Here is a 107517-nt window from a genome sequence, read left to right on the forward strand (position 1 = left end):
CGGTCTGCAGGTCCGTCCCGCGCCGGCGTCCGCAAGGCCGCCGGCGTGTTTCCGGCAAGGCTCCAACGGGCCGCCAGCCGGTCGGGTGCGTGGAAAACGGCCGCGCGGGGCGTCTGTCTCGTCGAAACGGTAACACAACCCTTCACCGGGCGAGGCCCGGCGACCCCGCGCCCTCCCCACCTTTCGCGGCCCGCGCCCCGGAAGACGAAGACCCATGCCCGAACCCCAAGCCGACGGAGGCCCCGATCATGCGAAACCGCCCCCCGAGCCCCATGCGCCTCAAGGCCGCGCTGCTGTACGAGGTCCAGCGCGCCCGGCTGGAGAAGATCCGGCGCGGCGAGATCGAACCGCTCTACGACCGCGAATTCTACTACCTGTGGACCTGGCGCGACGGCCGCCGCCCGAAATACGCCGACTTCATCCTGCCGCCCCTGCTGTTCCTCGCCGAGCAGGAACTCCACGGCGGCGGCGACGCGCCGACGGCGGAGGCGGAGGCGTCGGGGGCGCTCAGCGCTTCCTGAACCGGCCGGCCTCGGCCTTCAGCCCGGCGCCCCAGTCGGTGACCGGATGGTCCGGCTCGGCCACGAACGGCAGCGTCCCCGCCACCCCGCGCGCGGCCAGCGCCAGCGGCAGGGCGAACAGGGGCAGCATCCGCAGCGGCTTGCGGCGCTTGTCCGTGACGTCCCAGCCCTCGGCCTCGAAGGCCTCGACCAGCTCGGCCGGGGACCGGCGATGCAGGTCGCGCAGGTGATCGGGCCAGTCGGGGGGCAGGGCGACCTCGGCGGCCTCGGCCGGGGTCAGGCCAAAGGCGGCGCGGGCGACGGCGTCGACCTCCGGATGCTCGTCGATCCGGTCGGGGTCGGCGAGGCGCGGCGTCATCAGCGCCTTCAGCTCGAGGTCGTCGACGCCGGGCAGGTCGGCGAGGCGGCGCAGGGTCACGTCGCCGGGCTCCGCGCCTCGGCCAGCCGGGCCTCGACGGCGTCGAAGGTCTCGGCGACCTCGCCGGCGGGGGCGCGGCCCATCAGGCTGACGGCGACGATGGCGAGGAAGGAGAGGATGAAGCCCGGGACCATCTCGTACAGCACCGTGGTCAGGGCGGCGCCGGAGGGCAGCACCGGGGCGAAGATCCAGAACAGCACCACGGCCGCGCCGGTGATCATCCCGGCCAGGGCGCCGTTGCGGGTCATCCGCTTCCACGTCAGCGACAGGATGACCAGCGGCCCGAACGCGGCGCCGAAGCCGGCCCAGGCGTTGGCCACAAGGCCCAGCACATTGTTCTCGGGATTGTACGCCAGCCCGATCGCCGCCAGCGCCACCGCCAGAACGGCCAGCCGGCCGACCAGCACCAGCTCCGTCTGCGGGGCGTCGCGACGGAGGAACATGCGGTAGAAATCCTCGGTCAGGGAGGACGACGAGACCAGCAGCTGCGACGAGATGGTGCTCATGACCGCCGCGAGGATGGCGGCCAGCAGGAAGCCGGTGACCAGCGGGTCGAACAGGATGTCGGACAGCAGGATGAAGATGGTCTCGGGATCGCCGACGCTCAGCCCGTTGGCGGTGGCGTAGGCGAGGCCGGTCAGGCCGGTGGCCAGGGCGCCGACCAGCGACACGATCATCCAGCTCATGCCGATGCGGCGGGCGGTCGGCAGGTCGCGCACCGAGCGGATGGCCATGAAGCGGACGATGATGTGCGGCTGGCCGAAATAGCCGAGGCCCCAGGCGAGGGCGGAGACGATGCCGATGACGCTGGTCCCGGCCAGCAGGTCGAACCGGGCCGGGTCGACCGAGCGGACCAGCGCCGACGTCTCGGCCGGGCCGCCGACGTTGATCATGGCCACCACCGGCACGACGACGAGGGCGACGAACATGATGCAGCCCTGCACGAAATCGGTCAGGCTGACCGCCAGAAAGCCGCCGAACAGGGTGTAGGCCAGCACCACGCCCGCCGTGACCCACAGGCCGAGGGCGTAGTCGAAGCCGAAGGCGCTGTCGAACAGCTTGCCCCCGGCGACCATGCCGCTGGCGGTGTAGAGGGTGAAGAAGACGACGATGACCAGCGAGGCGATCACGCGCAGCAGGTGCGACCGGTCCGCGAAGCGCTCGCCGAGATAGTCCGGGATGGTGATCGCGTCGTTGGCGACCTCGGTGTAGACGCGCAGCCGCGGGGCCACGATCAGGTAGTTGAGCCACGCCCCGACGACCAGGCCGAGGCCGATCCACGCCGCCGACAGGCCGCTGGCGAACATGGCCCCGGGCAGGCCCAGCATCAGCCAGCCGCTCATGTCCGAGGCCCCGGCCGACAGGGCCGTCACCGCCGGTCCCAGCTGCCGCCCGCCCAGCATGTAGCCGGACACGTCGCTGGTCGACTTGCGCCACGCATAGACGCCGATGGCCAGCATCAGCGCGAAATAGAGGCCGAGGGAGATGAGGGCGCCGCTTTCCATGGCCAAGGCGTAGCAGCGTTGCGCGGACGGGGTCCAGCCCCGGTCCCGCTAGCCCGCCGCGCCGAGGAAGTCGCGCTTGCCCAGCGGCGCGCCGGCCTGACGCAGCAGCCCGTAGGCCGTGCTCAGGTGGAAGAAGACGTTCGGAATGGCGAAGCCGACGACATAGGCCTGCCCCTTGAACGGCCATTCCCCGCCGGGGAATTTCAGCACCACCTCGCGCTCTTCCTGCCCGTCGATGGCCTCGCGCGGGACCGAGCCGATGAAGTCCAGGGTCGAGGCGATGCGGGCCTGCAGTTCGGCGATGGTGCTCTCGGTATCTTCGTTGACCGGGGCCTCGACGCCGGACAGCCGGGCGACGCACAGCTTGGAGCCGTCGCAGGCGATCTGCACCTGCTTCGCCAGCGGGTGCATGTCCGGGGCCAGCCGCAGCGCGAGGTAGCTCTCGGGGTCGGCGCCGGTCTCCCGGGCATGGGCGGCGGCCTTGTCGAGAACGGCCGACAGGGCCTTCAGCCCGCGGGTGAAGACGGGGACCGTCAGGTCATACAGTTCGGTGGCCATGGCGGTCTCTCCTCGCGGGTTGCGGCTCCGCTTCTGGCACGGCGTCAGGGGAAGGTCACCACCGTCCGCACCGCCGCCCCGTCGGCCAGCTGGTCGAAGGCCTCGTTGATCCGGTCCAGCGGGATGGTCCCGGTCAGCAGCCGGTCCACCGGCAGCCGCCCCTCGCGGAACAGGGCCACGAAGCGCGGGATGTCCCGCGAGGGCACGCAGGTCCCGATGTACGACCCCTTCAGCGTCCGCTCCTCCGCCACCAGCTGCACCACATTGACCGCCAGCGCGGCCTCGGGCGGGGGCAGGCCGGCGGTGACCGTGGTGCCGCCCCGCCGCGTCATCCGCCACGCCGCCTCCAGCGCCCGCACGCTGCCCGCCATCTCGAACACGAAGTCCGCCCCGCCGCCGGTCAGGGCCCGCACTTGCTCGACCGCGTCCGGGTCCGCCGCATTGACCGTCCGCACCGGCCCGAGGCTGCGCGCCAGCGCCAGCTTCGCCCCGCTGAGGTCCACCGCTGCGACCGGGCTCGCCCCGCTGGCCAGCGCCCCCAGCACCGACGAGAGCCCGACGCCGCCGAGACCGACCACCGCCACTGACTGCCCGGCCCGAACCCCCGCCGTATTCACCACCGCCCCCACGCCGGTCAGCACCGCGCAGCCGAACAGGGCCGCGTGCTCGAAGGGCAGGTCCGCATCCACCTTCACCAGCGACCGCCGCGAGACCACCGCATGGCCGGCAAAGGCCGAACAGCCGAGATGATGATGCAGATCTCCGGCCTCGCCGTGCAGACGCACGCCCCCGCCGAGCAGCTCGCCCCGGCCGTTCGCCGCCGCGCCCGGCTCGCACAGCGCCGGCCGCCCTCCGGCGCACGGATCGCAGTGGCCGCAGCTCGGCATGAAGACCATGACCACGTGATCGCCGATCGCCAGATCATCGACCCCGGCGCCCAGCGCCTCGACCACCCCGGCGGCCTCGTGACCCAGCGCCATCGGCATCGGCCGCGGCCGGTCGCCGTTGATCACCGACAGGTCCGAATGGCACAGCCCCGCCGCCTTGATCGCCACCCGGACCTCGCCCGGCCCCGGCGCATCGAGCGTCACCGTCTCCAGTCGCAAGGGCCGGCTGTCGGCATACGGACGGGCGGCGCCCATGGCGCGCAGAACGGCGGCGGTCGTCTCCATGCGCGGGAGGCTAGGCGCTTGACGCCGCGTCCGCCAAGCCCAAGGCTCACCGATGAAGCGCGCACCAGACGCGCTCAAGCAGCGAGGCGCCGCGCGCCGAGCGTTAGCGCAACAAGAGGGGAAACATGACGGGGACTATCGAGCGGACCAAACGCAGCGACTACCGCCGCTTCCAGGCCATCTCCACCCGCTGGATGGACAACGACGTCTACGGCCACGTCAACAATGTCGTCTACTATTCGTGGTTCGACACGGCGGTGAACCGCCTGCTGGTCGTCAACGGCCTGCTCGACATCCACAACGGCAAGACCATCGGCCTCGTGGCCGAGACCGGCTGCCGCTATTTCGCGCCGACCGCCTTCCCGGACGAGATCCAGGCCGGCGTCCGCGTCGCCCACGTCGGCACCTCTTCGGTGCGCTACGAGATCGGCCTGTTCCGCAACAACGAGGAGGACGCGGCGGCGGTCGGACACTTCGTCCACGTCTACGTCGATCGCGACAGCAAGCGGCCGGTCGCGGTGGATGACAGGATGCGGGGCTTCCTGGAGAGCCTGAAGACCTAGTCGTCCAGCCGCCCCATCAGCGCCAGCGCGCCGACGGCGGTCAGCACGCCCAGGGCGAAGGCGCCGATGATCGCGCCGGTGGCCACGGCGGCCGGCACGGTGACCGGACGAGCCTCGTACCACTCGACGATGTCGGCCTCCTCGAGGTCCTCGTCGGAATAGAGGTCGGCGTCCTGGATAACGTCTTCGGCGGTCATGGCGGGCTCCGGCAGGGTCAGTCCCGGAATGCCCGGCGAAGCTGGCGGTTCCTGCCCGTGACAGCCGCCCTCGCATCGGCTAGACGGCGCGCCTCACTTTACCACGGACCCAGAACCCCTCTCATGGCCGGCCATTCCAAATTCAAGAACATCATGCACCGCAAGGGCCGCGCCGACGCGCAGCGGTCCAAGCTCTTCTCCAAGCTGTCGCGGGACATCACCGTCGCCGCCAAGTCGGGCCTGCCCGACCCGGCCATGAACCCGCGCCTGCGCCTGGCGGTGAACAACGCCAAGGCCGAGAGCCTGCCCAAGGACGTCATCCAGCGGGCCATCAACAAGGCGACCAGCGGCGACGCCGACACGATGGAGGAAATCCGCTACGAGGGCCGCGGCCCCGGCGGCGTCGGCATCATCGTCGAGGCCCTGACCGACAACCGCAACCGCGCCGGCTCCAACATCCGCGCCGCCTTCTCGAAGAACGGCGGGGCGCTGGGTGAGATGAACTCGGTCGCCTTCATGTGGGATCGCGTCGGCCAGATCATCTATCCCGCCGGGGCCGGCACCGAAGACCAGGTCATGGAGGCCGCGATCGAGGCGGGGGCCGACGACGTCGAGAGCGATCTGGTCAAGCCGGATATCTACGAGGACGCGCCGGGGCACACCATCTGGACGAAGTTCGAGGATCTCAACGAGGTCGCCGACGCCATGTCGAAGGTGCTGGGCGATCCGAAGTCCACGGCGCTGGTGTGGAAGCCGCAGTCGGAGGTCGCCGTCACCGGCGAGGCGGTCGGCACGCTGATGAAGCTGCTCGACGCGCTCGACGCCGAGGACGACGTGCAGAACGTCTATTCGAACGAGGCTGTCTCGGACGAGGACCTGGCGAAATACGCCGGCTGACCGTCAGCCGGCGAAGCTGCGCAACTCGTCGGTGACCCAGCCGTCGGGATTGCGCAGAGGCCGGCCCGGCCGGCGCAGACGGATGACGCCGTGCAGGGCGTCGGTCAGGTCGATCAGCTGGTCTTCGGAAAGCTCCACAGCGGCGCGCAGCACCTCGGCCCTGAGCTGATCGTAGGCGTCGGTCGGCAGTCGGCGGTCCATCGAGCGGCCCATGACGGGGTTCCGTCGCGGCGGAAGAGCCGCAGACGCCTAACCCGCGCGCGGGCGCCGGGTTCCCGACATAAGGGCGACTACTCCGCGTAGGCCCTGACCAGATCATAAAGAAAGTCGCGACCCTCGTAGAGCGAGCGGATGCGGATGCGCTCATTCAGGCCATGCACGCCGCCGCCGTCGGGGTCGGCGAACAGGCCGGTGACGCCATAGGTCGGAATGCCCGCCGCATTGGTGAAGCGCCCGTCGGTGGCGCCGGGGCTCATCGACGGGACGATCGGCACGCCGGGCCACATCCGTCCGGCGATGGCGGTGATCGGATCGAGGATGGCGGGCGTCAGGGGCGGCGGCGGCGAGACCGGGTCGGGCTCGCCCGACAGGGTGACCGCGGTGCCCGGATCGGCGATGACGCGCTCCAGCTCAGCCTTGACCTCGGCGGCGTCGTGGCCGGGCAGGATGCGGCAGTTGATATTGGCCCGGGCGCGCTGGGGCAGGGCGTTGGGCGCGTGGCCCGCGTTGACCATGGTGGCCACGCAGGTGGTGTGCAGGATGGCGTTCCACGCTGGATCGGCCGCGGACAGCCGGGCCACCGCATCGTCGGGCGTGCCGGCGTCATCGAGCCGCGCCATGGTGTCTGCCCAGGCGGGCGTCACCGGCGCGATGGCCTTGAAATAGGCCTCGACCGTCGGATTGATCTCCCACTGGAAGGTATGGTCGCCCAGCTTGACCAAGGCGTTGGCCAGCCGGTCGATGGCGTTGTCCGGCACCGGCCGCGACGAGTGACCGCCCGGATTGGTGATCTCCAGGGTGAAGTCCTGATAGACCTTCTCGCCCGCCTGGACCTCGAAAGCGATGCGGTTCCCCTCGGCGTCGAGCCGGCCGCGCGCGCCCTCGTTCAGGGCGAAGCCGGCGCTGAGCGCGTCCGGATGATTTTCCAGCAGCCATTCGACGCCGTTCCAGGTGTCGGAGGTCTCCTCCCCGCAGGTCAGGGCGATCTTGACGTCGCGGCGCGGCGTGAAGCCTTCCTGCTTCAGGCGGACAAGGGTGTCGACCCAGATCGCGGCCTGGGCTTTGTCGTCCTGCGCGCCGCGGGCGTAGAGATAACCGTCCTCCTCGACGAGGGTGAAGGGATCGCGCGCCCAGTCGGCCGGATTGGCCTCGACCACGTCGATGTGAGCCAGCAGCAGGATCGGCTCGGCGGCGGCGTCTGAGCCGCGCAGCACCGCCGACAGATTGCCGTCCTTCGGCCGCTCGGCCGAGGCCAGCACCCGCACGTCGGCGGCGGGATAGCCGGCGGCGAGCAGACGTGCCGCCATCCGTTCGGCGGCCAGGGTGCAACTGCCCTCGGACAGGGTGGTGTTGGTCTCGACCAGTTCCTCGTACAGCCCGCGGAAGGCGATCTGATCGGACCGGTCGGGCGCGCTCTGGGCCCGGGCCTGCAGCGCGCCGAAGACGATGACCCCGGCGGCGATCAGACCCAGGACGATCAGCGCGAACACGACCCGGATGCGCCGCCGCTCGCGCATCGCCTCATAGGCGTCCTCGTCCAGCCAGCAGCGGTCGCCGCTCTGATGGACGGCCCCGCTGCGCACCAGCCGCCACAGGGCCGCCCGCCCGCCGGGGCGGCTCATCGTCAGGGGGACCGCCCGGCCGGCCGAGAGCGCGCCCTGCTCGCGCAGGCGCTGCACGACCTGCCGCTCCGCCCGCTTGGCCATGGCCACCACAACCGCGCCTGAGTTCGCCATCTCGCGTCTCCCCTTGCCGACCGACGCTATCGCGGATCGGCGGCGGAGGGGAGGGGGGGCGGAACGGCCGGGCCGGGACCGCCGTTGGCTGCTCATGGACCTCGCCTCCCTTCCAGACTTCACCCTGCCGCTGCTCGCCGCCATTCTCGCCGGCGGGATGATCGGCTTCGAGCGCGAGTGGCGCGGCCGCGCCGCCGGCTTCCGCACTCATATTCTCGTCTGCCTCGCCTCGGCCCTGCTGATGGAGATGGCGGTGTCGCAGGGGGCGTGGCGGTTCGACGTGCTCGAGGGCGCGCGGATCGTCAGCGACCCGACCCGCATGGCCCACGGCGTCCTGACCGGCATCGGCTTCCTGTGCGCCGGGGTGATTTTCCGGGCGGGCTTCTCGATCCACGGCCTGACCACCGCCGCATCGCTGTGGATCACGGCGGCGATCGGGCTGCTGTTCGGCGCCGGCCTGTTTGGCCTGGCCGTGACCGGGGCGGCGCTGACGGTCGTCGTCCTGCTGATCCTGCGACTGGTCAGCCTGCGCCTGCCGCAGAAGTCGGTGGTCGACGCCGAAGTGGTCTGGCGCCGCGATGCGACCGAGGCCGAGGCCGCGGTCGAAGCCGCCCTGGCGGACATCGACGGCGAGCGGCGCTCGGACCGGTTTGAACTGATCGACGGCGGCGGCGGCGTGCGCCGCACCTTCCGCCTCAAGGTCGCCGGCGACGCCCCGCTGAAGACCCTCGCCGCCCGCCTGCGGACCATCGAGGGCCTGACGGGCTACCGGCTTGATCCCCGCAATGACTGACGGCGGCTTGCCCGCCCCGCGCGGAGCGGCCTACGTTCGGGATTCGTCAGCTTTCGGAGTGACCCTTGATAGACTGGAATCTGGTCTTGCCCGTCGCGGCGGCCATGGCGGCGGGCGGGCTGATCGGGGTCGAACGGACCTACCACGGCCACCCGGCCGGCTTTCGGACCCACATCCTCGTCTGCCTGACCAGCTGCCTGCTGATGCTGGCGGCCATGCACCAGGCGACCTGGGCCTTCGACTGGATGGCCGGACAGCGGGTGGTGATCGACCCGACGCGGATGTCGCACGGACTGCTGACCGGCATCGGCTTCCTCTGCGCGGGCGTGATCTTCCGCGAGGGCTTCTCGGTGCACGGTCTGACCACGGCGGCGTCGCTGTGGGTCACCTCGGCCATCGGCGTGCTGTTCGGCGTGGGCATGCTGGAGCTGGCCCTGATCGGCTCGGGCGCCACCTTGGCGGTGCTGGCCGTGCTGCGCCTGCTCGACGCCAAGCTGCCCCACGTCGGCGTCATGGACGTGGTGTTGCGCTGGAAGCGGGGGGCCGCGCCGAGCGAGGCGGCCCTGCGCGACTTGCTGAGGACGCGCGGTCTGAAGGCTGTGCGCATCGGCCATGTGATGAGCCCCGACTGCCTGATCCATGAGCATGTGCTGAAGGTGAAGGGGCCGATGCCGATCGATGTCGACGCCCTGGTGGCGCAGCTGTGCGGCCACGAAGGCCTGGCCGGCTTCTCCGTACTGCCGCGCGACGAATAGACGGCCGACGCCTTGAACCGGGGCCCCGGCGGACCGATGTCCGGGGTCACGCCCCTCCGCAGCAAGGAACCGCCATGCAAGGCTTCGTCGCCAACATCGAGGACCTGACCGTCCGCAACACGGATTTCCGCCGCGTCCTGTACACCGGCAAATATCTCCAGCTGGTGCTGATGACCTTGCAGCCCGGCGAGGAGATCGGCGAGGAGGTCCACGAGGATCACGACCAGTTCTTCCGCATCGAGAGCGGCTCGGGGGAGGTGCGCATCGACGGCAAGGCCACGCCGATCAAGGACGACGACGCCGTCATCGTCCCGGCCGGGGCGCGTCACAATGTGGTCAACACGGGCGAGGGGCCGCTGGCCCTCTACACCCTCTATGGCCCGCCCGAGCACCGCGACGGCGTGATCCGACGGACCAGGGCCGAGGCGGAGGCTTCTGAAGAGCATTTCGACGGCAGGACCACCGAATAGGCGCCCGCACGCCGGTCATTGTCCGCTAACCCTCTTTGCGGCATGACTGGAACGGATGGCGAACGAAGCGACTCGGATTCTCGGTCTGGACCCCGGCCTGCGGCGCACCGGGTGGGGCGTGGTGGCGGCCGAGGGCTCGCGCCTGCGCTGGATCGCCCATGGGGTCGTGGCGCCGCCCGAGAGCGCCCCGTTCAGCGAACGGCTGCTGCATCTGCTTGAGGCCATCGGCGAGGTCTGCGCCGCCCACGCCTGCGACGAGGCCGCCATCGAGGAGGTCTTCGTCAACATGAACCCGTCGTCGACGCTGAAGCTGGGCCACGCCCGCGCCGCCGTGATGCTGGCCCCCGCCCGTCATGGGCTCAGCGTCGCCGAATACTCGCCCAACCTGATCAAGAAGGCGGTGGTCGGCGCGGGTCACGCCGACAAGACCCAGATCGCCTTCATGGTCAAACGCCTCCTGCCGTCCGCCGGCGATGTGAAGGCCGACGCCGCCGACGCCCTCGCCGTGGCCATCACCCACGCCCAGCTGCGCAAGCGCGCCCTGTTGGGGGGGGCGGCATGATCGGCCGTCTCAGAGGTGTGCTGGCCGAGGTCGAGACCGACCACTGCCTGATCGACTGCGCCGGCGTCGGCTATGTCGTGGCCTGCGGCGCCCGCACGCTCGGCCGCCTGCCCGCGCCCGGCGACGAGGCCACCCTGCATATCGAAACCAGCTGGTCGGCCGAGAACGGCCCGCGTCTCTACGGCTTCCTGACCCGCGACGAGCGCCGCGCCTTCACCACCCTGACCGGCATCCAGGGCGTCGGCCCCAAGGCGGCCCTGTCGGTTCTCGACGTCCTGCCGCCCGGCGAGCTCGCCGCCGCCGTGGCTCGCGACGACAAGGCCGCCGTGGCTCGCGCCAACGGCGTCGGTCCCAAACTGGCGCTGCGCATCGTCACCGAACTGAAGGGCAAGCCGCTCGGCGACGTCTCCTTCACGCCGTCCGCCCCCGGCGTCCACGCGGCCGCCGCGCCCGTCCCCAGCGCTGCCGGCGAGGCCGTCTCGGCCCTGCTCGGCCTCGGCGTGGCCGAGGTCAACGCCCGCCGCGCCGTCGACCAGGCCCTGATCCGGCTGGGTGAGGACGCGGACCTGTCGGCGGTGATCCGCGCCGCCCTGCAGGAGCTGGGACGGTGAGCGACGAGCGCATCGTCTCCCCCGAGCCCGCCCCCGGCGAGGCCTACGACCGCGCCCTGCGGCCCCAGACCCTGTCCGAGTTCGTCGGCCAGGAGCAGGCCAAGGGCAATCTCAAGGTCTTCATCGAGGCCGCCCGCGGTCGCAACGAAGCCCTCGACCACGTCCTGCTGTTCGGCCCGCCCGGCCTCGGCAAGACCACCCTGGCCCAGATCGTGGCGCGCGAGCTCGGCGTCGGCTTCCGCGCCACCTCCGGCCCGATCCTGGCCAAGGCCGGCGATCTCGCCGCCATCCTGACCAATCTCGAACCGCGCGACGTGCTGTTCATCGACGAGATCCACCGCCTCGCCCCGGCGGTCGAGGAGATCCTCTATCCGGCCATGGAGGACCATGTCCTCGACCTGATCATCGGCGAGGGTCCGTCGGCCCGATCGGTGCGTATCGACCTGGCCCCCTTCACCCTCGTCGGAGCCACGACCCGCGCCGGCCTGCTGGCCACGCCCCTGCGCGACCGCTTCGGCATCCCGCTCCGCCTCGAGTTCTACACGCCGGACGAGCTGGTGAAGGTCATCATGGGCGCGGCCCGCAAGATGGGCGCCCCGATCGCCGAGGACGGCGCCCGCGAGATCGCCTCCCGCTCGCGCGGCACCCCGCGTGTCGCCGGCCGCCTGCTGCGCCGGGTGCGCGACTTCGCCACCGCCGAGGGCGCCGCCTCCATCGACCGCCTCGCCGCCGCCCGGGCGCTGAGCCGGCTGGAAATCGACGAGGCCGGTCTGGACGCCAACGACCGCCGCTTCCTCAAGGCGCTGATCGAGAACTACGGCGGCGGCCCGGTCGGCATGGACACCCTCGCCGCCGCCATCGCCGAGGCCCGCGACGCCGTCGAGGACGTCATCGAGCCCTATCTCCTCCAGCAGGGCTTCATCCAGCGCACGCCCCGCGGCCGCATGGCCTGCGCGAGGGCCTATGCCCACCTCGGCCTGGCCGAGCCGCCGAAGATTCCCCAGGCCGGCGACCTGTTCGGCGGCAAGTGACCCTTCACTGATCAGCCGAAGCCCGTCATGCTTGGCCGTGAACGGAGGGGCGATGGCGCCGCGCAGGATCAGGGTCGAGCGGTTGATCGCGGTGCTGGGCGCGCTGGTGCTGGCGCTAGGCGTCCTGGTCGCGTGGCTGGTGACGCGCGGCGGCGGCCTCGGCGGCGAGCCGTCGGTCGAGGAGCGCGCCGGCGCCCAGCTGCGCCAGCACGTCGGACCGGAGGCGGTGGTGCGCTACACCGAGCGCGGCCGCCGGCGCGCCGTGTGCGGCTACGTCTCGGCCGATGACCAGCTCGTCGTCTTCATCTCCCGCCCCAACCGCATCCTGCTGGAAACCGATCCCCTCAAGGCCGAATTCGACGAGATGCTGCGCGATGTCTGCCCCGGCTTCCTGACCCGCTCGCCGCCGGTCACGCCCCGTCCGGCCCGGCCGACGAGCGAACCGCGGGTCGTATTCTGACATGACCGACCGCCCCACCGCCGGCCGCTTCGAAGGCCGCGAGCATCACCTGCCGGTCCGGGTCTATTACGAGGACACGGATTTCACCGGGCTCGTCTACCACGGCGCCTACGTCCGCTTCTTCGAGCGCGGGCGATCGGACGCCCTGCGCCTGATGGGCGTCGGCCACGCCGAACTGCTCGACGGCGACCAGCCGATGGCTTTCGTGGTCTCGAAGATGCAGCTGGACTTCCTCAGGCCGGCCCGGATCGACGACGAATTGCTGGTCCGCACCCGCTACGACGCCATCAAGGGGCCCCGGCTGCTGATCTCGCAGGCCATCACGCGCGGGGACGCCGTCCTGTGCCGGGCCGGGGTCGAGGCGGTCTGCATTCACATGGATGGCCGTCCCCGCCGGCCCACGACCGCCCTGCGCGACAAGGTCGGACCGTGGCTGGGCGCCGAAGGGTGACAAGATTGCGAACCTGTCACGTGCAGTAAGGTGACGGTGTGGCTAGACCTCGCTAGACCGGCCTGAATCGCCACATATCCGCCACGCGGGTCCGGTGCACAGGGCGCACGGACAAAGAGGACGACCGAATGACCACCGCCGCCGACGCATCGATGATGCTGAACCCCGTGACGCTGTTCATGGAGGCCGATATCGTGGTGCAGGTCATCATGGTCGGCCTGGCCGTCGCCTCGCTGTGGTCGTGGGCGGTGATCATCGACAAGGCGGTGCGTTTCGCCACGTTGAACAGCCAGGCGACCGCGTTCGAGCGGGCCGTCGGCTCGGGCCGTTCGCTGGAGGAGGTCGCCTCCCAGGCCGGCCCGGACCCGGTCCATCCGCTGCCGCGCATGCTGGTCATCGCGCTGACCGACTGGCGCGAGGCGCGCACGCGCGGACCGCTGACCGAGGGGCAGGGCAATATGCTGATGTCGCGCATCGACCGGGCTCTGGACAGCCTGATCGCGCGTGAGGGCCAGCGCGTCGAGGGCGGCCTTGGCGTTCTGTCGGTGGTCGCCACCTCGTCGCCCTTCATCGGCCTGTTCGGCACCGTCTGGGGCATCATGAACGCCTTCGGCGCCATCGCCGCCTCGGGCAACACCAACCTGGCCACGGTGGCTCCGGCCATCTCGGAAGCCCTGTTCGCCACCGCCCTGGGCCTCGCCGCCGCCATTCCGGCCTATATGGCCTACAACAAATTCTCGATCGACGCGGGCAAGTTCACCGGCCGGCTGGAGAGCTTCGCCGACGACCTGCAGGCGGCCGTCGCCCGGCGGCTGGGCGCGCCGTCCAGCCCGTCACCGCAACCCGCGGCCGACTACAGCCGCCGGGAGCTCTGAGCATGGCCATGGGCGGAACGGGTGGCGCGGGCGGACACGTCCGCGGCCGCAGACGGGCCCGCAAGCGGCCCCTCAGCGAGATCAACGTCACGCCGCTGGTCGACGTCATGCTGGTGCTGCTGATCATCTTCATGATCTCGGCTCCGCTTCTGACTACCGGCGTCGAGGTCGAGCTGCCCAAGACCGAAGCCAGCGCGGTGGATGTCACCGAACAGCCGGTGACGGTCTCCATCGACCGCAACGGCGCTATCTTCGTCGGCGAGAGCGGCGTTGACTGGAACGATCTGGTTGGCCGGGTCGCCGGCGAAGGCGGCGCGGAGGCGCGCGACAAGCCGGTGTTCGTGCGCGCCGACGGCCGAGCCCCCTATCAGGCCGTGGCCCGGGTCATGGCCCGGCTGTCCGCCGCCGGCTTCACCAAGCTGAACCTGATCACCGACACCTCCGCGCCGGCCGAGGGAGGCTGACCCCTTGGAGCGCCCCGGCTCGGCCCTGATCGGATCCGTGGTCGTCCATGCGACGGTCATCGGCGCGGTGCTGCTCGCCATGGTGCTGAGCGGCGGCCGGCCCCAGCGCCAGATCGTCAATGCGGTGCCGGTCTCGATCGTCTCGGACCAGATGGTCCTCGCCGGCCCGGCCGACGCCCCATCCGAGGCTCCGGCCGTCGACACGGCCGCCGCCCCGCCGGTCGAGGCGCCCGAGCCGCCCCCGCCGGCTCCCACGCCCGTACCCACTCCGCGTCCGCCGGAGAAGGCCGTGACTCCCCGTCCCACCCCGCGCCCCGTTCCGCCGCGCCGGCCTTCCACGCCGCCGCCGGCCGAGAGGCGGGAGACCCCCCGCCCGCGGGAGGAGACCCTCGATCTCGGCAAGCTCGCCGCCGAGCGCCGCAACAACTCGCCGAGACGGGACACCCGGCCTCCCTCCGGCCAGCAGTCGAGCGGTACGGCCGGGCAGAGCACCGGACCGCTGGTCACGGCCATGTTCGAGCAGGTCTATCCGAACTGGACTCCGCCGTGTCAGACGCCCGGCGCCGCCGACCTGCGCATCCTGATGGATGTGACGCTGGACGCCCGCGGCCGCATCATCGACGGTCCGACGCTGGTCGGGGCGCGCAACGATCCGGTCTGGCGCGCCGTCGCTGCAGGTGCGATGCAGGCCATGGTGCGCACCGCGCCGTTCGACGTTCCCCCCGGCTTCACCGGCGGTGAATATCGGCCTGCGTTCAACGTCGCCCGCGCCTGCGGAAGGGGATGACCAATGCCGCTGCTTGCGGCGCTATTGCTCTCCACGGGCCCGATTCAGGAGCCTGGGCCGAGCCGGGGTCCGGATGTCCGGCATTCCACCCTTGCTCAATCGGTTCCTGCGCGGCCGATCAGGCGCGGCGCGGTCTCGGGCGAGACAGTCAGGCGCATCTTCAGTCAGGTCTACCCCAACTGGACGCCGACCTGTGACGCCGCCGGCGTCGCCGGCCACCGGATCGCTTTCGACCTGACGCTCGATGGCGATGGCCGGATCGTCGCCGGCCCCACCCTCGTTCGCCCCCAGGATGGCGCCGGGTGGCGGGCGGCGGCCGAGACCGCCCGACAGGCCCTGCTTCGAAGCACGCCGTTTGACGTTCCTCCCGGGTTCTCGGGCGGGGAGTACCGGCCGACCTTCCGCACGGATCGTGTCTGCGCCCACGATGAGGCTCCGCAGCCTGACGAACCCTGATCAGGCCCGAAAGTCGCCCCAATCGCGGCCATGCTGGTTCTTCACGAACGGTCCGGTGATAAGGATCGGCGAACGTCTGACTTGCGGGAGCTATCGATGCGTCTGAACCGACTTCTGGCCGGCGCCGCCATTCTGGCCATGACCGCGAGCGCCGCCTTGGCGCAGACGCCTCCTGGTCAACAGCCGGGCCGGACCGGACCGGTCGAGGTCGAGATCGACCAGGGTGTCCTCCGCCCCTTCCAGATCGCCGTCGCCAACTTCGGCGGCGAGAACGGTTCGGAGCTGGCCAGCGTGATCCGCGCCGACCTGCGCCGCTCCGGCTATTTCGAACCGCTCGATCCGGCCAGCTTCGTCGAGACCGGCCTGACGCTGGCCAATGCCCCCAACTTCCCGCAATGGACCTCGATCGGGGCCCAAGCCGTCCTCTACGGCTCGGTCACGCCGCGCCCGGACAATCGCCACGACTTCGGCTTCCGCCTCTACGATCCCTACCGTCAGTGCCAGCTGGCCTCCTACCGCTTCACCGCCACGCAGGAGCAGTGGCGCCGCATCGGGCACAAGATCGCCGATCTGGTCTATCAGCGCATGACGGGCGAGGCCGGCTTCTTCGACAGCCGCGTGCTGTTCGTGTCCGAGAGCGGCACCCAGCTGAACCGCCTGTCGCGCCTCGCCATCTCGGACCAGGACGGGTTCAACCCCGTCTATCTGACGGACGGCGCCGAGATCATCATGTCGCCGCGCTTCTCGCTGAACGACCCCAACGAGATCACCTATGTGGCGCTCGGCAAGGACTACAGCCGCATCTACCTGTTCAACCTGTCGACCGGCCGGCGTGAATCGCTGGGCGAGTTCGACGGTCAGGTCCTGGCTCCACGCTTCTCGAACGACGGCTCGAAGATGGCCTTCTCGATCATCCGGGCCGGCAACACGGACGTCTATGTTATGGACCTGGCCAGCCGGCAGGTGCGCCGCCTGACCAACGACCCCTCGATCGACACCTCGCCGTCCTTCAGCCCCGACAACAGCCAGATCGTCTTCACCTCGGACCGCTCGGGCTCGGCGCGGCTCTACGTCATGCGAGCTGACGGCTCGGGGCAGCGCCCCATCTCGCGCGGGGGCGGCATCTACACCGCCCCGAACTGGAGCCCGCGCGGCGATCTGATCGCCTTCACCAAACAGGCGGGCGGCCGCTTCTCGACGGGCGTGATGGCTCCGGACGGCACCGGCGAACGCATCCTGTCGTCCAGCTATTTCGAGGAGGGCCCGTCGTGGGCCCCGAACGGCCGCTACATCATGTTCGCGCGCCAGTCGCCGGGCGGCGACACCCGGCTGTGGACGGTGGACCTCTCCGGTCGGGTCGTCAGCCAGGCCGGCTACAACGGGCGGGGTTCGGATCCGGCCTGGTCGCCCCTTCTCGACGAGCAACCCACCAATATCGGAGGCGGCCCCGACGGCTGCTCGACCTGAGGTCACAAGCGGAGCCTTTGGGCTCACATACGCGTTATCGCGGCTGGCGAAATCGCTGGTGCGTCAGTACCCGAGTTTTATAGCAAAGCTGGAGGCCGAGGCCTCGCACCAAGGAGACGATCGATGATGAAGACCTCGACCCTCGTCCGTCTGGCCGCCGTCGGCGTGGCCGTGACGGCCATCGCCGCCTGCACCCCGCGCCGCCCGGTCGACACCGGCGCCGGCGAAGCCCCGCCGGCGACGGGCCCGCAGTATCCGACCGCTCCGACGGGTCCGGTCGACGGCGGCGCCCTTGGCTCGGCCGCGCCGGGCTCCGAGCAGGACTTCGTCGTCAACATCGGCGACCGGGTCTATTTCGACCTCGACAGCTATGAGGTCCGCCCCGACGCCTATCCGCGCCTCGACGCCCAAGTCGCGTGGCTGCAGCGCTATCCGCAGGTCACGGTCCGTATCGAGGGCAATGCCGACGAGCGCGGCACCCGCGAGTACAACCTGGCCCTCGGCGCCCGCCGCGCCGAGTCGGTGCGCAGCTACCTGGTCTCGCGCGGCGTCTCCGCGGCCCGCATCGACACCATCAGCTACGGCAAGGAGCGGCCGATCGCGGCCGGCTCCAACGAAGAGGCCTGGGCCCGCAACCGCAACGCCCACACCGCGATCGTCAGCGGCGCCGCGCGCTGATCCAGCCACGTCGTGCGACATTGGGAGGGGCGGCCGTTCGTCGGCCGCCCCTTTCCTTTTGACCCGGGTGCGGCGGCGCGGCTAGATCGCAGGGCTTAGCGGGGAGACGGCCATGGACATCGACGCGGCGGGCGGCGCGGCCACGGCCGGCATTCTGGCCGGCGCCGTCGAGCGGCCGACCGGCCACGCCGGCGACGCCGAGGGCAATTGCACCGATTGCGGCCGCACCGTCGAAGGCCGGTTCTGCGCCAACTGCGGCCAGCCGACCCATGTCCACCGTTCGCTGCTGCATCTCGGCGAGGAGATGCTGCACGGCGTGCTGCATTTCGACGCCCGCATCTGGCGCACCCTGCCCTTGCTCGCGATCAACCCCGGCCGGCTGACCCGCGAGTGGGTCCAGGGCCGCCGCACCCGCTACGTCTCGCCGCTGGCGATGTTCCTCTTCACCGTCTTCCTGATGTTCTTCGTGTTCAGCTTCACCGGCGGCCTCGAGCCGGACGTGAACACCACCCTCTCGCCGGCCGAGCGGACGGCGCTGACCCAGGATCTGCAGGCGGCGCGGACGAAGCTGGACGTCGACCGCAAGGCCTCCGCCGACCGGCCGGGATCGAACGCGCTGAAGCTGACCGCCCAGGCCCAGGAAACCATCGTCGACCAGCTGGAGAGGCGGCTGGGGCTCGCCCCCGAGGCGACGGCCGCGCGCACCGACGGATTGGCGCCGGGCAGCTGGCAGGCCCAGATCCACGACGCTGTCGTCTCGGGCGATCTGAAGATCAACACCGGCGACAAGGGGCTCGACAAGACCCTGACCAAGAAGGCTCTGAATCCGGATCTGGCGCTCTACAAGGTCCAGCAGACGGCCTACAAATTCAGCTTCCTGCTGATCCCGATCTCGATCCCGTTCGTGGCGCTGCTGTTCCTGTGGCGGCGGGGCTTCACCCTCTACGACCACGGCGTCTTCGTGCTCTATTCCCTGACGGCCATGTCGATCCTGATGATGGTGTTTTCCCTCCTCGGGCCGCTGTGGAACGGGTTTGTCGCGCTCGGCCTGCTGACCTTCACCTTCGGCGTTCCGGTTCACATGTTCGCCCAGCTGAAGGGCGCCTACAGTCTGTCGTGGTTCTCCGCCGCATGGCGCACCCTGTTCCTGCTGCTCTTCGCCAGCATCGCCTTCGCCCTGTTCATCCTCGCCATCATCACCCTCGGACTCACGGGCTGACGCCTTGCGGCGGCCTCAAATCGGTGGGACGAAAACAACCATGCTGAAGCTGCCCCCCGCTCTCCGCTCGAAGAACGCCCTGGTCGCCGTGCTGGGCGTCGCCCTGGTCGCCGGCACGACCACCGTCGTGGCTCAGACCACGCCCATGGAGCCGATCCAGTGGGACAGGCGCAGCCTTGAACGGCTGGACCGCAACGTCCGCCGCCTCGAGCGCGCCCTGACCCAGCGCAACGCGGCGGGCCAGCCCGTGATCATGGAGCCCGAGCCCGAGGTCGTGGCCCTGACCGGCCGGGTCACCCTGATGGACCGCCGCCTCAACGACCTTGAGGCCACCCTGCAGAGGGTCAATGGCGATCTGGAGCGGCTGACCTTCCAGCTCGACGAGGCGACGCGCGACAACGCGGCGCTCAACACGCGCCTGCGCACCGCCGAGACCCGGCTGCGCGACATCGCCGCCGCCGCCGAGCGCGAGGCGGAGCTCAACGCCCCGATCAGCTCCACCTCTCCGACCGGCGACGCCGCCCGCGACCTCGCCGCCGCCGTGCGGCTGGCGGCTTCCGATCCCGCTCTGGGCGACCGCGCCCTGCAGACCGTGACCCTGGCCTGGCCGGATACGCCGCAAGCCCGCGAAGCCAGCGCCCGGCTCGGGGACCTGCGCGTTTCCGCCGGCGATCATGCCGGCGCGGTCGCCTTCTATGCGGCGGCGCTCGATGGCTGGCCGACCACGCCGTGGGCCGGCTCTACCGTGCTGGAGCTGGCGGCCGCCCTGAACGCGACCGACCGCAAGACCCAGGCCTGCACGGCCCTGGGCGACTTCGACCGGCGCTATGCCGCGGCCGCCAGCGCCGCAGTCCGCTCGCGGGCGACCGCGCTGCGCACCCAGTTCGCCTGTCCGGCCGCCCGGAGAGCCGGCTGAGCTCCACCGTTCCGGCCCGGTCCGACCCGCCCTGGCTTGACCGCGTTCGGGACCGGCTGACCGCACGGCTTGAATCCGGTTCCGACCGGCCCCTCGCCCTCGCCCTGTCCGGCGGCGGAGACTCCCTGGCCCTGCTCGCCGTCGCCTGCGGTTGGGCCCGCGACAACGGGCGCCGCGTCCTCGCGCTCACCGTCGACCACGGTCTCGTTCCCGACAGCGCCCGCTGGACCGCGTTCGCCCGCGACGCCGCGCGGCGCGCCGGGGCCGACTGGCAGGGCCTGTCCTGGGTCGGCCGCAAGCCCGACACAGGCCTGCCGGCGGCGGCCCGGGCGGCCCGCCACCGTCTGATCGCCGAGGCCGCGCGCCAGGCCGGCGCCCGCGTCATCCTGTTCGCCCACACCGCGGGAGACGTGGCCGAGGGCGAGCGGATGCGCGCCGAGGGCTCCAGCCTCGGCCGCCTGCGCGACTGGTCGCCGTCGCCGGCCTGGCCCGAGGGGCGAGGGCTGATGCTGCTTCGGCCGATGCTCGATGTCGCCCGGGCGGAGCTTCGCGACTGGCTCTCTCAAAAGGGGGCGGACTGGATCGACGACCCGGCCAACACCGACCCGAAATACGCCCGCAGTCGCGCCCGCGCCTCGCTTGCAGCGAACGCTCCGTATTCGTCGCCCGCCACGGCGGGCGCCTCCGGACCTCTGCCCGCGCCGGTGGCGCCGGGCACATTGGCCTTCGATCGCGGGATTTCCACGCGGGCCCTCGCCGCCGTCCTCGTCTGCGCCGGCGGCGGCGACCGGCCCCCGCGCGGCGACCGGCTGGAGCGCATCGTACAGCGGTTGCGGTCGGGGGAGGCGTTCACCGCCAGCTTGAGCGGCGCCCGGGTCATCGCCGGCGATCAAGTCCTCGTGACCCGGGAGGCGGGCGAATTCACCCGCCGTCCCAGGCCGCCCCTGCCGCTGCCGCCCGGGATTGAAACCGTCTGGGACGGCCGCTGGGCGATCACCGCCGTCGAACCGGGCTGGAACGTCGTTGCGGCCGCCGGACACATGGCCACGCTGTCGAGGGACGACCGGGCCAGGCTGAACGCTCTGCCGGCGCCGGTGCGCGGCGCCTGGCCTGTGCTGATCCGGAACGACCCGGGTGCGCCGGTTCTTGCAGGTTCTGTCGCAACGGCGCGTTCACTGGTCGAGGAGAGACTGGCGCTGGCGCTGGACCGAATGACGCATGAGACGGAGCTGGAGCCGCGCGCTCATGGCGCTACGCCCCGGAACCACCTATTTTCCGGCGCTGACATAGACGAATAGGGAAGCGCGTCGCGTTTCCAGGGATCGAGACAAGAATGAACCTTCGCAATCTGGCCATCCTCGGCGCCGTCATCCTGGGCGCGCTCGCCTTCTACGTCGCGGTGGACCGCGGCGGCACGCTGGCCACGCCGGGACAGAAGGCGGCCTCGGCCCGGCCCCAGGAGATGACCTATTCGCAGCTGATCGCGGCCCGCGACGCCCGGGACATCAAGTCCGTCGAGGTCAAGAACGAGACCCTGACCCTGCAGATGAAGGACGATCGGAAATACACCGTCGTCACCACCCTGCCCAACGGGGACCTGATCGAGAGCCTGAACGCCGCCGGCGCCCAGATCAACGTCAAGAACACGCGCCAGTCGATCTGGGTCAGCGCCCTGATCGGCCTGCTGCCGTTCGTGCTGATCATCGGCCTGTGGGTGCTGATCATGCGCCAGATGCAGGGCGGAGCCCGGGGCGCTATGGGCTTCGGCAAGTCCAAGGCCAAGCTGCTGACCGAACACAAGGGCCGCAAGACCTTCGACGACGTCGCCGGCGTCGACGAGGCCAAGGAGGAGCTTCAGGAGGTCGTCGACTTCCTCAAGGACCCGGCCAAATTCCAGCGCCTCGGCGGCAAGATCCCGAAGGGCGCCCTGCTGGTCGGCCCTCCCGGCACCGGCAAGACGCTGCTGGCCCGCGCCGTCGCCGGCGAGGCGGGCGTCCCCTTCTTCTCCATCTCGGGCTCCGACTTCGTCGAGATGTTCGTCGGCGTCGGCGCCAGCCGCGTCCGCGACATGTTCGAACAGGCCAAGAAGAACGCGCCCTGCATCATCTTCATCGACGAGATCGACGCCGTCGGCCGCCATCGCGGCGCCGGCCTCGGCGGCGGCAATGACGAGCGCGAACAGACCCTCAACCAGCTGCTGGTCGAGATGGACGGCTTCGAGGCCAACGAGGGCATCATCCTGATCGCGGCCACCAACCGGCCCGACGTGCTCGACCCGGCCCTGCTGCGTCCGGGCCGGTTCGACCGTCAGGTCGTGGTGCCGAACCCCGACGTGCTCGGCCGCGAGAAGATCCTCCGCGTCCATATGAAGGACGTGCCGCTGGCCGCCGACGTCAACGTCAAGACCATCGCTCGCGGCACCCCTGGCTTCTCCGGCGCCGACCTGGCCAATCTGGTCAATGAGGCGGCCCTGATGGCGGCGCGCAAGGACCGCCGCATGGTCACCCATCGCGACTTCGAGGACGCCAAGGACAAGGTCATGATGGGCGCGGAGCGCAAGTCGATGGCCATGAACGACGAAGAGAAGCGCATGACCGCCTATCACGAGGCGGGCCACGCCATCGTCGCCATGAACGTCAAGATGGCCGACCCGGTGCACAAGGCGACCATCGTCCCGCGCGGCCGCGCGCTCGGCATGGTCATGCAGCTGCCGGAAGGCGACCGCTACTCGACCAGCTTCCAGCAGATGGTGGACCGGATCGCCATCATGGCCGGTGGCCGCGTGGCCGAGGAGCTGATCTTCGGGAAGGAGAACGTCACCTCGGGCGCCAGTTCCGATATCCAGCAGGCCACCAAGCTGGCCCGGGCCATGGTCACCCGCTGGGGCTTCTCGGAGAAGCTCGGCACCGTGGCCTACGGCGAGAACCAGGAAGAGGTCTTCCTCGGCCATTCGGTCGCGCGCAGCCAGAACGTCTCGGAAGAGACCGCCCGGATCATCGATGAAGAGGTCAAGCGCATCGTCACCGAGGGCTGGGTGGTCGCCCGTCAGATCCTGACCGACAAGGCCGAGGACCACGAGAAGCTGTCCCAGGCCCTGCTCGAGTACGAGACCCTGTCGGGCCAGGAGATCAAGGACCTGCTGGAGAAGGGCCTCGCGCCGAACCGCGACGAGAGCAACTTCCCCAACTCCGGCCCGTCGGTGTCGGTGCCGATCACGCCGGTCTCGGACGGCGTCGACGTCGAGCAGCCGACGGTTCACTGAAGCAGCGCGATCCAGCGCGAGAGGGCCGGGGCGCGATCTCCGGCCCTTTTCTCGTCGGGTCCGCGATCAGATCAGTTCTTCCGGATCCTCGATGAGGATGGGCGTCAGCTTGCGCGCGCGGCCGGCGGGGTCGGGCCAGACGATGGACTGACCCTCCGCCAGCCCCAGCAGGCCCGCCCCGACGTGGGACAGCGGCGAGATCAGGCCCCGATCGATGTCGGCCTGGTCCGGCGGCACGATCTTGACCCGGCGCGTGCGGCTGCTGTGACCGTCGACGTAGTGGACCCAGCGGTTCAGACCGACGGTGCGGATGGGCCGTTCGGAGCGGTGCACGGCGGCGCGGGCGAGTTCCTGCTGCAGCAGGCCGGCCGCGCCCTCGGCGGGCGCATCGCCGATCAGCGCCATGAGCAGGGCGTGGTCGGCGGCTGTCAGATGGATGGCGGGCAGGCGCGTCGAAGCGGCGCCGGAAACCTGGGCGGTCATGGGTGTGTCCTGGAGGTGGGGAAAGCGGCCGCGTCGGCGGCGGCGATCCGGATCGGTTGAGTGCGGCAGGCGGCTGACCCCGGGGCGCGACGGGGTCGTCACCCCGGGGTCAGCCGCCTGCGACGAGGCGTCCCGCGTGGTTCAGCAATCGACCCTGATGGGCTCTTCCGTACATGCGACGAAGGTAGGCGCTGCCGGCTGGAAGTCAAACCAGCCCGCCCGGTTGTCCCGCATCAACAAGTTTGCATTTCAAACAAGTCTGGCGTAGACGTGGCCCCTCAACGAGGGGAGACGCGCCATGTCGTCATCAGAAGTCCACCGTCCCGGTCGCCTGCACGGCCTCGACGCCTTGCGGGGAGGCGCGCTGCTTCTCGGCGTCGTGCTCCACGCTTCCATGTCCTATTTCCCGGTCACGATCTGGCTGTTCCCCGACGAACAGACCTCGCCGGCGGCCGGCGTCCTGTTCTTCGCCATCCACCTGTTCCGGATGACGACCTTCTTCCTGATCGCGGGGCTGTTCGCCCACATGATGCTGGGCCGCCGCGGGACCGGGGGCTTCATCCGCGACCGGCTCGGCCGCATCGCCGGGCCTCTGCTCGGCCTCTGGTGGATCGTCTTTCCGGCCTTCATCGCCGTCATCGTCTGGAAGGCGGCCCTGGACAACGGCGGAGCGATCCCGACCGACGGCCCGCCGCCGCCGCCGCTCACGCTCGAGACCTTCCCGCTGCTGCACCTGTGGTTCCTGTGGGTCCTGCTGATCCTCTACGCCGGCTTCCTCGTGCTGCGTGCGCCGTTCGCCGCACTGGACAGGGCCGGCGCCGTCGGCCGGCTGATCGATCGTCTGACCGGCGCGCTCACCGGCCCCTGGACTCCGGCCCTGATGGCGGCGCCGCTGGCGCTGGCCCTGTGGCTCACGCCGGACTGGATTCCCTTCTTCGGCATCCCCACGCCGGACAAGGGCTTCGTCCCCAACCCGGCCGCCCTGACCGCCTTCGGAACCGCCTTCGGGTTCGGCGTGATGCTCGATCGGCGGCGCGACCTGCTCGGGCGGATCGAGCGTCTGTGGCCGGTCTTCACTGTCATCGCCCTGGGAACCGGAGCAGCCGCGCTGGTGCTGGCCGGCGGTCCTGTCCCGACGCTGGCTCCGATGACGGACCCGGAACTGAAGCCGGCGGCCGCCGCCGTCTACGCCCTGGCGGTGTTCGCCTCGACCCTCGCCCTGACGGCCCTGTCGCTGCGCTTCCTGTCCGGTTACAGCGCCGTGCGCCGCTACCTGGCCGACGCCTCCTACTGGATCTACATCGTTCACCTGCCGCTGGTCATGGTCGGGCAGGTGCTGGTGCTGGACGCGCCCTGGCCGTGGTTCGCCAAGCTGGGCGTGGTCGTCGCCGGGGCGCTGGGGGTCTCGCTGGTCAGCTACGAACTGCTGGTCCGCCACACCTTCATGGGCCGCTGGCTGAACGGCCGCCGCGTGCCCTGGCGGCGCGGGACCCGGGCCGTCGCTGTCCCCGCCGAATAGCTTGCCAACCCCCGCCGGCTCGTCCACCCCATGGAAGCCGGTTCCGGAGAATCGCCCATGCCAGCCAAACCCGCCAAGCCGTCCGCCACATCCGCCGAGGCCGATCTCGCCTACATGCGCGCCATCGTCGAGGGCGGCGGCCGCCCGCAGTTGACGCTCGGCGTCGCCTACCTCGCGGGCGGCCTCCTCTATGGCCTGCAGTGCCTGTTCCACGTCGGCCAGGCCACCGGCCTGATCCGCTGGCCCGACCTGGCCAACCTGGCCTTCGTCATCCTGATCAGCGTCAGCTTCCTGGCGGTGCTGGTCTGGGCCATCGGCCGCGACCGCAAGGACGGCGTCAGCACCACCCGCGGCCCGATGGCGACCCGCACCCTGAATGCAGCCTTCAGCGCCACCGGCATGGCCAACCTCGCGGTGATCCTGATCTTCGGCTTCGGCGCCTTGCGCGATCAGGATTTCGCCGTCTGGCTCTACTATCCGGCGGTGATCTTCGCCCTGCAGGCGGCCGCCTGGTACGTCGCCTGGAGCATGAAGCGGAAGGGCTGGATGCTGGCCTGCTCCGGCGGAGGCTGGTTGACGGCCGTGGCTCTCGGCCTGCTGGTGCGTCAGCCGGAGTGGTATCTTGGTGTCTGCACCCTGGCCCTGTTCGCCCTGTTCGCCCTGCCGGGCTGGGTCATGGTCCGCGACGCCCGCGCGGCGCGGGCGGCGGGCTGAAGCGCCATGGGTCTGGCCGATCTCGGGCGTATCGACGAGGTCATCCATGGCCGCCTGCGGCTGGGGATCATGGTCTATCTGTCCGACGCCGACAGCGCCGACTTCACCGAGCTGAAGACCGTCCTCGAGGCCACCCAGGGCAACCTTTCGGTTCACCTGAAGAAGCTGGAGGAGGCCGGCTACGTCGCCATCGCCAAGAGCTTCGTCAACAACAAGCCGCTGACCCGCGTGTCGATCACCCGGCAGGGCCGCCGCGCATTCGCCGCCTATCTCGAGGCCATCGGGGCCCTGATCGGAGGCAAGGACTGATGGCGCGCCCGCGGGTCATGGGCATCGTCAACGTCACGCCCGACAGCTTCTCGGACGGAGGACGATTGAGGTCGGCCGAGGCCGCCGTGGTCCACGGCCTGCGCCTGGTCGCACAGGGCGCCGACCTCCTCGACGTCGGGGGCGAGAGCACCCGGCCCGGCGCCGAACCCGTCGATGCGGCCGAAGAGATCGCCCGCGTCGTGCCGGTCGTGGAGGGGCTGCGCATCCGCTGGGGAGGGCCGATCAGCATCGACACCATGAAGCCGGACGTCGCCCGCGCCGCCGTCGCCGCCGGGGCGACGATGTGGAACGACGTCACCGCCCTGGGCCATGCGCCGGACAGCCTGGCGACCGCCGCCGAACTGGGCTGTGAGGTCGTCCTCATGCACATGAAGGGCGAACCCCGCACCATGCAGGCCGCGCCCCACTACGACGACGTCGTCGCCGAGGTGAAGGACTGGCTCGCGGCCCGCGCCGAAGCCGCCATGGCGGCGGGCGTCGCGCGCGAGAGCCTCTGGCTCGATCCCGGCCTCGGCTTCGGCAAGACGGCGCGGCACAACCTCGCCCTGACCGCCCGTCTCGACCGGCTGGCGGAAACGGGCTTCCCGGTCCTCTACGGCGCCAGTCGCAAGCGCACCATCCAGTCGATCGACCCGACGGCGACCGACCCCGCCGACCGTCTCGGCGGCTCCCTGGCGTTGGGGCTGGAGGCGGCGCGAAACGGCGCGGCGATCGTTCGCGTCCACGACGTGCGCGAGACGGTCCAGGCGCTGGCCGTGCAGGCCGCGGTCCTCGCGGAGAGCGGGCGATGAACCCTTATGTCGCGCCCGTGGCGCTGCTGGTCCTGTCGAACGTCTTCATGACCTTCGCCTGGTACGGCCACCTGAAGTTCGGGACCAAGCCGCTGGCCGTGGTCGTCATGGTCAGCTGGGGCATCGCCTTCTTCGAATACTGGCTGGCCGTGCCCGCCAACCGCATCGGCCACCAGGTCTATTCCGCCGCCGAGCTGAAGACGATGCAGGAGGTCATCACCCTGGTCGTCTTCGCCGGCTTCTCGGTGATGTATCTCGGCGAGAAGCTGACCCTGAACCACGCCGTCGGCTTCGGCTTCATCGCCCTCGGCGCCTGGTTCGTGTTCCGGGGGCCGCTGGGCGGCTGACGGGCGGCTGCGGCCAACACCGGCCTTGCGGAGTCCGGCGCGATTGGCCATCCCGTCGACATGACCTCGCCCCTTGGACGCGTCCTGATCATCGCCGGCTCCGACTCCGGGGGCGGGGCGGGGATTCAGGCCGACATCAAGGCCGTGACGGCGATGGGCGGTTACGCCGCCACGGCGATCACGGCGATCACGGTGCAGAACACCCTCGGAGTCCATGGCGTGCACCCGCTGCCGCTGGACCTGATTGAGGCGCAGGCGCGGGCGGTGCTCGACGACATCGGCGCCGACGCCGTCAAGACCGGCATGCTGGGCTCGACCGATGTGGTGGAGCGGGTGGCGGCCATCCTCGACACAAGCCACGCCCCCGCCGTGGTCGACCCGGTGATGATCGCCAAGGGCGGCTCGCCCCTGCTGCCGGAAGAAGCGGTGCAGGCGGTGCGCACGCTGATGGTCCCCCGCGCCGCCCTGCTGACGCCCAATGCGCCGGAGGCGGAGGCGCTGACCGGCCTCCCCGTCATGGACCTCGACGGCCAGCGCCGGGCGGGCGAGGCCCTGCTGGCCATGGGCGCGCGGGCCGTGCTGATGAAGGGCGGTCATGTCGCGGGGGAGACCGTCATCGACCTGCTGCTGACCCCGACGGGCGAGACCATGCTTGAAGGGCCGCGGCTCGAGACCCGCCACACCCACGGCACCGGCTGCACCCTGGCCAGCGCCTGCGCGGCCGGGCTGGCGAAGGGCCTGCCGCTGGAAGCCGCCGTGGCCGAGGCCTGGGCCTATGTCGCCGAGGCCATCCGCCGCGCGCCCGGATTGGGGCAGGGGCATGGTCCGCTCGATCACGGCTGGCCGCTGAGGGACGCGAAATGAGCCTGGAGACCCGGCTGGCCGACATCGTTCGCGCCGATCCGGGCCTGATGCACGTCCTGACCACGGTGCGCGGCCTCGGCCTGAACGACTGGCGCGTCTTCTCCGGTGCCGTCTACCAGAGCGTCTGGAACGCCTTGACCGGCCGCCCCGCCGGCTACGGCGTCCGCGACTACGACCTCGGCTATTTCGATCCCGACACCTCATGGGACGCCGAGGACGCGGTCATCCGGCGCGTCGCCGTCGCCTTCGAGCCGCCGTACCGCGACATGGTCGAGGTCCGCAATCAGGCCCGCGTCCACCTGTGGTTCGAGGGCAAGTTCGGCGAGCCCTACGAGGCCCTGACCGGCACGGACGAGGCTCTGGCCCGCTTCGTCGCCCCGGCCTTTGCGGTCGGGGTGAGGCTGGAGGACGATGACACGATCAGCGTCGCCGCGCCCTTCGGACTGCAGGATGTGTTCTCGCTCACTATTCGGCCCAATCCGGACCGGCCGCTGGCCAGGGGCTGGACCCGGGCGGTGGCCAATGCTCAAGCTCGCTGGCCGGAACTGACGGTGCGGGAGGGCTGAATGTTGATAACGACTGTGGCGCTTGCGGCGGCCGTGAACGCCGCGGCGGCGAGCATGGATCTCGGATCCTGGCGCATCGTCACGGAGAGGGCCGAAGAGTCGGTCGCGGTGCGGCTGGAGGATGAAGTAGGCGGGCGCAGAACCGCCTATGTCCTGACGACCTATGCCAGGCCCAGGACCCGGCGAACGGGTGGAAGCTATCGCCAACTCTGGACCGAACTGAGCATCAGGTGCCCGCGCAACGGCAATCCGGGATTTTATGGCGAGGTGTGGAGCCTGATTGCGGAGGAGTCGGTCCCGCTGCCTCAGGACGACCTGGCTCCCCCGATGGCGCTCCGCTCCTTCGACGACGACCGGATGGGCGCCCTCGCTCTTGGTATCTGTAACGGCCAGGCTGGCGGGACGGAGATTGAGGGGGATTGGGCGACCGTTCTCGCGACCTTGCTGGCCCGCAGCGACCACCCCGAACAACGCTGAGCCCTGTCATGCGCCAATGGACCGTCGACGCCTTCGCCTCGGCCCCCTTCCGGGGCAATCCCGCCTGCGTGGTCGAGCCGTTCGATCACTGGCCGTCCGATGAATGGATGCAGGCGCTGGCCCGGGAGAACAACCAGGCCGAGACCGCTTTCCTGTTGCGCACCGCCGATCCCGCCCGCTTCGGTCTGCGCTGGTTCACGCCGGGGCGGGAGGTCGACCTGTGCGGCCATGCCACGCTCGGCGCGGCCCATGTGCTGATGGACGAGCTCGGCGTCGAGGTCGAGGCCCTGACCTTCGACAGCCGCTCGGGCCCGTTGATCGTGCGCCGGGCGGGCGGGGGCTATGAGATGGACTTCCCGGCCGATCCGCCGCGCCGCACCGGGCCCGTCGCCGGCCTGGCCGAGGCCTTAGGCGCGGAGCCGACGGAAGTCTGGGCGGCGCGGTATCTGATCGCCGTGCTGTCCGATGCGGACGTGGTGCGGGCGCTGCGGCCGGACACCGCTGCGCTGATGCGTCTCCGGAGCGAGGCCCGCGAGCCCGGCGAGGTCATCGTCTGCGCCGCCGCCGATGCGGAAGAGGCTGTCGACGTGGTCGACCGCTTCTTCGCGCCGGGCGTCGGCATCGCCGAGGATCCCGCGACAGGATCGGCGCACTGCATGCTCGCCCCGCTGTATGCGGACAAGCTCGGGCGGGCGGGGCTGCGGTTCCATCAGGCGTTCCCGGGTCGGGGCGGCGACATCGAAACCGAGCTGCGCGGCGATCGCGTGCTGCTCCGGGGCCGCGCGGTCACCGTCATCGAAAGCCGCCTGCGCCTGATGGCATAGAAAAGGGGCGCCGCCCTTGCGGACGGCGCCCCTCGGACCTTCCGGGGAGGAAAGGTCGGCGCTACCAGCGACGGTTGTCGCGGTCGCGGCGTTCGATGCGGACCTGAACGGCCAGACGGTCGTAGCGACGGTCGAGGTCGTTGCGCTCCCAGCGGGTCAGGCCGCCGCGCATGTAGTTGCGCTCCAGGCGGATCAGGCTGTTGAGCTGGGTCTGCAGCCCGCGCGCTTCACGGCGGCTCAGGGAGCCGTTGCGCAAGCCGACGTCGATCCGGCGATCGAGCTGGAATTTGCGCTGGCCGATCGACTGCCAGCCGCCGTGGTTCTGGACAAAGGCCGGGCCGCGGGCCGGGCCGTAGGTCTGGGCGGCGGCGGGAACCGCGACGGACGCCGCGGCGATGGCCAGCACGGGGATGAGGGCTTTCTTCATCATCGGTCTTATCCTTCGCGTTCACGCAGGCCGGGCTGGCTGCGTTGAGCCGGACAAGACCACTTTGCGCCTGAGCCTGGTCTGAACGGCTTGTGTCAGCTTGCGTTCATGTCGATGACAACGCATCCATGCGTTGCTCACGCGGGCGTGGGAGGTCGAAGGACGGGGGCGCGGCAACGGTGAAATATGTCCATACTCGCCGTTCAGCCGTCGTTCAGAGCCTGGGGCCTAGACCGTCGCCCATGACCCGGATGCCCGTCTACATCCTCGCCGCCCTGCTCGCCGCCGCGCCCCTGTCCGCCGCGGCGCAGGATCGTGGCGACCGCGACGGGCGCGATGGCGACCGCCAGCGCGAGCGGCCGCAGCGCGAACAGTCCGACGAACGTCCGCGCGTCAGCGTGGGCGCGGCCGTACAACGGGCTTCGTCGGGACGTCCCGGCCGGTTCCTCGGCGCCAGCAATCGCGGCGACATGATCGTGGTGCGCTGGGAATATCCCGGCGGCCGCGTGGCCGACATCATGGTGGACGGCCGCACCGGCCGGGTAATCGGAGAACGCTGAATGCGCGTGCTGCTTGTCGAGGACGACGCCGATCTGTCGCGCCAGCTGAAGGGCGCACTGTCCGACGCCGGCTACGCCGTCGACCACGCGGCGGACGGGGAGGAAGCCCATTTCCTCGGCGACACCGAGCCGTACGACGTCATTGTGCTCGACCTCGGCCTGCCCAAGATCGACGGCGTCTCCGTGCTTGAGCGGTGGCGGCGCGAGGGCAAGACCACGCCCGTGCTGATCCTCACGGCCCGCGGGGCCTGGTCCGACAAGGTGTCGGGCTTCGACGCGGGGGCCGACGACTATCTGACCAAGCCGTTCCACACCGAGGAGCTGCTGGCCCGCCTGCGGGCCCTGCTGCGGCGCTCCGCCGGCATCGCCTCGTCGACCCTGTCGTGCGGCGGCCTGCGGCTCGATCCCCGCGCCGCCCGCGCCAGCGTCAACGGCGAGCCGCTGCGCCTGACCTCGCTGGAATACCGGCTGCTGCACTATCTGATGATGCACCAGGGCCGGGTGATCAGCCGCACCGAGCTGGTTGAACACCTCTACGACCAGGACTTCGACCGGGATTCCAACACCATCGAAGTCTTCGTCGGTCGCCTGCGAAAGAAGATCGGTCCCGACCGGATCGAGACCGTCCGCGGCCTCGGCTATCGGCTGACGCCCCTGCCCGGGGAGAGCGAGGCCACGTGACCGACGACTCGGGGGGGGCTGTCGACACCGAAGCGGCCACGGAGCCGCGCGCCTGGGGCCGCTGGTTCGGACGCCCCGGCCGAAGCCTGACGCGGCGTCTCATCTGGCTGGCCTCGGCCTGGATCGTGCTGGCCCTCGTCCTGACCGGCTGGGCCCTGACCAACCAGTACCAGGAGACCGCCCTGCGCCGCCTCGGCAATGTTCTTGCCGACACGATCGACGAGGTGGTCCTCGCCTCGAACGCCCAGACCGACGGGACCTTGGCGGTCAGCGAGGTCAAGGACGACCGCACCCTGCGCGCCCTGTCCGGCAAGTACTGGGCCGTGGCGGAACCGGGCCCGGACGGACGCCTGCGCATCCTCGTCCGTTCGCCGTCGCTGGCCGGCGAGAGCCTGACCATCCCCGACGAGTTGCCCGACCGCCTCGCCGGGGCGCGCGGCGCGGTCATCAGCTACAACGATCCGGACGGCCTGCGGCCGGGCGGGGAGGGGCCGCTGGGCGTGCCGCTGCGGGTGGCCGCGAGCATGAAACAGCTTCCCGGCCGCGACGCGCCGGTGGTCTTCCTGGCCGGAATCGATCGGTCGAACATCGACCGGGACACCCAGCAGTTCGCGACCTTCACCTGGACAGCCCTGCTGATTCTCGGTCTTGGCCTGGTGATCGCGGTCTTCCTGCAGGTGCAGATCGGCCTGCGCCCCCTCTACGCCCTCCGGAACGAGATCGCCGACGTCCGCAAGGGCCGGGCCGCCCGCATCGCCCGCAGCTATCCGCTCGAAATCCAGCCGCTGGCGGAGCAGGTCAACCGCCTGCTGGACCACAACCAGGAGACCGTCGAGCGCCAGAGAACCCACGTCGGCAACCTCGCTCACGCGCTGAAGACGCCCCTGTCGGTCATGCTGGCCGAGGCCGGCTCGGCGAAGGGGCCCCTGCCGGACATGGTGCGCCGGCAGACCGAGGTGATGAAGGCCCAGGTCGACCACCACCTGCGCCGCGCCCGCGCCGCCGCCCGCGCCCAGATGCTGGGCGAGATCACCCCCATCGAACCGGTTCTCGACGAGATGGCGGTCATGCTGGAGCGCGTCTTCGAGGACAAGGGCGTGGTCATCGACTGGCGCGCGCCGGAGGATCTGGCCTTCCGCGGCGAGCGACAGGACCTGCAGGAACTGCTCGGCAACCTGCTTGAAAACGCCTGCAAATGGGCCAAGCGCCGGGTCCGCGTCTCCGCGGGCGCAACGGGACTGGGCCAGATGGTGGTGGTGGTCGAGGATGACGGCCCCGGCCTGCCCGAGGAGCAGCGCGAGGCGGCCCTGCTGCGCGGCGCCCGGATGGACGAGACAACGCCCGGCTCGGGTCTGGGCCTGTCGATCGTGGTCGAACTGACCCGCGCCTATGGCGGCCGGATTTCGCTCGCGGACAGCGAGCTCGGCGGCCTCAGGGCCGTGCTGGAGCTGCCCTCGGCCGAGTGCTGAGCGGCCGCCGGATAGCGGATGTTAACCCCGTCGGGCCACCATGACGCGGGCCGGACGACTGACCGGTCACGAGGGGTTTCAATGTCCGGGCTGTCCGTCGCCCATCGCGCCGCTCTGGCCGCTCTGATCGAGCAGGCGTCCGACGACATGCTGGTCAAGCTGTCGTCGGTGGCCGTGGCCTTGTCCGGAGCGCGGGCGCAGGACCTCGGCGACATGCTTCGGGACGAGGTTCTCGACCGGACCCGCCGCCGTATCGTCATGGCCCCGTTGCTCCCCATGTTCCGGCCGCGCGCCGACGGCGTCGAGGCCATGACCTTCCCGGCCGCCGTGCTGCCGCGCCTGTGGAAGGCCGGATGCAGCCGGGAGCCCTCCCTGCTGCCCCGACTGGACCGCGAGGGGGCGGACGCGGTCGCCGTCTCCGACCGGATCTGCCTGGCCGCCGCCGCGGCCGTGCGGGACCGCCCCGATCTGGTCTGGCCCGCCGACCTCGCGCCCGCCCGGCGCGAGCGGGGTCTGGCCGACCTCGCCGCCTGCCTGGACCTCACCCATCTGGCCCGGCGCGGCCTGCCGTCGCTCGAGGTCTGGCTGAAACGGCCTGACGGCGACCAGATCGCCGAGCTGCGCCTGCTGCTCAAGGACTGCGCCGGCGTCCACCTTGACGGGGCCCAGCGGGTGCTGGAGATGCTGTTCTCGCATCTCGACGACGCCGTCCTGATCCTGCGCATCATCACGCAGAGTTCCTGCGCCTCAGGCCGCGAAGGGTTTCTCAGCGCTTCCGAGCTGGCGGGCTTCGTCGAACGGCTGATCGCCGGCGTCGATGCCCGGGTGGCCCGGATCGCCGCCTTCCGCCCCGCATCGGAAATGGCGACGGTCGATCCGATCATTGAGGACCTGACGTGGTGCGCCAATGTCCTCAACGAGCTGGACGTGACCCTGACCCTCAATCCGCTCAGCGTCTGGGGCAAGTCGGTGCGGGACGCCCGCGTCAGCATCGCCGGCCAGCTGTCCGCCTTCCTGCGCGCCGCCGACCGGGCTGTCGACCGGGCCCTGCCTCTGGAACGGGTGCAGATTTCCGGCCGCATGACCCGCAAGTCGCCCCAGCTCTCCTCGCCGGTCCAGGGCGAGACGGTGCAGGCGGCGCGAAACCTCCTGAAGCTGGTCGGCGCCGTGCGGGGCCCCGCCTCGATTTTTGGGGCGGAATCCGACCGGAAGAAACTTGTGGAATCCCTCACGGCCCGGCTCACCGACTACGCCGACCAGGCCCTGCTGCTGATCAACGACGGCGAGGCCGAGGACGAGGTCAACGCCCTCCGCCTGGTCGAACTGGCCGCGCGCTGCCTTGATCTGATCGATGCGAAGGACGCCGCGCGCACGGTGCGTCGCCGCGCCGCGGTCGCCGGAGCGGGCAAGGGCGGGTCCAGGCCCTCGTCGCGGGCCGCCTGATCGGCTACATCGCGCGGCGATGACGATGTTCTGGATCATGACGGCGCTGCTGGCGGCGCTCGCGGGCCTGCTCGTGCTGTCCGGCGCGCGTCGCGGCGCCGACGCGGGCGAGGCCGTGACCCCCGAGGCCGCCGTCGCCGAACTCTCCGAACTGGACCGGCTGAAGGCCCGGGGGTTGCTGGACGAGGCCGGCTGGACCGCCGCCCGCGCCGAGGCCGGCCGGCGAATTCTGTCGGGCCGGCGCGAGGCCACGCCGGTGCGGGCGGGCGCCCTGGACCGGTTCTGGGTCCTGGGCGGCGTGGGGGGGGCTGTCGCGGCCGCCGTCGGTCTCTACACAGCGGTCGGCGCGCCCGGCCTGCCGGATCAGGCCTACGAGCGCCGCGTCGACGAATGGGCCGGTCAGCTCGATACCCTGCAGCCTCCGCAGGTCGCCGCGGTCGTGGCGCGCGTCGCCGAGGAGCGCCCCCGGGATCATGAAGTGCTGACCATGCTCGGCGACGCCCGCGCCCGGGCTGGCGACCCGATCGGGGCGGCCTCCGCCTATCGCCGCGCCCTGGCCGTGCACCCCGACGACGCGCAAAGCTGGGCCCGACTCGGTGAAACCCTCGTGCGAGCCAATCAGGGCGCGATCGGCGGAGACGCCGAGGCCGCCTTCAAACGGGCGCTCAGTCTTGACGCAAACCAGGGCGGCGCGAGGTATTTCCTCGGGGAGGCGGCGCTGGCGCGAGGCGATACGGCGACGGTGCGCAAGATGTGGCTGCCCCTGATCGCCGCCCTGGACCCCGGCGATCCCGGGCGCGCCGATCTCGTGGCCCGTCTGCCGCCCGAGAGGTCCGCCCGATGAGCTGGCTGCCGAAATCGCCGAAGGCCCGCCGCCGCCTGTGGGTCGTGGCGGCCGTTGCGCCCGTGCTGGCGCTGGCCGTGAGCCTGTCCCTGTTCGCGATGCGCGACAGCGTCACCTTTTTCTTTTCGCCCTCCGAAGCCACGCCGGACAAGGCGCCCGCAGGCCGGGTGGTGCGCCTCGGCGGCCTGGTGGAGGCCGGCAGCGTCGTCCGTGACGGGGAGGGGCAGGTCGCCTTCGTGGTCACCGACACCGTCGCCGCCACACGCGTGATCTATCGCGGGGATCTGCCGGATCTGTTCCGCGAAGGGCAGGGGGTGGTCGCGCAAGGGGCCTTCCTGCCCGACCGCAGCTTCCGCGCCACCCAGGTTCTGGCCAAGCACGACGAAAACTACATGCCCCGCGAAGTCGCCGACAGCCTCAAGGCCAAGGGCGAGTGGCGCCCGGCGGCGGGGAGCTCCGGTTCGTGATCGTCGAGCTGGGCGCCTTCGCCCTCATTCTCGCCCTGGCGCTATCGGCTCTGCAGACCGGTATGGCGGTGACCGGCCGTCTGCGCCGCAGTCCTGTGCTGGCCGGCGCTGCGGAAGGGGCCGCCGTCGCCGCCGCCCTCGCCGTGGCCGTGGCCTTCGCCGCCCTGATCTTCGCCTTCGTCGTCTCGGACTTCTCGGTCGCCAACGTCGCCGCCAACAGCCACACCGACAAGCCGATGCTCTACAAGGTGGCCGGCGCCTGGGGCAGTCACGAGGGCTCGCTGGTGCTGTGGTGCCTGGTTCTGACCGGCTTCGGCGCCGTTCTCGCCCGGGCCCGCAACCTGCCGTTCGGGCTGAAGACCTCGGCGGTGGCGACGCAGGGCCTGCTCGGCGTGCTGTTCCTCGCCTTCGCCGTCTTCACCTCCAGCCCCTTCGAGCGGCTCAACCCGGCGCCCTTCCAGGGCGCGTCGCTGAACCCGCTGCTGCAGGACCCGGCGCTGGCCTTCCATCCGCCGCTGCTCTACGCCGGCTACGTCGGCTTCTCGGTCTGCTTCTCCCTCGCCGTCGCCGCCCTGGTCGAGGGCCGCGCCAACTCCGCCTTCTGGCCCGCCTGGGGCCGCTGGGTCCGGCCGTGGGCCCTGGCCAGCTGGGGCTTCCTGACTGTCGGGATCACCCTGGGCGCCTTTTGGGCCTATTACGAGCTGGGCTGGGGCGGCTGGTGGTTCTGGGACCCGGTCGAGAACGCCAGCTTCATGCCGTGGCTGGCCGGCGCGGCCCTGCTGCACTCCGCCGTGGTCACCGAGCGGCGCGGGGCGCTGGCGGGCTGGACGACCTTTCTGGCCTTGGCCGCCTTCACCTTCTCGATGCTCGGGGCCTTCCTGGTCCGCTCCGGCGTGCTGACCAGCGTGCACGCCTTCGCGGTCGATCCGCAGCGCGGCCTCATGCTGCTGGCCATCCTCGGCGGCACGGCGGGCCTCGCCTTCGCCCTGTTCGCCTGGCGCGCACCGCAGCTGAAGGGCGGCGGCATGTTCGCCCCGGTCAGCCGCGAGGGCGCGCTGGTGCTGAACAACCTGTTCCTGACCGCCGCCTGCGCCACCGTCCTGCTCGGCACCCTGTACCCGCTGATCCTCGAAGCCGTGAACGGCTCGACCATCTCGGTCGGTCCGCCCTATTTCGCCCTGACCTTCGTGCCGCTGATGGCTGTGGCCTTCCTCATCCTGCCCGCCGGGCCGCTGCTGGCCTGGAAGCGGGCCGACCTCAAGGGGGTGAGCCAGCGGCTGGCCGTCGCCGCCGGCCTCGCCGTCCTGCTGGCCCTCGCCGCCTGGCTGGCTTTCGAGCCGAAGAAGGCGCTGTCGGCGGCGGGCCTCGGCCTCGGCGCCTGGCTGATCCTCGGCGCCCTGGCCGAGGTCGCCGAGCGCACCCGCCTGTTCCGCGCCCCCTTGGGCGAGACCCTGCGCCGGGCCAGGGGCCTGCCGCTCGGCGCCTGGGGCACGACCCTGGCCCACGCCGGGCTCGGAGTCTTCGTGCTCGGGGCGGTGGTCGAGACCGGCTATCGCGTCGAGGCCGCGCGTCCGCTGGCGCCGGGCGAGGTCATCGAGGCCGGCGTCTGGTCCGTGCGGCTCGACGATGTGCGCGTCGTGGAGGGGCCCAACTACCTGGCCGAGCAGGGCCGGCTGACCGTCACCCTCCGCTCCGGCGCCGCGCCGCGCGAGATCACCGCCGAACGCCGCTTCTTCCCCGCCGGCGGCCAGACCACCACGGAGGTCGGCCTCGATTTCCGCGGGCTGGACGACGTCTATGTGGTGCTGGGCGAGCGCGGCCGGACCGCCGTGGGCGCGCCGGCGTGGAACGTGCGCGTCTGGTGGAATCCCTGGGCGCGCCTGATCTTCCTCGGCCCGGCCATCATGGCGCTGGGCGGGGTGCTGTCGCTGCTCGATCGCCGGCTGCGCCTTGCCGTGAACAGGCGGAGGCCGGCGGCATGAAGCGCGCCCTGCTGATCGCCGTCGCCGCCGTGGGCTTGATGGCCGCCGAGCCGCCGCCCGCGCCCGACCGGCCCCTGCCCGACGCCGCCCAGGAGGCCCGGGCGCAGGCGCTGTTCAAGGGCATCCGCTGCGTCGTCTGTCAGCACGAGGCCATCGCCGACAGTCCCGCGGTCATCGCCGCCGACCTGCGCGGCCTGGTCCGCGAGGAGATCGCCGCCGGGCGCTCGGACGCCGAGATCAAGCGGGACCTGGTCCGCCGCTACGGCGATTTTGTGCTGTTCAAACCGCCGGTCCGCTTCGGCACCTGGCTGCTGTGGTTCGGTCCGCTGGGCCTGATGCTGGCCGTCGCCGCCGGGCTGTCGCTGGCCGCGCGCCGCAGTCGGGCCGACACCGAGGCCCTGTCCCCCGACGAGGAGGCGAGGGTCGCGGATATTGTGGCGGCGGCCGATCTTCGCCCCGATCCTGACGCAAAGCCGTCTGACCACTGACCTCCCGACGGACCTATCGTCGCGTCGCGGCGTTGGCGATGAAGGCCGTCGCCCTATATTGACGGACTGAACGGGCGTCCGCGCCCGAGGAGAGGATCGTACGAACCCGATGATGAAGCGTAAGGAATTCATGCTGGGGGCCACGTTCGGCCTGGTTCTCGCGGCCGGCGCCACGGCCGGCGGGGTCATCGACTGGCCGACCGCCAACGCGGGACCTGTCGCCGGGGCCACAGGACGCCTGATCCCCAACGCCGGCGCCGCCGGCCTGGCCTTCGCGCCGCCGCAGGGCGCGCCGCTCAGCTTCGCCGACATTTTCCAGCAGGTTGCGCCCGCCGTGGTGCAGATCGACGTCAAGACCCGGATCGAGCGCCCGGCCAGCGGCATGATCCAGGTTCCCGGCCTGCCCTTCGCCATTCCGGTTCCCGAGGCGGAGGAGGGCGAGGATGGCGGCATCGTCGGCGAGGGCGCCGGGTCCGGCTTCTTCATCTCCGCCGACGGCTACATCGTCACCAACAACCACGTCATCGCGGATGCGACCGAGATCACGGTCAAGCTGGCCGATTCCCGCGAACTGACGGCGCGCGTCGTCGGGCGGGACGAGGCGACCGATCTGGCGGTCCTCAAGGTGGACGGTTCCGACTTCCCGTTCGTCAGCTTCGAGGAGCAGGCCCAGCCCCGCGTCGGCGACTGGGTCGTCGCGGTCGGCAACCCGTTCGGCCTCGGCGGCACGGCGACGGCCGGCATCGTCTCGGCCCAGGGCCGCGGCATCGACGCCTCGACCCCCTATACCGACTATCTGCAGATCGACGCCGCCATCAACCGCGGCAACTCGGGCGGTCCGACCTTCGACATCTACGGTCGTGTCATCGGCGTGAACTCCGCCATCTATTCCCCGACCGGCAACTCGGTGGGCATCGGCTTCGCCATTCCCGCCTCGGTCGCCAAGCCGATCACCGACCGGCTGATGCGCGGCGAGACGATCGAGCGCGGCTATCTTGGCGTGGAGATCGGTCCGATCAGCGCCGAGTATCAGGAAGCCCTGGGGCTCGACAGCCGCAGCGGCGCCTTCGTCAACAGCGTCACCGCGGGCGGACCGGCGGATCGTGCCGGCCTTCAGGCCGGCGACATCGTGGTCGGCCTCAACGGCGATCCCGTCCGGGACAGCAGCGATCTCACCCGTCGCGTCGGCAACGTGCGCCCGGGCGAGCCGCTTCGGCTCGAAATCCTGCGCGACGGACGGCGGCAGACGGTCAGCGCCCGGTCCGGCACGCGTCCGTCACAGGCCGAGTTGAACGCCGGCCAGCAACCCGACGAACCCGCTGCGCCGGTCCAGGGCGGCACAGCCGTGGCGGGTCTGACGGTGTCCCCGCTCACCGCCACCCTGCGCCAGCGCTACGAAATTCCGCAACGGGTGACCGGCGTCGTCGTCACCGCGCCGGGCCGCGGCAACGCCCAGGGGTTCCAGCCCGGCTATGTGATCATGCGGGCCGGCAATGCGCCCGTGACGTCCGTGGCGGATCTGGAAGCGGCCGTTCAGGCGGCTCGTCGGGCCGGGCATGGAGTCTTCCTGCTGGTCTGGACTCCCGCAGGCAACCGGTCGGTCGTCATGGACCTGCCCAAGTCTGAATAAGCCTTAACTGCCCCCATCGCCGCCGATGCGCTACCATCGGCGGCGATTCTGCATCCGGAGGGGTCTTTCCATGCGTATTCTGGTGGTCGAGGACGACGCTGAGGCCGCGACCGCCATGGTCCGGGGGCTGACCGAAGCCGGTCACGAACCGACCCACGCCGTCGACGGCGCCTTCGGCCTGCTGGAGGCCCAGAAGGGCGGCTATGACGTCTATGTCGTCGACCGCATGATGCCGCGCCTCGACGGCATCGGCATGGTCGAGACCCTGCGCAAGGACGGCGACCAGACCCCGGTGCTGTTCCTCTCCGCCCTCGGCGAGGTCGATGACCGCGTCGCCGGCCTGCGCGCCGGGGCCGACGACTATCTGGTCAAGCCCTACGCCTTCTCGGAGCTGATCGCCCGCGTCGAGGCCCTGTCGCGCCGCCGCGAGACCGGCTCGGTCGCCACCATGCTCAAGGTCGGCGACCTTGAGATGAACCTGATCGCCCGCACCGTGCATCGCGCCGGCAAGGAGATCGACCTGCAGCCGCGCGAGTTCCAGCTGCTCGAATTCCTGATGCGCCACGCCGGCCAGTCGGTCACCCGCACCATGCTGCTCGAGAAGGTCTGGGAATACCATTTCGACCCCCAGACCAACGTCATCGACGTCCACATCAGCCGCCTGCGCGCCAAGATCGACAAGGGCTTCGACCACGCCATGCTGCAGACCGTGCGCGGCGCGGGGTACCGGCTGGAGGCCTAATCCCGCGCCATGCGGCTCCCGTCCCTCCTTCGTCGCACGCCCTTCCGGCTGACGCTGCTGTTCCTCGCCCTGTTCGCGGCCGCGGCCAGCGCCATCCTCGCCTATGTCTATTTCGCCTCGGCCGCCGAGGCGCGCGCCAAGGCCGAGCGGGATGTCCGCGCCGAAACCCGGGTGCTGACCGGCATCTATGAGGCTCGCGGTGTCCAGGCGCTCAACGAGGCGCTGATCGACCGCACCCTGCGCGACAGCACCTACCTGTATCTGCTGACCGACCCCCGCGTCGGGATGAGCACCGGCTCCATCAGCGTCCAGCCGATCGCCGAACTCGAAGGGCCGTCGGAATGGATCACCTTTCCCTTCACCGAGACGGACGCCGACGGCCGCGTGACGCGGCCCCCGGTCCGGGGCGTCCAGATGACCCTGTCCGGCGGCGAGACCCTCTTCGTGGGCAAGTCGCTCAGCGACACCGAGGCCTATCTGGCGCGGCTGACCCAGGCGCTCTGGGGCGCGATGGGCATCGTCCTTCTGCTCGGCCTCGCCGGTGGAATCCTGGTCAGCCGAAATCTCGAGCGGTCGATGGGCAGGCTGGGCAAGGTCGCCACGGCGGTGCAGGAGGGCGACCTCAAGGCCCGCTTTCCGGTCCGGAATTCCGGCGACGAATTGGATGAGCTGGGCGCCGGGCTCAACACCATGCTGGACCGGCTGGAGGCCTCGATGGCCTCGATCCGGCACGCCGGCGACGCCATCGCCCACGACCTGCGCTCGCCGCTGACCCGCATGCGGGCCAAGCTGGAGGTGTCGCTGATCGACGCCGAGGCGGGCAAGATCGACGGCGTCGACGCCCTGCAGCTGGCCCTCGACGAGGCCGACAACCTGCTCAAAACCTTCAATACCGTGCTGGCCATCGCCCGGCTGCAGGCCGCCGCCGGCCGCACGCCCGATCCCCAGCTGTTCGACGCCGCCGACCTCGCCGCCGACATGGCCGAGCTCTACGAGCCCGCCTCCGAGGACAAGGGCCTGGACTTCTCGGCAGAGATCGAGCGCGGCCTGTTGGTCGAGGCCAACCAGCCCTTCCTCGCCCAGGCTCTCGCCAACGTCATCGACAACGCCATCAAATACACCCCGACCGGCGGTGCGGTGATGCTGCGCGCCCGGCGGCGCAGCTCGGGCGAGATCGAGTTCTCGGTCACCGACACGGGCCCCGGCGTGCCCGAGGCCGACCGCGAACGGGTCATCCAGCGCTTCGTCCGCCTCGACAACAGCCGCACCGAAGCCGGCTCCGGCCTCGGCCTGTCGCTGGTCGGCGCAGTGCTCGAAGCCCACGGCGGACGCGTCCAGCTCGATGAGGGGCCGGGCGAATACGGCGGCTTCGGTCCCGGCCTTCGGGTCGCCCTGGTCCTGCCGGCGGCCGTGGGATGATCCGGCTGGCCACGGCCGCGGACGCTCCCCGCACGCTCGAAATCTGGCGACGGGCGGTGGCGGCGACGCACGACTTCGTCTCGTCGGCCGACCTGACGCGCATCGACGGGATCGTCGCCGACTGGCTCGCGACGACCCGCCCGTGGGTTCTGGTCGACGAAACCGACACGGCGGTCGGCTTCATGGCCCTGACCGAGGCCCATGTCGACGCGCTGTTCGTCGATCCCGCACGGCACGGCGCAGGGGTGGGACGGGCCCTGATCGCGCATGCCTGCGCCCTTCACGGCGCCCTGACCGTGGACGTGAATGAGCAGAACGCCCGCGCTGCGGGGTTCTATGAGCGGCTGGGCTTCGAGCGGACAGGCCGCTCGCCGACGGACGGTCTGGGATTGCCGTATCCGCTCCTGCATATGACGTTGCGGGCATGATGGCGCTGCAGCCCTGCGGTCCGGTCGTCGACCCGGGAGCAGCCGCCCGGGCCTTCGAGCGCCTGGCCGAACCGGCCGGCGAGCAGGGCTGGTCCGGGCAGCTGGACGACGCCTGGCCCGCCCTGGCCCCGGTCTTCGCCGCCTCGCCCTATCTGCTCGGACTCGCGCGCCGTTGGCCGGACCTTCTGCGGGACCTGCTGAGGGACGGCCCGGACGAGCGGCTCAGGCGGGTCCTGGCCGCCACCGAAGCCCTCGCCGGCGGCGCTGACGACCTGCGCGCGCCGCTGCGCCGGTTGAAGGGCGAGCTCCACCTGCTGACGGCCTTGGCCGATCTGGGCGGCGTCTGGGACCTGGATCAGGTCACCGGCGCGCTCAGCCGTTTCGCCGACGCCTCCGTCAACGCCGCCCTCCGCGCCGTCACGCACGACCAGCGCGAGAGCGGCAAGCTCGTCAGCGCGGCCGACGACCCGCGCGGCCCCGTGCCCGGCCTGTTCGGCCTCGCCATGGGCAAACACGGCGCCTTCGAGCTCAACTATTCCTCCGACATCGACATCAGTCTGTTCTGGGAGCCCGACGCCCTCATTGAGGCCCTCGCCGAGGGCGTCGAGCCGCAGCGTTTCGTCGACCGGCTCGCCCAGTCGCTGGCGACCCTGATGCAGGCCCGCACCGGCGACGGCTATGTCTTCCGGGTCGACCTGCGTCTGCGGCCCGATCCATCCTCGACACCCCCCGTGGTCGCCGCCCCCAGGGCGCTCGCCTATTACGAAAGCGTCGGCCAGAACTGGGAGCGCGCAGCCTTCATCAAGGCTCGCCCCGTGCTGGGGGACCTCGGGGCCGGTCGGAGCTTCCTGGAGGCGCTCACGCCCTTCATCTGGCGGCGCAGCCTCGACTACCCCGCCATTCTCGACATCCAGTCGATCAAGAGGCAGATCCACGTTCACAAGACCGGCGAGGGGCTGGAGGCCGCGGGCGCCAACCTGAAACTCGGCCGCGGCGGCATCCGCGAGATCGAGTTCTTCGCCCAGACCCAGCAGCTGATCCTCGGAGGCCGCGACTCCGGGCTGCGCAGCCCGCGCACCGTCGACGCCCTCGCGGCCCTGCGGAACGCCGGCCACGTCGCTGCGGAGGCCTGCGCCGAGCTGACGGCCGCCTATATCGAACTGCGGGGTCTTGAGCATCGGGTGCAGATGCTCGAGGACGAACAGACCCACAGCCTGCCGCCCGACCCCGCCGCCCGCGCCCGCGTCGCCGCCCTGGCGGGGGAGGGCGACCTGGCCGACTTCGACAGGCGCGTGGAGGCCTTGCTGGTCGGTGTGAACCGGCGATACGGCGAACTGTTCGAGGGTGAGGAGGCGCTGTCGTCCCCCTATGGTTCGCTGGTCTTCACCGGTGTCGAGAACGACCCCGAGACGCTGGAGACGCTCGCCCGCATGGGCTTCTCCGATCCGGCCACCGTGGCGGATACGATCCGCAGCTGGCATCACGGCCGCATCCCGGCGACCCGCACGGCCCGGGGGCGGGAGCTGTTCACCCGCCTCGCGCCCCGCCTGCTCACTGCGCTTGCCGACACCGGGGCCGCTGACGCCGCCTTCCGCCGCTTCGCCGTCTTCTTCTCGGGCCTCAGCGGCGGGGTGCAGGTCCAGGCCCTGTTCCTCGCCCAGCCGAAGCTGTTCGACCTCGTGGTCGGGGTCATGGCTTTCGCGCCACGGCTGGCGCGGACGCTGGGCCGCTATCCCGCCGCGCTGGACAGCATGCTCGACGCCCGTTTCGCCCGCAGCATCGAGGAAGACACCGGCGTCGCCGCCCAGATGGTCGCCGACGCCGTCGCTGCGCCCGATTTCGAGACCGCCATGAACATCGTGCGCCGCGTCCACCGCGAACAGATGTTCCGCATCGGCGTCCAGACCCTGACCGGCCGGGTTGGACCCGAGGAGGCCGGCCAAGCCTACACCACGCTCGCCGACGCCTGCCTGGACGCCCTCGCTCCCGCCGCCATGGCCGAGACCATCCGCCAGGGCGGCGCCCTGCCGGCCGGTGCGGTGGCGGTGGTGGCGCTCGGCAAGGCCGGCTCGCGCGAGATGACCGCGACGTCCGACCTCGACCTGATGACCGTCTATGACGCGCCCGCCGATGCAGTCTCTGGGGGCAAGGGCTGGGCGGCCGGCGTGTTCTACTCCCGCTTCACCCAACGCCTGATCGCCGCCCTGTCGGCGCATACGGCCGAGGGCGGGCTGTACGAGGTCGACATGCGCCTGCGTCCAGGCGCGGCCAAGGGGCCGGTGTCGCTGCGCCTCCCGGCGGCTGCGGACTATTACGCCGCCGAGGCCGACACCTGGGAGTTCATGGCCCTGACCCGGGCCCGGGTCGTGTGGTCGGACGATCCGGCCTTTGGCGAGCGGGTCTCGGCCGCGCTGGAGGCGATTCTGCGCCGCCCGAGGCCGGGCGCGGATCTCGCCGCCGACGCCCGGCGCATGCGGGATCTGATGGCGCGCGAACGCTCGGGTCATGGCGACTGGGACCTGAAGCTGGCGCCCGGCGGCCAGGTGGACGCCGAGTTCGTGGCCCAGGTGCGGCAACTGAGGCGCGCCGCCGCCGGCGACCCCCTGACCGTCTCGACCCTCGAGGCCCTGGCGGACGATCCCGAGCTGGCCGCGGCCTGGCGCCTCCAGCAGGCGTTGAGCCAGATGCTGGGCGCCGCCTTCGACGACCGGCCCGACCCGGATCAGGAGCCGGAGGGCTTCCGGCTGAGGCTGGCCAAGGCGGTCGGATTCGAGGATTTCGAGGCGCTGAAGTCCGGTCTGGCTGAACGACGGGCCGCCGCCCGCGCCGCCTTCGAGGCTCTCCTGCCGCCGGTCGGCGACGGAGACTGACCGCCGGGCCGTTTCATCTCCAGACAGGGATGTGCGGGCCGCGTCGGGCGGCCGTGGAGACATCGAGATGAACAAGACTCTTCTGGTCGGCGGCCTGGCCGCCCTGACCCTCGCCGCCGCCGGGGGCGCCGCCCTCGCCCAGGCTGCGCCGGAACGCCCGCAGGTTCGCGGCATGCGCGCCGACGCAGACGGCGACCACCGCCTCAGCCAGGCCGAGTTCGTCGGTCGCCGCCTTGAGCGCCTGACCGCCGCCGACGCCGACCGGGACGGCTCCGTCACGGCCGAGGAACGCCGCGCCGCCGCCCGTGCCCGCATCGAGCGCCGTCTGGACACGCGATTCGACCGGCTCGACGCCGACGACGACGGCATGATCGGCAAGGCCGAATTCGACGCGCGCCGCGAGCACCGCGCCGAACGGGGACCGCGCCGCGCCCATCGCCGCTTCGCCGCCGGCCACGCCGGTCACGACCGCCGCATGGAGGTGCGCGGGCCGGTCGTGATCGCCGAGGCCCAGGCCCGCGCCGAAGCCGCCTTCGCGCGCCGCGACATCGACCACGACGGCTACGTCACCGTGGGCGAGCGCCGCGCCGTCCGGGCCGACCGGCGCGAGCACCGCCGCGAGCGAATGGCTGAACGCCGCGCCGCCCGCCGGGCGCAACAGGCGTCGCCTCCGGCCCCCGCTTCGGAGTAAGCAGATGACGGGCGCGGCGGTCCTCGACCATACCGGCCTTGCAGGAACGTTCGCACGAGGCCGGATGGCGACCTTCGCCGACCCCGACGAGGATCTGGTGCGCCGCGTGGGTCAGGGCGATCCCGCGGCGGTCCAGGCCATGGTCGCGCGCAAGCTGCCGCGCATGCTGGCGCTCGCCCATCGCATGCTGGGAGACGCGGCCGAGGCCGAGGACGTGGCGCAAGAGGCCCTGGTGCGGGCGTGGCGGCAGGCGCCCCGCTGGGTCGGGGGCAAGGCGAAGTTCGACACCTGGCTGCACCGGGTGGCGCTGAACCTCTGCTACGACCGCCTGCGGCGGCGGCGCGAGATTCCCACCGACGCGCCGCCGGACCGGCGCGATGAGGGCCCTGCGCCCGACCGCGGCCTGCTCGCCGCCGACGTCGGCGCCGCGGTCAACGGCGCCCTGGCGCGCTTGCCGGATCGCCAGCGCGAAGCCATCGTGCTGTGCCACTATCAGGAACTGTCGAATATCGAGGCCGCGGGGCTGATGAAGATCAGCGTCGAGGCCCTGGAAAGCCTGCTGTCGCGTGGACGGCGGGCCTTGAGACAGGCGCTGGCCGATCACCGGCCCGGCGCCGAAGGAGCATGAACGTGATGACGGCGGAACGCTTTCTCGCCCTCGTGGCCGCCTACGGCGCCGACCGGCGCCGCTGGCCCCAAGCCGAACGGCCGGCGGCGGAGGCCTTCGCGGCCGCGCACCCCGACCTGGCCGCTCCGGCCCTGGCCGAGGCTGATGCGATCGACGCCCTGCTGCATCGCTCGCCGACGCCGCAAGCCTCGATGGCCCTGCGCGACCGGGTGATCGCCGCCGCCGCTTCGGCCGGAGACCGGGTGGGCCGGTCCGGCCGGCAGTGGATCGACCGCCTGACCCTGGTCTTCGGCGCCGGCTGGGCCGCCGCCGCCTGCGCGGGCGTGGTGGCCGGCGTCATGATGACCGGCCATTTCACCGCCGACGCCCAGGCCGACGCCGTCCTCTACCAGGCGTCTCTGCTCGGCGTGGATGACACGGAGGTGCTCGGTTGAACGCCAGGACCCTGAAGATCGCCCTCGCCGCCTCGGTGGCCCTCAACCTGTTCGCCGTGGCGGCCGGCGCCACCCTGCTGGTGGGGCGGGCCAACGTCGAACACCGCCTCGACGCCCAGCAACGGGCCCCGCGCGACCGGCCGTTCCTGACCGTCGTCGAAGGGCTGGATCCCGCCGTGCGCGACCGGGTGCGCGACACGCTCCGCGCCTCCGCGCTCGCGGCTCACCCGGACTTCGAGCAGACCCGGCTGAAGCGGCGCGAGGCCGTCGCCCTGGCCCGTTCCGCGAACTTCGATCCGGCGCAGGTCTCGGCCCTTCTGGAACAGTCGCGGGTCGCCGAGCTGCGCGGCCGGGCCCGGCTGGAGGCGGACGCGGTCGCCGTGCTTGCGACCCTTGAACCTGCCGACCGCGCCGCCCTGTCGGAAATTCTCACGCGCCGTGGCCGGACCGTCGTGCGCGACAAGGGTGAGCGGGCCGCCCGCGAGGCGCCGCGGCCTCCCCGCGGCTGAGTCCGGTCGGCCTCAGGCCGCCTGCGCCTGGGTTTCAGCCGAGCGTGTCGGGCGCCGCATCGGCAGGTCGAAGCTGACCGTGGTGCCGCGTCCGGGCTCGCTCTCCAGCGTCAGGCTCCCGCCGTGCAGCTCGATCAGCGACTTGGTCAGGGCGAGCCCGAGACCGGTGCCCTGGTTGGTCTTGGAATGCTGGCCTTCGACCTGCTCGAACGGCCGCGCCAGCCGCCCCAGGTCTTCCGCGGCGATGCCGATGCCGGTGTCCGTCACCGCCACCCGCACCCGGTCGTCGTCCTCGCGCGACAGGGCGACAACGATGTCGCCGCCCTCCGGCGTAAATTTCACCGCATTGGACAGCAGGTTCAGCACCACCTGCTTCAGCCCGCGGTGATCGGCTTCGATGGTCGGCAGGTCCGGCGCGTCGACGAGCAGCTTCAGCCCCGCCTCCTCGACCCGTCCGCGTATCAGCCGCGCCGCGTCCTCGACGATCTCCTTCAGCGACACCTCCTCGTAGTGCAGCGTCAGCTTGCCGGCCTCGATCTTGGCCATGTCGAGGATGTCGTTGATCAGGCTGAGCAGGTGCTGGCCCGAGCGCAGGATGTCGGCCGCATAGCCCTTGTAACGAGGGTCGCCCAAGGCGCCGAACATCTCGCCGGCCATGATCTCCGAGAAGCCGTTGATGGCGTTCAGCGGCGTCCGCAGTTCGTGGCTCATATTGGCCAGGAACTCCGACTTGGCCTGGTTCGCCGCCTCGGCCCGGGTCATGGCGACCTCGTATTTTCGGGCCAGCAGCGACAGCTTCTCCTCGCGGTCCTCAAGCTCGGTGATGGTGACATGCAGCCGCTCGGTCGCGCGCTGGCGCTCGGCCTCCTTCTGCTTGATCGCGGTGATGTCCGCCGCCGTGACCACCGACCCGCCGTCCGAGGTGAAGCGCTCCACCAGCTGCAGCCAGCGGCCGTCGTGCAGTTCCACCTCGCGCGCGCCGGCCCGCCCGCCCGGAGCCGGCTGGTCCGACTTGATCGCCAGGGCCGCGATCCGGTTCAGGTCGGTCTTCAGGGCCCCCTTGCGGACCACGCCGGGCTCGAAGCTGAACGCATCCTGGAAGGCCTGGTTGGACAGGATCAGCCGGCCCTGCCGGTCGAACAGCACGAAGGCGTCCGAGACGCTCTCGATGCCGTCGCGCAGCCGGCCCTCCGCGGCTTGGGCATGGGCCTTTGCCCGCCGGGCCTCGGTGGTGTCCAACGCGATGCCGAGGATGGAGGTGAAGCCGTCCTCGCCCCGTTCGCCCCGCGCCTGGCCCCGGGCGTCGATCCAGCGGGCGCGGCCCTGGGCGTCCGGCACAGGGAAGCTGACCTCAAAGGTCCCGAAGGTCTCGGCCTGCCGGACCGCGTGGGTCACCGCGCCCCGGTAGCGCGGATGGATCCGCTCCATCATGACCTCGGCCGTCGTCGCCCCGGTGCGCTCCAGACCCATCAGGTCCGCCATATAGTCGGACAGCAGGATCTGCCCGCTCTCGAGGTCCCAGTCCCAGACGCCGCAGCGGGCCGCCTCGACCGCGCCCCGGAACCGGCGTTCGGACGCCGCCCATTCGCGGCTGATCCCGGCTTCCTTGCGTTGCTGCAGCAGGGCCAGCAACAGGACCAGCACGCCGATGGCGAAGGGGGCGGTCAGGACCCAGGCGTCGTCCAGCAGGGCGCCCGCGCCGACGCTGACCGGCGTCGAGGCGACGGCGATCAGGCCGGTGTCGCCGACCGCCACCGTCGTCCGCCGCACCGCGCCGTCGGCCAGCGCCAGGGTCGCGCCCTGGCCGCGGCCGTCGGCCGGGGCCCCGGCCAGGGCCAGCGCCTCTCCGGTCCCGGATCCGCCCGCCAGCAGGCTGCGCGGCCCCGACAGCACCCACAGGTCGACCCCATCCGTGGTCCGCAGCGAGGGCAGGGGGGCGCGGCCGATCAACCGGCCGCCGTTGGCCAGGTCGCCCGAAACCAGCACCGCGGCGCCGTCCGCCGCCAGCCGGGGCTTGCCCGGCGCGGACGTAAAGGCGGCCATGGGCGCGCCGGAGGCGGCCACGACGCTCCCCTCCCGCGAGACGACGGCGAAGGCGCGTCCGGGGGCGGCGATGCGGGCCTGTTCGATCGCCTGGGCGGCGCCGCCCGATCGGGCCGCCGCCCGCACGGCCGCCTCGACCGGGGCGATGCGGGTTTCCAGTTCGAGCGCCAGCAGCCGCGCCTCGCGGTCCACGGCGGCCATGCGCAACGTGTCCGCCTCCTGCCCCGGCCGGGCCATTTCTCTCGCGAACAGAAGTACATAGGCGGCGACGGCCAGGGTCACCGCGAGGATGGCGATGCGCAGCCATGCGGGCGGGCCCTTGCGCCGATCGCCGGCGCGCCGTCCTTGCTGGGTTATGCGGCGCTCGCTGCCCCGCAAGGCGCTCTCCCGGATGAATCGGCGACGAGGACCGAATCTAGGCTGCGTCGCGGATTCCTGTCGAGGCTTACTCGCCCCGCCGGCCGTTCAATTCGGGGGACGGCCGCTCAGGCGGCGCGCGACGGCGCCGGCGAGGCGGCGGCCATCTCGGGCGCGGCGAGCACGTCCTTGACGGTCTTCAGCAGGGCGCGCGCGTCGCGGGCCAGCAGCTGCATCTCGGGCGGGGCGTCCTCGGGCGCGTCATCCACCGCGGCCACCATCCGCTCGGCCAGGGCCATCAGCCTGGGCGCGGCGGCGATCAGTCGGGCCTGGAACTCGATCTGGTCCGGGTCGCGGTCGTATTCCGCCCCCGGCACGCGCCAGCCGCCCCAGTCGGCCTTGTCGGTGACCACCACCGGATAGGTGCCGGGGAAGGGATGGTGCGGCGTGTCGTCGGCGGTCTGCCACTTGTTCCGGGCCCGCATCAGCCGCCAGTTCTCGCCGATGTTGGCGGCCGGATCCTCGGCGGGCAGCAGCAGTTCGTGCCCCAGGAATTCCCGACCCAGGCCGACGTCGTAGGTGACGCGCACCGGCTCCTCGAAGCCCTTGGCCCACACCGGCTGGACCTTCTCGATCTGGGCCCAGGCGCCGACACATTCGACCCAGACCTTCTGACCCTTCTGGAACTGCGCGCGCGCCATCGGCGTCTCCCGTCGTGAACGGGCAGCATGCCTGCGCGCGGGTGAACACGTGGTTTGGCGAAAGGGTTAACGCCCCTCAGGGCCGGGAAATGTCTTCCAGGGCCTCGCCGGCGTATTTCTCCTTCACCCGCGTCGACAGGTCGCCCAGCGACACCACCCCGACCAGCCGGTCGTCCTTGTCGAGCACCGGCAGGCGTCGGATCTGCTTCGAGCCCATGGCGTCCAGCACGCTCTGCAGGTCGTCGTCGGCCCGCGCGGTGTGCGGGTCACGGGTGATATACTCCACCACCGGCGAGGTGCAGGCCGCGCCGCCGGCCACAGCGCGCACGGCGATGTCCCGGTCGGTGATCGTGCCGATCAGCCGATCGCCGTCGGCCACCGGCATGAAGCCGAAGTCGCCGCTGGCCATCCGCGTCGACACCTCCTGCAGGCTGTCGCCGGGCCGGGCGACCTGCACGTCCTTGCTCATCACGTCGCGAACTTTCATCGGTGCTCTCCTGATTGTCGGCTTGGCGACAGAACCCCCCGCCGCCGCCGCGGTTCCTGACAGCCGGACAACGAGCCCCTCAGGGTCGCGTCACCCGCGGCATGGTCAGTTGCGTTCATCACCCGGGATGGTCCCGGCACGAAAGGACGATTTCAATGAAGACCGCCATGATCCGGAAAGCCCTGCTTCCCGCGCTGGCGGCGTCCGCGGTCATGGTCTCGACCCCGGCGCTGGCCCAGAATTTCAGCGTCAGCCTCAGCTTCGGCTCGCCCGGCTACAGCCAGGGCTATGGCTACGCCCCTGGCAACCTCCACCGCCGCGCCCAGGTGCTGGCCCAGCACGTTGACCGCCTCGCCTGGAGCGGCGGCGTGCACCGGCTCCAGGCCCGGTCGATGGCCCGCGAGCTGAACCAGTACCGCCAACTCGAGTACCGCTACGCCCGCAATGGGTTGAGCCGGGCCGAATACAGCGATCTGGACCGCCGGCTGGACCGGATTCAGTATCAGCTCCAGCGCACCGCCTACCGCGCCCGCTGGTAGTCGACCGCGCATCGAAGGCCGCCCCGGCGTCGGGGCGGCCTTTCTCTTTGCGCCCGGCCCGGCTAAGCCGCACGGACCTGCCGGAGCCGTTTCATGACCACCGCCGCCGCCGAAAGCCTCGACATCCTGCGCCGTCTCGGCGTGCCGAAAACCGCCTTCGCCGACGCCGGTCTGATCACCCGTTCGCCGATCGATGGCTCGTCCGGGCTGACGGTGGCCGAGGCCGACGCCGCCGCCATCGAGGCCGCCGTCGCCCGCTCCGTCGCCGCCTTCCATCAGTGGAAGCGCATCCCCGCCCCCCGCCGCGGCGAGCTGGTCCGCCTGCTCGGCGAGGAGCTGCGCGCCTCGAAGGCCGACCTCGCCCGTCTCGTCACCCTCGAAGCCGGCAAGATCGTCTCCGAGGGCCTCGGCGAGGTTCAGGAGATGATCGACATCTGCGACTTCGGCGTGGGCCTGTCGCGCCAGCTGTACGGCCTGACCCTCGCCTCCGAGCGTCCCGGCCACCACATGCGCGAGACGTATCAGCCGCTCGGGCCGGTGCTGGTCATCTCGGCCTTCAACTTCCCGGTCGCGGTCTGGGCCTGGAACGCCTGCCTCGCCCTTGTCTGCGGCGATCCGGTGATCTGGAAGCCGTCGGAGAAGACGCCGCTGACCGCGCTGGCGACGCAGGCGATCCTCGACCGCGCCATCGCCCGTTTCGGAGACGCCCCGGACGGCCTGTCCCAGGTGGCCATCGGCGGCCGCGAGACCGGCGAAGCCCTCGCCGCCGACCCGCGCATTCCGCTGGTCTCCGCCACCGGATCGACCCGAATGGGCAAGGCCGTGGCCCGGACCGTCGCCGCCCGTCTCGGTCGCTCGCTGCTGGAGCTGGGCGGCAACAACGCCATGATCGTGACGCCCTCGGCCGAGCTCGACATGGCCGTGCGGGCCATCGCCTTCTCCGCCGTCGGCACCTGCGGCCAGCGCTGCACCAGCCTGCGCCGCCTGCTGGTCCACGAAAGCATCGCCGACGCCCTGATCGCGCGCCTCGGCGCCGCCTATGAGACCTTGCCCATCGGCGACCCGCGCGAGGACGGCGTGCTGGTGGGACCGCTGATCGACGCCGACGCCCGGCGCGGCTTCGAGGCGGCGCTGGCGCAGGCCGTGGCGCAGGGCGGCGAGGTCGTCGTCGGCGGGGATGCTCTCGACCGCGACGGCGTCTACGTCCGCCCCGCCATCGTCCGCATGCCGGCCCAGACGGCGGTGGTTGAGCACGAGACTTTCGCGCCGATCCTCTACATCCTGACCTGGTCCGACTTTGACGAGGCCGTGGCCATGCAGAACGCCGTGCCGCAGGGGCTGTCGTCTTGCGTCTTCACCGACAGCGTTCGTGAGGCCGAGCAATTCCTCTCCGCCTGGGGCTCGGACTGCGGCATCGCCAACGTCAACATCGGCCCCTCGGGCGCCGAGATCGGCGGCGCCTTCGGCGGCGAGAAGGACACCGGCGGCGGCCGCGAATCCGGCTCCGACGCGTGGAAGGCCTATATGCGCCGTCAGACCCAGACGGTGAATTTCAGCCGCGACCTGCCTCTGGCCCAGGGCGTGAAGTTCGACGTTTGAGGATCCGCCAACGCCGTCATCCTCGGGCTTGACCCGAGGATCAGACCGTCCGGTGCTCCGTCGGCGCTCCACGGTCGCACTCGCCGGGCCGTCACCGACGCATAGCCCGCCTCTCGCCTCTGATCCTCGGATCAAGTCCGAGGATGACGGAGAACATCAGTAACCTTCAGCGTCTGATCGTCCCGACTGGTCGAAATCACCCCGAAACCGTGGTCGAAATCGTCACGAACTGACCACCGACTTCAGCGCCGCCGCCAGATCGCCCTTGCCGACCACCTCGACCCCGCCCAGCCCCAGCCAGCCGGCCATCCGACGCAGTTCAGCCGCCAGCCGCTCCGGCGTCTCCGCCGTCGCATCCGGCTCGCGCCACGCCGCCTGCACCCGCAGCACGCCCGCCTGCCGGTCAGATTTCAGATCGACCCGCGCCGTGATCGCCTCGTCCTCGAGGAAGGGCAGCACATAGTAGCCGTGCGTGCGCTTGTGCGCCGGGGTGTAGATCTCCAGCCGCACCCGCGTGCCGAACAGCCGCTCGGTGCGGTCGCGGGCCCAGATCAGGTTGTCGAACGGCGACAGCAGCGCCGCCCCCGCCACCTTGCGCGGCGTCCTGGCCCCGGGCGCCAGATACACCCCCTGCCGCCAGCCCTTCACGGCGACCGGCGTCAGTTCGCCGGCCTCGACCAGCTCGGCCACCCGCGTCTTCGTCTCCGCCAGCGGCAGCCGGTAGTAGTCGCGCAGGTCCGCCATCGTCGCCACGCCCATGGCGCGCGCCGACAGCCGGACCAGCTCGCGCTGTGCGTCCGCCTCGGTCGGGGTCGGCAGATCGACGGTCCGCGCCGGCAGGGTCCGTTCAGTCAGGTCATAGACCCGCTCGAATCCCCGCCGCGTCCTGGTGGTGATCATCCCGGCCCAGAACAGCCACTCAAGGGCCCGCTTGCCGTCCGACCACGACCACCAGCCGGGCGCGCCGCGCGGGGCGTCATTGAAGTCGGCGCCCGTGACCGGCCCGCGCCGCTCGATCTCCGCCAGCACGCCGTCGATATAGTCGCGCCGCTCGCGCCCGAACCGCGAAAGGCCGGTCCACATCTCCCCGGCCTCGGCCCGCGCCATGCGCCAGCGCAGCAGCGGCTGCAGCTCCAGCGGCAGCAGCGACGCCTCGTGCCCCCAGTATTCGAACAGGCTGCGCCGCCCGCTCCAGGCTTCCGTCTCCAGCGCCTCGCGCGGATAGTCGCCCAGCCGTGAGAAGGCGGGCAGATAGTGGGTTCGTGTCACCACATTGACGCTGTCGATCTGGACCACGCCCAGTTTGCGGATGACATCCCTGACATGCTTTCGGCCGGGCGCCGCGGGGGGCGTCCGGCCGAAGCCTTGCGCGGAAAGCGCGATGCGGCGGGCAGTTTTGGGGGTGATGTGCTCGGTCACCCCCAAGTCCTACTACGGCCTTGTCTGTACCGGCATCCCCGCCGCAGCCCGGATCAACTGCACGAAGTCCGCGCGTTCGCCGTAGGGGTCCTCGCCGCGCGCGCCCTGCGCCTGTTCGAGGATGTCATCCCAGCCATAGTCCGGGCTCATCCACGGATCGTTGCGCAGCTTCTGGCCGAAGGCCGCCACCGCCAGCGCCCAGCGGGTGCTTTCCGGGGGCTGGGCCGAGACCCGTCCGGCGCCGCTGTTCGACACCACCTGCTGCATCAGCCGCGAGTCTGGCTGGCCCGGCAGCTTGTAGCGGACCTGGACGAAGCCGATCTCGCCGGCCGGGTCGCCCCCTCCGACGCCCAGCGAATTGTCGGGCCGGTTCTGGTCGTAGCGCCGCTCGGGGATTTGGCTCGGACCGCCCACCGGGGTGATCTCGTAGATCGCCGTCACCGACGCGCCGGACCCCACCTCACCCGCGTCGACGCGGTCGTTGTTGAAGTCCTCCTCGTTCAGCATCCGGGTCTCGTAGCCGATCAGCCGGTATTCCGAGACGCGCGCCGGGTTGAACTCGACCTGGATCTTGACGTCGTCGGCGATCGGGAAGGCGCCCCGGTCGAAGGCGGGGCCGAACAGGCGGCGCGCTTCCTCGAGGTTGTTGACATAGGCCGCCGTGCCGTTGCCGGCCTGCGCGATGGTCTGCATGCGGGCGTCCTGGTAGTTGCCGCGCCCGTAGCCGTAGACCGACAGATAGATGCCCGTCTCGCGCTTGGCGGCGACGTAGTCTTCCAGCCGCTGGTCGTTGGTGACGCCGACGTTGAAGTCGCCGTCGGTGAACATCAGGATGCGGTTGACCTTGTCACGCCCGAAGGCGGCCTCCGCCTGGGCGTAGGCGTTGACCATGCCCTGGGCCCCGGCGGTCGAGCCGCCCGCGTTCAGGGCCTCGACGGCGCAGCGCAGCTTCAGCTTCTGGTCGCCCGGGGTCGGTCCCACGGCGGTGCCCACGTCGGAGGCGTAATAGGTCACCGCCACCCGGTCCTGCGGCCGCAGACGGTCGATGATCAGGTTCATCGACGCCTTGGCCAGATCGAGCTTGTCCGGAGACATCATCGAGCCCGACACATCCACCATGAAGGTCAGGTTCAACGGCCGCCGCTGGCTCTCGGGCAACTCATAGCCCTGCAGCGCCACGTGCACGATCTGACGGCCTTCGGACCATGGCGAAGCCGCCACGGCGGTGGTGATGGCGAACGGCTCCGACGCCGACCGCGGCCGCTCGTAGCCGTAGTCGAAGAAGTTGATCATCTCCTCGACCCGCACGGCGTCCGGAGGCGGCATGCGGCCCTCCTCGAGGAAGCGGCGCACGTTCGAATAGCTGGCCGTGTCGACGTCGATCGAGAAGGTCGAGACCGGCTCGTCGGCCACGCGCCTGACGGGGTTCGGCGTGGCGTCGGGATAGCGTTCGGTGTCCGGCGCAACCATCCCGGGCTGGGCGATGCGGTTCCCGCTGACCACGACCTGCTGCACCGGGGCGGGCGCGAAGAGCGCTGCCCGGTCCTCACTCGCCGTCGATGCGACAGGCGGCGGGGGCGGCGGCGGCGGCGGAGCCATCGGGGGAGGCGGCGGCGGGGGCGGAGGCGGACCATAGCCCCGCGCGGCGATCCGGTTTCCGGCGCCGGCGTATTCATCACGCGTCGAAGCGAGCTCGATGCCGACGGCGCGGCAGTTCTCGGGCGACACCACGCCGTCGCGCGCGAGGTTCTGCCGGCTCGCCGCGTGCACCGGCGCGGGCGCCATCGGCGCCGCCAGCGAGACCGCCAGCACGGCGGCCAGACTGCGTCTCAAGGGGTGGTTCGTCATCAGCGTCGCTCCCTGTCAGTGCCGGTTCTGCACGGCGCCATCCTCGGCGCAAAGCCGTGGCGGGTCGTCTGACGAAGCCTGACTTCGGCCAGCCTGCCGGGCTGGCGCTCACCCGCCCCGCACCCCACTATCAACGGCAAGGCTGACGGGGCATCGAAAATGGCGGAACCGACGAGCGGACTGGACCTTGGCCATGTGGCCGCCCTGCTCGCCGCCGGCGTGATCGCGGTGCCGGTGTTCCGCCGGCTCGGCCTGGGCTCGGTGCTCGGCTATCTGGCGGCGGGCCTGGCGATCGGGCCGTTCGGCTTCGGCCTGTTCGCCGAGCCCGAGGTGATCCTGCACGTCGCGGAGTTCGGCGTCGTCATCTTCCTGTTCATCATCGGCCTTGAGATGCGCCCGTCCCGGCTGTGGAAGCTGAAGCGGGACATCTTCGGCCTCGGCGCGGCCCAGGTCGTCGCCGCCAGCGCCCTGCTGACCCTGACCGGCATGGCCGCGGGCCTGTCGGTGCCGGTCGCCTTCGTCGCCGCCGCCGGCTTCGTGCTCAGCTCCACCGCCGTGATCATGCAGACGCTCGATGAGCGGGGCGAGCTGGGCTCCGGCAAGGGGCAGCGGGCGGTGTCGATCCTGCTGCTGGAGGACATCGCCATCGTGCCGCTGCTGGCCGTCGTCGCCGTCATGGCGGGCGCCATGGGACTGGGCGGCGAAACGGCTCCGCCGCTGTGGCGCACGCTCGGCCTGGCCGTCGGCGCGGTCGCGGTCGTCTTCCTCGCCGGTCGCTACCTGATGAACCCGGTGTTCCGCATCCTCGCCCGCTACGGCGGTCGCGAGGTGATGACCGCCGCCGCCCTGCTGGTCGTCGCCGGCGCCGCCTGGCTGATGGACATGGGCGGCCTGTCGATGGCCATGGGCGCCTTCCTGGCCGGCGTCCTGCTGTCCGAGTCGGTGTTCCGCCACCAGCTCGAGGCCGACGTCGAGCCGTTTCGCGCCATCCTGCTGGGCCTGTTCTTCCTCAGCGTCGGCATGTCCCTGGACGTCGGCGTGGTCATCGACCGCTGGCAGGTGATCCTCGGCGGCGTGATCGCCTTCATGGCGGTGAAGGCGGTGGCCATCTACGCCGTCGCCCGCCTGTTCCGACACGGCGAGCGCGAGGCGGTCGAGCGCGCGGCCCTGTTCGCCCAGGGCGGCGAGTTCGCCTTCGTGCTCTACGCCGCGGCCCTGTCGGTCGGCATCTTCGACGCCCGCGTCTCGGCCTCGATGACGGCCATCGTCATCCTGTCGATGGTCCTGACGCCCCTCACGACCATGGCGGTTGGCCGCTTCATGCCCGCATCGACGCTCGACCCGGACAAGGCGGACGGCGTGGACCGGGCGGCGGGACTGCGCGAGCGGGTGCTGATCATCGGCTTCGGCCGCTTCGCCCAGGTCGTGTCGCAGCCGCTGCTGGCCCGCGACGTCGACGTGTCGATCATCGACACCGACGTCGAGATGATCCAGGCCGCCGGCAATTTCGGCTTCAAGGTCTTCTACGGCGACGGTTCGCGCCTCGACGTGCTCCGCGCCTCCGGCGCCGAATCCGCCGAGACCATCCTCGTCTGCGTCGACAGGCAGGAAACCGCCGACCGCATAGTCGAACTGGTCAAGTCCGAGTTCCCGCTGACCAAATTATTCGTCCGCGCCTACGACCGCGGCCACGCCATCCGCCTCGTCCAGGCCGGGGTGGAGTACCAGATGCGCGAACTGTTCGAGAGCGCCCTGGTGTTCGGCGAGCAGGTGCTGATCGACCTCGGCTTCAGCGCCGAGGAGGCGCGCGAGACCATCGCCGACGTCCGCCGCCGCGACGAGGAGCGGTTCTCGCTCCAGCTGGTCGAGGGCATCCAGGCGGGACGTTCGCTGATGCGCGGCAACATCCGCACCACCCGCCCCGAGCCCTACGTCAAGCCGCGCCGCGAAGGCCGGGCCCTCAACGAGGAGGCGGCCGAGGCGCTGGAAGAGGACGAGGAACGCGAAAAGGCCGGCGCCTGATCGGCGCCGGCCCTCGTATCCGCGACGGGGTGGTTACATCCCCGCCTTGAGCTGCTCCGCCTGGCGCAGGTGGGCCTCGATCTTCGGCGCCACCGAGCGGGCGTGCGCGGCCAGCGGCGAGTCCTCGTTGGAGAAGCCGCGGTGCAGGGTCAGGGCCTCGTTGTGCGCCGCGATCTGCTGGTCGATGTAGGTGCGGTCGAAATTCTCGGCCGAGGCCGAGCGCAGGTTGTCGATCAGCCCCTGCCGCCGCTCGTCCAGATCGGCCGGCGGCGTCACGTTCGGCGCGGCCTGCGGCAGCATGCCCTTCATGGCGTTGGAGGCGGCGGTGTGATCGGTCTTGATCATCGTCGCCAGCTCCTTGACCTGGGCGTTCTGCGACCGCTGCAGGGCGATGTCGGCGGCTTGGATCTCGTACATGTCGCCCATGGCGGCGTTCGGCACATAGGCCGACACCATGTTGGCGCCCATGGTCGCGGCCGAGGTCTGTCCGACCGGACCCGCGGCGGCGTCCTGCACCTTGTCGACGGCTTCCGGGCTCTGTTCCTGGTTGCAGCCGGCGAGCAGGGCGACGCAGGCGACGCCGGCGAGAAGTGGTCTGATCATGGGAATTCCTCCTTGAGTCCCGATGAACCGTAGCCAATGCCAAAGGTTCCCAAGGTCGCCTCGCGCCCGACTTCGGTGTAGAAGCGCCGCCCGATGGACCGCCGCCTCTCGATCGCCCCGATGATGGACTGGACCGACCGGCACTGCCGGGCGTTCCATCGCGCCCTCACGTCCCGGGCCCTGCTCTACACCGAGATGGTCACCGCCCCGGCCGTGATCCACGGCGACCGCGAGCGGCTGCTCGGCTTCGATGCGGTCGAGCATCCGGTGGCGCTGCAGCTCGGCGGCTCCGATGCGGATCAACTGGCCGAGGCGGCGCGCATCGGCGAGGCCTTCGGCTACGACGAGATCAACCTGAATGTCGGCTGCCCGTCCGACCGGGTCCAGTCCGGGCGCTTCGGCGCCTGCCTTATGCGCGAGCCGCCGCTGGTCGCCGACTGCATGGCCGCGATCAAGGGCGCGGTCAGCGTCCCGGCCACGGTGAAATGCCGCATCGGCGTCGACGACCAGGATCCTGAGGTGGCGCTGTTCGAGACCGTCGACGCCTGCGCCGCCGTCGGGATCGACGTCTTCATCGTCCACGCCCGCAAGGCCTGGCTGCAGGGTCTGTCGCCCAAGGAGAACCGCGACGTCCCCCCGCTGGACTACGCCCTGGTGCGCCGGCTGAAGCGGGAGCGGCCCCACCTGTCGATCAGCATCAACGGCGGCATCGCCTCGCTGGACGAGGCCGAGGCGCATCTCGACCCGGGCGACGGCGTACAGCTGGACGGGGTCATGCTGGGCCGCGCCGCCTACCACGAGCCCGCCATCCTCGGCCAAGCCGATCGCCGCCTGTTCGGGGCCGCCACGCCGGATATCGACGCCTTCGAGGCCATCCGGCGCTACCGCCCGTACATGGAGGCCCGGCTGGACGAGGGCGTGCACCTGCCGGCCATGACCCGGCACATGCTGGGGCTGATGCATGGCCGTCCCGGCGCCCGCGCCTTCCGCCGCATCCTCACGGTCGAGGCCGTCCGGCCCGGTGCCGGGATGGAGGTGGTCGACCGGGCCGTCGACGCCGTGCGCGAGGCCGAGGCCCGGACGGAGCTGCGCACCCAGGCCGCCTGACGCGGTTTCGTGATGCAACGGAAACACACCGGTCCCGGTTGTCGCCCGTTTACCCTTTCGCCCGGGAACACAGCGGCGCCGCTTCGCATTCGGCTTGGCAGGAGAGCCCTATGCCGAAAAGCCCGCCGTCCAAGCCCGATCTGCGCCTCGTCCCCGGCGACGCGGAAATCTACGACCTTATGCGCACCCCGGAGACCACCACCGAGCGCGTCAAACGGCTGCAGCTCGAGGCCCGCGCCCTGGCCGTCGAACAGGTCGAGGCGCTCGAGCGGGTGCTGCTGGAGGCCTCCCGCATGGCGAAGGAGATCGCCGACGGCGGCGACGCCTACCCGGTCGGGGCGCGCGAACTGGCGGGGCGGCTGTCCGCCGACCTTCCGGCCAAGGCCGAGACCCTGAAGGCCATCGTCAGCCGCGTCCTCTAGGCGGTCCGCGTCGTCCGGGCCTCCCGGATACGGCGCGCCAGCCGGAATACGACCACCGCCAGCACCAGCAGCACCAGCGGGATGACGATCGGCGCCAGGAAGGCGACGATTACGGTGAAGAAGGCCAGCACGTCCTCGATGAAGGACACCACCGGATTGCCCAGCCCGCCCGTCGTCGCGGTCGATCCGACCCTCACGCCGGTCTGGGCCGCGTTGAAGGCGAGGGCGGCCGGGGCGCCGACGATCAGGCCAGCCACCGCAGCCATGGCCGGATCGACGGCCCAGAACACGCTGCCTGCCGCTATGGCGCCGGCGACGGGCCGGGTGACATAGCCGATCGCGTTCAGGGCGTGATCGATGGCCGGGACCTTGTCGCCGAGGAACTCCGCCGTGGTGGCCACGCCCAGCGCCGCAATGGCCGGCCAAGAGACCAGCCAGTCCATCTGGTCGATCAGGCGCACGCCGAACATCTCGAAGCGCGCCGCCAGCGCCAGCATCAGCAGCGGCAGGAAGGTGCGCAGCCCGGTCGCCGAGGCCAGACCCAGCCCCAGCAGGGCGGGCAGCACCCAGACCTGCATGGGCCCCGTCGCCGCACCCAGCGCCTCCAGATCGACCTCGGGCATCGCCGCCTCCTTGAACCGCACAGCTACAATGCGCGGGAACACCCGGGCGCTCCATCGACTTTCCGGTCATCCCCGAAACAGGAGCCCCGACCATGGACGACCGCTTCGAAAACCGCGCCGACCGCATCGCCGACCAGGAGCGGAAGATTCAGGCGGAGATCGACGCCAGGGCTTCGGAAGGCGGCGGCTCGGAGAAGGAGGGCGCGGTCCAGGCGGGCGCCCGCAAATATCCCGAACCGCCCTTCCCCGAGCAGCACCAGCGCAAACCGGGCGACGAGGCCGCGCTCGACCCGGCGCCGATGTATGACGCGCCGTTCTGGAAGGGTTCGGGCAAGCTGGAGGGGATGGCGGCGATCATCACCGGCGCCGACTCCGGCATCGGCCGAGCCGTGGCAGTCCTGTTCGCCCGCGAGGGCTGCGACGTCGCCATCTGCCACCTCGACGAGGAACGGGACGCCGAGGCTGCGAAGGCCGCGGTGGAGGCCGAGGGCCGCCGCGCTATCGTCCTGAAAGGCGACGCCGCCGATCCCGCCTTCTCGGAAGCGGCGGTGAAGGCGACCCTCGACGCCTTCGGCCGTCTCGATGTCGTGGTGCCCAACGCCGCCTTCCAGGAGCATGTCGAGGCGCTGGAGGACCTGACCCTCGAGCATTTCGACCGTACGCTGAAGACCAACCTCTACGGCTATTTCAACCTGGTGAAGGCGGCGGTTCCGCACATGAAGAGCGGCGGCTCCATCGTCATGACCGGGTCGGTGACCGGCATCATGGGCAATGACAACCTGCTCGACTATTCGATGACCAAGGGCGGCATCCACGCCTTCGCCCGCTCTCTGGGCACGCACCTCGCGCCCAAGGGCATCCGGGTCAACGTCGTCGCGCCGGGTCCGGTCTGGACGCCGCTCAATCCGGCGGACCAGCCGGCGGAGAAGGTCGCGAAATTCGGCTCGCAGACGGTGATGAAGCGTCCGGCCCAGCCCGAGGAGATCGCGCCCGCCTTCGTCTTCTTCGCCTCGCCCCAGTGCTCCAGCTACATCACCGGCGAAATCCTGCCGATCATCGGCGGCTACGGCGGCGGCTGACCGGCGCCGGCCTCAGGCGACCACGTCGTCGTACTGCCGGTTCCGTTTCAGCCAGACCACGGCGTAGCTGCACCGGGGGGCCAGCTTCAGCCCCTCGGCCCGGGCGTGTTCAGCCAGCGATTGCATGAAGGCGCCCGCCGCGCCCGTGCCTCTCAGCGCAGGGTCGGCCTCGACGTGCAGGATGATACGGGTGTCGCCCTGGACGGCGTAGTCCGCATGCACCGTGCGGGTCTGGCCCTCGGGGTCGGTGAAGCCCTGCTCATACCGCTGCTGACCCAGAACGTCGCGGAGGTCAGTCATCTGCAAAGGCTCCCTGCTCGAATGTCGGCCTTCCGACATTGCGGCAACACCAAGGGGCGCCTCTCGTTCCCCGGCGAGCGCCGGTCGCCGGCGATTGGCGCACACCTGTCGCGTCGGCGCCTCAGGGCGCCCGATCGCCCAGCAGCGCGATCAGCCCGAAGATGCTCTTCACGGTGAACCAGACCATCAGCAGGAACAGCGCGCCCCAGAACAGGAACAGGAACGGGATGCCGATCACGATCACCGACAGCGCCAGGCTGATCAGCCACAGGACGGAGAAGACGATCGTCCACATCAAGGTCGACCAGAACAGCCGGATCTGGGCGTCGATGTGCTGCCGCGCGACCCCTGTCGCGCCGCCGCGGGCGACATAGGCCACGACCAGGCCGATCGGCACGAGCAGGGCGACGCTTGGAATCGACAGGATGTAGAGCGCCCAGGTGACAAGCGCCGCGACCTTGCCGTCGTCGGAATGGCCCGACCCGAAGCGGGGGCGCTCCTCGTGAGGCGGGGTGCTCATGGCGCGGCTCCTTCAGATCCACCAGCCGCGGGGATCGGCGATGGGCCGCCCCGCCTTCAGCGCCCAGACGCCGGCGGCCCCGCGAACGACCAGCCACAGGGCGGCGAAGAACATGATCGCCGGGCCGAGGCCGAACGGGGCCATGAAGAAGATCAGGCCGACGGCCGCGGCCACCGCGGCGGTCCACAGGGTCCGCTGCTGGTACACGAAATGGGACAGCGAGAGGGGATCGTCGGGCCCGGCCCGGCCGGTGACCGCAAGCAGGCCGATCACCGCCGACGCGCCCAGCGTCGGGATGGCGAAAAGGATCAGCGCGTAGACCGCGTACAGGCCCATGCCGCCTCCTGGAATGGTCGTCGGTTCGCGTCGCCGGTGACGGGTCGAGAACTCGGGCGAGGGTTCAAAGATGGAAGCTGCCGGTATCGGCGCCGGAGAGGGGGCGGTCATCGCCGGCGGCGGTTCGACAGGCGCCGGTTCCGGGTCGGGCTCGATCGGGATCGAAGCCCCGACGGACGCGATGGGCGTCGGATCGGGCTCAGGCGTCACCGGAACCGGTTCGGCTTCCGGCTCAACCGGGATCGACGCGGCGACGGAAACGGTGAACAGATCCGGTTCAGGATCCGGGCGGGCGGCCGCGCCGGGCTCCGGATCCTCGGGCGTGCGGAGGCGCCCTTGCAGCGACGCGGGCGAGGCGAAGCCGATCAGGTCGTCATGATCGTCCGGGGCTTGCGGATCGCCGGGTTCGGCCATCGGGGGTCCTTCGAGTCCTGGGTCCAGAATGACGGTCAGCCGCGGCGGGCGCAACCGCGGAACGCGCCGGGTCAGCGCGACAGGGTCACTTCGCAGCCGGGAGCGACAGCGCCGTCCAGCGCGCCCGGCTTCTCGATCCGCACCGCGCAGCGGCGCACCCGGGCGTCCGCCAGCATGGCCAGCGCCAGCCGTTCGGCGAAGGTCTCGACCAGGCCGACGTGTCCCTCGGCCGCGATGGCGCGCGCCGCCTCCGCCACGGTCTCATAGTTGATCGTGTCGGCCAGCCGCTCGACCGCCGTGGGCGCCAGCTCAAGGCTGACGTCGATGACCAGCCGCTGCAGCCGCCCCAGTTCGTGGTCGTGCACGCCGATGCCGGCGGCGACCTCCAGCCCGCGCACGAAGACGGTGAGCCCCTCGCGGCGGATGCCCGGGGCGGCGTCGGCGCCCGGGAAGGGCAGGGGAGATGAGGCGGCCACGGGCTACTCCACGATGTCCGGGGTCTGCCAGGCCAGGTGCTGGCCCCCGTCGACGGCGATCATCTGGCCCGTCACCAGCTCCGCGTCCACCAGCCATCGCACCGCCGAGGCCACCGCCTCCGGGCTGCCCGGACGGGCCAGCAGGGTGGCGCGCGCCTCCGCCTCGAACTGCTCGGGCGTTTGGTGGCTCGAGGGCAGGGTCGGGCCCGGGCCCACGCCGTTCACCCGGATGCGCGGCGCCAGCGCCTGCGCCAGGGTTTGCGTCGCCCACCACAGGCCGTTGCGCGACAGGGCGTAGGAGATGAAGCGGGGGTCCGGCTTCAGAACCCGTTGGTCCAGCAGGTTGACGATCGCCGAGCGATCCGGCGCCTGCTCCGCGAACGCCTCGGCCAGCACCACGGGCGCGCGCAGGTTGGTCTCCATGTGCGCGTCCCAGGTCTCGCGCGTCAGCGACCCGACGCGGTCGTCCTCGAACACCGAGGCGTTGTTGACCAGCACCGCCAGCGGCCCGATCGCGGCCACGGCGTCGGGGATCAGCCGCCTGGTCGCGCTCTCGTCGGACAGGTCGGCGCACAGGGTCGCGGCGCGGCGGCCCAGCGCCCGCACCTCATCGGCGACGGACTCGGCCGCCGCGCCGGAGGATCGATAATGAACGACGACGTCGAAGCCGGCCCGCGCCAGCTCCAGACAGATGGCCCGGCCGATGCGCCGCCCCCCGCCGGTGACGAGGGCGGCGCCGTTCCGGACCGCCGGCTCAGTCAACCCGGCCGAACTCGATGAAGTTGATCGCGGCGAGAACGGCCACGAAGCCGACGATGATGAAGAGGGCCAGCATGTGATGCTCCTTGTTGAGCCCGGCAATAAAGCGCCGGGCCCGGCTGTTCAAGACGACGCCAGGCCCTATCGTTCCGCCCATGACAACGTGGCGCACCCGCCTGGAGCCCTTCGTCCGGCCGCTGTTCTTCGCCCATGCCCGGTCCGCTCGCGGCATGACCCTGGGCGTGCGCGGCGTGGTCGTGGACAGCGAGGGCCGCGTCCTGCTGGTCAAGCACACCTATCTGCACGGCTGGTGGCTGCCCGGCGGCGGCGTCGAGCGCGGCCAGTCATGCGAGGAGGCCCTGATCCGCGAAATGCGCGAGGAGGCCGGCGTCATCGTTGAAGGCCGCCCGGCCCTGGTCAGCGTCCACGCCAACGAGCGCCATTTCCGCGGCGACCACGTGCTGGTCTATCGCATCGATCGCTTCACCCTGACTGACCGCACCGCCCACGGCGAGATCGCGGACGTGGGCTGGTTCGACCCCGCCGCCCTGCCGGAAGACACCCACCGCGCGAGCCGGGCGCGGCTGGCCGAGGTTTTCGGCGGTGCGGAGTGCGCGACAAACTGGTAGCCAACCCCGATGAACCCCTCCCTTCTCGCCATGATCGCCGTGGTCCTCGGCGGCGCCGCCACCTCTCTCCAGGCGCCGACCAACGCCAAGCTGATGGGGGCGGTCGGCTCGCCGGTGAACGCCGCCTTCGTGTCGTTCGCGGTCGGGACGGCGGCGCTCGGCATTCTCGCCGTGATCCTGCAGGTGCGCCCGGACATCGCCGCGTCGCGGGCCCTGCCGTGGTACGCCTGGGTCGGCGGGCTGTACGGGGCGATCTTCGTGGTCGCGGCGGCCTGGGGCGTGCCCCGGCTGGGCGTAGCCACCACCATCATCCTGATGGTCGCGGGCCAGCTTCTGCTCAGCGTGGTGCTCGATCATTTCGGGGCCATGGGCATGCCGAAGCAGCCGATCAGCCTCGGCCGCGTCGCCGGCGTCGGCCTCGTGATCGCCGGCGTCCTTATGGTGCGCAAATTCTAGGCCTATATCGGACGGGATGACCGAGGAGACGATTCCCGCCGCCGAGACGCCGCCGCCCTCGCTGGTCGCCGCCGACCTGATCCGCGACGAGGCCCGGCGCGCGCCCGACAAGCCCGGCGTCTACCGCATGTACGGCGAGGACGGGACCTGCCTCTACGTCGGCAAGGCGCGTTCGCTGAGGAAGCGCATCCTCCAGTACGCCCAGGGCCGGTTCCACACCCAGCGCATCGGCCTGATGGTGTCGCTGACCCGCTCGATGGAGCTGGTCGTCACCGCCTCCGAGACCGAGGCCCTGCTGCTCGAATCCAACTTCATCAAGAAGCTCAAGCCGCGCTTCAACGTGGTGCTGCGCGACGACAAGTCGTTCGCCGAGCTGATGATCCGCCGCGACCATCGCGCCCCCCAGGTCCGGAAACACCGCGGGGCCCACACCATCAAGGGCGACTATTTCGGCCCCTTCGCCTCGACCTGGGCGGTCAACCGGACCCTGACGACGCTGCAGAAGGCCTTCCTGCTGCGCTCGTGTTCGGACAGCGTCTACGAGACCCGCACCCGGCCCTGCATGCTGCACCAGATCAAGCGCTGCTCGGCCCCCTGCACCGGCTTGATCTCGCTCGAGGACTACGGCGGTCTGGTCGACGAGGCCGAGGCCTTCCTGCGCGGAAAGTCGCGCGCCGTCATCGGCCGCCTGTCGAAGGAGATGCAGGCGGCGTCGGACGACATGGATTTCGAACAGGCCGCCCGGGTCCGCGACCGTATCCGCGCCCTGTCAGCCATCGCCATGGAGAATTCCGTCAGCGCCGCCGGCGTCGCCGAGGCCGACGTCTTCGCCCTGCACTCCGACGGCGGCCAGGCCTGCGTCCAGGTGTTCTTCTACCGCGCCGGCCAGAACTGGGGCGGCCGCGCCTACTTCCCCCGCGTCGACCGCAGCGACACGGACGCCGAAATCCTCGCCGCCTTCCTCGGCCAGTTCTATGAAGACAAGCCGGTGCCGCGGCAGATTCTCTCCAACGTCGTCCCGCACGAGAAGGAACTGCTGGAAGAGGCCTTTTCGATGAAGGCCAAGACCGTCGACGGCCGCCGCGTGGTCAGCATCGAGCGCCCCGCGCGCGGCGACCGCAAGGCCCTTGTCGACCACGCCCTGACCAACGCCCGCGAGGCGCTGGGCCGCAAGATGGCCGAAAGCTCGGCCCAGGGAAAAATTCTCGAGGAAGTCTGCGAGGCCTTCGGTCTGGAAGGTCGCCCCGAGCGCATCGAGATCTACGACAACGCCCATATCTCGGGGACCAACGCGGTCGGCGGCATGGTCGTGGCCGGGCCGGAGGGCTTCCGCAAGAACCAGTACCGCAAGTTCAACATCCGCGGCGAGGAGCTGACCCCCGGAGACGACTACGGCATGATGCGCGAGGTCATGCGCCGCCGCTTCACCCGGCTGGTCAAGGACGAGGACGAGGGCGAGGAGGTCGAACGGCCCGACCTGCTGCTCATCGACGGCGGCGCCGGCCAACTGGCCGAGGTGCAGGCCGTGCTGGCCGACCTCGGCCTCGACGACATCCTCGCCGTCGGCGTGGCCAAGGGACCGGACCGCGACGCCGGCATGGAGCGCTTCTTCGTGCCGGGCAAGCCGCCCTTCATGCTGCCGCTCAAGTCGCCGGCCCTCTACTACATCCAGCGGCTGCGGGACGAGGCGCACCGCTTCGCCAACGGCGCCCACGCCAAGCGGCGCTCGATGGACATCAAGCGCAATCCGCTCGACGAGATCGAGGGCGTCGGACCCGGCCGCAAGAAGGCCCTGCTGCACGCCTTCGGCTCGGCCAAGGGCGTCTCCCGCGCCAGCGTCGCAGACCTGGTCAAGGTGGAGGGGATCAACCAGCCCCTCGCCGAACGCATCCACGCCTTCTTCCGCAAGAGCTGATCCGGGCCTAGAAGCACCACCATGTCAGACGAATCCGCGAACGCCCTGCTCACTGGCTACCGTCGCTTCCGCGAGCAGCGCTGGCCGCAGGAACGGGCCGAGTACGAATCCCTGGCCAGCGGTCAGAAGCCGCACACCCTCGTGGTCGCCTGTTCCGACAGCCGCGCCGATCCGGCCCTGATCTTCGACGCCGCGCCGGGCGAGCTGTTCGTGGTCCGCAACGTCGCCAACCTGGTGCCGCCCTACCAGCCGGACGGCCAGCTGCACGGCGTTTCGGCGGCGCTGGAGTTCGGCGTCCGGGTCCTGAACGTGTCGCGCATCGTGGTCATGGGCCACGCCTACTGCGGCGGCGTTCACGCCATGCTCAACGGGGCGCCCGAGACCTGCAACGACTTCGTCGCGCCGTGGGTGGCCCAGGCCACCCCCGTGGTCCGGCTGATCTGCGAGAGCTTCCCGGCCGAAGAGACGGAGCGCCTGGCCGAGGAGACCGTGGTGCGCCTGTCGCTGGAGAACCTGCGCACCTTCCCGTGGATCGCCGAGCGCGAGGCGGCGGGCGAGCTGACCCTCACGGGTCTGCATTTCGGCATCGCCGACGGCGTGCTGACGGCGCTCAACGGGCCCGGACGGTTCGAACCGCTCGGCTGACCGCTCGCCTCGCGCATCGAAGCGTGGCACATCGGCGTTGCAGCACGGATGCCAAGCATGACCCCCACCCCCCACGCCAACCCCATCCCCAATATCCTGACGGGCCTGCGACTCGTCGCCGGCGTGGTGATGTTCCTGATCCTCGCGGGCGCTGCGCCGCAGGGCATTCCGGTGCTGTCGGACTATCTGAGTCCCGACGACCAGTTTCGCCTCGGCCGCACCGCCTTCGCCATCTTCGTGGTGGCCGCCTCGACCGACTGGGTCGACGGCTATCTGGCGCGGCGCTGGCACGCGACCACCCGCTGGGGCGCCATCCTCGATCCGATCGCCGACAAGGTGTTGGTCACCGGCGCCATCCTCGGGGTCCTCGCCTGGGGCTCGGTCGCCCAGAGCGCCATTCCCTGCGGCCTGATCCTGTTCCGCGAATTCGCCGTCTCCGCCCTGCGCGAGACCGTGGCCGGCAAGGTCAAGCTGCCGGTCACCCTGCTGGCCAAGTGGAAGACCATGCTGCAGATGATCGCCCTTGGCGCCCTGCAGATCGCCCTGCTGTGGGACGGCTTCGGCTGGCCTCTGGAATGGCAGCCGCATTTCCAGACCTTCGCCTACGTCCTCATCTGGGTCGCGGCGGTCGTCACCCTCTGGACCGGCTGGCAGTATTTCTCGAAGGCCCAGCAGAAGATGCGGCAGCTGTAGGGGGACACGTCTCTTCTCCCTCCCCTTTATGGGGAGGGACAGACCGCGAAGCGGTCAGGGTGGGGCTCGGGCCGTCCCCGGATCAAGCACAGGTTGCTATTCTGCCTCAATCTTGACTTGTGCGCCTTGGCGCGCTGCAATCGCTCATGGACGCGAAGACTCGGTGCCGTGAGATGCGGAAGGCGCTCACACCGCCGGAAGGCCGACTTTGGGCCGTGCTGAAGCGGCTGCGAGCCGAGGGCTTTCACTTCCGACGGCAAGCGCCCTTCCGCGGATATTTCCTCGACTTCGTCTGTCACAGCCGTCGCCTCGTGATCGAAGTCGACGGGCGCATGCACGAGCATCGATTGGAACACGACCGTATTCGAGACGAGGTGCTGGCGCGCGAAGGCTACCGGACGATCCGGATTCCGAACGAGGCGATCCGTGACAACTTCGAAGGCGTCATGGTTCAAATCAGAACGGCGCTTGGATTCGACCCCACCCGTCTCGGCTGCGCCGATCCACCCTCCCCATAAAGGGGAGGGAGACCGCCAGCGTCACTCGCCCCCCATCTCCTCCACCAGACGCTCCATCCCGTAGACATCCCGCAGCGCCGTGGTCACCGCGCCCGTCGTCACGATCACCGACCGGTTGACGTTGCGGTCGTAGCCATAGGCGTTGCGCTGGGTCAGGACGGTGGAGTCGAAATTCGCCCCCAGGATCTCGCCCGCTTCATTGACCACCGGCGAGCCCGACGAGCCGCCGATCGTGTCCGATGACACCGCCATGTCGATCACCGTGTCCGGGTCGATCCGGTCCTTCGCCGCCAGCAGCTTGGGCGCCACGTCGAATGGGGCCGCGCCGGTCGCCCGGTCCCACAGCCCCGCGAAGGTGGTGAAGGCCCCGAACCGCTGGCCGGGCACGTCCGAACCCTCGATCCGGCCGTAGGTCAGCCGCAGCGTCCCCGTCGCATCCGGATAGACCGCGTCGCCATAGGCCGCGAACCGGGCGGCGGCCAGCTGTTCGGAGGCGCGGTTGGTCGGCGCCTCGACCCGCGCCTCCCAGTCCGACCGCACGGCGCGGGTCTCGTCCTGGATCGACAGCAGATACTGGATCATCGGATCATCCGACGCCTCGATCGCCGCCAGTCCGCCTTCCCACAGAGCCCGGCGCACCGCCGGGTCAGCGAGTTTCGTGCCCTCGACCAGCCGCGCCGACAGCCCCTCGGGCGACTCCCGGCCCAGCAGGCCGCGGACGCGCGGATCGTCCACCGTCAGCCATTCGCGCGTCTTGGACAGCCACCACTCCATCCGGATCTGCTCCAGCTCCGGATAAACCGGGCGCTCGGCGAACAGGCCCGTCTGCACGCTGGCCAGACGGCTGTCGGCGTATTCCGGCAGCCGCTCGGCCGACGGCTTGGCCCGCTCCTGCGCGCCCCGAACCAGGGTCCGGGCCCAGTTGAACAGCTGCGAGCCGCCGGCGACGGAGGTGGTGCCCATGCCGGTGCCGCCCTCCAGCAGGGCCATCGGCGCATAGAGTTCGCGCACGGCGGGCTGCACGCCGGCCAGGGTGGTCCACGGGTCGTTGGCCGCGCCGGCGTTGGCGGCCGCATGGCGCTGGCGGAAGTCCGCCTCCTGCGCGGCCTTCATGGCCATGAACTGGGCGTCGGTCAGCGCGCGCATGCGGCCGACGCCGCGCTTGTAGGTGTTCTCGAGACCGACGATCGGGTCCATGGCCTCGAAGGCCTGACGCTCGCCTTCCTCGGAATAGCGGATCAGCCGGCCGCGCAGTTCGGAGGCGATCAGCTGGTCCATCGGCAGCACCACGTCGCGGATGGTCATCAGCTGGTCCTGGGTCAGCAGGCGCTGGGTCGCCCCGGGGCTGCCGGAGACGAACACCGGCGTGCCCTCGACCGGCCGTGAGGCGTTCCATTTGAAGTGGATCGGCGTCTGCGCCGGGGCGTCGTTCTCGTACAGACGGATGAACGCCGCATCGATGGCGAAGCGCGGGAAGCTGAAATTGTCCAGGTCGCCCCCGAAGGTCGCGGCCCGGTCTTCCGGCGCGAAGGCCAGGCGGACGTCGGAGTATTTCTTGTAGGTGTAGAGCTTGAACTGGCCGCCGCGGTACAGGGTCACAACCTGGCAGCGCTTGTTCGGGTCCCCGCCGCAGGCTTCCTGCTCGATGCGACCGGCTTCGGCGTCACGGGCCTGGGTGAAGGCCTGTCCCGACAGCCCCTGGCCGGCCCGCTGCATGCGCTCGGTGACGTCGGCGATGTCGGTCAGGACCTCCGCGCTGGAGCCGGGGCATTTGACCTCGTCCTCGCGGGTGCGCGGGGCGAAACCGGTCTCGGCGTAGTTGATCGCCTGGGTCGACAGGTTGGCCACGCAGGTGGCGACGCAGTGGTTGTTGGTCATCACCAGGCCCTCGCCCGAGACGATGCCCGCCGAACAACCGCCGAACTTGACCGACGACAGCCGCACCCGGTCCAGCCAGGCCTGGTCGATGTTCGTGCCCAGCGCCTGGTTGGCCCGGGCGATGGGGAAGTTGTCGAACGTCCACATCCCCTCGTCGGCCCGGGCGCTCGAGGCGGCGGCGAAGGCGAGGACGGCGGCGGAAGCGGCGAGGGCGGATGAAAGGCGCATGTCTATCTCCTTCCTTCTCCCCCTGCGGGTGGAGAAGGCGTCGGTGGAACCGACGACTGCGACGGGTGGCCCGCGAAGCGGGTCGGATGAGGGGTCTTGCCGACGGATGTCGACGTCGGTCCGACCATGAATGACGAAGGGGTCGCCCGGCAAGACCGGCGCGACCCCTCATCCGTCAGGCTTCGCCTGCTGCCTTCTCCCGCAAGGGGAGAAGAACGCTATTCGACCCCCAGCTCCTCCAGGATGCGCGGGTTCGGATAGACGTTGCGCAGCGCTTCCGTGATCGCCGCCGTCGACACCGACACCGTCCGGTTCAGCTCGCCGTCATAGCCGAAGGCGCCGCCCAGCGAGTGGATGTTGCCGTCGAAGGCGGCGCCGATCACCTCGCCCTCGGCGTTGACCACCGGCGACCCGGAGTTGCCGCCGATGATGTCGTTGGTCGAGACGAAGTCGAAGACGGTCTGCTTGTTCACCTCGCCTTCGTGATCGGCGAAGGCCTGGGCCAGGTTGAACGGCTCCGACCCGGTGGCCCGCTCATACAGGCCGCCGATGTAGGTGAACGGCGGCACGGTCACGCCGCGGTAGCTCCAGCCCTCCACCGCCCCGTAGGACAGACGCAGGCTGAAGGTGGCGTCCGGATACTGGTTGGCGCCGTAGACCGCGAACCGCGCCTGGGCGACCTTTTCCGCCGCGCGCGCGGTCGGGGCGGTGATCTCGGCGGCCCAGCGGTCGCCGATGGCCCGCGCCGCCTGGTCGTTGGCCGCGACGAAGGCCAGCAGCGGGTCGGCGGCCGACAGCTGCTCCACCGTCATGCCCACCGCCTGGCGGCGGAAGGCCGGGTCGGCCAGCTTCGTCCCCGAAATCAGGCGATCCGCCAGCGCCTCGGGGCTCTCGCGGCCCAGCATGGCCTTCACCTGCGGATTGTCGACCGTCAGGTACTCGCGGGTCTTGGACAGCCAGTAGCGCATCCGGATCTCTTCCATGTCGGTCGAGACCGGCGTCTCCTCGCCCATGGCCTCGGCCAGCCGGGCGCGCTGCGCCTCGCTCATGGCCGGGTTCTTGGCGGCGCGGATCAGGGCGCGGGCCCAGGTATACAGCTGCGAGCCGCCGCCCGCCGCCTGCTCGAGCTGCCGGTACGGCAGGTAGAGTTCAGTGGCGACCGTCTGCACGCGCGCCAGATCGGCCCACGGATCGCCGATCTGCTGCACCAGGCTGGGATCGGCCGCGACGCGGGCGCGAAGCTCATCCTCCTCGGCCCGCTTCTTCGCCATGAAGGCCGGGTCGGTCAGCGCGCCCTGCTGGCCGTAGTAGACCTTGAAGCTGTTCTCGAGGCCGAAGATCGGATCGAACGACACCCGCTTGGCCTCGTCGCCGGTCAGCGAATACTCCAGCAGGCGGCCCCGCAGTTCGGAGTTCTGGATCAGGGTGACCGGCAGCTGCTGGTCGCGCAGCCGCTCCAGCTGGCTCATGGTCAGCAGACGCGAGGTCGAGCCCGGGTTGCCGGACACGAAGGTCACGTCGCCCTCCTTCGGGGCTTTCGGATTCCACTTCAGGAAGGTCGGCGTCTCGGCCGGTTTGCCGTCCTCGTAGGCCCGCAGGAAGCCGGCATCGAGGGCGTAGCGCGGGAAGTTGAAATTGTCGGGATCGCCGCCGAAGAAGGCCGCCTGGTTCTCCGGCGCGAACACCAGGCGCACATCGTCGTACTTGCGGAATTTGTGCAGGCTGTACTGGCCGCCGCGGTACAGGCTGATCACCTGGCAGCTGAATTGGGCGTCGCCGGCGCAGGCCTCGTTCTGGATCCTGGCCACTTCGGCCTGGCGCGCCGCATTGAAGGCCGCGCCTTCGAGGCCTTCCCCGGCCGCCTGGACGCGGGCGGTGACATCGGTGATCTCGGTCAGCACCTCGGCCGTCTGGCCGGGACAGCGCACCTCTTCCTCGCGCGTGCGGGCCGTGAAGCCGTTCTTCACATAGTCGCGCTGCGCGTCCGACAGCTCCTGCGAGCAGCCGACCACGCAGTGCCAGTTGGTCAGGATCAGCCCCTCGGGCGAGACGAACGAGGCCGAACAGCCCTGGATGCGCACCGAGGCGAGCCGCAGCCGGTCCAGCCACGCCTGGTCGATGCCGGCGCCGTACTTCTGGTTCACCGCCTGGATGGGGAAGTTGTCGAACGTCCACATGCCCTCGTCGGCCTGGGCGGCGGACGGAGCGGCCATCACGGCCATGGCCCCGGCGACGGCGGCGAGGGAGGCGGTCGCCGAGACGGCGGAACGAAGCGAGCGAAGGATCATGCCGGAAACTCTCCAGAAACCGGCGCGCGCCGGTGCGAATACGCACCCTACCTACCGCCGATGAACGAAGACCGTCCACATGCCCTTAACCCGATTTAACTTGGCCCCAACCAATACCGCCGTCAGATAACACGGAACACCCGGGGGCCCGTTCGTTTCGATGTCGCTTGCACTCTCCACCCTGCTCTATGAGTGGCGCCGCTACATGGCGGCCGTGATGGCGCTCGCGCTGTCCGGACTGCTCGTGCTCGCCATGACCGGGGTGTTCATCGGCATCGGCAAGGGCTTCACCGCCGCCATCGAACGGTCCAGCGCCGACATCTTCATCATGCCGCCCGGCGCGACCGCCCTGTTCAGCGGCCCCATGGGCATGCCGCGCCGTTTCATCCCGCTGGCCTACAACAACCCGGCCGTGATCGAGGTGAAGCCGCTCGACATGAGCGGCGGCAATTTCCAGAACATCAAGGACGTCGACCCGACCGCCACCGCGGCGGACCGGGCCAAGGCCGGGGCCCCGAAACAGCGCAGCGTGCTGGTCAACATCATCGACACGGCCCCGGGCTCGGTGACCATTCCGACCGACTATTCGCAGGAGCTGGTCGACGCCCTGCGCCAGCCCTACGCCGTGGCCATCGACGAGACCGCCCTGACCCCGCTCGGGGTCAAACTGGGCGACCGCGCCCTGTTCAACGGCCAGACGGTCAAGGTGGTCGGCGTCCTGCGCGGCTATCCGAACATGATGCAGCCGACCATCGTCATGTCGCGCGACACCCTGCGCATGCTGGGCCAGGCCGACACCGGCCCGCGCGTCGGTCCCCTGATGGTCAAGATCCGCAACCCCGCCCAGGCCGAGGTCGTGGTGGCCCAGCTGAACGCCCAGGGCGGCGGCCAGTGGAAGGCCTGGACCCGTCAGCAGCTCGCCGACGCCAACGCCGCCGGCATGTTCGAGGAGGGAATCATCGTCATCATCCTGGGCGGCTGCGTGGTGCTCGGCGTCATCATCGGCGTGGCCATCACCTGGCAGACCCTGCGCGGCGCCATCATGGCCAACATCAAGGAGTTCGCCTCCCTGCGCGCCCTTGGCGTCGGCATGGGCTCGCTGCGCCGCATCGTCATGGAGCTCAGCTTCTGGGTCGGCATCGTCGGCACCGGCGCGGCCATCCTGCTGACCTGGCTGCTGTCCCTGTTCGCCATGGCCAACGGGGTGATCATCGCCCTGCCGCCGATCCTGCTGATCGTCGTCGGCGGCGGCCTCGTCCTCATCGCCATGCTGTCCGGCCTTCTGTCGCTCGGCATCCTCAAGAACAGCCAGCCCGCGGACCTGCTGCGATGATGACGACCAAGGTTCAAGGCAAGCACGGCGACTTCGCCATCGAGGCCAAGGGTCTCGTCAAGCGGTTCAAGTCCGGCAAGAGCTTCGTCGAGGTTCTGAAGGGCGTGGACTTCGACGCCCGCCACGGCGACCTGACCATGGTCATGGGGCCGTCCGGCTCGGGCAAGTCGACGCTGATCGCGGCCCTGTCCGGCCTGCTTCGGCCCGAGAACGGCCGGGTCGACACGCTCGACGTCGACGACCTGTGGAAGCTGTCCTCCGGCCGGATCGACCGGTTCCGCCTCGATCACTGCGGCTTCATCTTCCAGGGCTTCAACCTGTTCCCCGCCCTGACCGCCCTGCAGCAGGTCGAGGTGGTGCTCAAATTCCAGGGCCTGTCCAAGGGCGACGCCAAACGCCGCGCCAAACTGGCGCTGGAGGAGGTCGGTCTCGGTCCGCGCCTGCACCAGCGGCCATCGGCGCTCTCCGGCGGCGAGAAGCAGCGCGTGGCCATCGCCCGCGCCCTCGCCAAGGACCCGCAGATCCTGTTCGCAGACGAGCCGACCTCGGCCCTCGACGGCGAGAACGGCCAGGTGGTCATCCGCCTGTTGCGCCGAGCCGCCTCCGAACACGGCGCCGCGGTCATCTGCGTGACCCACGATCCCCGCCTCGAGGCCTGGGCCGACCGGGTCATCCACATCGAGGATGGCGTCATCATCGACGACCAGCGCCGCATTCCCAATCCCGACGCCACCCTGGCCTCGCACTGACCGATCCCAAGGACTGAACGCCCATGCCCCGCATGCCCCGCTTCCTCAAGAACAAGTGGCTCTGGATCGGCCTGATCCTGATCGTCCTCCTCGTGGTCGGCTTCAACTTCATGCAGGCCGGCGCGGCGAAGAAGAAGGCCGAGCTCGACAAGGCGGCCGCCGAGAAGGTCGAGAGCCCCTATGCGGCGATCGCCAACGCCAAGATCGACGTCGAGGGCGGCATCATCCAGATCGCGGCGCGCCGCGGCGGCGTCGTCCGCGAGGTCCTGGTGCAGGAAGGCGACCGCGTCGTCGCCGGGCAGATTCTCGCCCGCCAGGAAGACGACGAGCCTCGCCTCGCCCTGCAAAGCGCCGCCGCCGACGTGGTCCAGGCCGAGAGCCAGCTGCGCCTGATCGAGGTCGATATCCGCGCCGCCCAGCGCGAATACGACCGGCTGCAGCGGCTGGTCGAAACCAATTTCGTCGCCGCCCAGCGCCTCGACCAGGCCCGCGACGCCATCGCCACGGCCCAGGCCCGGCTGGCCTCGCAGCAGGCGGCCGTCCAGACCGCCCGCGCCCGCCGCGACCAGGCCGCCTACAACGTCGAACTGACGGTGATCCGCGCCCCGCAGAGCGGCCGCATCGTGCGCCGCTACGCCAATCCCGGCGCCGGCGCCTCGACCCTGAACGTATCCAACATGTTCGACCTCGAGCCGGACGCGCCCCGCATCGCCCGCGCCGAAATCGTCGAGAGCGACATCCCCAACATCACCCCGGGTCAGGCCGTCGAGATCTCGCCCGAGGGGGATCCGAACAAGGTCTATGTCGGCGCCGTGCTGCGCCGGGCTGCCGTGTTCGGCGCCCGCAAACTGGCCTCGGACGACCCGTCGCAGCGCTCCGACGAGCGCGTCGTCGAGGTGGTCGTCACCGCCGGCGACGCTCCGCTGCTGATCGGTCAGCGGGTGCTGGTGAAGTTCATGAAGCCGGGCCAGACCGCCGGCGCCGCCCGGGCGCCCGCCACCGGCATTCCCGCGACCCGCGCCATGCGCGACCCGGCGAGGGCGGGATAGGACGAAAGAGGCAGCAGGCAGCAGGAATCAGGCAGCAGGCGCTCGGTCCAACACCATCCCTGCTGCCTACTGCCTGCTGCCTGCTGCCTCTCACCTTCCCCTGAACTCCCCCGGCCGCTTCTCCAGCACCGCCGCGACCCCTTCGGCGTGATCCGCCGTCAGATGGGCCAGCGCCTGCATGGCGGCCGTCATCTCCAGCATCTGGTCGAAATTGACGTCCCGCCCCTGGCGCAGCAGCGTCTTGGCCATGCGCAGCGCCTGCGGCCCCTGCGCCGCCACCTTCGCCGCCACGCGCAGCGCCTCGTCCATCAGCGCCTCCGGCGCCACGACATGGTTGACCAGGCCCCAGCGCTCCGCCGTCGCCGCGTCGATCGCCTCGCCGGTGAACAGCATCTCGGCCGCCCGCGCGTAGCCGACGTTCCTCGGCAGCAGCCACGCCCCGCCATCGCCCGGCAACAGCCCCAGCTTCAGGAACGGAACGCCGAAGGTCGCCTCGCTCGACGCCAGCCGGATGTCGGCCAGCCCGGCGATGTCGCAGCCCAGCCCCATGGCCGGCCCGTTCACCGCCGCCACCAGCGGGACCTCCAGCCCGTACAGCGAGCGGACGATCCGATGCACCACCCGGCGGTAACGCTCGCGAATCTCCGCCCCGCCGCCCGCGAACAGGTCGCGCCGGTCGCGCATCGCCTTCAGGTCTCCGCCGGCCGAGAAGGCCCGTCCCGCCCCGGTGATCACCACGCAGCGCACGGCCGGGTCGGCGTTCACCGCCGCGCAGGCCGCCGCGAAGGCGTCTCCGTCCTCGAGGTCGGGCAGGGCGTTCAGCCGCTCGGGCCGCGACAGCGTCCAGATCTCTATCGCGCCGCGTCGTTCCGTCTGGATCAGGGTCATGCGCCAGCAGTGCCCCATCCGGCCGTCGGCGACAATTCCCCACGACCCGCCGACCGGCTACTGATCCCTCATGTCCCTGCCGCCGCCCCCCGGCCCGCCCCGTTCGATCGCGACGCCTTGCGTCAAGGTCTGCATCGTCGACGGCGCCAGCGGCCTGTGCCTCGGCTGCTGGCGCACCCTGTCCGAGATCGGCGGCTGGAGCGGCCTGTCGGACGCCGAACGGGCGCGGATCATGGCCGAGCTGCCCGGAAGAGAGGCAGCAGGCAGCAGGCGGCAGGCAACAGAAGAAGGCTAGACGCCCGCCACCCGCGCCCTTTCCTTTTCTGCCTGCTGCCTGCTGCCTGCTGCCTGCTGCCTGCTGCCTCACTTTTCCCGTTTACCCCCCGCCAACCATCCCTCTTCACCGCATCCCAACGGGGCCGTGCGAGAACAGGCCCATGCGGTTTGACCTGTCCTCCGCGGCCGTCATGGCCTTCGCTGTCGCCTCGGCCCTGACCACGGCCTGGATGATGGATCATGCCGGCTTGCGCGGCCGCGCCTGGGCCGGCGAGCCCGCCGTCTCCACTCCCGCCACCGGCCGGCCGGGCCAGGTGCTCAAGGCCGACGACGGTCACTACTGGGCCGAGGCCGAGATCGAGGGGCGGGCCGTCCGCGTCATGGTCGACACCGGCGCCAGCGTCGTCGCCCTGACGCGCGAGGATGCCGCTCGCCTCGGCCTCAAGCTCACCGCCGCCGACTTCTCAGGCACGGTTGTCACGGCGTCCGGTCCGGTCCGGGCCGCCCCGGTCGAACTCGAAGCCGTGGCCGTCGCAGGCGCCCGCGTCACCGCCGTCCGCGCCCTGGTCGTCGAGCACGGCCTGCCGCACTCCCTGCTGGGCATGAGCTACCTCGGCCGCCTCTCCTCGTTCAGCGCCACCCCGGCGGGCCTGACGCTCCGACCGTAGGCAACAGGCAGCAGGCAACAGGCAGCGGGAGAAGCGAGGGCGTGCGGCGCAAATCTCCCTGCTCCCTGCTGCCTGCTGCCTGCTGCCTGTTGCCTGTTGCCTGCTGCCTCAAACCGCCTTCACCAGCACCATCGCCGCCGCGAGCAGCAGATACAGGGCGAACGCCTTCCTCAGCACCCGCCGGTCCAGCGCATGCGCCAGCTTCGCGCCCCACGGCGCCACCGCCGTGGTCAGCAGCGCCATGACCACCGCGCCCGGCACGTTGACGTAGCCGAGCGAAAGCGGCGGCCGCCCGACCGCGTCCCAGCCGAACAGGACGAACCCCAGCGTCGCCGCCGTCCCGATCGCCACCCCGAAACCGGACGCCGTCGCCACCGCCTGATGGATCGGCCGCCCGCACAGCGTCATCAGCATGCCGCCAAAACTGCCGCCCCCGATCCCCATCATCGCCGACAGCCCCCCGATGGCCGTCCCGAAGCCGCGCCGTCCCCAGCCGGTCGGCAGGGTTCTCGCCAGTGAATACCGCTCGGGCATCAGCCCCATCTGCGCCGCCACCGCGGCCAGGCAGACGCCATAGACGACGGCCAGCCCTTCCATCGAGGTCACGCCCGCGACTCCGGCGCCGACCAGCGCCCCGAACGCCACCCACGGCGTCCACGTCTTCAGCACCGCCTCGTCGACCGCCCCGTGCGTCCGGTGCGCCCGCAGCGACCGCCATGACGTGGCGACGATGGTCAGCAGCGAGGTGCCGATGGCCACATGCAGGTTGCTCTCGCCCCCGACCCCCAGCACCTCGAACGCGTAGAACACCGCCGGCACGATCACCGTGCCCCCGCCGACTCCGAACAGCCCGGCGATCAGGCCTCCGACCAGCCCCGCCGCGGCCAGGGCCGCGAGCAGCATCAGAATCTCGGACAAGGGCAGGGTGGTCATGAGCTCATGCTCTAGCGGAGCCGCACGGGCGAGGGGAGACCCGGGCTCGGCAACCTTCCTCTCCGAACCCCGTTCTCTCCGCTCCAAGGCATTGGCCGGAAAGACCTCTCCCATGACCGCGACCCACACCCTGTCGGCCCTCGCGGCCGGCGCGCTCGCCCTGTCCGCCGCTGGAGCCGCCCAGGCCCAGACCCCCTACACCAGCTACTCGTCCCAGGCCGCCGTGCCGTCCTCGTGCCGAAACGCCGAGCAGCTGGCCAACGGCTACGTCTCCGCCGAATGCCAGACCGAGGGCGGCTTCCGCTGGAGTTCGATCCGCGCCGTCGACTGCCGGTCCGCCATAACCAATCGCAACGGCGTGCTCAGCTGCAGCGGCGCGGCCGCCACGGTCGGCCCGCTCTATCCGGACAACGCCTACGACTCCGGCCAGACCTACGGTCAGCCCCAGACCCAGCCCGGCGACGTCTTCGGCGCCCTGCTGGGCGCCCTGTTCGGGGTGCAGACCGCCGACCAGGGGGATCAGGTGCTCGACGAGGACTGGAGCCGCGGCCGCCGGCCGCTCTACCAGCGCCGCGCCGATCTCGACGCCCGCATCGACGCCGGGGTCCGCGACGGTTCGATCAGCCGCTACGAGGCCGACCGCCTGCGCAACGATTATGAGGCCCTGGTCCAGCTCGAGACCCGCTACGCCGCCGACGGCCGCATGACCACGACCGAACGTCGCGACCTGCGCGACCGCTATCGCGCCCTCTCCCAGCGCGTCGGCGACGAACGCCGTGACGACGACGGCGGCTATGGCTGGCAGCCTCTGGCCGACCAACGCGCCGCCTTCAGCGCACGGGTCGATGTCGCCGTGCGCAACCGCGACCTGACCCGCACCGAAGGATCCCGGCTTCGCGCCGATTTCGACGCCCTCGTCCGGCTTGAGTCCGACTATCGCCGCGACGGCCTCAGCGCCCGCGAACAGCAGGATCTCGCCGCCCGCCTCAACGACCTCGACCGTCGCCTCGGCGACGTGGCCTGGGACGGCGGCTACGGCGCCGACCCCCGCGCCGCCGAGATCGAGGCGCGCATCACCGCCGCCGAGCGCAACGGCTCCCTCAGCCGCACCGAGGCCGCTCGCCTGCGCGACGAACTCCGCGATCTGACCCGCCGCTGGGCGGACCTCGAGGCGCGGGTGGGCGTCCGGCGCTAGACAGGGAAGGGGCGCGGCTAGATCAGCAGCGCCCCCTCGTGCCGCAACAGCCAGCCCTTTCGCTCCAGCCCGCCGCCGAAGCCGACCAGCGCGCCGTCGGCGCCCACGACCCGGTGGCACGCCAGCACCAGCGGAAGCGGATTGCGGTTCAGGGCTGTGCCCGCCGCCTGGGCGGCGCCGGGCTCGCCCGCCCGCCGGGCCATTTCGCCGTAGCTGATGGTGGTCCCCGCCGGCACCCCGGCCAGCGCCCGCCACACCCGCGCCTGGAAGCCGTCGCCGGCGGCGGCCCCGTCCAGCGACCAGGGCGCCCGCGTCAGCGCCTCGCGATCGCCCGCGAAATAGGCCGCGAGCGTCCGCGCCACGCGGGCCGGGGCCTCGCCGTCCGCCAGCGCCGCGGCCGGATACTCGCGCCGCATCGCCTTGATCAGCCCGTCTCCGAACGACACCCCGCGCAGCACGCCGCCCTCGTCGCAGGCCAGCGCCAGCGGTCCGATCGGGCTCTCCAGCCATGACAGGGTCAGGCGCTCCGGGGTCATCTCAGTCCGTCGCCGGCATCAGGTCGTTCAGTTCGCCCCAGCCCAGCGCCCCCTCCATCAGCGGCGCCGACCGCCCGTCCTGCAGGAATCCCCTGGTCAGCGCCGCCGCCCGGCCCAGAGCCGCCCCGACGATGCCCGAGCCGGCGCTCAGCCGCCGCACGCCGAGCCGCTCCAGCGTCGCCGCCTCAGGCAGCCCCGGATAGGCCAGCAGGTTCAGCGGCAGGTCCGTCGCCCTGACCAGATCCGCGATCCCGGCCTCGTCCGTCAGCCCCGGCGCGAACAGCCCGTCCGCCCCCGCCGCCCGGTAGATCGCGCCGCGCCGCGCCGCCTCGGCCACACGCCCCTCCGCCTCGCCGACGCCCCTCAGCCAGACGTCGCAGCGGGCGTTGATGAACAGCTCGCCGCCCACCGCCGCCCGGATCGCCGCGATCTTCGCCGCCAGCAGCTCTGCCGCGCCGCCGCCGTCCTCGATATTGATCCCCTGCGCCCCGGCCTCGACCAGCGTCCGCGCCGCCGCCGCCACCTCGGCCGGGTCGTCGGAATAGCCGCCCTCGAAGTCGACCGAGACCGGCAGCCCCTGCGCCGCCCGCACCACGTCCCGGGTCGCCTGCGCCACCCGCCCGACCGGCAGGGCGTCCCCGTCCGGCCAGCCCAGCGCCCACGCCACCCCGGCGCTCGTCGTGGCGATCGCCTTGGCTCCCAGCGAGCGCATCAAGGCCGCCGAACCCCCGTCCCAGGCGTTGGGCAGGATCAGCAGGCCGCCAAGGGCGTCCTCGGCGTGCAGGTCGCGGAAGGCGGTCATGGGCGGCTCCTCGGATGAACAAATAACATGGGCCCGTCCGCCCGCGCGCGCTCGCGGTTTCCGGACAGCCTCACCGTCCTGCCGCCAGCCTCCTGCCACCATGCTGTCAGCAGCCACCGCCCCGCCCGCGCGTTCACTGGCGAACCGCCCCCTTCGGCCCTAGATTGCGTTCATGAACCGTTCCAGTTCGCCCCCCAAGGGCTCCGCGCCCCGCACCGCCAAGCCGGTCCACATTCCCGGCAAGGTCGCCGAGGCGCCCGCCGCCTTCCTGCGCGACGACGAGGGCAAGCCGCCCCGCATGCCGGTCAAGACCCCGAACCTGCCGATGTTCGCCCCCGTCACCGGCCCGCGCCTGACGCCGGAAGAGGCGCCCGGCGCGCCCAGCGACTGGACCCCGCACCGCCCCGAGCGGCCGGACAACCGCAAGCGGATCCCGTTCCGGCTGGAGACGAAATACTCGCCCGCCGGCGACCAGCCCGCCGCCATCGCCGAACTCGTGGCCACGGCCAAGACGGGCGAACGCGACCAGGTCCTGCTCGGCGTCACCGGCTCGGGCAAGACCTTCACCATGGCCAAGGTCATCGAACAGACCCAGCGCCCGGCCCTGATCCTCGCCCACAACAAGACCCTCGCCGCCCAGCTCTACAGCGAGTTCAAATCCTTCTTCCCGGATAATGCCGTCGAATACTTCGTCTCTTATTACGACTATTATCAACCGGAAGCCTACGTCCCCCGCACCGACACCTATATTGAAAAGGATTCATCAGTAAACGAGCAGATCGACCGGATGCGCCACTCGGCGACGCGGGCGATCCTGGAGCGGGACGATGTGATCGTGGTGGCCAGCGTCAGCTGCATCTACGGCATCGGCTCGGTCGAGACCTATACCGCCATGACCTTCACCCTGAAGGTCGGCGACCAGATCGACGAGGCCAAGCTCCGCGCCGACCTCATCGCCCTGCAGTACAAGCGCAACGACGCCGCCTTCGAGCGCGGCATGTTCCGCAAGCGCGGCGACGTGCTGGAGGTCTTCCCCGTCCACATGGAGGACCGCGCCTGGCGCATCCAGCTGTTCGGCGACGAGCTGGAATCCATCCAGGAGTTCGACCCCCTGACCGGCAAGAAGACCGCCGACCTCGACGAGATCACCGTCTACGCCGCCAGCCACTACGTCACCCCGCGCCCCTCGCTCAACCAGGCCATCACCGGCATCAAGAACGAGCTCAAGGAGACCCTCGACTGGATGGTCGAGAACGGCAAGCTGCTGGAGGCCCAGCGCCTCGAACAGCGGGTGCGCTTCGATCTGGAGATGATGGAGGCCACCGGCTCCTGCGCCGGCATCGAGAACTACTCCCGCTGGCTCACCGGCCGCGCCCCGGGCGAGCCGCCGCCGACCTTCTTCGAATACATCCCCGACAACGCCCTGCTGTTCGTCGACGAGAGCCACGTCACCGTCGGCCAGATCAGCGCCATGTACCGCGGCGACTACCGCCGCAAATCGACCCTGGCCGAGTACGGCTTCCGCCTGCCCAGCGCCATCGACAACCGCCCGCTCAAGTTCGACGAGTGGGACGCCATGCGCCCCCAGACCGTCTTCGTCAGCGCCACCCCCGGTCCGTGGGAGATGGAGCGCACCGGCGGCGTCTTCACCGAACAGGTCATCCGCCCCACCGGCCTGATCGACCCCCCGGTCGAGATCCGCCCGGTCTCCGGCGCGACCCGCAACCAGGTCGACGACGTCATCGACGAGGTGAAACAGGTCGCCCGCGACGGCTACCGCTCCCTCGTCACCGTCCTGACCAAGAAGATGGCCGAGGACCTGACGGAGTACATGCACGAGCAGGGGGTCCGCGTCCGCTACATGCACTCCGACGTCGACACCCTGGAGCGGATCGAGATCCTGCGCGACCTGCGCATGGGCGCCTTCGACGTCCTGATCGGCATCAACCTGCTGCGCGAGGGCCTCGACATCCCCGAGTGCGGCCTGGTCGCCATCCTCGACGCCGACAAGGAGGGCTTCCTGCGCTCCGAGACCTCGCTGATCCAGACCATCGGCCGCGCCGCCCGCAACGTCGACGGCCGCGTCATCCTCTACGCCGACCGCATCACCGGCTCGATGGAGCGCGCCATCGCCGAGACCAACCGCCGCCGCGAAAAGCAGGAGGCCTACAACGCCGCCCACGGCATCACCCCGGAGTCGGTCAAGCGCGACATCCGCGAGATCATGGCCAGCCCCTATGAGTCCCGCGCCCTCGACGCCCTGACCTCGCCGGGCATGAAGGAGGAGTCCAAACCCTTCACCGGCTCCAACTTCCAGGCCGCCCTCAAGGACCTCGAAGGCCGCATGCGCAACGCCGCCGCCAACCTCGAGTTCGAGGAAGCCGCCCGCCTGCGCGACGAGATCAAGCGCATGAAGCTGATGGACCTCGAGTTCGCCAATGAGGCGCTGACGGCCGAGGGGGAGACGGTCGACAAGGCCGCGCCGAAGCGGTGGCGGGCGGATGCGGCGGCGGAGAAGGCGGAGATGTTCCGGAAGGGAAGGTAGGGGGGCAGCGGCGCGGTCTGATGGAGACCGGATATGGCGGGGGCCTAGCGCTTAGCTTATATATGGCTCTGATTTCGAGGAGACCCCCATGAGTTGGTGCGACAAGCTGGCTTCAGTGCCGACAATCGGCGTCAAGCTATCGCCAAGTTTAGTACCGGGTGACTTCCTACTTCGGGCACTGTCTCCACTAATCACGAAATCGATCGGCGAGGACCTTAGCAGCCTCAATATGGAGGAGCACAGTTCGTTCGGCTTAAAATTTGGAACCAACGACGGTTTCAAGTACGGCATTGATCCGCAGAAAGTCTCTGTTGGGTTTGCCCACCGACTCCGTGCGATAGCCGTCAGTGGCGGACCGCCGGTTATGGAGATGCTCTCGCGGCCCATGCCGTTCACGGAACTACTCCCTGAGGTCGGGATGCGATTGCACGATATTGTTCTCGCGATGCCCGATATATCTGACAGAAATCTTCATAGAGTTGGCGTCGTATCAACAACTCATGTTGATGAGAACGATCTGCCGCCGGGAATTGTGAGATTTATCGAATACCAAGAGAAGCCGTGGAACGAACCTCTTAGTCACTATAGCTTCCAGATTGCTGTATCGCTCACCAAGTCGGAAAAGTGGATCGATAAGTGCATTCATACAATAACGAAACCGGACGATCCTGAAAAGTTGATGACATTGCAGTTTGATTGGCAGAGGGAATACGCCGATCCAAAGGCAATCGATGATCGGCAACTGTCCGCCGACTTGAAGCATTGTTCAGAAGCTGCGCTGGAGTACTTCGAGGAATTGGCCGAGGGAGTTAGATTTGATGCGTAGTGCGTTTGCTTCCGCCATCGATTTCCAAGACCGGCGTTCAGATGAGCCCGGAAATTTCAAGGTGCCCGAGAAGGACGCGAGCGAACCATCGGCTGACAGTGTCACCTCGTTGAAAGCTCCGACGTTCGAATACGGCGGCGCATTCGCTGCGAGTTCTCGGCGAGCTGGCCGTATTAATGCTGCGGGTTCGTCCGAAGACGAATTGCGGTCGTTGCTGCTTCAGCGGCAGCATTTGCTGGATAAGAAATTTGAAGGGTCAATGAGCCGGAAGGACGAGATTCGGCTGGAGTACGTCAGGTGGAGTCTGGATCGGATTGAGGACGCAAGACACGGCGAACACCTCGACCGCCTCGAAAGCGCGATAAGCCGCTATGAGGATCTCAAGATGGACATCCAGGCACTCCTTGAGCAGCTCAACCACATCCGCAAGGGCTAATCGTATGGCCGATAATTCGCCGAGCGAAGTTGAGGTGGTTGATTCTTCGGGTGGCGGATTGGTCGTCCGTTCTGAGGTGCCGCCTGGACTCAAATATGGCGATTACAGGCGGTATTTGCGGGCCGATTTTTCGTATTCCTGTGCATACTGTTCCATGTCGGAAGCCGAAGCCCAAGCTATAAGGTTTACTATCGACCACTATGAGCCGCAGGCTAGTCGTCCCGAGCTGAAAGACGACTACATGAACCTCATGTATTGTTGTGACGAGTGCAACGTTCGTAAGGGTGATCGATCTCCGCCCGAGATTGCCAGAGCTGCAGGCTTTAGGTTCTTTAGGCCCGACAATGATAACTTCGGCGAACACTTTGAGAGATCAGGGGTTCGGCTGAATCCAAAGTCGGCCACAGGGGACTATTCGATCAACGCGTTGGACCTCAACCGGCTGAGCCTTCGCCGGTTAAGGGAAATCAGAGCCCGATTGGTTGATTGCGATGCCTTTGTCGATTCTGGAGTGAGGGCGCTCAAGAGTTTTCAGATCGACAAACTCCCAAAACACATCCGAGGTAAGGCGCTCGGATCGATTAGAAAAGCGGACTTCGTTGCGGATCGGCTCGCAAGCGAAATTGAAGCGATATTGTCAAGCTACGCCTCATCGCCACTCTTGGACAAAGATGATCCTCTGTCCCCGCACGCGGAGGAAAGACGCGCGAAACTGGCTCAGATCGAAAGCCTACATCCGGGGCAATGGCGGCGTGCCAGACCTTCTTCGAAAGCGACCCGATCCTAAACGTGAAGCCTTGGCAGTTGGAGCGGCAAATACCCACCTCTGATTGGTAGCGGCGTTCGCCGCCGTTCGGCACGTTCCTCCGAAAAGGAGCGCCCCATGCCGAAGTTCACCATCCTCTCCCGCGTCGACGCCTACGTCGACTACACCACCGAGGTCGAAGCCGACTCCCTCGAGGAGGCCGTCGACCTGGCCTATGACGGCGACCCCTCCATCAAGTGGAAAGAGCAGGGCCTGGTCGAGTTCGACGCCCGCCATGTCGTGGCCCTCGACGCTGACGGCGACGAGATCGAGACCTACTCGCGCGGCAAGGGGTGAAACACCGACTCCCTATTCCGCTCATCCCCGCGAAGGCGGGGACCCAGTCCTGTCCAGCGTGACGCCGGCGTTTCAGGACCGGCGGCGGGGCTGAACCGGGCTGTCCATCACCCAAAGCACTGGGTCCCCGCCTTCGCGGGGATGAGCGGTTTGATGGGTGATCATCCACCCGCTACGGTGGGCGGATGGGGAGCGATACCAACCACAAGTGGGAACCATCCCGGCCCGTCCCCCGGCGGGCGGCCTAGGCCGTGCCGATCTCCGTCCGCCATGTGGAGGAGGCGCTGCGCCAGCTGGGCGGCGAGGCGCAGATCGGCGACATTCTGGCCAAGGTGCTGGAGATCGCGCCGCCGCCGCACAGCCCGAATGCGCGCAACATCATCCGTGGCCGCCTCTATCAGTTCTCCTCGCAGACGACCGCCTATGTGGAGGGCACGCCGGACCTGTTTGAAAGCGTCGACGGTCTTGAGGCGAAGTCAGGACGCTGGCGCCTCAAGGGCCACCCCGCTGCGGCCGACGATCCAGACGCCGTGCTGGAGGACACCGAGGCGGAGATCGAGGCGGCCGAGGGCCGCCGCCGGCTGCGCGTCCATCTGAGCCGGGAACGGTCCAGGAAGCTGATCAACGCCTTCAAAGCTTCGCTGGCCAGCTTCGCGTGCGAGGCCTGCGGGACCGATATGGGCGAGGCCTACGGGCCGCTTGGCGAAGGCTACATCGAGGCGCATCACCGGGTGCCGGTGGCGAGCCTCAAGGACGGCGACAAGACCAAGCTGTCCGATCTCGCCGCCCTCTGCCCCAACTGCCACCGGATGATCCATCGCAACGACCTGATGTCGGTCGAAGACTTGGCAGCGCACATGCGTGCGCGTCGCCCGTCGTTCGCCATCGCGGCGGAGCCGGGCAGAGGCAAGTGGCGGCACGACCCACCCGCCGAAGGCGACTGACCCTTCTCCCGACGGGAGAAGGTGGCGGGGCGGAGCCCCGTCGGATGAGGGTCGGCTGGTGGGGGACGCCCCCTCACTTCCCGCCCGTCGCCCCCTCCTTCGCCGGGAAGGCGACGTCCCTCGCCACGTCTACGGTGTCGAGGAAGGTCTCGAATACCCCGCGCATGCGGCCGCGCGTCATGCCGGCCAGATAGTCCATGCGCCAGACCTTGAGGTCCGACCCGATGGCCATGTCGGACAGCCAGACGACGCCGATCTCATGCTCCTTCGCCTGCGCCTCGGCCTCGCTGTCGAACTCGAACCAGACGTGCATCTCGAACTCGGCGCAGCGCTTGGCCTCGCCCTCGCCGGTGCAGCTCCAGCCCTCGAAATAGACGGGCGGGCCGTCCGGGTAGACGATCTGGAGCCGGTACTCGTTGTTGTCGAGGTGTTCGACCTCGCCCGGCGCGCCGCCGGTCTCGACCCCGAGCGCGCGGACCTCGGCGACGCTCAGCGTCGTCAGCGGCTTGTCCGACGCGACCTGAGCCCCCGCCGCGCCGCCGCCGGCCATCAGGGCCATGCCCGCGACCATGCCCGCCAGTCTCCGCATCCGCCCCTCCGTGAGTCCGCCCGGGGGACTGATAGCAGAAGCCGACCCTGCCAACCCATACCCTGCCGTCCCGTCCAACCCCTGCCGCTGCCCGGTCCTCCCGCACACCCTTACGTCCGATTCCGACGCCTCCGGCCCCTAGAATTCGCACATGACCGAACAGGGGACTCGCACATGAACGCCCGCCTGCCGCACATCCGTTACGTCACCGCCAGCCCCGAGACCTGGAGCCTGATCCGCGGGGCCTATCTTTCGGGTCTGTCCGCCCCGACCGTCGCCGCGCGCTTCGGCGTGTCGGAGACCGCCCTGCGCCGCCGCGCCCGCCGCGAGGGCTGGACCAAGCGCGACTTCGCCGCCCGCGCGACACCGTGGCCGCTGGGCCGCACCCCGCCGATGGGCGCCCCTGGGGGCCCCGCCGGCGTCCTGGCCGCGCCGGGCCTGCCGCCCGATCCCGACGCGCCGCTGACCGAGGACGACGTCGTCGCCGCCTGGTCGTCGCCGATCCAGATTCGCCCCAACGACCTGGCCCGGCGCACCCTCGCCGCCGCCGCCGAGGCGGTGAAGGGCGGTCGCGGGCTGACGGCGCTGCGGCTGGCCCGGGCGGCGTCCGAGATCGCCCGCCTCGACGCCCTGTTCGAATGGGTCGAATACGATCCCGCCGAGCAGGAGCGCGACCGCGAGGCCGGCCACGAACTGACCCGCCGCTGGGTGCGCGAGCGCGCCCTGCGCCTCGCCGAGGACCTCGCCGCCGGCCGCCCCCTGCCGCCCGAATACGCCGACCTCGGCCCCCGCGAGGACGACGATCCGGGTGCGGGAGTGTCGCAATGACCGGGTTTCGCGATTTTCGGATGACAGGGCCATCCCGCTGCCTTTCCCTCCCCGTCCGGGGGAGGGTGGCCGCGCAGCGGCCGGGTGGGGGCGGCTCGGCGAGACAGGCGCCGACGCTCGCCTCGCCCGGCCCTCCCCACCCGGCGTCGCCTTCGGCTCCGCCACCCTCCCCGGGGCGGGGAGGGAGAGACGGCGGGAACCCCACGCCCCCGCCCCCGGTTGCCCTTGCGACCCTCAACCCTCGCAAAGGAACCCCCGCCATGTCCGTCGTCGACAAGGTTCTCGGCAAGATCACCCCCATGCCGAACGAGCAGAAACGCGCCGAGGCCACCGCCAACGCCCGCGCCGTGGCCAGCACCGGCGGCTGGCTGTGGATGGTGCTCGATCACCACGACGCCATCCGCGCCCGCTTCGCCGCCTGCCGCGACGCCGAGTCGGCCGAGGACCGCGTCGCCGCCATGAAGGAGCTGGCGGTGATGCTCAACGCCCACTCCGCGGCCGAGGAGGTGGTGCTGTATCCGGCTCTCGCCCAGGCCGGCGAGAAGATGCACGCCGGCCACGCCTACAGCGAGCAGACCACGGCCAAGATGCAGATGGCGGAGTGGGAGAACATCGCCCCCTCGACGCCCGAGTGGAAGGACAAGCTGGCCCACATCGAGGGCGCGGTGCTGACCCATATGTACGAGGAGGAGTCGAGCTGGTTCCTGCACCTCAAGGACAAGGCCGACCGGCACGAGCATCTGACCGACCGCTACCGCGAGGAGTTCGAGCGCTATTGCGGGACCGGGACGTGAGCCGGGGAGGGACGCCATGACCCAGACGCCGCTGCAGGCCGGGGAGGCGGCCGGTACCGTGGCCGCCGGCGCCGACCTGTCGGAGCTGGATCCGACGGCGCGGGGGGTGCGCGAGGGGCCGCGGGGCCTGCGCGCCCCCGGCGCCTGGGCCGTCCTCGCCCTGCTCCCCGCCGCCGTCATGCTGCTGAGGGGGCGCCGGCGCTGATGGACGGGAGGGGGGCGATCATGGGGGAGACGAGCGGCGGGGCGGCGGCCTATAGGGCGGGAATGTTCACGCCGCGCCTCCAGGCCCTGCTCGTCCTCGTCGCCTCGGCGGCGGTGCTGGGCCTCGCCCCGATCCTCGTGCGGCTGGCCGATACGGGGCCGGCGGCGGCGGGGTTCTGGCGCTTCGCCTTCGCCCTGCCGTGGCTGCTGCTGATGGTGCTGCGGCCGGGGCAGGCGGCCGGCGAGCGCGGCCCGGGGCGGCCGTCGATGCTGATGGCCCTGGCGGCGCTGTTCTTCGTGCTCGACCTGGCCTTCTGGCACTATTCCATCGCCTTCACCTCGGTGGCCAACGCCACCACCCTGACCAACCTGACGCCGGTGGTGGTCACCGCCGTGGCCTGGCTGGCCTTCCGCGAGCGGCCGAAGGCGCTGTTCCTGCTGGCCCTGGCGGTGGCGCTGGCCGGGGCGTGGACGATGTCGGCGGGGGCGGACGGACGGCAGGGGCCGGACCCGCGGCTGGGCGACGCCTTCGCGGCCGTCACGGCGCTCTGGTACGCCGGCTATTTCCTGACCGTGAAGGTGCTGCGCGGGCGGGTCTCGGCCGGGCGGATCATGCTGTGGTCGACGGCGCTGGGCCTGCCGCTGCTGCTGGCGGTGTCGGCGGCGCTGGGCGAGCCGCTCCTGCCCGGCTCGACGACGGGCTGGCTGGCCTGCGCCGGTCTGGGGCTGGTGCATGTGGCCGGGCAGGGCGGCGTGGCCTGGGCGCTCGGCCGCCTGCCCGCGGCCCTGACGGCGGTGACCGTGCTGATCCAGCCGGTGGTCGCCGCGGTGCTGGGCTGGTGGCTGTTCGCCGAGACCATGACCCCGGCCCAGCTGCTGGGCGGCGCGGCGGTCCTGGCCGGGGTGGTGCTGGCGCAGATGTCGGCCAGACACAGAAAGGGCGCGGAAGCCGTGGCCGCCGCGCCCGTCCCATAGAATGGAGGTGTGTCAGCTCAGAGGAGCTTGAGCTCCACCGCCGAGGTCTTGCCGCGCTGGGATTCCAGCTCGTATTCGACCTTGGCGTTCTCATCGAGGCCTTGCAGGCCCGCCTTCTGGACGGCCGTGACGTGAACGAACACGTCCTGACCGCCGCCATCGGGCTGGATGAAGCCGTAGCCCTTGGTGGGGTTGAACCACTTGACCGTGCCGGTCGCCATGTCTGCGTCTCCGTAAACGCGCTTTCCAGGCAGGCGCCCGTCATGGGGTCGCCCGTCAGCCCATCTGGACAAGCTCGTTCAGGCGAAGGAGCGCTGCACGGGGTTGGAAGCCGCGCCAAATCCGGACTGCGACGACTTTCTCTCGCGAAAAAGCGGGGCCGGTCAACCGCAAACCGATTCGGCGGTCCGGCGAACAGGGTTACCGGCGCTCAGGCGCACAGGCCCCGCTCCGCCCCGTCGAGATGCAGGTGGTCCCGGTGCGCCTCGTTGTACTCCGGGGTCAGCACGGTGGAGAACACCCGGCAGGCCCCGTCGCGGATGCGCTTCAGGAAGCTGCGCCCCTCGGCGCCGTGCCCGCCCTCGCCGCTCCAGTCGTTGGCCACCGAGACCGTGCGGCCGTCCTCCAGCGTCACTCCGGCGATGTCCAGCGCATTGGCCCGCGCATGCTCCGAGGGGCGGACGTTGACGTCGGTCTGGCCGTACAGCCGGCGGCAGGAATAGGAGCCGTAGTTCTCGACCCGCGCCACCCTCGATCCAAACGTCTGCTCCGCCGCCGGCTGCAGCACCTGCCGGTCCCAGATCACGTAGCGCACCGCCAGCGGGCACTGCATGACCAGCCCGCCCGGCGCCAGCGGCGTCACCGCCCCGCCGGTGATCCGGACCGCCCCGCGGACGACGCAGAAGCCGCCGTCGTCCCGGTCCTCGGCCCGTTCGACCGTGACGCCGGCCTCGCGCAGCACCTGGATGCAGGCGTCGGTGACGGCCTTGACCTCCTCCGGCGCGGCGGTGCGGGCCAGCTCGAAATCGGCCACCTTGGCGGCCGTCGCCTGGCCGATCGGATGGCTCAGATCCAGCGGCTTCCACGGCAGGTCCTGCTCCGGCGCGAAGGCGTTGAGCAGGGCGAAGGCCGCGCACAGCCCCAGTCCGGCCTCCCACAGCAGGTTCCAGAAGTCGGCGAAGTCGCGATCCATCCGCTCAGCCCGGCTCCGGCCGGGACAGGCGCCGGACCATGGCGCGGATCGCCGGACCGCCGCGGCTCGTCTCGTTGCTCAGGGCGAGATAGCCGACGCCCCCTGCCGGATCGAGCACGGCGATGGCGTGCCACAGGGTGTTGGAGCCCTCGTGCAGCAGCACCGGCCCGGCGGCCCAATCCATCCGTTCGACGGCCCAGCCCAGCGCATAGGCCCGACCGGCGCCGACGCCGGGCGTGGTCAGCCTCTCCACCGTCGCCGGCGTCAGCACCTCGCCGCCCCGGGTCAGGAACAGACCCAGGAAACGGGCGTAGTCGGGCAGGCTCATGTGCGCGGTCCCGGCCGGGCCCATCAGCGGCGGATTGTCCGGGTTCAGGACGGGGTCGAGAGGCGTCATGACGGGGCCGAGCGTCTGGTGGCCCCAGGGCTGATCCCCGCTTGGCGCGCCGAATCCGCCGGTGCTGATGCCAAGAGGCCCGAACAGCTCGGCCTGCATCGCCGCTTCCCACGGCGCGCCGCTGATCCGCTCGATGGCCGCGCCGGCGAGGACGAAGTTGATATTGGCGTAGGCGAAGGTCCCGGCGGTCCCGCCGGGCGCGGCGGTCAGCGCCGCGCGCACCCGGTCCAGCCGCTGCTCGACCAGCGGCCGGGCGTCGCCGCGGGCCGCCGAGAGCACCTCGCGCGACAGCAGGTCCTCGTCGCGCAGACCCGCGCGGTGTGACATCAGCTGATCGACCGTCACGCCCATCCAGGCCGGATGGACGGTGATCTCCGGAAAGATGTCCGTCATCGGCCGGTTCCACCGGCTCAGACCGCGGTCGACAAGCCGGCCATAGACCGCCGCGGTCATCGCCTTGGTGTTGGAGCCGAGGTGCCAGCGGTCCTGCAGGGTGGCGGCGTCGGCCGAGCCGCGGCGGCGTACGCCCCGCACCCCGGACCAGCGCAGACCGTCGCGGCCGATGATCCCCGCCGCAAGCGCCGGCGGGGCATCGTCCTCGAAAACCGCATCCAGAACAGCGTCGGGCGTCTCCCGGGCCCATGCGGGGCGAGCCGCGCCGGCCATAGCCGTCGCGCCGATCAGCCCCATCGCGCGCCGTCTGTTCATGGTCCGCTCCCGCGTCTCCGGTCCGACAGGCTTGCCCGAGCCGGGCCGCCCGCTCAAGGTCCGGGAGAGCGATCGCAGGTGGAGCCGCCCGATCAGAAGCCCAGCTCGGCCCTCAGGGTGGCGGGGCTGACCCCGTCCGCCCTCAACTGGGCCAGGGTGACCGAACCGTCCCGCTTGGCGAACCGCCGGCCGTCCGCGCCGGTCAGCAGGCGGTGGTGGCGATAGAGCGGCGTCGGCCAGCCCATCAGCGCCTGCAACAGGACCTGGATGTGCGTCGCCTCGAACAGATCCTCGCCGCGGATCACATGGGTCACCCCCTGCAGGTCATCGTCATGGGTGACGGCGACGTGATAGGCGGTTCCCGCGTCCTTGCGCGCCACCACCACGTCGCCCGCCGTCTCCGGCCGGGCCCGGATCAGGCCGCGTTCGCCGCCAGGACCTTGGCCCTCCTCCACGAAGGCGAGCGCTTCCCAGGCGCGTCCGCCCAGAACTTCCCGCGCCCCGTCCAGCGACAGCCGCCAGGCGAAAGGGCGCCCCTCGGCCAGCAGGGAGGCCTCCTCGTCGGCGGAGTGCGGGCCCGGCCGCACCGCTTCGGCGGCGCCGTGCGGGGCGTCGCCGATCGCGTCGAGGATGTCCTTGCGGGTGCGGAAGCAGCGGTAGAGCAGCCCGCGGCGGTTCAGCACGTCGACCACCCCCGCGTACTCGGTCAGATGATCCGACTGCCGCCGCACTGGGGCTTCCCAGTCCAGACCCAGCCACGTCAGGTCCTTGAGAATGCCCTCCTCGAACTCGGGCCGACATCGCGTCGGGTCGATGTCCTCGATGCGCAGGATGAAGCGGCCGCCCGCGTCCCGCGCCGCCCGCCACGCCGTCAGCGCCGAGAAGGCATGGCCCTTGTGCAGCCGGCCGGTCGGCGAGGGGGCGAAGCGGGTGACGAACATCGGAACAGGATAGCGGGAAGCGGACGCGATCACAGGGGTGCGCTTGCCGCGGCCGGGGCCGCCGCTACGGTCGTCCCATGCAAACCCCCTACTGGCTGGACGATATCGAGGCCGCGCGCCGGAAGATCGTCGAACTCGACCCGTCGATGGCGCGGGCCCACGCCCAGACCCCCGCCTTCGAATGGCGCCGGCGCATCGGCGGGTTCGAGGGGCTGTTCCACATGATCGTCGATCAGCAGGTCTCGCTCGCCTCGGCCGCGGCCATCTGGGCGCGAGTCGAAGCCGGACTGGGAGGCGAGGTGACGCCGGCGCGCACGCTGGCCACCGACGTCGAGACCCTGCGGACGTTCGGCCTGTCCATCCAGAAGGCCGCCTACGGCCACGAGATCGCCCGCGCCAACGTCGAGGGCCGCATCGATTTCGATCATCTGGAGCGGCTGTCGGACGAGGAGGCCATCGCCCGGCTGACCGCCATCAAGGGCGTCGGCAAATGGACGGCCGAGACCTTCCTCATGTTCTGCGAGGGCCGGCGGGACGTCTTCCCGGCCGGCGACATCGCCCTGCAGGAGGCGATGCGCTGGGCCGACGGGGCGGCGCTGCGCCCGCGCGAGAAGGAGGCCTACGCCCGCGCCGAAATCTGGCGGCCGCACCGCAGCGTTGCGGCGCATCTGTTATGGGGATGGTATGGAGCGGTGAAGCGCGGCGAGGTCGCGCTGGAGGACCCGGCCGCTTGAACCCCATCGTCGATCCCAATCTCGCCACGCCCGAAACGGTTCTCGGCGCGCTGGACTTCGCCGGCGTGGCGGTGTTCGCGGCGACAGGTGCGCTGGCGGCGGCGCGCGAGCGGCATGACCTGGTCACCTTCGCCTTCTTCGGCGCCATAACCGGCGTCGGCGGCGGCACCCTGCGCGACCTGCTGATCGGGGCTCCGGTGTTCTGGGTCGGCGACTGGCGCTACATCGCCGTCTGCGTCGCGGCCTCCATGGCCGTGTGGATCGTCGGAGCCCGCCCCTGGCGGTTCCGGGCCCTGCTGTGGCTCGACGCGATCGGCCTCGCCGCCTATGGCGTGTTCGGCGCGGCCAAGGCCGAAATCTTCGGCGTGGCGCCGCTGATCTGCATCGTCATGGGGGCGCTGACCGCCTGTTTCGGCGGCATCGTCCGGGACCTTCTGGCCGGCCAGCCGTCGATCCTGCTCAGGCGCGAGATCACCGTCTCCGCCGCCCTGCTGGCCGCGACCATCTATGTGGTCGCCCGTTTCGCCGGGCTGGAAGCCTGGCCGGCGGCCCTGATCGCCGCCCCCTGCGGCTTCGCCCTGCGCGCCGGGGCCCTCGTCTGGGGGTGGAGTTTGCCGGCCTTCCCGGGAGCCGCCACCCGCGGCTAGGCGTTGTGCAACGGTCGCCCGGCCGTCATCGCCAAGCTGTCGAATCAGGCGTAGGATTCGGGCACAGCCAGGGAAGGAGACGTGTCTTCAGTCCGGTCGCGTCGATAAACCTCATCCGCAGGGCGGGGGCCTGATGCAGGTCCTGAGCCGCCCTCCGTCCGGCTGGCCCGCGCTGGTGCTCAACGCCGACTTCCGGCCGCTGTCCTACTACCCGCTGTCGATCTGGCCGTGGGAGGAGGTGGTCAAGGCGGTGTACCAGGACCGCGTCGACGTGGTCTCGACCTATGACAAGGTCGTGCGCAGCCCCTCGATGGAGATCGTCCTGCCCAGCGTGATCGCGCTGAAGAACTACGTCGACCAGGACCGCCAGCCCGCCTTCACCCGCTTCAATGTCTTCCTGCGCGACGGCTTCGCCTGCCAGTACTGCAACGCGACCACCGAACTGACCTTCGACCACGTCATCCCGCGCAGCCGGGGCGGGCGCACGACGTGGGAGAACATCGTCGCCGCCTGCAGTCCCTGCAACCTGAAGAAGGGCGGCCGCACGCCGCAGCAGGCCGGCATGCCGATGCGCCGCGCCCCGCACCGGCCCAGCGCCTGGCAGCTGCAGGAGTTCGGACGCCGCTTCCCGCCGCACTACCTGCACCAGAGCTGGCTCGACTACCTCTACTGGGACATCGAACTGGAGCCCTGACGCGCGGAACCGGGACGCCGCGCCGCGGTTGGTCCCGGGTTCCTCCAGGGAGACGGACGATGCGGCTCGGCACGATGGCCATAATCGTGGTGGCGGCGGTGGCGCTCAGCGTCGCCGTTTACTACGCGACCGGCGGGCACTTCGTCTTCTTCGCCCTGCCGCTGTTGTTCGGCCTGCCCCTTCTTGGTCGGCGGCGGCGGTGACCCGGTCCGGGATACTCCTGATACGGGAACACTCGACGCCTCCCCAGGTTTAGCCGGCAGTCAAACGGGAGAGACGCCATGAGGAAGACGCTTGCGGCCGTAGCGGCCGGATGTCTGTTGATCGCCGGCCAAGCGGCGGCGGCCGGACAGACCGTCACCCGGGTCGGAGACCGGGTCGGCGCCAAGGCGGCGGGTTCCAGCGAATTCCACGGGATCCCCGTAATCGGCCTCGTCGCCCTCGCAGGCGTGATCGTGGCGGCGGTGGTTGTCGTCTCGGACGACGCGTCCGAGAGCGATTGATTTTCCTCCTGCCTGACCGATTGACGAACCCGTGGGGCCGGTTCAGTCCGGCCCCATGAAAATCCATGTCCGCGCCGACCTGGTCTACCGCTTCGATCCGCCCACGGACGCGATCTACAAGATCCAGGTCGCCCACTGGCCGGGTCAGACCATCCTCGAGGAGCGGCTGACGGCCACGCCGGCCGTGGCCTTCGCCGAGGACCGGGACGAGGAGTTCGGGGCGCGGACCCTGCGCGGCCACCTGTCCGGCGACGTCGCCCTGACCTATGAGGCGGTGGTCGACAACGGCACGCTCAAGGGCCTGCCGCCGGTCACCGTCCAGCACGACTGGGGCGACCTGCCGGCCGAGGTGCTGCCCTATCTGAACCCGAGCCGCTACTGCCCGTCCGACCAGTTCGGCCGCTTCGTCGAACGCACCTTCGGCGGCACGGTCGGCGGCGACAGGGTGCTGAAGATCCTCGACTGGATTCAGGATGAGATCGACTATGAGCCCGGCGTGTCGGACAGCGAGACCACCGCCGCCCGGACCTTCATCGACCGGGCCGGCGTGTGCCGCGACTTCACCCACATGGGCATCACCCTGTGCCGCGCCTCAGGCATCCCGGCGCGGGCCGTCAGCGCCTATGCCCATCAGCTGACGCCGCCGGACTTCCACGCCATCTTCGAGGTCTGGCTGTCGGACGGCTGGTGGCTGGTCGATCCGACGGGCCTCGCCCCGGTCGAGGGTCTGGTGCGCATAGCCTGCGGCCGCGACGCCGCCGACATCGCCTTCCTCACCACCCAAGGGCGCTGCGAACTGGTCCGCCAGTCGGTGACGGCCGAGGCGGTCTAGTCCCCGGCGCCGCCTGCCGCCTTCCAGGCCTCGATGAACTCCAGCCGGCGCAGCACCTTGTTGTCGGGGTCGATCAGCACCTGGGCCTCCGCCGGCGCCGCGATCCGGCCGCGGCCGCCGGTCATCGCCACGGTCTGGCGGCGGCCGTCGATCTCCACCTCGACCGGCATCGGGAAGGCCGCACCGTCCCCCGTGACCCATTCCAGGGTCAGTTCGCCGTCGGTGCGGGTCTGGCGCAGATCGGGCAGGGCGGCCTGGTACAGATAGCCGCGGAAGAACCAGGTCAGGTCGCGGCCAGTCTCCTCGTTGACGATGGCCAGGAACTCCTGCGTCGTGCCGTAGCGCGGCCGGAATTCGCCCGGGCGCGGCGTCGCCGTGCCGTAGACCAGCCGGGTCACCGAGCGGAAGAAGGGCTCGTCGCCGATCAGCATGCGCAGGCTGTGCGCGATCTGCGAGCCCTTGTTGTAGATGTCCAGGCCCGGGCCCGTGTCGCCCTGGTAGACCTCGTCCTCCGACTTCTCCTCGCCGGAAACCACCGGGAATTTGTTGATCAGCTCACGCCGCTGCTCCAGCAGCGAGGCCTGCATGAACATCTCGCCGTGCAGCCAGCGGTCGTAGAGCGGCTGCATATAGCTGCCCAGGCCCTCGTGCAGCCACATGTCGTCGGCGTTGCGGTTGGTCAGCTGGTTGCCGAACCACTCGTGCGACAGCTCGTGGTGCAGCAGCCAGTCGAAGCCGCGGCCGTCCAGCTTGTACTCGTTGCCGTAGGCGTTGATCGTCTGATGCTCCATGCCCAGGTGCGGCGTCTCGACCACGCCCATCTTCTCGTCGCCGAAGGGATAGGGGCCCACGGTCGCCTCGTAGAAGTCCAGCATCGGCTTGATCTCGTCGAACAGCGCCTGGGCCTGGGCCGGATCGTCCGATCTCAGATGCCAGTATTGGATCGGATAGCTGTTGCCGAAGCGGCTCTCGTAGGTATCGGCGATCTCGACGTAGGGCCCAATGTTCAGGGCGATCGCGTAGGTGTTCGGATTGGCCGCCGACCAGTTCCAGGTCGTCCAGCCGTCGCCGTGGTCGACGGTCCCGAGGAACCGCCCGTTCGATGGCGCCGAGAGATTGGACGGCACGGTGATGTGCAGATCGACCCGGCCCGGCTCGGCCAGGGGGTGATCGATGCAGGGCCAGAACAGGTCGCAACCTTCGGGCTGGACGGCGGTGGCGATCCACGGCTCGCCCGACGGGGCGGTCGACCAGACGAAGCCGCCGTCCCACGGCGCGCGCGGAGCGACGCGCGGCTGGCCGGCATAGGCGATGCGCAGCTGGGCGGTGTCGCCGGCGGCCATGGCGTCGCTCAGCTCGACCGTCATCCGGCCTTCGGGATTGGACCAGCGGCCGGCGGGGACGGGGACGCCGTTCACTGCGACTTCCGAGACCGTCAGCAGGGTGTCCAGTTCGACCACCAGCCGCGACACCGGGGCGGTGGCGGTGAAATCGAGCACGGCGACGGCGTCGATCGCCTTGTCGTCCGGGATCACCTTGATCGACAGGTCGGCCTTGTCGAGCCGCACCGCCAGCTGCTCCGGCGCGCGCGGCTGATCGGTGCCGAGGGTGAAGGCCGTCGATTCCCGGGCCTGCACGACCTGGGCGGGCGAGGCGGGCTCGGGCTCGACCCAGGCCGGCGACTCCGTGGTCATGGCCATGTCGCCGGGAGAGGCGGCGCAGGCGGCGACGGCGAGCAGGGAGACGCCCATCAGGGCGGCGCGGCAGGCGATCTTGGTCACGGAGGACTCCCGACGTTGGACCCGCCCAGCCTAGAGGCCCGCGCGGGCCGCGCAACCCGAAGCTTCAGCGCCCGCCGCCGCACCGCGGGCAAAGAAAAAGGCCGGCGTTTCCGCCGGCCTCTTCAAATCGTGTCCTCGTCGCCGATCAGGCGGCGGCTTGCTCGGCCAGCTTGGCCTTGACCTGGCGCTTGATGCGCTGGGCCGCGACCGACAGCTGCTCGTCGCGGGCCTTGACGATGAACGGATCCAGGCCGCCCTTGTAGTCGAGGGTGCGCAGCGCGGCGTTCGAGATACGCAGCGAGAAGGTCTGGCCGAGGGCCTCCGAAGCCACCTTGACCGTCTTCAGCGACGGCAGGAACCGGCGCTTGGTCTTGATGTTCGAGTGGCTCACGCTGTGGCCGACCATCGGGCCGATACCGGTGAGTTCGCAACGACGCGACATCTGACTATCCTTCGGAGCGGTCCACGAGCGAGGCGGACGCATGAAACAGGTGCGCGCGGGAGGTCATCCCGCGCGAGAGGGGGGCGTATAGAGGAGGAGTCCCCGCCGCGTCAAGGCTTGGAGCCGCGAACCGGGCCGTTCAGCCGCCGTTCAATTGCCGCCATATATCCCCATTAGCCATGAGACCGATGTTCAACCCCGGGACCGCCATGAAGCCCTCCGTCCTCGCCCGAGCCGCTCTCACCGCAGCGCCGGTGATCGCCGGCGCCCTGTTCCTCGCCGCCCCTGCCGCGCCGCGCGCCGCCATGGCGCCGCAGTCGAGCGCCGACACCGTCCTGCCCGGCTATTGGGAATACACCACCAGCGCCGTTGGCGTCCGCGACACCGAGACCAAATGCGTCCGCCCCAGCGAGATCAACCGCTTCTTCGGCGGCCTGTCGACGCGTCGCTGGCAATGCGTCTATCCGGTGCGCCAGGTCGGCAACGGCAACGCCCGGTTCGAGGGGACGTGCACCGACCGCAAGGGCCGGCGCGTCAACGTGCGCTTGAGCGGCGCCTATCAGCAGGAGAGCTTCTCCTTCCGCGGCGGCGCCCAACTGGCCCGCGGCACGCCCTACCTGCCGGCCAGCATCACCGCCCGCCGCATCAGCGCCCAGTGCCCGGCCAACGCCGAGTATTTCTAGCGCTGGACCGGCTGGACGGCGACCACGGCATAGGTGTGCTGTTCGCCGTCCGGCAGGGTCAGGCTGACATATTCGCCGGGCGTGAAGCGCTCCTCGCCGAACCGGTAGCCGACGGCGTCCTCCGCCTCGCCCGGCTCCAGGTCGATGATCCAGCGCTGACTGGCGTGGCGTAGCCGGCCCCTGGCCTCCGTCTGACCGTCGCTGAACCTGCGGGCGTAGCAACGGTCCTGAGCTTCTCGCCAGGCGGCGGCGTCGAGGCGGCCTTCGCCGTCCAGCGGGGCGACGATGTCGTAGCCTTCGGTCGGATCGCCGGCGGGTCGGCCCGGCCCGCGGGCCGTTTCCAGACGGATATGATAGAACTCGGCCATTGTCGCCTCCTGTGACGGCCCTTGCGGCCCCCTTCGATCGGATGCGTATTGGGGGGCGGGCCGGCAATGGCTGCAAGTCGGGGATTTCCCGGAGGAGAGGCGGATGAGGATTCTGTTGGGCGTGGCGACGGCTGCATTGCTGGCGGTCGGGGGATGCGCCGCCGACAGGGCGCAGGACAGCAGTCCTGTGGCCACCGCATCCGATGAATCGGCGCCCTTCGGCTCGGTCGCCCTCGGCGGCAACCTCGTCCGGCTGAGGTGCGCCGGCTGTCACGCCGTCGAACGCACTGGCGACAGCCCGCTGAAAGCAGCGCCGCCCTTCCGCGAGATGGGCCGCACCTATCCGGTGCGCGACCTGCAGGAGGCCTTGGCCGAAGGGCTGGTCACGGCCCACCCGGCCATGCCGCAGATCGAGCTGGAGCCCGGCGAGGTCGCAGACGTCATCGCCTACCTCGAATCCGTATCGGGAACCGGGGGCGGGGGCCCCAACTAGGCGGACAAGGGTCGGGGACCTTCTGGATACTGATCAGCGGCTCGCCCTGTTGTCGGCCCTCATTGGCCCGGAGTCGCCATCCGTCGCTTCAGCTTTCCGCCGCGCAGACGCTTAGCGAGACCCGCCGGTTCAGCGGTTGCGGGGCCGACGTCCGGCGCGCCGGCTCACTGTCGTCGACGCCCGTGGTCGCGAAGGTCAAGGTCTGCGGGCTGCCGGCGTGAAGCTCTTCCAGCCGCCCGCGCACCGCGGCCGCGCGTTCTTCGTCGAGCGACGTCAGACCCTTGGCTTTTTCGTCGCCGTCGACATGGCCGGTGATCGTCGCCGAAGCGCTCCGCCATCCGGCCTGTAGGGCCAAACGATGCACGGCGTCGACGGTCTGGCGCGCCGCGACGTTCAGATTGGCCCGGCCCGATTCAAAATAAACGTCCCCGGTGCGGCAGTCCGGCGCCTGTTGCGGCGCGCCAGTCAGCGCCGCGGCCGCGAAGATCACGATCATGTCCAGCATGGTCAAAGTCCTCCCTTCCTCCACCCTGGATAGCAAAACGCCCGCCGTAAAGGCGGGCGTTCCGGATCGTCAGGCGGCGTCAGCCGATCAGGCGGCTTCCGCTTCCTCGGCCTCGGCGGCTTCGGCGGCGGCGATGACGGCCTTCTTGGCGCTCAGCGACTTGCCGAGCAGCTCGACGGCGGCGTCCTTGTCGATGCGGTTGGCCGCGGCGACTTCGCGGGCCATGCGGTCCAGCGCCGATTCATAGAGTTGGCGCTCCGAATAGGACTGTTCCGGCTGGCTGTCGGCGCGGTGCAGGTCGCGGACCACCTCGGCGATCGAGATCAGGTCGCCCGAGTTGATCTTGGCTTCGTATTCCTGCGCGCGGCGCGACCACATGGTGCGCTTGATGCGGGCGCGGCCCTTCAGCGTGGTCAGCGCCTTGGTGACGACATCGTCGGCGGCCAGCGAGCGCAGGCCGGCGGTCTTGGCCTTCTTGGTCGGCACCCGCAGGGTCATCTTCTCGTGGTCGAAGGTCACGACATAGACCTCCAGCGACATGCCCGCGACTTCCTGGGTCTCGACGGCCGCCACCTTGCCGACGCCGTGCGCCGGATAGACGACCGCGTCGCCAACCTTGAATTCCAGACCAGTCTTGTTCGTCATGTCATTCCTTTCCCGGCGCGAGACGGCGGGGCGAGGCGCATACGTGGAAACGACGGGGGCGCATCCCGCGGCAACAGCCGCCGGCGTGCTTGTCAGTCGTCAAAACGGAAACGGATCACCAAACCTCTGGCCGATCCCGCCTGCGTGGGCGGGATTCTGTCGCAAACGCGGGCGGCGCGAAGAAATCGCTGACCGCCCGACCCAATGACAGTAACCTATCACAAATCTGCGGAATTTCAAAACGTCCACAGCGTCAGCGCGCGGATGGATGTAAATCCTCTCCGGATTGTGAAAGCGCGCCATGGACCGTCCAGACCACGCCGGTCAGGGCGAAGGCCAGGGCACATGCGACCCATTCGCTGCGATCGCCCGGCGAGGCGAGCAGCCGGGGCAGGTGAACCAGCACAATCCACGACGCGAACATAACCCCGCAAAGCGCCGCGGCCGTCCGCGCCTGAACGCCGCTGACCAGTGCCAGTCCGGCGGCGATGTTGGCGGCCCCGGTGACCCATGGCCACAGGGCGCGGCCCGGCATCCACCCCGGGATCATGCCGGCGATGGCCTCGACATACATCCAGTGCACGGCCCCGAACACGATCAGCATCACCCCGACCACCAACCGCCCCACCAGCCGGCAATCGGCGCGATCCGGTGCGGCGATCAGCATGCCGGCGGCCAGGAGACCGAGCACCTCGAGCGCCGAAACCCAGCGCGTGGCGTTGTCGGGCTCGGCCACCAGCCCGGGGGTATGGACGAAGAACAGCAGCGTCAGAAGAATCCAGAGGACCAGCGCGACCTTGGGTGCGGTCCGGCCCCAGATCAGGCCGATCCCGCCGAGCAGCAGCACCCCGCTGTTGAGCCATACTGCAGCCGGCTGCAGTTCGAACGGCTCCAGCCCGTCCAGCGCGTGATCGAAATACCAGCCGACAAAGCCGAAGCCGATCAGGCCCGCCGCCAGCATCAGCCGGCCAGGCGTGCCCAGATTCACATCGAATTGGCGCATCGATAGCCTCCGCCGCACAGCACATCACGTCTGACGCGCGGGCGCAAAGGAAGCGGGATCAGGACCCCTTGCCGGGGTTCGGCGAGAAGTATTTCTCGAACTTGCCGGTTTCGCGCTCGAAAGCCTCGGCGTCGGCGGGCGGCGCGCCCTTGACGGTGATGTTCGGCCACACCTTGGCGTATTCGGCGTTGACCATAAGCCATTTGCCGTCCGGCTCGTCCTCGGTGTCCGGCTTGATGGCGTCGACCGGGCATTCGGGCTCGCAGACGCCGCAGTCGATGCATTCGTCCGGCGCGATGACGAGGAAGTTCTCGCCCTCGTAGAAGCAGTCCACCGGGCAGACCTCGACGCAGTCCATGAACTTACATTTCACGCAGGCGTCGGTGACGATGTAGGTCATTGAGCGGAAGGCGTTCGCGGTTGAGGGGACGGGCTGCGCAGATGACCCCGGCGGAGGACTCTGTCAACTCGGTGGGCTGACGTGACGCAACCGACGGCCTTGCGGAGAGGACCTGGCGGCCTATCTGTATCAAATACAATTGCAGTGTGTCCCCTCATCACAGGAGCTTCACCCATGCGTCTCGTCTCCCGCAGCGTCATTGCTGTCGCCGCCTCGCTCAGCCTGCTGGCCGGCGGCGCCGTCGTCGCCCAGGCCGCCCTGACCCAGAACCCCGCCGAGGTCCAGGCCGGCGCCTATGCGCTCGATTCCGACCACGGCAAGATCACCTGGTCCGTCGATCACCTCGGCTTCTCGACCTACAAGGGTCAGTTCGTGAACGTCGATGCGGACCTGACCCTCGACCCGGCCAATCCGGCCGCGGCGACCCTGACCGCGACCATTCCGCTGACCGATGTGGATTCAAACTCCGAAGGTCTCGACGCCCATCTGCAGACGGCCGACTTCTTCGACACCGCCAACCATCCCGTGGCCACCTATGTGTCGCGCTCGGTGACGGTGGATCCGTCGAACGCCAGTCGCGCCACGGTCAAGGGCGACCTGACGCTTCGCGGCGTCACCCGGCCGGTGACCATGACCGTCCGCTTCAACCAGGCCGGTCCGTCCATGGGCGAGGTTTACCGCGCCGGTTTCGACGGCGAGGCCACCATCAAGCGCTCGGACTTCGGCATCGACTACGGCCTGCCGGTGCTCGGCGACGAGGTCGACCTGCACATCGAGGGCGAATTCATCCGTCAGTAGGAGGATCGGCCTCGACGGTCGAATAGAGGGCGCGCGCCTCCTCTGCGGGGCCGCGCCTTTCGCCGATCTGAAGCACCGTCAGATCGATCAGCCGCCCGCCCAGCGCGAACACCAGGCCGTCGCCGACGTGAACGCTGCGGCTCGGCTTGTCGAGCCGGGTCTGCATCCCGTTGTGGGTCAGCCGCACCGCGCCGCGCTCGACCATGGCGGCGGCCAGCGAGCGGCTCTTCGCGAACCGCGCCCGCCACAGCCAGACGTCGATGCGGCAACTGATTTCGCTCACTTGGCGGTCCGCGAGCGGGGCCGTTTGCGGCGCGCGGGCGCCGGCGCCGTCAGCACGGACAAGGCGGCGAACGGCGAGTCCGCCGCCGGCTTCGGGGCCCGACCGGCGCGGTCCGGCTGCTGCGCGCGGGTCGACTTCAGCGCCCCGGCCAGGCTTTTCGCCTGCTCCAGCGTGAGGCCCAGTTCGGCAAGGTCGGTCTCACTGAGGACGCCCTTGCCGCGCGCCCGCCGCTCGGCCAGCGACTCCAGCATCTCCACCCCCGCGGCGACCCGCCCCACGGCGCGCAGGCCGAAGGCGGACAGCAGCCGCGCCGACGGCGGGGTCTCGGGCAGGGGGGTGAGCGGCGAACTGCCGGGTCGGAACGGCTCGCCCGCCACGAAGGCCTGCGCCACCGACGCGCCGCGCCCCTTCAGCAGCGCCGGCAGCCACACCGAATGGGCGCCCAGCCGCACGCCGAAGCTCTTTAGGGTGCGCCGCTCGACCTGGCTCAGCGCCGCGAGGTCGCGCTCCACCTCGCGCCGGTCGATGACGCCGCCCGCCTCCACCAGCCGGAAGGCGATGCCCCGCGGCAGCCCCTTCAACGTGCCGTTCTCGACCGCCGTCTTCAGCCGCCGCAGCGCCCGCAGCGCGCGTCCGGCCTCGCTCGCCAGCCAGGCCTCCAGCCGCCGCTGCGCCCGCTCGCGCGCCGCCGCCGGTCCGAGCTCGCCCAGCAGCCGCACCCGCGGCGCAAACCAGTCGCCGCCGGTCACCTGTCCCGCCTGCGCCCCCTGCCACAGCACCGCCCCGTCGGGCGTCACCGCGAAGGCGTCGTCCGTATCGGCCGCCAGCCGGCCCAGCCGCCGTGCGATCTCGGGCGTCACCGCCTGCCGGGCCGCGTGGCGCAGGGCCCGGTCCTCCAGCGCGCTGGCCCCCTTGTCGATCTGGAAGTCGACGCCATTCAGTCGGCCGACGGCGTGGCCCTCGACGACCACCGCGCCGTCCGCGTCGACGTCCGCGACCGCGTCCTCGCGCACGTTGAGGGCCCGCATCAGGGCGGTGGTGCGCCGGTCGACGAAGCGTGCGGTCAGCCGGTCGTGCAGCACGTCCGACAGCCGCTCCTCCAGCGCCTTGGTGCGGTCGCGCCAGCCTTGCGCCTGATCCAGCCAGTCGGGCCGGTTGGCGATATAGCTGAGCGTCCGCACCCCGCTCAGCCGCGCCGACAGCTGGTCGATCTGGCCGTCGT

126 protein-coding genes (1 of these 126 only partly in view) are annotated in these 107517 nt (G+C 70.4%); 84 read left to right on the forward strand and 42 right to left on the reverse strand.

Features of this window, described 5'->3' with window-relative positions:
- Window positions 1–248: 248 nt before the first annotated feature.
- Complete coding sequence (locus tag VEA98_RS13760) at window positions 249–521, forward strand: hypothetical protein (RefSeq protein ID WP_324815558.1); 273 nt, start codon at window positions 249–251, stop codon at window positions 519–521.
- Here the strand turns inward: VEA98_RS13760 and VEA98_RS13765 are convergent.
- The 4 genes from VEA98_RS13765 to VEA98_RS13780 are packed head-to-tail and all read right to left on the reverse strand — an operon-like array spanning window position 508 to window position 4174.
- The gene (locus VEA98_RS13765) at window positions 508–939 is read right to left on the reverse strand and encodes a hypothetical protein (RefSeq protein ID WP_324815559.1); all 432 of its coding nucleotides are present in this window, start codon (window positions 937–939) and stop codon (window positions 508–510) included. The genes VEA98_RS13760 and VEA98_RS13765 overlap by 14 nt on opposite strands.
- The gene (gene putP / locus VEA98_RS13770) at window positions 936–2444 is read right to left on the reverse strand and encodes a sodium/proline symporter PutP (protein WP_324815561.1); all 1509 of its coding nucleotides are present in this window, start codon (window positions 2442–2444) and stop codon (window positions 936–938) included. The genes VEA98_RS13765 and putP overlap by 4 nt, the downstream gene beginning before the upstream one ends.
- Before the next feature lie 48 nt (window positions 2445–2492).
- Entirely contained in the window at window positions 2493–3002 is a 510-nt protein-coding gene (locus VEA98_RS13775; protein ID WP_324815564.1) for a DUF1993 domain-containing protein, read from the reverse strand.
- A gap of 44 nt (window positions 3003–3046) precedes the next feature.
- The gene (locus VEA98_RS13780; RefSeq protein WP_324815567.1) at window positions 3047–4174 is read right to left on the reverse strand and encodes a zinc-dependent alcohol dehydrogenase family protein; all 1128 of its coding nucleotides are present in this window, start codon (window positions 4172–4174) and stop codon (window positions 3047–3049) included.
- Between the two features lie 125 nt (window positions 4175–4299).
- On the opposite strand from VEA98_RS13780, the gene VEA98_RS13785 reads away from it, so the two are divergent.
- The gene (locus VEA98_RS13785) at window positions 4300–4737 is read left to right on the forward strand and encodes a thioesterase family protein (RefSeq protein WP_324815570.1); all 438 of its coding nucleotides are present in this window, start codon (window positions 4300–4302) and stop codon (window positions 4735–4737) included.
- Here the strand turns inward: VEA98_RS13785 and VEA98_RS13790 are convergent.
- Entirely contained in the window at window positions 4734–4934 is a 201-nt protein-coding gene (locus VEA98_RS13790; RefSeq protein WP_324815573.1) for a hypothetical protein, read from the reverse strand. The two genes, VEA98_RS13785 and VEA98_RS13790, sit on opposite strands and share 4 nt — an antisense overlap.
- A gap of 123 nt (window positions 4935–5057) precedes the next feature.
- On the opposite strand from VEA98_RS13790, the gene VEA98_RS13795 reads away from it, so the two are divergent.
- Window positions 5058–5831 carry a YebC/PmpR family DNA-binding transcriptional regulator gene (locus VEA98_RS13795; protein ID WP_324815576.1) on the forward strand — a complete coding sequence of 258 codons (774 nt, stop codon included), beginning with the start codon at window positions 5058–5060 and terminating at the stop codon, window positions 5829–5831.
- A gap of 3 nt (window positions 5832–5834) precedes the next feature.
- Here the strand turns inward: VEA98_RS13795 and VEA98_RS13800 are convergent, their stop codons facing one another.
- Both VEA98_RS13800 and VEA98_RS13805 read right to left on the reverse strand, forming a co-directional pair.
- A complete protein-coding gene (locus VEA98_RS13800) occupies window positions 5835–6044 on the reverse strand; it encodes a hypothetical protein (protein WP_324815579.1) in 210 nt (69 codons plus the stop codon).
- Between the two features lie 77 nt (window positions 6045–6121).
- Entirely contained in the window at window positions 6122–7567 is a 1446-nt protein-coding gene (locus tag VEA98_RS13805; RefSeq protein WP_414642186.1) for a M20/M25/M40 family metallo-hydrolase, read from the reverse strand.
- Window positions 7568–7880: 313 nt separating this feature from the next.
- On the opposite strand from VEA98_RS13805, the gene VEA98_RS13810 reads away from it, so the two are divergent.
- The 18 genes from VEA98_RS13810 to ftsH all read left to right on the forward strand — a co-directional run bounded on the left by VEA98_RS13810 (window position 7881) and on the right by ftsH (window position 23043).
- Window positions 7881–8579, forward strand: coding sequence for an MgtC/SapB family protein (locus VEA98_RS13810; RefSeq protein WP_324815584.1), 699 nt, complete (start codon window positions 7881–7883; stop codon window positions 8577–8579).
- Window positions 8580–8644: 65 nt separating this feature from the next.
- Entirely contained in the window at window positions 8645–9334 is a 690-nt protein-coding gene (locus tag VEA98_RS13815; protein ID WP_324815588.1) for an MgtC/SapB family protein, read from the forward strand.
- 74 nt (window positions 9335–9408) lie between these two features.
- Window positions 9409–9804, forward strand: a complete 396-nt coding sequence (locus VEA98_RS13820) for a cupin domain-containing protein (RefSeq protein WP_324815591.1) — start codon at window positions 9409–9411, stop codon at window positions 9802–9804.
- A gap of 55 nt (window positions 9805–9859) precedes the next feature.
- Complete coding sequence (gene ruvC, locus VEA98_RS13825; RefSeq protein WP_324815593.1) at window positions 9860–10366, forward strand: crossover junction endodeoxyribonuclease RuvC; 507 nt, start codon at window positions 9860–9862, stop codon at window positions 10364–10366.
- Window positions 10363–10977: a Holliday junction branch migration protein RuvA gene (gene ruvA / locus VEA98_RS13830; RefSeq protein ID WP_324815594.1), complete on the forward strand. Its 615-nt coding sequence runs from the start codon at window positions 10363–10365 to the stop codon at window positions 10975–10977. The genes ruvC and ruvA overlap by 4 nt, the downstream gene beginning before the upstream one ends.
- Complete coding sequence (ruvB, locus tag VEA98_RS13835; protein ID WP_324815596.1) at window positions 10974–12008, forward strand: Holliday junction branch migration DNA helicase RuvB; 1035 nt, start codon at window positions 10974–10976, stop codon at window positions 12006–12008. Before ruvA ends, ruvB begins: the two co-directional genes overlap by 4 nt.
- 52 nt (window positions 12009–12060) lie before the next feature.
- The gene (locus VEA98_RS13840; RefSeq protein ID WP_324815598.1) at window positions 12061–12468 is read left to right on the forward strand and encodes a hypothetical protein; all 408 of its coding nucleotides are present in this window, start codon (window positions 12061–12063) and stop codon (window positions 12466–12468) included.
- Between the two features lies 1 nt (window position 12469).
- Window positions 12470–12919: a tol-pal system-associated acyl-CoA thioesterase gene (gene ybgC / locus VEA98_RS13845; protein WP_324815601.1), complete on the forward strand. Its 450-nt coding sequence runs from the start codon at window positions 12470–12472 to the stop codon at window positions 12917–12919.
- A gap of 128 nt (window positions 12920–13047) precedes the next feature.
- Window positions 13048–13794: a protein TolQ gene (tolQ, locus tag VEA98_RS13850; protein ID WP_324815603.1), complete on the forward strand. Its 747-nt coding sequence runs from the start codon at window positions 13048–13050 to the stop codon at window positions 13792–13794.
- Window positions 13795–13796: 2 nt separating this feature from the next.
- Window positions 13797–14258, forward strand: coding sequence for an ExbD/TolR family protein (locus VEA98_RS13855; RefSeq protein WP_324815606.1), 462 nt, complete (start codon window positions 13797–13799; stop codon window positions 14256–14258).
- A gap of 4 nt (window positions 14259–14262) precedes the next feature.
- Window positions 14263–15045 (forward strand): hypothetical protein, encoded by a 783-nt coding sequence (locus VEA98_RS13860; protein WP_324815609.1) that lies wholly within the window; start codon window positions 14263–14265, stop codon window positions 15043–15045.
- A 3-nt stretch (window positions 15046–15048) separates the two neighbouring features.
- Window positions 15049–15501, forward strand: a complete 453-nt coding sequence (locus VEA98_RS13865) for a hypothetical protein (protein WP_324815612.1) — start codon at window positions 15049–15051, stop codon at window positions 15499–15501.
- Window positions 15502–15597: 96 nt separating this feature from the next.
- Window positions 15598–16968: a Tol-Pal system beta propeller repeat protein TolB gene (tolB, locus tag VEA98_RS13870; RefSeq protein WP_324815615.1), complete on the forward strand. Its 1371-nt coding sequence runs from the start codon at window positions 15598–15600 to the stop codon at window positions 16966–16968.
- A 126-nt stretch (window positions 16969–17094) separates the two neighbouring features.
- Window positions 17095–17646 carry a peptidoglycan-associated lipoprotein Pal gene (gene pal / locus VEA98_RS13875; RefSeq protein WP_324815925.1) on the forward strand — a complete coding sequence of 184 codons (552 nt, stop codon included), beginning with the start codon at window positions 17095–17097 and terminating at the stop codon, window positions 17644–17646.
- 112 nt (window positions 17647–17758) lie between these two features.
- Window positions 17759–18865: a DUF3667 domain-containing protein gene (locus VEA98_RS13880; protein ID WP_324815617.1), complete on the forward strand. Its 1107-nt coding sequence runs from the start codon at window positions 17759–17761 to the stop codon at window positions 18863–18865.
- Window positions 18866–18905: 40 nt separating this feature from the next.
- Window positions 18906–19781: a tol-pal system protein gene (locus VEA98_RS13885; protein WP_324815620.1), complete on the forward strand. Its 876-nt coding sequence runs from the start codon at window positions 18906–18908 to the stop codon at window positions 19779–19781.
- On the forward strand, window positions 19778–21079 hold the full coding sequence (gene tilS / locus VEA98_RS13890; RefSeq protein ID WP_414642187.1) for a tRNA lysidine(34) synthetase TilS: 1302 nt from the start codon (window positions 19778–19780) through the stop codon (window positions 21077–21079). The genes VEA98_RS13885 and tilS overlap by 4 nt, the downstream gene beginning before the upstream one ends.
- Window positions 21080–21114: 35 nt before the next feature.
- A complete protein-coding gene (gene ftsH / locus VEA98_RS13895) occupies window positions 21115–23043 on the forward strand; it encodes an ATP-dependent zinc metalloprotease FtsH (protein WP_324815623.1) in 1929 nt (642 codons plus the stop codon).
- Window positions 23044–23109: 66 nt separating this feature from the next.
- On the opposite strand, the gene VEA98_RS13900 is transcribed toward ftsH, so the two are convergent.
- Entirely contained in the window at window positions 23110–23526 is a 417-nt protein-coding gene (locus VEA98_RS13900) for a GreA/GreB family elongation factor (RefSeq protein WP_324815625.1), read from the reverse strand.
- Between the two features lie 298 nt (window positions 23527–23824).
- Between VEA98_RS13900 and VEA98_RS13905 the strand changes: the two genes are divergently transcribed.
- Genes VEA98_RS13905 through VEA98_RS13945 form a run of 9 tightly spaced genes read left to right on the forward strand, consistent with a single transcriptional unit; the run spans window position 23825 to window position 29958 of the window.
- Window positions 23825–25045, forward strand: a complete 1221-nt coding sequence (locus VEA98_RS13905; RefSeq protein WP_324815627.1) for an acyltransferase family protein — start codon at window positions 23825–23827, stop codon at window positions 25043–25045.
- 57 nt (window positions 25046–25102) lie between these two features.
- Window positions 25103–25759, forward strand: a complete 657-nt coding sequence (locus VEA98_RS13910) for a hypothetical protein (RefSeq protein ID WP_324815629.1) — start codon at window positions 25103–25105, stop codon at window positions 25757–25759.
- 6 nt (window positions 25760–25765) lie between these two features.
- Window positions 25766–26068 (forward strand): transcriptional regulator, encoded by a 303-nt coding sequence (locus VEA98_RS13915; protein ID WP_324815631.1) that lies wholly within the window; start codon window positions 25766–25768, stop codon window positions 26066–26068.
- Window positions 26068–26880, forward strand: a complete 813-nt coding sequence (gene folP / locus VEA98_RS13920) for a dihydropteroate synthase (protein WP_324815634.1) — start codon at window positions 26068–26070, stop codon at window positions 26878–26880. The genes VEA98_RS13915 and folP overlap by 1 nt, the downstream gene beginning before the upstream one ends.
- A complete protein-coding gene (locus VEA98_RS13925; protein WP_324815636.1) occupies window positions 26877–27227 on the forward strand; it encodes a DMT family protein in 351 nt (116 codons plus the stop codon). Before folP ends, VEA98_RS13925 begins: the two co-directional genes overlap by 4 nt.
- A gap of 60 nt (window positions 27228–27287) precedes the next feature.
- Window positions 27288–28091, forward strand: a complete 804-nt coding sequence (gene thiD / locus VEA98_RS13930) for a bifunctional hydroxymethylpyrimidine kinase/phosphomethylpyrimidine kinase (RefSeq protein ID WP_324815639.1) — start codon at window positions 27288–27290, stop codon at window positions 28089–28091.
- Window positions 28088–28657, forward strand: coding sequence for a nucleotidyltransferase family protein (locus VEA98_RS13935; protein WP_324815642.1), 570 nt, complete (start codon window positions 28088–28090; stop codon window positions 28655–28657). The genes thiD and VEA98_RS13935 overlap by 4 nt, the downstream gene beginning before the upstream one ends.
- Window positions 28658–29134, forward strand: coding sequence for a hypothetical protein (locus tag VEA98_RS13940; protein ID WP_324815645.1), 477 nt, complete (start codon window positions 28658–28660; stop codon window positions 29132–29134). It begins immediately after the preceding gene.
- Between the two features lie 8 nt (window positions 29135–29142).
- Complete coding sequence (locus VEA98_RS13945; protein ID WP_324815648.1) at window positions 29143–29958, forward strand: PhzF family phenazine biosynthesis protein; 816 nt, start codon at window positions 29143–29145, stop codon at window positions 29956–29958.
- Between the two features lie 61 nt (window positions 29959–30019).
- Here VEA98_RS13945 and VEA98_RS13950 read toward each other — a convergent pair whose 3' ends face one another.
- Complete coding sequence (locus tag VEA98_RS13950; protein ID WP_324815651.1) at window positions 30020–30388, reverse strand: hypothetical protein; 369 nt, start codon at window positions 30386–30388, stop codon at window positions 30020–30022.
- A gap of 239 nt (window positions 30389–30627) precedes the next feature.
- On the opposite strand from VEA98_RS13950, the gene VEA98_RS13955 reads away from it, so the two are divergent.
- The 17 genes from VEA98_RS13955 (at window position 30628) to VEA98_RS14035 (ending at window position 47670) form a co-directional block, all read left to right on the forward strand.
- Complete coding sequence (locus VEA98_RS13955) at window positions 30628–30945, forward strand: hypothetical protein (protein WP_324815653.1); 318 nt, start codon at window positions 30628–30630, stop codon at window positions 30943–30945.
- The gene (locus tag VEA98_RS13960; RefSeq protein ID WP_324815656.1) at window positions 30946–31626 is read left to right on the forward strand and encodes a response regulator transcription factor; all 681 of its coding nucleotides are present in this window, start codon (window positions 30946–30948) and stop codon (window positions 31624–31626) included.
- Entirely contained in the window at window positions 31623–33095 is a 1473-nt protein-coding gene (locus tag VEA98_RS13965; protein WP_324815658.1) for a sensor histidine kinase, read from the forward strand. Before VEA98_RS13960 ends, VEA98_RS13965 begins: the two co-directional genes overlap by 4 nt.
- An 81-nt stretch (window positions 33096–33176) precedes the next feature.
- Window positions 33177–34538, forward strand: a complete 1362-nt coding sequence (locus VEA98_RS13970; protein WP_324815661.1) for a hypothetical protein — start codon at window positions 33177–33179, stop codon at window positions 34536–34538.
- 19 nt (window positions 34539–34557) lie between these two features.
- Window positions 34558–35382, forward strand: coding sequence for a c-type cytochrome biogenesis protein CcmI (gene ccmI, locus VEA98_RS13975; RefSeq protein WP_324815663.1), 825 nt, complete (start codon window positions 34558–34560; stop codon window positions 35380–35382).
- Window positions 35379–35849: a cytochrome c maturation protein CcmE gene (gene ccmE, locus VEA98_RS13980; protein WP_324815666.1), complete on the forward strand. Its 471-nt coding sequence runs from the start codon at window positions 35379–35381 to the stop codon at window positions 35847–35849. Before ccmI ends, ccmE begins: the two co-directional genes overlap by 4 nt.
- The gene (locus VEA98_RS13985; RefSeq protein ID WP_324815669.1) at window positions 35846–37831 is read left to right on the forward strand and encodes a heme lyase CcmF/NrfE family subunit; all 1986 of its coding nucleotides are present in this window, start codon (window positions 35846–35848) and stop codon (window positions 37829–37831) included. The genes ccmE and VEA98_RS13985 overlap by 4 nt, the downstream gene beginning before the upstream one ends.
- Entirely contained in the window at window positions 37828–38319 is a 492-nt protein-coding gene (locus VEA98_RS13990) for a cytochrome c-type biogenesis protein (RefSeq protein ID WP_324815671.1), read from the forward strand. Before VEA98_RS13985 ends, VEA98_RS13990 begins: the two co-directional genes overlap by 4 nt.
- Window positions 38320–38428: 109 nt before the next feature.
- Entirely contained in the window at window positions 38429–39949 is a 1521-nt protein-coding gene (locus VEA98_RS13995) for a Do family serine endopeptidase (RefSeq protein ID WP_324815674.1), read from the forward strand.
- Between the two features lie 70 nt (window positions 39950–40019).
- Window positions 40020–40691 carry a response regulator transcription factor gene (locus VEA98_RS14000; RefSeq protein ID WP_324815676.1) on the forward strand — a complete coding sequence of 224 codons (672 nt, stop codon included), beginning with the start codon at window positions 40020–40022 and terminating at the stop codon, window positions 40689–40691.
- A 9-nt stretch (window positions 40692–40700) separates the two neighbouring features.
- Complete coding sequence (locus VEA98_RS14005) at window positions 40701–42110, forward strand: HAMP domain-containing sensor histidine kinase (protein WP_324815680.1); 1410 nt, start codon at window positions 40701–40703, stop codon at window positions 42108–42110.
- Window positions 42107–42538, forward strand: a complete 432-nt coding sequence (locus tag VEA98_RS14010; RefSeq protein ID WP_324815682.1) for an acetyltransferase — start codon at window positions 42107–42109, stop codon at window positions 42536–42538. The genes VEA98_RS14005 and VEA98_RS14010 overlap by 4 nt, the downstream gene beginning before the upstream one ends.
- Window positions 42535–45408: a bifunctional [glutamine synthetase] adenylyltransferase/[glutamine synthetase]-adenylyl-L-tyrosine phosphorylase gene (locus tag VEA98_RS14015; protein ID WP_324815684.1), complete on the forward strand. Its 2874-nt coding sequence runs from the start codon at window positions 42535–42537 to the stop codon at window positions 45406–45408. The genes VEA98_RS14010 and VEA98_RS14015 overlap by 4 nt, the downstream gene beginning before the upstream one ends.
- A gap of 67 nt (window positions 45409–45475) precedes the next feature.
- Entirely contained in the window at window positions 45476–46099 is a 624-nt protein-coding gene (locus VEA98_RS14020) for an EF-hand domain-containing protein (RefSeq protein ID WP_324815686.1), read from the forward strand.
- A 64-nt stretch (window positions 46100–46163) separates the two neighbouring features.
- Complete coding sequence (locus VEA98_RS14025) at window positions 46164–46727, forward strand: RNA polymerase sigma factor (protein ID WP_324815930.1); 564 nt, start codon at window positions 46164–46166, stop codon at window positions 46725–46727.
- Window positions 46724–47161 (forward strand): hypothetical protein, encoded by a 438-nt coding sequence (locus VEA98_RS14030; protein WP_324815689.1) that lies wholly within the window; start codon window positions 46724–46726, stop codon window positions 47159–47161. Before VEA98_RS14025 ends, VEA98_RS14030 begins: the two co-directional genes overlap by 4 nt.
- On the forward strand, window positions 47158–47670 hold the full coding sequence (locus tag VEA98_RS14035; protein WP_324815691.1) for a periplasmic heavy metal sensor: 513 nt from the start codon (window positions 47158–47160) through the stop codon (window positions 47668–47670). The genes VEA98_RS14030 and VEA98_RS14035 overlap by 4 nt, the downstream gene beginning before the upstream one ends.
- Window positions 47671–47682: 12 nt before the next feature.
- Here the strand turns inward: VEA98_RS14035 and VEA98_RS14040 are convergent, their stop codons facing one another.
- The 3 genes from VEA98_RS14040 to VEA98_RS14050 form a co-directional block, all read right to left on the reverse strand.
- Window positions 47683–50091, reverse strand: coding sequence for a sensor histidine kinase (locus VEA98_RS14040; protein WP_324815693.1), 2409 nt, complete (start codon window positions 50089–50091; stop codon window positions 47683–47685).
- 107 nt (window positions 50092–50198) lie between these two features.
- Window positions 50199–50771: a hypothetical protein gene (locus VEA98_RS14045; protein WP_324815696.1), complete on the reverse strand. Its 573-nt coding sequence runs from the start codon at window positions 50769–50771 to the stop codon at window positions 50199–50201.
- Window positions 50772–50847: 76 nt separating this feature from the next.
- Complete coding sequence (locus VEA98_RS14050; RefSeq protein WP_324815698.1) at window positions 50848–51258, reverse strand: CBS domain-containing protein; 411 nt, start codon at window positions 51256–51258, stop codon at window positions 50848–50850.
- Between the two features lie 167 nt (window positions 51259–51425).
- Between VEA98_RS14050 and VEA98_RS14055 the strand changes: the two genes are divergently transcribed.
- Window positions 51426–51797, forward strand: a complete 372-nt coding sequence (locus tag VEA98_RS14055; protein ID WP_324815701.1) for a hypothetical protein — start codon at window positions 51426–51428, stop codon at window positions 51795–51797.
- Window positions 51798–51890: 93 nt separating this feature from the next.
- A complete protein-coding gene (locus VEA98_RS14060) occupies window positions 51891–53396 on the forward strand; it encodes an aldehyde dehydrogenase family protein (protein WP_324815703.1) in 1506 nt (501 codons plus the stop codon).
- Window positions 53397–53618: 222 nt separating this feature from the next.
- Here VEA98_RS14060 and VEA98_RS14065 read toward each other — a convergent pair whose 3' ends face one another.
- Together VEA98_RS14065 and VEA98_RS14070 are read right to left on the reverse strand one after the other, a co-directional pair.
- Window positions 53619–54815 (reverse strand): winged helix-turn-helix domain-containing protein, encoded by a 1197-nt coding sequence (locus VEA98_RS14065; protein ID WP_324815706.1) that lies wholly within the window; start codon window positions 54813–54815, stop codon window positions 53619–53621.
- Window positions 54816–54827: 12 nt separating this feature from the next.
- Window positions 54828–56663 carry a VWA domain-containing protein gene (locus VEA98_RS14070; protein ID WP_324815708.1) on the reverse strand — a complete coding sequence of 612 codons (1836 nt, stop codon included), beginning with the start codon at window positions 56661–56663 and terminating at the stop codon, window positions 54828–54830.
- A gap of 159 nt (window positions 56664–56822) precedes the next feature.
- Here VEA98_RS14070 and VEA98_RS14075 point away from each other — a divergent pair, with 159 nt between their 5' ends.
- Window positions 56823–58685, forward strand: coding sequence for a monovalent cation:proton antiporter-2 (CPA2) family protein (locus VEA98_RS14075; RefSeq protein ID WP_324815710.1), 1863 nt, complete (start codon window positions 56823–56825; stop codon window positions 58683–58685).
- 33 nt (window positions 58686–58718) lie between these two features.
- Here VEA98_RS14075 and VEA98_RS14080 read toward each other — a convergent pair whose 3' ends face one another.
- Complete coding sequence (locus tag VEA98_RS14080; protein ID WP_324815713.1) at window positions 58719–59288, reverse strand: DUF4142 domain-containing protein; 570 nt, start codon at window positions 59286–59288, stop codon at window positions 58719–58721.
- 93 nt (window positions 59289–59381) lie between these two features.
- Here VEA98_RS14080 and dusA point away from each other — a divergent pair, with 93 nt between their 5' ends.
- The gene (gene dusA, locus VEA98_RS14085) at window positions 59382–60395 is read left to right on the forward strand and encodes a tRNA dihydrouridine(20/20a) synthase DusA (RefSeq protein ID WP_324815716.1); all 1014 of its coding nucleotides are present in this window, start codon (window positions 59382–59384) and stop codon (window positions 60393–60395) included.
- Between the two features lie 110 nt (window positions 60396–60505).
- The gene (locus VEA98_RS14090) at window positions 60506–60817 is read left to right on the forward strand and encodes a hypothetical protein (protein ID WP_324815719.1); all 312 of its coding nucleotides are present in this window, start codon (window positions 60506–60508) and stop codon (window positions 60815–60817) included.
- Here the strand turns inward: VEA98_RS14090 and VEA98_RS14095 are convergent.
- Window positions 60814–61482: a DUF4126 domain-containing protein gene (locus tag VEA98_RS14095; RefSeq protein ID WP_324815721.1), complete on the reverse strand. Its 669-nt coding sequence runs from the start codon at window positions 61480–61482 to the stop codon at window positions 60814–60816. The two genes, VEA98_RS14090 and VEA98_RS14095, sit on opposite strands and share 4 nt — an antisense overlap.
- A 50-nt stretch (window positions 61483–61532) precedes the next feature.
- On the opposite strand from VEA98_RS14095, the gene VEA98_RS14100 reads away from it, so the two are divergent.
- Window positions 61533–62519: an SDR family oxidoreductase gene (locus VEA98_RS14100; RefSeq protein WP_324815724.1), complete on the forward strand. Its 987-nt coding sequence runs from the start codon at window positions 61533–61535 to the stop codon at window positions 62517–62519.
- A 12-nt stretch (window positions 62520–62531) separates the two neighbouring features.
- Here VEA98_RS14100 and VEA98_RS14105 read toward each other — a convergent pair whose 3' ends face one another.
- The 6 genes from VEA98_RS14105 to VEA98_RS14130 all read right to left on the reverse strand — a co-directional run bounded on the left by VEA98_RS14105 (window position 62532) and on the right by VEA98_RS14130 (window position 65451).
- Window positions 62532–62819, reverse strand: a complete 288-nt coding sequence (locus VEA98_RS14105; protein WP_324815727.1) for a GNAT family N-acetyltransferase — start codon at window positions 62817–62819, stop codon at window positions 62532–62534.
- Between the two features lie 121 nt (window positions 62820–62940).
- Entirely contained in the window at window positions 62941–63339 is a 399-nt protein-coding gene (locus tag VEA98_RS14110) for a hypothetical protein (protein WP_324815729.1), read from the reverse strand.
- A gap of 12 nt (window positions 63340–63351) precedes the next feature.
- Window positions 63352–64089 carry a hypothetical protein gene (locus VEA98_RS14115; RefSeq protein WP_324815732.1) on the reverse strand — a complete coding sequence of 246 codons (738 nt, stop codon included), beginning with the start codon at window positions 64087–64089 and terminating at the stop codon, window positions 63352–63354.
- 71 nt (window positions 64090–64160) lie between these two features.
- Window positions 64161–64565, reverse strand: a complete 405-nt coding sequence (gene folB / locus VEA98_RS14120) for a dihydroneopterin aldolase (protein WP_324815734.1) — start codon at window positions 64563–64565, stop codon at window positions 64161–64163.
- Window positions 64566–64568: 3 nt separating this feature from the next.
- The gene (locus VEA98_RS14125) at window positions 64569–65327 is read right to left on the reverse strand and encodes an SDR family oxidoreductase (protein ID WP_324815737.1); all 759 of its coding nucleotides are present in this window, start codon (window positions 65325–65327) and stop codon (window positions 64569–64571) included.
- Window positions 65320–65451 (reverse strand): hypothetical protein, encoded by a 132-nt coding sequence (locus VEA98_RS14130; RefSeq protein WP_324815739.1) that lies wholly within the window; start codon window positions 65449–65451, stop codon window positions 65320–65322. Before VEA98_RS14130 ends, VEA98_RS14125 begins: the two co-directional genes overlap by 8 nt.
- A 28-nt stretch (window positions 65452–65479) precedes the next feature.
- On the opposite strand from VEA98_RS14130, the gene VEA98_RS14135 reads away from it, so the two are divergent.
- The 6 genes from VEA98_RS14135 (at window position 65480) to VEA98_RS14160 (ending at window position 70180) form a co-directional block, all read left to right on the forward strand.
- The gene (locus VEA98_RS14135; RefSeq protein WP_324815742.1) at window positions 65480–65953 is read left to right on the forward strand and encodes an NUDIX domain-containing protein; all 474 of its coding nucleotides are present in this window, start codon (window positions 65480–65482) and stop codon (window positions 65951–65953) included.
- 9 nt (window positions 65954–65962) lie between these two features.
- Window positions 65963–66409 (forward strand): DMT family transporter, encoded by a 447-nt coding sequence (locus tag VEA98_RS14140; protein ID WP_324815745.1) that lies wholly within the window; start codon window positions 65963–65965, stop codon window positions 66407–66409.
- 16 nt (window positions 66410–66425) lie between these two features.
- Complete coding sequence (uvrC, locus tag VEA98_RS14145; protein WP_324815747.1) at window positions 66426–68324, forward strand: excinuclease ABC subunit UvrC; 1899 nt, start codon at window positions 66426–66428, stop codon at window positions 68322–68324.
- Window positions 68325–68345: 21 nt separating this feature from the next.
- Window positions 68346–68969 (forward strand): carbonic anhydrase, encoded by a 624-nt coding sequence (locus VEA98_RS14150; RefSeq protein WP_324815750.1) that lies wholly within the window; start codon window positions 68346–68348, stop codon window positions 68967–68969.
- 57 nt (window positions 68970–69026) lie between these two features.
- Window positions 69027–69662: a CDP-diacylglycerol--glycerol-3-phosphate 3-phosphatidyltransferase gene (pgsA, locus tag VEA98_RS14155; protein ID WP_324815753.1), complete on the forward strand. Its 636-nt coding sequence runs from the start codon at window positions 69027–69029 to the stop codon at window positions 69660–69662.
- Window positions 69663–69835: 173 nt separating this feature from the next.
- Complete coding sequence (locus VEA98_RS14160; protein WP_324815755.1) at window positions 69836–70180, forward strand: endonuclease domain-containing protein; 345 nt, start codon at window positions 69836–69838, stop codon at window positions 70178–70180.
- A gap of 21 nt (window positions 70181–70201) precedes the next feature.
- Here the strand turns inward: VEA98_RS14160 and VEA98_RS14165 are convergent, their stop codons facing one another.
- Entirely contained in the window at window positions 70202–72286 is a 2085-nt protein-coding gene (locus VEA98_RS14165) for a S46 family peptidase (protein WP_324815757.1), read from the reverse strand.
- A 218-nt stretch (window positions 72287–72504) separates the two neighbouring features.
- Window positions 72505–74574, reverse strand: a complete 2070-nt coding sequence (locus VEA98_RS14170) for a S46 family peptidase (RefSeq protein ID WP_324815759.1) — start codon at window positions 74572–74574, stop codon at window positions 72505–72507.
- Between the two features lie 160 nt (window positions 74575–74734).
- Here VEA98_RS14170 and VEA98_RS14175 point away from each other — a divergent pair, with 160 nt between their 5' ends.
- The 3 genes from VEA98_RS14175 to VEA98_RS14185 are packed head-to-tail and all read left to right on the forward strand — an operon-like array spanning window position 74735 to window position 77705.
- Complete coding sequence (locus VEA98_RS14175) at window positions 74735–75907, forward strand: ABC transporter permease (protein WP_324815761.1); 1173 nt, start codon at window positions 74735–74737, stop codon at window positions 75905–75907.
- Window positions 75907–76656 carry an ABC transporter ATP-binding protein gene (locus VEA98_RS14180; RefSeq protein ID WP_324815932.1) on the forward strand — a complete coding sequence of 250 codons (750 nt, stop codon included), beginning with the start codon at window positions 75907–75909 and terminating at the stop codon, window positions 76654–76656. The genes VEA98_RS14175 and VEA98_RS14180 overlap by 1 nt, the downstream gene beginning before the upstream one ends.
- Window positions 76657–76688: 32 nt before the next feature.
- Window positions 76689–77705, forward strand: a complete 1017-nt coding sequence (locus VEA98_RS14185; RefSeq protein WP_324815934.1) for an HlyD family secretion protein — start codon at window positions 76689–76691, stop codon at window positions 77703–77705.
- Between the two features lie 90 nt (window positions 77706–77795).
- On the opposite strand, the gene VEA98_RS14190 is transcribed toward VEA98_RS14185, so the two are convergent.
- Window positions 77796–78593 (reverse strand): crotonase/enoyl-CoA hydratase family protein, encoded by a 798-nt coding sequence (locus VEA98_RS14190; protein WP_324815763.1) that lies wholly within the window; start codon window positions 78591–78593, stop codon window positions 77796–77798.
- Between the two features lie 70 nt (window positions 78594–78663).
- Here VEA98_RS14190 and VEA98_RS14195 point away from each other — a divergent pair, with 70 nt between their 5' ends.
- Both VEA98_RS14195 and VEA98_RS14200 read left to right on the forward strand, forming a co-directional pair.
- A complete protein-coding gene (locus tag VEA98_RS14195; protein WP_324815766.1) occupies window positions 78664–78888 on the forward strand; it encodes a DUF1289 domain-containing protein in 225 nt (74 codons plus the stop codon).
- A gap of 142 nt (window positions 78889–79030) precedes the next feature.
- Window positions 79031–79537 carry a TIGR02281 family clan AA aspartic protease gene (locus VEA98_RS14200; protein WP_324815769.1) on the forward strand — a complete coding sequence of 169 codons (507 nt, stop codon included), beginning with the start codon at window positions 79031–79033 and terminating at the stop codon, window positions 79535–79537.
- 108 nt (window positions 79538–79645) lie between these two features.
- On the opposite strand, the gene VEA98_RS14205 is transcribed toward VEA98_RS14200, so the two are convergent.
- A complete protein-coding gene (locus VEA98_RS14205) occupies window positions 79646–80470 on the reverse strand; it encodes a sulfite exporter TauE/SafE family protein (protein ID WP_324815771.1) in 825 nt (274 codons plus the stop codon).
- Window positions 80471–80582: 112 nt separating this feature from the next.
- Here VEA98_RS14205 and VEA98_RS14210 point away from each other — a divergent pair, with 112 nt between their 5' ends.
- The gene (locus VEA98_RS14210; protein ID WP_324815773.1) at window positions 80583–81665 is read left to right on the forward strand and encodes a hypothetical protein; all 1083 of its coding nucleotides are present in this window, start codon (window positions 80583–80585) and stop codon (window positions 81663–81665) included.
- 17 nt (window positions 81666–81682) lie between these two features.
- Here the strand turns inward: VEA98_RS14210 and VEA98_RS14215 are convergent, their stop codons facing one another.
- Both VEA98_RS14215 and VEA98_RS14220 read right to left on the reverse strand, forming a co-directional pair.
- Entirely contained in the window at window positions 81683–82201 is a 519-nt protein-coding gene (locus tag VEA98_RS14215; RefSeq protein ID WP_324815775.1) for a methylated-DNA--[protein]-cysteine S-methyltransferase, read from the reverse strand.
- 1 nt (window position 82202) lies between these two features.
- Window positions 82203–83003, reverse strand: a complete 801-nt coding sequence (locus tag VEA98_RS14220; RefSeq protein ID WP_324815777.1) for an isocitrate lyase/phosphoenolpyruvate mutase family protein — start codon at window positions 83001–83003, stop codon at window positions 82203–82205.
- Between the two features lie 325 nt (window positions 83004–83328).
- Here VEA98_RS14220 and uvrB point away from each other — a divergent pair, with 325 nt between their 5' ends.
- The 6 genes from uvrB (at window position 83329) to VEA98_RS14250 (ending at window position 88856) form a co-directional block, all read left to right on the forward strand.
- Window positions 83329–85548: an excinuclease ABC subunit UvrB gene (gene uvrB, locus VEA98_RS14225; protein ID WP_324815936.1), complete on the forward strand. Its 2220-nt coding sequence runs from the start codon at window positions 83329–83331 to the stop codon at window positions 85546–85548.
- 88 nt (window positions 85549–85636) lie between these two features.
- Window positions 85637–86374, forward strand: coding sequence for a hypothetical protein (locus VEA98_RS14230; protein ID WP_324815779.1), 738 nt, complete (start codon window positions 85637–85639; stop codon window positions 86372–86374).
- Window positions 86367–86810, forward strand: coding sequence for a hypothetical protein (locus tag VEA98_RS14235; RefSeq protein ID WP_324815781.1), 444 nt, complete (start codon window positions 86367–86369; stop codon window positions 86808–86810). Before VEA98_RS14230 ends, VEA98_RS14235 begins: the two co-directional genes overlap by 8 nt.
- A gap of 4 nt (window positions 86811–86814) precedes the next feature.
- On the forward strand, window positions 86815–87597 hold the full coding sequence (locus tag VEA98_RS14240; protein WP_324815783.1) for an HNH endonuclease: 783 nt from the start codon (window positions 86815–86817) through the stop codon (window positions 87595–87597).
- A 96-nt stretch (window positions 87598–87693) separates the two neighbouring features.
- Complete coding sequence (locus VEA98_RS14245) at window positions 87694–87912, forward strand: hypothetical protein (RefSeq protein ID WP_324815786.1); 219 nt, start codon at window positions 87694–87696, stop codon at window positions 87910–87912.
- Between the two features lie 251 nt (window positions 87913–88163).
- A complete protein-coding gene (locus VEA98_RS14250) occupies window positions 88164–88856 on the forward strand; it encodes an HNH endonuclease (RefSeq protein WP_324815790.1) in 693 nt (230 codons plus the stop codon).
- A 73-nt stretch (window positions 88857–88929) separates the two neighbouring features.
- Here the strand turns inward: VEA98_RS14250 and VEA98_RS14255 are convergent, their stop codons facing one another.
- Window positions 88930–89445 (reverse strand): hypothetical protein, encoded by a 516-nt coding sequence (locus VEA98_RS14255; protein ID WP_324815793.1) that lies wholly within the window; start codon window positions 89443–89445, stop codon window positions 88930–88932.
- Window positions 89446–89619: 174 nt separating this feature from the next.
- Here VEA98_RS14255 and VEA98_RS14260 point away from each other — a divergent pair, with 174 nt between their 5' ends.
- The 4 genes from VEA98_RS14260 (at window position 89620) to VEA98_RS14275 (ending at window position 92246) form a co-directional block, all read left to right on the forward strand.
- Complete coding sequence (locus VEA98_RS14260) at window positions 89620–90273, forward strand: hypothetical protein (RefSeq protein WP_324815796.1); 654 nt, start codon at window positions 89620–89622, stop codon at window positions 90271–90273.
- A 260-nt stretch (window positions 90274–90533) separates the two neighbouring features.
- Window positions 90534–91067: a hemerythrin domain-containing protein gene (locus VEA98_RS14265; RefSeq protein ID WP_324815798.1), complete on the forward strand. Its 534-nt coding sequence runs from the start codon at window positions 90534–90536 to the stop codon at window positions 91065–91067.
- 16 nt (window positions 91068–91083) lie between these two features.
- Window positions 91084–91272, forward strand: a complete 189-nt coding sequence (locus tag VEA98_RS14270; protein WP_324815800.1) for a hypothetical protein — start codon at window positions 91084–91086, stop codon at window positions 91270–91272.
- Window positions 91273–91334: 62 nt separating this feature from the next.
- Window positions 91335–92246, forward strand: coding sequence for a DMT family transporter (locus tag VEA98_RS14275; RefSeq protein WP_324815802.1), 912 nt, complete (start codon window positions 91335–91337; stop codon window positions 92244–92246).
- A gap of 17 nt (window positions 92247–92263) precedes the next feature.
- Here the strand turns inward: VEA98_RS14275 and VEA98_RS14280 are convergent, their stop codons facing one another.
- The 4 genes from VEA98_RS14280 to gluQRS all read right to left on the reverse strand — a co-directional run bounded on the left by VEA98_RS14280 (window position 92264) and on the right by gluQRS (window position 95484).
- A complete protein-coding gene (locus tag VEA98_RS14280; RefSeq protein ID WP_056451926.1) occupies window positions 92264–92467 on the reverse strand; it encodes a cold-shock protein in 204 nt (67 codons plus the stop codon).
- Window positions 92468–92676: 209 nt separating this feature from the next.
- Window positions 92677–93438 carry an extensin family protein gene (locus VEA98_RS14285; protein ID WP_324815805.1) on the reverse strand — a complete coding sequence of 254 codons (762 nt, stop codon included), beginning with the start codon at window positions 93436–93438 and terminating at the stop codon, window positions 92677–92679.
- Window positions 93439–93442: 4 nt separating this feature from the next.
- Window positions 93443–94543, reverse strand: a complete 1101-nt coding sequence (locus VEA98_RS14290) for a serine hydrolase domain-containing protein (RefSeq protein WP_324815807.1) — start codon at window positions 94541–94543, stop codon at window positions 93443–93445.
- Between the two features lie 92 nt (window positions 94544–94635).
- Window positions 94636–95484, reverse strand: coding sequence for a tRNA glutamyl-Q(34) synthetase GluQRS (gene gluQRS, locus VEA98_RS14295; protein WP_324815809.1), 849 nt, complete (start codon window positions 95482–95484; stop codon window positions 94636–94638).
- 77 nt (window positions 95485–95561) lie between these two features.
- Between gluQRS and VEA98_RS14300 the strand changes: the two genes are divergently transcribed.
- From VEA98_RS14300 to VEA98_RS14325, 6 genes are all read left to right on the forward strand, one after another.
- Window positions 95562–96218, forward strand: coding sequence for a DNA-3-methyladenine glycosylase (locus VEA98_RS14300; RefSeq protein WP_324815811.1), 657 nt, complete (start codon window positions 95562–95564; stop codon window positions 96216–96218).
- On the forward strand, window positions 96164–96865 hold the full coding sequence (locus VEA98_RS14305; protein WP_414642185.1) for a trimeric intracellular cation channel family protein: 702 nt from the start codon (window positions 96164–96166) through the stop codon (window positions 96863–96865). Before VEA98_RS14300 ends, VEA98_RS14305 begins: the two co-directional genes overlap by 55 nt.
- Before the next feature lie 133 nt (window positions 96866–96998).
- Window positions 96999–97559, forward strand: a complete 561-nt coding sequence (locus VEA98_RS14310) for an HNH endonuclease (RefSeq protein WP_168046418.1) — start codon at window positions 96999–97001, stop codon at window positions 97557–97559.
- Between the two features lie 59 nt (window positions 97560–97618).
- The gene (locus VEA98_RS14315; protein ID WP_324815816.1) at window positions 97619–97762 is read left to right on the forward strand and encodes a hypothetical protein; all 144 of its coding nucleotides are present in this window, start codon (window positions 97619–97621) and stop codon (window positions 97760–97762) included.
- A 78-nt stretch (window positions 97763–97840) separates the two neighbouring features.
- Window positions 97841–98062 (forward strand): hypothetical protein, encoded by a 222-nt coding sequence (locus VEA98_RS14320; RefSeq protein WP_324815819.1) that lies wholly within the window; start codon window positions 97841–97843, stop codon window positions 98060–98062.
- A 55-nt stretch (window positions 98063–98117) separates the two neighbouring features.
- Window positions 98118–98894 (forward strand): transglutaminase family protein, encoded by a 777-nt coding sequence (locus VEA98_RS14325; protein WP_324815822.1) that lies wholly within the window; start codon window positions 98118–98120, stop codon window positions 98892–98894.
- Here VEA98_RS14325 and VEA98_RS14330 read toward each other — a convergent pair.
- Window positions 98891–100675: a M1 family metallopeptidase gene (locus tag VEA98_RS14330; protein ID WP_324815824.1), complete on the reverse strand. Its 1785-nt coding sequence runs from the start codon at window positions 100673–100675 to the stop codon at window positions 98891–98893. The genes VEA98_RS14325 and VEA98_RS14330 overlap by 4 nt on opposite strands.
- 145 nt (window positions 100676–100820) lie before the next feature.
- Window positions 100821–101117, reverse strand: coding sequence for a 50S ribosomal protein L28 (gene rpmB / locus VEA98_RS14335; RefSeq protein WP_324815826.1), 297 nt, complete (start codon window positions 101115–101117; stop codon window positions 100821–100823).
- Between the two features lie 179 nt (window positions 101118–101296).
- Between rpmB and VEA98_RS14340 the strand changes: the two genes are divergently transcribed.
- Entirely contained in the window at window positions 101297–101800 is a 504-nt protein-coding gene (locus VEA98_RS14340) for a DUF3617 domain-containing protein (RefSeq protein ID WP_324815828.1), read from the forward strand.
- Here VEA98_RS14340 and VEA98_RS14345 read toward each other — a convergent pair.
- A complete protein-coding gene (locus VEA98_RS14345) occupies window positions 101797–102168 on the reverse strand; it encodes a hypothetical protein (RefSeq protein WP_324815830.1) in 372 nt (123 codons plus the stop codon). The genes VEA98_RS14340 and VEA98_RS14345 overlap by 4 nt on opposite strands.
- Window positions 102169–102271: 103 nt before the next feature.
- Between VEA98_RS14345 and VEA98_RS14350 the strand changes: the two genes are divergently transcribed.
- Entirely contained in the window at window positions 102272–102661 is a 390-nt protein-coding gene (locus VEA98_RS14350; protein WP_324815833.1) for a c-type cytochrome, read from the forward strand.
- A gap of 88 nt (window positions 102662–102749) precedes the next feature.
- On the opposite strand, the gene VEA98_RS14355 is transcribed toward VEA98_RS14350, so the two are convergent.
- The 4 genes from VEA98_RS14355 to fdxA form a co-directional block, all read right to left on the reverse strand.
- Complete coding sequence (locus VEA98_RS14355; protein ID WP_324815836.1) at window positions 102750–103166, reverse strand: OmpA family protein; 417 nt, start codon at window positions 103164–103166, stop codon at window positions 102750–102752.
- An 87-nt stretch (window positions 103167–103253) separates the two neighbouring features.
- Entirely contained in the window at window positions 103254–103811 is a 558-nt protein-coding gene (locus tag VEA98_RS14360; RefSeq protein ID WP_324815838.1) for a CarD family transcriptional regulator, read from the reverse strand.
- A 253-nt stretch (window positions 103812–104064) separates the two neighbouring features.
- Entirely contained in the window at window positions 104065–104814 is a 750-nt protein-coding gene (locus tag VEA98_RS14365) for a DoxX family protein (protein ID WP_324815840.1), read from the reverse strand.
- A 58-nt stretch (window positions 104815–104872) separates the two neighbouring features.
- On the reverse strand, window positions 104873–105214 hold the full coding sequence (gene fdxA, locus VEA98_RS14370; RefSeq protein WP_324815842.1) for a ferredoxin FdxA: 342 nt from the start codon (window positions 105212–105214) through the stop codon (window positions 104873–104875).
- Between the two features lie 174 nt (window positions 105215–105388).
- Between fdxA and VEA98_RS14375 the strand changes: the two genes are divergently transcribed.
- Entirely contained in the window at window positions 105389–106012 is a 624-nt protein-coding gene (locus VEA98_RS14375; RefSeq protein ID WP_324815844.1) for a YceI family protein, read from the forward strand.
- Here the strand turns inward: VEA98_RS14375 and VEA98_RS14380 are convergent.
- Window positions 105999–106295, reverse strand: a complete 297-nt coding sequence (locus VEA98_RS14380) for an RNA-binding S4 domain-containing protein (RefSeq protein ID WP_324815846.1) — start codon at window positions 106293–106295, stop codon at window positions 105999–106001. The genes VEA98_RS14375 and VEA98_RS14380 overlap by 14 nt on opposite strands.
- Window positions 106292–107517: the 3' portion of a helicase-related protein gene (locus tag VEA98_RS14385; protein WP_324815849.1), read on the reverse strand. 1249 nt of this gene lie beyond the right edge of the window; 1226 of the gene's 2475 nt are visible here — the last part of the coding sequence; its start codon lies beyond the right edge, outside the window — the gene reads right to left on this strand; the stop codon is at window positions 106292–106294. The genes VEA98_RS14380 and VEA98_RS14385 overlap by 4 nt, the downstream gene beginning before the upstream one ends.

Origin of the sequence: Brevundimonas sp., from assembly GCF_035627055.1 — a bacterium.
Classification (GTDB): Bacteria; Pseudomonadota; Alphaproteobacteria; order Caulobacterales; family Caulobacteraceae; genus Brevundimonas.

Bases quoted from the DNA above. Each gene is read 5' to 3' on its own strand.
- VEA98_RS13760 (WP_324815558.1), top strand. From the start codon at position 249: ATGCGAAACCGCCCCCCGAGCCCCATGCGCCTCAAGGCCGCGCTGCTG.
- putP (WP_324815561.1), bottom strand. From the start codon at position 2,444: ATGGAAAGCGGCGCCCTCATCTCCCTCGGCCTCTATTTCGCGCTGATG.
- VEA98_RS13775 (WP_324815564.1), bottom strand. From the start codon at position 3,002: ATGGCCACCGAACTGTATGACCTGACGGTCCCCGTCTTCACCCGCGGG.
- VEA98_RS13780 (WP_324815567.1), bottom strand. From the start codon at position 4,174: ATGGAGACGACCGCCGCCGTTCTGCGCGCCATGGGCGCCGCCCGTCCG.
- VEA98_RS13785 (WP_324815570.1), top strand. From the start codon at position 4,300: ATGACGGGGACTATCGAGCGGACCAAACGCAGCGACTACCGCCGCTTC.
- VEA98_RS13790 (WP_324815573.1), bottom strand. From the start codon at position 4,934: ATGACCGCCGAAGACGTTATCCAGGACGCCGACCTCTATTCCGACGAG.
- VEA98_RS13795 (WP_324815576.1), top strand. From the start codon at position 5,058: ATGGCCGGCCATTCCAAATTCAAGAACATCATGCACCGCAAGGGCCGC.
- VEA98_RS13800 (WP_324815579.1), bottom strand. From the start codon at position 6,044: ATGGGCCGCTCGATGGACCGCCGACTGCCGACCGACGCCTACGATCAG.
- VEA98_RS13805 (WP_414642186.1), bottom strand. From the start codon at position 7,567: ATGCGCGAGCGGCGGCGCATCCGGGTCGTGTTCGCGCTGATCGTCCTG.
- VEA98_RS13810 (WP_324815584.1), top strand. From the start codon at position 7,881: ATGGACCTCGCCTCCCTTCCAGACTTCACCCTGCCGCTGCTCGCCGCC.
- VEA98_RS13820 (WP_324815591.1), top strand. From the start codon at position 9,409: ATGCAAGGCTTCGTCGCCAACATCGAGGACCTGACCGTCCGCAACACG.
- ruvC (WP_324815593.1), top strand. From the start codon at position 9,860: ATGGCGAACGAAGCGACTCGGATTCTCGGTCTGGACCCCGGCCTGCGG.
- ruvA (WP_324815594.1), top strand. From the start codon at position 10,363: ATGATCGGCCGTCTCAGAGGTGTGCTGGCCGAGGTCGAGACCGACCAC.
- VEA98_RS13840 (WP_324815598.1), top strand. From the start codon at position 12,061: ATGGCGCCGCGCAGGATCAGGGTCGAGCGGTTGATCGCGGTGCTGGGC.
- ybgC (WP_324815601.1), top strand. From the start codon at position 12,470: ATGACCGACCGCCCCACCGCCGGCCGCTTCGAAGGCCGCGAGCATCAC.
- tolQ (WP_324815603.1), top strand. From the start codon at position 13,048: ATGACCACCGCCGCCGACGCATCGATGATGCTGAACCCCGTGACGCTG.
- VEA98_RS13855 (WP_324815606.1), top strand. From the start codon at position 13,797: ATGGCCATGGGCGGAACGGGTGGCGCGGGCGGACACGTCCGCGGCCGC.
- VEA98_RS13865 (WP_324815612.1), top strand. From the start codon at position 15,049: ATGCCGCTGCTTGCGGCGCTATTGCTCTCCACGGGCCCGATTCAGGAG.
- tolB (WP_324815615.1), top strand. From the start codon at position 15,598: ATGCGTCTGAACCGACTTCTGGCCGGCGCCGCCATTCTGGCCATGACC.
- pal (WP_324815925.1), top strand. From the start codon at position 17,095: ATGAAGACCTCGACCCTCGTCCGTCTGGCCGCCGTCGGCGTGGCCGTG.
- VEA98_RS13880 (WP_324815617.1), top strand. From the start codon at position 17,759: ATGGACATCGACGCGGCGGGCGGCGCGGCCACGGCCGGCATTCTGGCC.
- VEA98_RS13885 (WP_324815620.1), top strand. From the start codon at position 18,906: ATGCTGAAGCTGCCCCCCGCTCTCCGCTCGAAGAACGCCCTGGTCGCC.
- ftsH (WP_324815623.1), top strand. From the start codon at position 21,115: ATGAACCTTCGCAATCTGGCCATCCTCGGCGCCGTCATCCTGGGCGCG.
- VEA98_RS13900 (WP_324815625.1), bottom strand. From the start codon at position 23,526: ATGACCGCCCAGGTTTCCGGCGCCGCTTCGACGCGCCTGCCCGCCATC.
- VEA98_RS13905 (WP_324815627.1), top strand. From the start codon at position 23,825: ATGTCGTCATCAGAAGTCCACCGTCCCGGTCGCCTGCACGGCCTCGAC.
- VEA98_RS13910 (WP_324815629.1), top strand. From the start codon at position 25,103: ATGCCAGCCAAACCCGCCAAGCCGTCCGCCACATCCGCCGAGGCCGAT.
- VEA98_RS13915 (WP_324815631.1), top strand. From the start codon at position 25,766: ATGGGTCTGGCCGATCTCGGGCGTATCGACGAGGTCATCCATGGCCGC.
- folP (WP_324815634.1), top strand. From the start codon at position 26,068: ATGGCGCGCCCGCGGGTCATGGGCATCGTCAACGTCACGCCCGACAGC.
- VEA98_RS13925 (WP_324815636.1), top strand. From the start codon at position 26,877: ATGAACCCTTATGTCGCGCCCGTGGCGCTGCTGGTCCTGTCGAACGTC.
- thiD (WP_324815639.1), top strand. From the start codon at position 27,288: ATGACCTCGCCCCTTGGACGCGTCCTGATCATCGCCGGCTCCGACTCC.
- VEA98_RS13935 (WP_324815642.1), top strand. From the start codon at position 28,088: ATGAGCCTGGAGACCCGGCTGGCCGACATCGTTCGCGCCGATCCGGGC.
- VEA98_RS13940 (WP_324815645.1), top strand. From the start codon at position 28,658: ATGTTGATAACGACTGTGGCGCTTGCGGCGGCCGTGAACGCCGCGGCG.
- VEA98_RS13945 (WP_324815648.1), top strand. From the start codon at position 29,143: ATGCGCCAATGGACCGTCGACGCCTTCGCCTCGGCCCCCTTCCGGGGC.
- VEA98_RS13950 (WP_324815651.1), bottom strand. From the start codon at position 30,388: ATGATGAAGAAAGCCCTCATCCCCGTGCTGGCCATCGCCGCGGCGTCC.
- VEA98_RS13955 (WP_324815653.1), top strand. From the start codon at position 30,628: ATGACCCGGATGCCCGTCTACATCCTCGCCGCCCTGCTCGCCGCCGCG.
- VEA98_RS13960 (WP_324815656.1), top strand. From the start codon at position 30,946: ATGCGCGTGCTGCTTGTCGAGGACGACGCCGATCTGTCGCGCCAGCTG.
- VEA98_RS13970 (WP_324815661.1), top strand. From the start codon at position 33,177: ATGTCCGGGCTGTCCGTCGCCCATCGCGCCGCTCTGGCCGCTCTGATC.
- ccmI (WP_324815663.1), top strand. From the start codon at position 34,558: ATGACGATGTTCTGGATCATGACGGCGCTGCTGGCGGCGCTCGCGGGC.
- ccmE (WP_324815666.1), top strand. From the start codon at position 35,379: ATGAGCTGGCTGCCGAAATCGCCGAAGGCCCGCCGCCGCCTGTGGGTC.
- VEA98_RS13990 (WP_324815671.1), top strand. From the start codon at position 37,828: ATGAAGCGCGCCCTGCTGATCGCCGTCGCCGCCGTGGGCTTGATGGCC.
- VEA98_RS13995 (WP_324815674.1), top strand. From the start codon at position 38,429: ATGATGAAGCGTAAGGAATTCATGCTGGGGGCCACGTTCGGCCTGGTT.
- VEA98_RS14000 (WP_324815676.1), top strand. From the start codon at position 40,020: ATGCGTATTCTGGTGGTCGAGGACGACGCTGAGGCCGCGACCGCCATG.
- VEA98_RS14005 (WP_324815680.1), top strand. From the start codon at position 40,701: ATGCGGCTCCCGTCCCTCCTTCGTCGCACGCCCTTCCGGCTGACGCTG.
- VEA98_RS14010 (WP_324815682.1), top strand. From the start codon at position 42,107: ATGATCCGGCTGGCCACGGCCGCGGACGCTCCCCGCACGCTCGAAATC.
- VEA98_RS14015 (WP_324815684.1), top strand. From the start codon at position 42,535: ATGATGGCGCTGCAGCCCTGCGGTCCGGTCGTCGACCCGGGAGCAGCC.
- VEA98_RS14020 (WP_324815686.1), top strand. From the start codon at position 45,476: ATGAACAAGACTCTTCTGGTCGGCGGCCTGGCCGCCCTGACCCTCGCC.
- VEA98_RS14025 (WP_324815930.1), top strand. From the start codon at position 46,164: ATGGCGACCTTCGCCGACCCCGACGAGGATCTGGTGCGCCGCGTGGGT.
- VEA98_RS14030 (WP_324815689.1), top strand. From the start codon at position 46,724: ATGAACGTGATGACGGCGGAACGCTTTCTCGCCCTCGTGGCCGCCTAC.
- VEA98_RS14045 (WP_324815696.1), bottom strand. From the start codon at position 50,771: ATGGCGCGCGCGCAGTTCCAGAAGGGTCAGAAGGTCTGGGTCGAATGT.
- VEA98_RS14050 (WP_324815698.1), bottom strand. From the start codon at position 51,258: ATGAAAGTTCGCGACGTGATGAGCAAGGACGTGCAGGTCGCCCGGCCC.
- VEA98_RS14055 (WP_324815701.1), top strand. From the start codon at position 51,426: ATGATCCGGAAAGCCCTGCTTCCCGCGCTGGCGGCGTCCGCGGTCATG.
- VEA98_RS14060 (WP_324815703.1), top strand. From the start codon at position 51,891: ATGACCACCGCCGCCGCCGAAAGCCTCGACATCCTGCGCCGTCTCGGC.
- VEA98_RS14070 (WP_324815708.1), bottom strand. From the start codon at position 56,663: ATGACGAACCACCCCTTGAGACGCAGTCTGGCCGCCGTGCTGGCGGTC.
- VEA98_RS14075 (WP_324815710.1), top strand. From the start codon at position 56,823: ATGGCGGAACCGACGAGCGGACTGGACCTTGGCCATGTGGCCGCCCTG.
- VEA98_RS14080 (WP_324815713.1), bottom strand. From the start codon at position 59,288: ATGATCAGACCACTTCTCGCCGGCGTCGCCTGCGTCGCCCTGCTCGCC.
- dusA (WP_324815716.1), top strand. From the start codon at position 59,382: ATGGACCGCCGCCTCTCGATCGCCCCGATGATGGACTGGACCGACCGG.
- VEA98_RS14090 (WP_324815719.1), top strand. From the start codon at position 60,506: ATGCCGAAAAGCCCGCCGTCCAAGCCCGATCTGCGCCTCGTCCCCGGC.
- VEA98_RS14100 (WP_324815724.1), top strand. From the start codon at position 61,533: ATGGACGACCGCTTCGAAAACCGCGCCGACCGCATCGCCGACCAGGAG.
- VEA98_RS14105 (WP_324815727.1), bottom strand. From the start codon at position 62,819: ATGACTGACCTCCGCGACGTTCTGGGTCAGCAGCGGTATGAGCAGGGC.
- VEA98_RS14110 (WP_324815729.1), bottom strand. From the start codon at position 63,339: ATGAGCACCCCGCCTCACGAGGAGCGCCCCCGCTTCGGGTCGGGCCAT.
- VEA98_RS14115 (WP_324815732.1), bottom strand. From the start codon at position 64,089: ATGGCCGAACCCGGCGATCCGCAAGCCCCGGACGATCATGACGACCTG.
- VEA98_RS14135 (WP_324815742.1), top strand. From the start codon at position 65,480: ATGACAACGTGGCGCACCCGCCTGGAGCCCTTCGTCCGGCCGCTGTTC.
- VEA98_RS14140 (WP_324815745.1), top strand. From the start codon at position 65,963: ATGAACCCCTCCCTTCTCGCCATGATCGCCGTGGTCCTCGGCGGCGCC.
- uvrC (WP_324815747.1), top strand. From the start codon at position 66,426: ATGACCGAGGAGACGATTCCCGCCGCCGAGACGCCGCCGCCCTCGCTG.
- VEA98_RS14150 (WP_324815750.1), top strand. From the start codon at position 68,346: ATGTCAGACGAATCCGCGAACGCCCTGCTCACTGGCTACCGTCGCTTC.
- pgsA (WP_324815753.1), top strand. From the start codon at position 69,027: ATGACCCCCACCCCCCACGCCAACCCCATCCCCAATATCCTGACGGGC.
- VEA98_RS14160 (WP_324815755.1), top strand. From the start codon at position 69,836: ATGCGGAAGGCGCTCACACCGCCGGAAGGCCGACTTTGGGCCGTGCTG.
- VEA98_RS14165 (WP_324815757.1), bottom strand. From the start codon at position 72,286: ATGCGCCTTTCATCCGCCCTCGCCGCTTCCGCCGCCGTCCTCGCCTTC.
- VEA98_RS14170 (WP_324815759.1), bottom strand. From the start codon at position 74,574: ATGATCCTTCGCTCGCTTCGTTCCGCCGTCTCGGCGACCGCCTCCCTC.
- VEA98_RS14175 (WP_324815761.1), top strand. From the start codon at position 74,735: ATGTCGCTTGCACTCTCCACCCTGCTCTATGAGTGGCGCCGCTACATG.
- VEA98_RS14180 (WP_324815932.1), top strand. From the start codon at position 75,907: ATGACGACCAAGGTTCAAGGCAAGCACGGCGACTTCGCCATCGAGGCC.
- VEA98_RS14185 (WP_324815934.1), top strand. From the start codon at position 76,689: ATGCCCCGCTTCCTCAAGAACAAGTGGCTCTGGATCGGCCTGATCCTG.
- VEA98_RS14190 (WP_324815763.1), bottom strand. From the start codon at position 78,593: ATGACCCTGATCCAGACGGAACGACGCGGCGCGATAGAGATCTGGACG.
- VEA98_RS14195 (WP_324815766.1), top strand. From the start codon at position 78,664: ATGTCCCTGCCGCCGCCCCCCGGCCCGCCCCGTTCGATCGCGACGCCT.
- VEA98_RS14200 (WP_324815769.1), top strand. From the start codon at position 79,031: ATGCGGTTTGACCTGTCCTCCGCGGCCGTCATGGCCTTCGCTGTCGCC.
- VEA98_RS14205 (WP_324815771.1), bottom strand. From the start codon at position 80,470: ATGACCACCCTGCCCTTGTCCGAGATTCTGATGCTGCTCGCGGCCCTG.
- VEA98_RS14210 (WP_324815773.1), top strand. From the start codon at position 80,583: ATGACCGCGACCCACACCCTGTCGGCCCTCGCGGCCGGCGCGCTCGCC.
- VEA98_RS14215 (WP_324815775.1), bottom strand. From the start codon at position 82,201: ATGACCCCGGAGCGCCTGACCCTGTCATGGCTGGAGAGCCCGATCGGA.
- VEA98_RS14220 (WP_324815777.1), bottom strand. From the start codon at position 83,003: ATGACCGCCTTCCGCGACCTGCACGCCGAGGACGCCCTTGGCGGCCTG.
- uvrB (WP_324815936.1), top strand. From the start codon at position 83,329: ATGTTCGCCCCCGTCACCGGCCCGCGCCTGACGCCGGAAGAGGCGCCC.
- VEA98_RS14230 (WP_324815779.1), top strand. From the start codon at position 85,637: ATGAGTTGGTGCGACAAGCTGGCTTCAGTGCCGACAATCGGCGTCAAG.
- VEA98_RS14235 (WP_324815781.1), top strand. From the start codon at position 86,367: ATGCGTAGTGCGTTTGCTTCCGCCATCGATTTCCAAGACCGGCGTTCA.
- VEA98_RS14240 (WP_324815783.1), top strand. From the start codon at position 86,815: ATGGCCGATAATTCGCCGAGCGAAGTTGAGGTGGTTGATTCTTCGGGT.
- VEA98_RS14245 (WP_324815786.1), top strand. From the start codon at position 87,694: ATGCCGAAGTTCACCATCCTCTCCCGCGTCGACGCCTACGTCGACTAC.
- VEA98_RS14255 (WP_324815793.1), bottom strand. From the start codon at position 89,445: ATGCGGAGACTGGCGGGCATGGTCGCGGGCATGGCCCTGATGGCCGGC.
- VEA98_RS14260 (WP_324815796.1), top strand. From the start codon at position 89,620: ATGAACGCCCGCCTGCCGCACATCCGTTACGTCACCGCCAGCCCCGAG.
- VEA98_RS14265 (WP_324815798.1), top strand. From the start codon at position 90,534: ATGTCCGTCGTCGACAAGGTTCTCGGCAAGATCACCCCCATGCCGAAC.
- VEA98_RS14270 (WP_324815800.1), top strand. From the start codon at position 91,084: ATGACCCAGACGCCGCTGCAGGCCGGGGAGGCGGCCGGTACCGTGGCC.
- VEA98_RS14275 (WP_324815802.1), top strand. From the start codon at position 91,335: ATGTTCACGCCGCGCCTCCAGGCCCTGCTCGTCCTCGTCGCCTCGGCG.
- VEA98_RS14280 (WP_056451926.1), bottom strand. From the start codon at position 92,467: ATGGCGACCGGCACGGTCAAGTGGTTCAACCCCACCAAGGGCTACGGC.
- VEA98_RS14285 (WP_324815805.1), bottom strand. From the start codon at position 93,438: ATGGATCGCGACTTCGCCGACTTCTGGAACCTGCTGTGGGAGGCCGGA.
- VEA98_RS14290 (WP_324815807.1), bottom strand. From the start codon at position 94,543: ATGAACAGACGGCGCGCGATGGGGCTGATCGGCGCGACGGCTATGGCC.
- gluQRS (WP_324815809.1), bottom strand. From the start codon at position 95,484: ATGTTCGTCACCCGCTTCGCCCCCTCGCCGACCGGCCGGCTGCACAAG.
- VEA98_RS14300 (WP_324815811.1), top strand. From the start codon at position 95,562: ATGCAAACCCCCTACTGGCTGGACGATATCGAGGCCGCGCGCCGGAAG.
- VEA98_RS14305 (WP_414642185.1), top strand. From the start codon at position 96,164: ATGGTATGGAGCGGTGAAGCGCGGCGAGGTCGCGCTGGAGGACCCGGC.
- VEA98_RS14310 (WP_168046418.1), top strand. From the start codon at position 96,999: ATGCAGGTCCTGAGCCGCCCTCCGTCCGGCTGGCCCGCGCTGGTGCTC.
- VEA98_RS14315 (WP_324815816.1), top strand. From the start codon at position 97,619: ATGCGGCTCGGCACGATGGCCATAATCGTGGTGGCGGCGGTGGCGCTC.
- VEA98_RS14320 (WP_324815819.1), top strand. From the start codon at position 97,841: ATGAGGAAGACGCTTGCGGCCGTAGCGGCCGGATGTCTGTTGATCGCC.
- VEA98_RS14325 (WP_324815822.1), top strand. From the start codon at position 98,118: ATGAAAATCCATGTCCGCGCCGACCTGGTCTACCGCTTCGATCCGCCC.
- rpmB (WP_324815826.1), bottom strand. From the start codon at position 101,117: ATGTCGCGTCGTTGCGAACTCACCGGTATCGGCCCGATGGTCGGCCAC.
- VEA98_RS14340 (WP_324815828.1), top strand. From the start codon at position 101,297: ATGAGACCGATGTTCAACCCCGGGACCGCCATGAAGCCCTCCGTCCTC.
- VEA98_RS14345 (WP_324815830.1), bottom strand. From the start codon at position 102,168: ATGGCCGAGTTCTATCATATCCGTCTGGAAACGGCCCGCGGGCCGGGC.
- VEA98_RS14350 (WP_324815833.1), top strand. From the start codon at position 102,272: ATGAGGATTCTGTTGGGCGTGGCGACGGCTGCATTGCTGGCGGTCGGG.
- VEA98_RS14355 (WP_324815836.1), bottom strand. From the start codon at position 103,166: ATGCTGGACATGATCGTGATCTTCGCGGCCGCGGCGCTGACTGGCGCG.
- VEA98_RS14360 (WP_324815838.1), bottom strand. From the start codon at position 103,811: ATGACGAACAAGACTGGTCTGGAATTCAAGGTTGGCGACGCGGTCGTC.
- VEA98_RS14365 (WP_324815840.1), bottom strand. From the start codon at position 104,814: ATGCGCCAATTCGATGTGAATCTGGGCACGCCTGGCCGGCTGATGCTG.
- fdxA (WP_324815842.1), bottom strand. From the start codon at position 105,214: ATGACCTACATCGTCACCGACGCCTGCGTGAAATGTAAGTTCATGGAC.
- VEA98_RS14375 (WP_324815844.1), top strand. From the start codon at position 105,389: ATGCGTCTCGTCTCCCGCAGCGTCATTGCTGTCGCCGCCTCGCTCAGC.